The organism is Lapidilactobacillus salsurivasis, from assembly GCF_054785215.1.
On sequence record NZ_BAAABI010000002.1, the window covers coordinates 57019 to 172361 of the forward strand.

Sequence of the window (115343 nt, forward strand, 5' to 3'; positions counted from 1 at the left end):
TTCCCTTGTTTATTTTGGCCTGGTTTAAGATCGGTCATCATTTTACCGCCTTTACTTTTTTGGCGGTGCTCTTTTCGACGATCATGATGCACCTGATGCCTGCGGTCCATATTACCAATGATCCGATTGTCTGCGCGATTTTTGGCGGGTTGATCAATGGGATGGGCACAGGGATGGCCTTGAAAAATAATATTTCTACCGGTGGCTTGGATATTATTGGCATTATTATTCGCAAGAAGACCGGGCGGAGTATGGGCTCGATCAACATTTTCTTCAATCTGATCATTATTCTGGCGGCCGGATTCGTTTTTGGTTGGGTCCATGCCCTTTACAGCGCCATGGGGATCTTCATCAACGGCCGAGTGATCGACATGGTTTATACCAGTCACCAGCGGTTGCAGGTGATGATCATTACCAATCAACCGAAGCAAGTAATCAATGAGATTCAGCATTCAATGCGGCGGGGGATCACGATCGTTCATGACGCGGAAGGCGCCTTCAAGCATGAGGAGAAGACGATTCTGTTTACGGTCATTTCCCGCTATGAAATGCACGATTTATCTGACGCCATGGCAAAATCGGACCCCTACGCCTTTGTCAGCATCACCGAATCCTTTAAGATCATGGGCCATTTCTATGAGCCTAAAGTTGAATAATTAGAGAGTGTGAGCCGACCCGGGTAGCTCCTGAGCATTAGCGCGGCATGTTGCAATGATGTCCGCTGCTTGCGCTGCGAGAATCGGGGTGAGCTCGCTGTGGGCGTCACTTTGAGCTTTTTGGAAGGGCACCAAAAATCTCAAAGCTGAGCCTTGGTCTAAGTGGCCAAGCCACTAAGACCAATTTCACGGCGATCTCACCCCGATTCTCTCCGCTTCAGCCGCTCACGGGTTGCTTATTCTTTTAAGCACTCACGCCGACTAAGAAGCTATATTCAAATGAGTTGGCGCTACGCAAATGACGAACACGTTTAAAGAGAGTGTGAGCCACCCCGATTAGCTCCTGAGCATTAGCCTAGCGATTGTTTTGGAAGCTGGGCTTTGCTTCCGGAACAATTGCGTAGCTAAGCGGAGGGAGCTGGGGAGGCGAACACGTTTAAAAAGGAGATTTTACGATGACCACACCATTATTGATCGGTTCTCACGTGAGTATGAGCGGGCAGAAAATGTTAGTTGGCGCCGCGGAAGAAGCAATTTCCTATCAAGCGACCACGATGATGGTTTTCACTGGCGCGCCGCAAAATACCCGGCGTAAACCGATCGCGGAGTTGCGGATTCCTGAAGGCCAGGCGCTGATGACCGCCAATGGCATTGCGAAATTGGTGGTGCACGCGCCGTATATTCTGAATTTGGGCAATACGATCAAACCGGAAAAGTTGCCTTTCGCGATTGAATTTATGCAAGAAGAGGTGCGTCGCGCCGATGCGTTAGGGGCTTACGCGATCAGTTTCCATCCTGGCGCTCATGTTGGCGCCGGCGCTGACGTGGCGATTACCCAAATCGCCCACGCCTTAGACGAGATCATCTCCCGAGATCAAAAGGCGACGATCGCGCTGGAAACAATGGCCGGCAAAGGCACGGAAATTGGGCGAACTTTTGAAGAACTCGCGCGAATCATTGATCGAACCCAGCAAAACGACCATCTCAGCGTGACTTTTGATACTTGCCATACCAGTGATGCTGGTTACGACATCAAGAACGACTTCGATGGGGTTTTGAACCAATTTGATCACATCATCGGGTTGGAGCGTCTGAGCGTGATCCATTTGAATGATTCGAAAAATCCCCAAGGCAGTCACAAGGATCGTCACACTAATCTAGGCTTCGGCACGATTGGGTTCGCCGCGCTGAATCAAGTCGCGCACCATCCCCAATTGACCGCGGTGCCTAAAATCATGGAAACGCCATATGTGGGCGTGACCCCAGACGCCAAAGGGACGATCGCGCCGTACGCGGCGGAGATCGCCATGGTTCGGGCCGGGCGTTTTGACCCGGACATGATCGAGCAACTGCGGGCTCAAGCTTAAACTGCTAGGCGTGATCAGAAAAATGGGACCTGGCCACGGGAACTCTGAGTAGCGCGAAAGTAGCTACTCAGATCATGATTGCCCAATATGACTGTCCAATATGATTTCCCAATAGCATGGACTAATTGAGAAAATTGACCAACTAGAAAACGCGTCCAGACCTGGCGTTCCTGTCCAATTGACAGGAGCACCGAGTCTGGGCGCGTTTCTTGGTTGATTATTTTGTTGACGCCGATATTGCTTGTGCTGATATGGCTGCTGATGTTGTTGATCTTGTGTTGTTGATCTTGCTACTGATGATTTCGGCAAGCATTATTTTGTTCGCCCGTTGTTGTTTTTTTTCGGCAGGGCGGTGAGCTTAATAATGATCTAAGCCCAGGCGTTCGAGGATCATGGTGGCGGTTTCTTCGATTGACCGGTTCGAAACGTTGATCACATAACAGCCCAGTTTCTTGTAAAGCGTCTCGGCAAACGCCAGCTCGTTTTTGATTTCGTCCATATTGGAGTAGCTGGTATCTGGATTAAGCCCGTAGGCGATCATGCGTTCCCGGCGGATGTTGTTGAGCACTTTCGGATCATTGGTCAAGCCAATGATCTTGTGGGGATCAACTTGATAGATTTCATCGGGGATATGGGCTTGGGGCACGATCGGCAAATTGGCCACCTTGATATTACGGTTGGCCAGAAACAGGGAGATCGGCGTTTTCGACGTCCGGGAAATCCCTAGCAGAATCACATCGGCCTCCAAGAAACCGCGGGGATCCTTGCCGTCATCGTAAAGAACAGCAAATTCCATCGCCGAGATCCGATCGAAATACATTTCATTCAAATGATGGACCGCGCCAGCTTCATGCGTCGGCGCCAAGGAGAAGCGTTTACTAACTGAACGGACGACCGGCGTCAATAAATCGATCGCGGTCAATTCATGATTAGCGGCTTCGATTTGGATATACTCACTGAGCCCTTGCGTGACCACCGTGTGAGTGATAATGGCATCCTTTTCCACGGCGATTTGGATCAAACTGTCAACTTTCTCCTTCGTGTTAACAAAAGGATAGCGTTCGTAGATCGGTTTGATCTCAGGAAATTGTGCCATGGCCGCTTGGGTCAATTTAAACGCCGTTTCCCCCACAGAGTCCGAGATCAAGCATAAATAAAGGGTTTTTCGTTGTGCCATTGCTATCATCCTCATTTATTTCGTCATTTTCTTACTAAGTTAATCATAGCATATTCAACGCTTACATAACTATTTTAACGGAATTTTCCTAAAGTTGTTGACCTCATTTTTATCTTTCGCTATAATAGACAAGAACACTTATGGGGTTGCGCAATTTGCACAGGTCGTGGGTAGTTACATAGAAACCGGAAGGAGGGAAATCACATGGCTAATAAGACAGTTGTCCGTGACAATGAGTCAATTGATGATGCTCTTCGACGTTTTAAACGTTCCGTTTCTAAAAGTGGTACACTTCAAGAATATCGGAAACGAGAATTTTACGAGAAACCTAGCGTTAAGCGTAAATTAAAATCCGAAGCTGCCCGGAAACGTAAAAAGTTTAGATAATGAGAAACGCCCTCTTGGTTTGGGATTACGAATGTGATCACCAGCTAAGGGGCTTTTTTCTTTGCTGGCGAACTTTGGTTGGCTGGCACTGAAGAATTTAAACTGAAGCTCACTGACGGCGATGGCGCGCAACCGCAACGCCGCCAAAATTATTTTTTCAAAAAATGAAAGCGAGGAATTATGATGGATCTGACCACACAATTGACCAATGATTTAAAAACGGCGATGAAGGCCCATGACAAAATCAAATTAAATGTCGTGCGGATGATCAAATCTTCTCTGATGAACGCCAAAATCAAGAAGGAAAGCCTGCAAGCCACCTTGACCCGCGAGGAAGAATTGGCGGTGTTGAGCACCGAACTGAAACAACGTCAGGATTCGCTGGCTGAATTTGAAAAGGCGGGACGCGACGATTTGGCCGCTGAAACCAAAGCGGAAATCGCCATCGTCCAAACCTATCTGCCCGCGCCTTTGAGCGACGCCGAGTTAGGTGAAGCGGTCAGCGCCGCGATCGCTGAAACCGGCGCCACCTCAATGAAGGATATGGGCGCGGTGATGAAAGCCCTGATGCCCAAAGTTAAAGGCCGGGCTGATGGCGGTAAAGTCAACCAGCTTGTCAAAGCAGCTTTGACGAATTAACGCGTTCAATGCCTGCCGCAGTTTGGCCGCCAGCACGCGACTTCACCGCTTAGTGACACTGGAATGATTAAAATTTTGGTCCCACTAAATAACGATCATGGCAACGGCACTCGGATAAAAAGCGAGTGCTGTTTTTGACTAAAAAGTTAATAAGCGCTTGCCTAGACAGATCGCATACCCCATTCGGTTCCAATTTTGATTATATTTTTAATTGCTGTTGTGGTGGGTTTGGGTGGGGACGCAACCGCTTCAGGACGTTTGTCGTGGCTGGAACGCAGTGGGCACTGTTTTGAGCCAATCCGCAAAGACCGCGGCTTGTCTCAAAATCAGGCCTTATTCTAAGCGATAAATCGCTAAGAATAATCTCACCGCTGAGCCACACGTCCTGAGGCGGTTGCTGAACAGAATTGAGCCTATCTGCAATCAAGGCGAAGGATTTGACGAAGTGCTTTTGCAAGCTGGAGGTCAAACAATCGCCCTTTTTAGGGTGGTACAGCAACACCAACTGATTTGGATTAGGCAGTCAGGACATTTTGCGTAGACTGAACATTTCTGATTGTTCCCTTAATAATCCTTGGTTGGAAATCGACCGATTCATTGATTCACCAAAAATTTGCCTCCGTTTATCAGACAGACTGTACTGGTGTCACTAATTTAAAGCTTGCAATCACTAGCCACGGTCGTCAATGGCGTGGTTCCTCATCAATTGGCAATAGCTTACCAGCTGACGTGAGTGCTCAAACGACTGTTATAACGTTGAGCGGCTGGAGCGGAGAAATTCGGGGTGAGATCGCCGTGAAATTGGCCTTAGCGGCTCTGCCGCTTAGGCCAAGGCTCAGCTTTGAGATTCGCGGGTTTTGCGAAGCTCAAAGTGACGCCCACAGCGAGCTCACCCCGAATTTCGCAGCGCAAGTTGCGGCCAAACTACTTTCACCTTTTTTGCTAGTCGCGCTCTGGAGCGGTTTGTGCTAAAATTTAGGTATTGCAAGTATTTGATGGGAGCGAAATAGTTGGTCGAAGAAACCTCGGTTGAAAAGGCGTTCACCTTGACCCACCCAGAGCAGGCGTTGAACCTACTGGGAGTCAATGATGAATTTCTCCATTTGTTAGAAGAAGACTTGAACGTTGAACTACGCGCTTTCGCGGAGAAAATCACGATCACCGGGCCGGCGCACACGGCTAGTTTAGCGCTGCAAGTCTTGGAACAATTAGCACAAGTCAGCGCCCAAGGAATCACCCTCAGCACCGCCGATGTTCAAAGCGCTTTGAAAATGGCGCAAAAAGGGACTTTGGAATATTTTAGCGAACTTTATCAGGAAGTCCTGATCCGGGACAGTCGACAGCGGCCGATCCGGGTGAAGAATCTGGGGCAGCGCCAATATGTTCAATCGGTCCGCCACAATGAAATCACCTTTGGCGTAGGACCAGCAGGGACGGGGAAAACATTTCTAGCGGTGGTCTTGGCGGTCTCGGCCTTGAAGAGCAACCAAGTCCAGCGGATCATTTTGACCCGGCCCGCGGTTGAAGCAGGTGAGAGTCTGGGCTTTCTTCCCGGCGACTTGAAAGAGAAGATCGATCCATATTTACGGCCGCTGTATGACGCGTTGTACACGATTTTGGGCACGGAGCAGGCCAATCGGATGTTGGATCGGGGCATAATTGAGATCGCGCCGTTGGCTTATATGCGTGGGCGGACTTTGGAAGAGGCGTTCGTGATCTTGGATGAGGCCCAGAACACGACCGCCGCTCAGATGAAGATGTTTCTGACCCGTTTGGGGATCAATTCGAAAATGATTATTAACGGTGATTTGACCCAAGTGGATCTGCCGCATAATCAAAAGAGTGGGTTGCGGCAGGCGACCGAGATCTTGCAGCAAGTCAAGCGGATCGGGATCGTGCGCTTTTCTTCAACGGATGTGGTACGCCATCCAGTTGTCGCTAAAATCATTGACGCGTACGAAAAATTTGATCAGGAGCAGATGAAACGTGAATCTAGAAATCATTAATGACGACCATTTGTTGCCCGCAGAACGGGAAGATTGGATCCGCAAATTAGTTGACTTTGCGGCGGCAAAGCTGGAACTGCCCGCCGACACGGAAATGTCGATCAGCTTGATCACCGATGACAAGATCCGCGAGATCAATCGGGAGTATCGTGACAAGGATCGGGTGACCGATGTGATCAGTTTCGCCATCGAGGATGATGATGCCGATGAGTGGCCCAACTTCCGCGAGCTGGAAGACGAGCTGGACATTCCGCGTAATATCGGCGATTTGTTTATCGCCCCTGGACACGTGGCGGAACAAGCCAAAACTTACGAACATAGTTTTGACCGGGAATTCGGCTATACGGTGGTCCACGGTTTTCTCCACTTAAATGGTTATGATCACATCGAGCCCGCCGATGAGCAGGTGATGATCAAACTTCAAGAAGAAATACTTGATGCTTATGGCCTCAAACGTTAAGCCGCCGCAAACAGGCAAGAACCATAATTTCTGGCAGTCGTTCAAACACGCTTGGACCGGTCTGCGCTTTACCTTCCAGCATGAGCAGAATTTCAAGTTTCACGTGTTGATCGGCTTCTTGGTGATTGTTTTCAGCGCGGTGATCCAAGTCAATACCACCGAGTGGCTCTGGCTGATCGGGGTGATTTTCATTGTGCTGATCGCCGAGCTGTGGAATACGGCGGTGGAATATATCGTCGACTTGTTGGTGGCCAAGCAGTACGATCCCTTGGCCAAGCACATCAAGGACGTTTCCGCAGCCATCGTCTTGGTAGCCGCGGCGTTGGCGGTCATTGTGGGCTTGATCATTTTCATACCATATTTTTGGCAGTTATTGTTTTAGAAAAACATTTTGCATGATAAGGGAGATTTTTGGATGGATCTAACAGAATTGACCGCAGCGGCGCAAGAAGCGCGGCTGGCTGCCTATGTACCTTATTCCAAATTTGCGGTGGGTGCCGCCGTTTTGACCGAAAATGGCACGATCTATCGTGGCTGCAACATTGAGAACTCGTCCTTTCCGCTGACAGTTTGCGCGGAACGGGTGGCGATCTTCAAGGCGGTGGCCGCGGGTCAACAGCACATCAAGGCAATCGCGGTGGTGGCCGACACGAAAGGCCCCGTTTCACCTTGTGGCGCTTGCCGCCAAGTCATGACCGAGTTCATGGCTCCAGATGGCACCATCACCATGAGCAATCTTCATGGTGACACCAGAACGGTATCGGTCAGTGAGATCTTGCCGTTTTCATTTTTCCTAAAGGATGATCGTAATGACGGAACAACCATTTAAATCAGGCTTCGTGGCCTTACTAGGCCGCCCCAATGTGGGCAAATCAACGTTAATGAATCGAATCATTGGCGAAAAGGTGGCGATCATGTCACCTAAAGCGCAGACCACGCGCAATAAGATCCAGGGCGTGATCACCGACGCCGACGCTCAGATCATTTTCTTGGACACCCCGGGGATCCACAAACCTAAAAACGATCTGGACAACTATATGGACCAAGCGGCTTTCTCCGCGTTAAGTGAAGTGGACATCGCCGTTTATATGACCGGCGCCGCCGATAAAATCGGTCCTGGTGACCGTTTCATTTTGGAGCGCTTGGCGAAACTGGACACGCCTTTATTCTTGGTCATCAACAAAATCGACTTGGTCCATCCTGACGACTTGCTGGACCTGATCGTGGGCTACCAAGCGTTGGCGAAGTTTGCCGAAGTGATTCCATTATCGGCCACGGAAGGCAACAATGTGGACGAATTGGTCAAAGAAATCAAATCCTATTTGCCAGCGGGACCGAAATATTATCCTGACGACCAATTGACCGACCACCCTGAGTACTTTATCGTGGCGGAATTGATCCGCGAGCAGATCCTATTACTGACCCGCGACGAGATTCCCCATTCCACTGCGGTCATCGTCAATCAAATGAATACCCATGAGCAGGGGAAGCTGGTGATCGACGCCACAGTTTTCGTTGACCGGGATAGTCAAAAGGGCATCGTCATTGGCAAAGGGGCGGCGATGATCAAGCAGATCGGGATCCGCTCCCGGAAGGAGATCGAGCCGCTACTTGGTGAGCGTGTCAACTTGAAACTGCAAGTCAAGACGCAACGGAATTGGCGCGATAACCCGATTTTCTTACAACGAGCTGGCTACAATCAGAAGGATTTCAAGAATTGAGTCGTTTGATCGACGCCGAATTTCAAGGCTTGGTCATGTATCGTCGTGATTACGCCGAGCGTGATTTGTTGGTTCAGATCTTGACCGATCAATTCGGCCCGAAAATGTTTCTCGTTCGTGGTGCAAAAAAGCGCGGGTTCAAGCTGACCAGCGCTATTTTGCCATTTACGGAAGCAACTTATATCGGTCGGATCAGTCCCGAGGGCCTATCTTACTTGACCACCACGAAAACGACCAAACTCTGGCGTAACATCAGCGAAGACCTGTTGTTGCAGGCTTACGCGGCTTACATTCTCAGCCTGGCTGGCGCTGCTTTTCCCGAAGGTGATCCCTTGGGCCGCGCCTTCACCTTGATCCGAACCGCTTTGAGCCAAATCGATGGCGGCATTGATCCCCAATTATTGACGAACATGGTGGAAATCAAATTGCTGGACCGTTTCGGTGTCGCCCCAGATCTCAGCGGTTGCGCCATTTGTGGCCGTAATGATCTGCCTCTAGACTATTCGGAGGCGTTTGGCGGCCTGCTTTGCCAGAACCATTGGGTCCGTGACCCCCATCGCCTCCACGCCCAACCTAACGCCATCGTGCTGGTGCAACGCTTGGCGCGGATGATGCCCCTGCAGTTGGGCGCCACAGATCTGAATCCGCGGACCAAGCGCGAATTACAGCGCGTTCTGGATCACATTTATCAAGATCAAGTCGGGCTAGTGCCTAAGAGTAAGAAATTTCTGGACGGATTGGTCAATGGCGGTAATGGGTTATTGTTGAAGCGAGATTGAGTGGGGGTTGTTGTTTTAAGCCAACTGCAAAAGCGGTATCCCTCTATTCGAGATTTTTTATCTAATTGCAGGTGTAGTGGGTTTGAGCGGTGACGCAACCGCCTCAGGACGTTTGTCGTGGCTGGAACGCAGTGGGCATCGTTTGAAGCCAATTCCAAAAACGGGAATTGTCTCCAAATCGAGCCTTATTCTAAGCGATAAATCGCTAAGAATAATCTCACCGCTGAGCCACACGTCCTGAGGCGGTTGCTAGGCAGAATTGAGCTTATCTGCAATCGAAGTTAGGTATCTGACAAAGCTCTTTTGCAAGTAGGAGGTCAAACAATTGCCCACTTTTGATGGTACGTCAATGCCAACCGATTCGGATTAGGAGGTCGAGACATTTTGCGCAGACTGAACATCTTTACTTGTTTCCGTAACAATCCTTGGTTGGAAACCGACCGACTCAGCTGATTCATCAAGAACGTGCCCAAGTTAATCAAACAGACTGTCCTGGTGTCACCAATTCAAAGCTTGTAACCACTAACCACGGCCGTCAATTGCGTGGTTCCCCATTAATTGACAATAGCTTGCAAAATCGCGTGAGTGCTCAAACGTCTGTTACAACGTTGAGCGGCTGGAGCGGAGAAATTCGGGGTGAGATCGCCGTGAAATTGGTCTTAGTGGCTTTGCCACTTAGACCAAGGCCTGATTTTGAGACAAGCCGCGCACTTTGCGGATTGGCTCAAAACAGTGCCCACAGCGAGCTCACCCCGAATTTCGCAGCGCAAGCCGCGGTCAAGCTACTTTCCACCTTGCTAAACCGGCAATTATCGACGCCGCCGTCAATTTTAACTCTTGCAATTTCACAAATTTAGGGCTATCATAAGTCGTAACTTAATATCACCGCAATGATCAGGTCAATCAGCGTTTTCCAGCGAGTGCCGACAGTGAAAGGGCACAATCACGCTATTTGGCGCCTAGGAGCGGTTAAGCAATGAAGTGTAGATGTACGCATCTAAATTAGGGTGGAACCGCGAAAATAATCGTCCCTATGTGGCTACCAGTGTAGCCGCATAGGGATTTTTTTATGTTTCGGGAACGCTTAAGGCAGATGGACAATTAACGATGAGGTGAGCAAATGGTCAAACAGTTGAATATTCAAGAGATGATCTTGACGTTGCAACAATTTTGGGCGAAAAAGGGTTGTATGTTGATGGAGGCCTACGATAACGAGAAGGGTGCGGGTACGATGTCGCCGTATACTTTCCTGCGGGCGATCGGGCCGGAACCTTGGAATGCGGCTTATGTGGAACCATCCCGGCGGCCGGCAGATGGGCGTTATGGCGAGAATCCGAACCGCTTGTTTCAGCATCATCAATTTCAAGTGGTCATGAAGCCATCACCGAAGAATATCCAAGAATATTACTTGGATAGCTTACGGGAGCTGGGAATCGAGCCGTTGGAACATGATATTCGTTTCGTTGAAGACAACTGGGAAAATCCGTCAATGGGTTGTGCCGGTGTTGGTTGGGAAGTTTGGCTGGATGGCATGGAAGTTTCGCAGTTCACCTATTTCCAACAAGTCGGGGGACTGACCGTGGATCCGGTCACGTCTGAAATCACTTATGGGGTCGAACGTTTGGCTTCTTATATCCAAAACGTCAATTCCGTTTTCGATTTGCAGTGGGGCGATGGCGTGCTCTACGGCGATATTTTCAAGGAGCCAGAATACGAGCACTCAAAGTATGCTTTTGAAGAGAGCGACCAGGAGATGTTGCTGAATTTCTTCAACAGCTATGAAAAAGAAGCGCTGCGCTTGATTCAATTGGGGCTGGTTCATCCCGCCTATGATTACGTGTTGAAATGTAGCCATACCTTCAATCTGTTGGACGCCCGCGGTGCTGTTTCCGTCACAGAACGGGCCGGCTATCTGTCCCGGATCCGCAGTATGGCCCACAAGATCGCCAAGGCCTTCGTGGAAGAACGGAAGAAACTGGGCTTCCCATTATTGGAACATGCTCAAGAAAACGCTGGGGAGGAAAACTAAAATGACGGCAAATTATTTATTAGAAATTGGTTTGGAAGAAATGCCAGCCCATGTTGTGCGCCCAAGTGTGGAACAACTGAAGACCAAAACGGCCGCTTTTTTGAACGACCAGCATTTGGCGTTCGCGCGGATCGAGGTTTTCGCGACACCACGGCGCTTGGCTGTCTTGGTGCGGGATCTGGCGACGGAACAGCCCGACCAAGTTGAAGAAGTCAAAGGTCCCGCTAAGAAGATCGCCTTGACACCAGATGGCGCGTTCAGCAAGGCGGCGCTTGGTTTCGCACGAGGACAAGGCGTTGATCCCAGCGCGATCACCTTCAAAGATTTCAAGGGCGTTGATTATGTCTTCGTTGAAAAGAAGACGGTGGGTCAACCCGCAGCAGCAATCTTGCCTGAACTGATCGAGGTGGTCAAAGGCCTGACCTTCCCAACGCGGATGAAGTGGGGCACGAATCACTTCGAATATATTCGGCCGATCCACTGGTTGGTCAGCCTGCTGGATGATCAAATCATTCCGATGAGCCTGTTAGACGTCACCGCTGGCCGCGTTTCCCAGGGCCATCGTTTCTTGGGGCAACCGGTGACGATCGCCACGGCGACGGATTATGAACAAGACTTGGCCCAAGTGAAAGTGATCGCAGATTTGGCGCGCCGGCAGGCCTTGATCGAGGCTCAGATTCAAACCATCGCTAGCGACAACGATTGGCAAGTTGATCTTGACCCTGATCTGTTAGAAGAAGTGGTCAACTTGGTGGAATACCCAACGGCGTTCGCTGGCCACTTTGATCCCAAATACTTGGCCGTTCCTGAACCGGTTTTGATCACTTCGATGAAGGATAACCAGCGCTATTTCTACGTGCGTGACCAAAACGGCCAGTTAGCCGCTGATTTTATCGGGGTTCGCAATGGTAATCGCGAACATCTAGACAATGTCATCGCTGGTAACGAGAAAGTGCTGGTTGCGCGTTTAGATGACGCCCGCTTCTTCTTCGAAGAGGATCAGAAGCTGTCGATCGACGCCTATGTAGCGAAATTGAAGAAGGTCACCTTCCACGACAAGATCGGTACGCTCTATGAGAAAATGCAGCGGGTCAATGTCATTGCCCAAAGCCTAGGTCATTTGTTTGGCTTAAGCGCGCAAGAGATGGCCGATTTGGATCGGGCCAGTCGGATCTATAAGTTTGATCTGGTGACTGGCATGGTCGGTGAGTTCCCTGAATTACAGGGCACGATGGGGGAGATCTACGCGAAGATTTTCGGTGAAAATGACGCCGTCGCCCAAGCGATCCGCGAACATTATTTGCCGATCTCCGCGGAAGGCGCCTTGCCCGCTTCGAAAGTTGGCGCCACCTTGGCGATCGCCGATAAACTCGACAGCACGCTGGCCTTCTTCGTGGTGGGAATGATTCCCAATGGTTCCAACGATCCATACGCGCTACGGCGGCAAGCTTACGGCGTGGTCCGGATCTTGTTGGCCAACCAATGGCACCTTTCCTTAGGCAAGTTACAAGCTGAGATTGAACAAGTTTTGACCGACCGGGGCTTGACCTTCAAGCTGGACTGGCTCAAAAATGGCGCCGAACTGCGGCATTTCTTCGCCGACCGAATGCGCCAATTGTTCAGTGAGAAGAATTTCCGTCATGACTTCGTGGAAGCCTTGGCTGATTCCAACGCGATCGATCCAACCACGATCAATGAAGTGGCCGAGACGCTGAACGAGCACCGCCACGATGATGACTTCAAGGAAACCATCGAAGCGTTGACTCGGGTCTTGCGTTTGACCAAGCAAACCGACGCTAAATCCAGTGAGTTGTCCGTCGATCCCGCCTTGTTTGAGAACCCTTCCGAACAGGTATTGTATGACGCTGTGGTCCAGATCCGCGGCCAATTTGCCCACCAAACGGTTGAACAAAATTATGAAGCGCTCCGTGATCTACGCCCGCTGATCGAAAACTATTTCGAAGAAAATATGATCATGGCTGACGATCTGCAAGTGCGGAATAATCGCTTGAACCAATTGCGAATCCTGCAGAAGCTGATCACGATTTTCGGTGATCTGCAAGAATTAGTCGTCAAATAGGCGCGGCTGTTTTAAACTACGGTTGACCGACTAAAAATAAAAACCGCTTTTCAGTGCCACGCCAATTGTCTGACGTGAGGCTGAGAAGCGGTTTTTGACTGGTGAAATAACCTTAATGGCGCTGGCGGCGACTAGGGGACTTTTATACGTGTTCGCTGACCTAGCTGCGCCCACTTAATGACGCCAGGCTTCTGGAAGCATCGTGCGCTGCCCAAATTCTGACTTGGCTAAGGCTCAGAAGCTGACCAGTTCAGCCTGCGCTTTTTTAAGCCAAAGGGCGTTTCGGTTCAGGGCAGTCCAAGTAGATCACCGTGGTTTCGACCTGAAAGCCGGCCCGCTCATACAAATGATGGGCCTGAACATTACTGGCTTCCACGCTTAAGCGTAACGTGGGAACTTGATCGTAGGTCAGACACAGTTGGTTGAGCAAATAAGTGCCCCAGCCGTTTCCCTGCCGCTCCGGACTGATGAACAAACTGAATAGATAAGCACGGTCCACATCTAGATTAATGGCGCAAGCACCCAGCGGTTCTGACCCCCGCCAAAGAACCTGAAAGTCATTTTGCTGATCCTGCAGGCACCCCAAAAGATATTGACGGGTACTGTCCACAGTGTTTTCTGGAAACGCCGCCTGATAGATGGGCAGAACGGCGGGAATCTCAGCAAGACTTAACGGTCGTAAAACAGTCTTGGCGCGGGCAGGCAGGGCCAGCGTTGCTTGTTGCGGCCGCGCCATTTGCAGTTCCCAATTCGGATCCGCCGTTAGCCCAATCGCCGCTAAAAAATCTGGCTCCCTGTTCAAAAAGGCCAGTTCCGTCCAATATTCCCATTGATCATAACCATATTGATGCAAGGTTGTTTGACAAAGCTCGCCTAACCGCCGGCCGATCCCTTGACGCCGCTTCTGTGGAAGCACAAAAACCGCCATTTCCGCTTCCTCTGGTGGTTGGGCATCAGCGTAGATCGTGGCCACCCCGACAACGTGTTGGTTGCTGCTGGCCAACGCAACCCAAGGCATTTCTTGGAAATAATTAAAGCGATTATCCAAATAAGGATCTTTCGCGCCGCCGTCATAAAGATGACATTGGGCGATCAAGTCGACGATTTCTTCAGTTTGTTGGTCAGAGAGTTGAGTCACAATTTGAAAATTTAACATCCAGCGCTTCCTTTCCTATCAGCTTAATGAATCCTAGTTTAGCGCTACGATGGTGGGGACGCAACCTTATTTGCAAAGAGGTCGACCTTTCCAAAAACTGCTTTGGGTGGCGCTACTAAAAAGCTAGTTTCGTTCTAATTTATTTCCTGATCGCAGGTGTGCTGGGTGTTGCGCGTGAACGCAACCGGCTGGGACTGCTGATGCGGACTGGAACGTGGTGGGCGTCGTTTGAAGCCAATCCGCAAGACCGGCGGCTTGTCTTCAAATCGAGCCTTGTCCTAAGCGGCAAAGCCGCCAAGGACAATTTCACCACTGAGCCGCGCAGTCCCAGCCGGTTGCTAGGCAGAATTGAGCCTATCTGCCATCGAGACGAAGGATTTGACGAAGTGATTTTGCGAGCTAGTTGTCAAAACAATTGCCCGCTTTTTGGGTGGTACGGCAATGCCAACTGATTCGTATTAGGTGGTTGTTACAGTTTGCTTTAGTTGGACATCTTTACCTACTTCATAGACAATCCTGATTAAACCGACCGATTCAGCTGGTTTATGAAGAACTTGCCCCAGTTCATCAGACAGACTGCGCTGGTGTCACCAATTTAAAGCTTATAACCACTAGCTACGGTCGTCAATCGCGTGGTTCCCCATCAATTAGTCATAGCTTACCAACTGGCGTGAGTGCTCAAGCGACTGCTAAAACGTTGAGCGGCTGGAGCGGAGAAATTCGGGGTGAGATCGCCGTGAAATTGTCCTTGGCGGCTCTGCCGCTTAGGACAAGGCCTGATTTTGAGACAAGCCGCGTACTTTGCGGATTGGCTCAAAACAGCGCCCACAGCGAGCTCACCCCGAATTTCGTAGCGCAAGCCGCGGCCATGATTGAAATATTTTCCGCCGCAACAGCGTTGAGAACCTCAGCCAGCAAATAAAAAAGGATAATACAGTGAGTAACATCAATGTAGCGGTTCACACTCGCAAGCTTTTAGTGCGGTACGGCAATACCAACAGATTCAGATTTGTTGGTTGGTACAGTTTACTAGGTTGAACATCTCTATCCGTTCCCTCAACAACACTTGATTGGAAACCGACCGATTTAACTGATTGATCAAGAACTTGCCTCAGTTCATCAGACAGGCTTTACTGGTGTCACCAATTTAAAGCCTGCGACCACTAACCACGGTCGTCAATGGCGTGGTCCCACATCAATTGATAATAGCTGGACAGATGGCGTGAGTGCTCAAACGGCTGCTAAAACGTTGAGCGGCTGGAGCGGAGAAATTCGGGGTGAGATCGCCGTGAAATTGGTCTTAGTGGCTTTGCCACTTAGACCAAGGCCTGATTTTGAGACAAGCCGCGCACTTTGCGGATTGGCTCAAAACAGCGCCCACAGCGAGCTCACCCCGAATTTCGCAGCGCAAGCCGCGGCCAACCTACTTTTGTCCGCGAAGCCCCGCAAGCCGCGGCCAACCAAAGCTGGCCTAGCGCCCAGCGAGCCAAAATTCCCCCTAAGCACGACAGTTGAAGTTCAGACGATTTTATGTTAGATTATAAGTTGTATAAGTGTGTCTAGGCTGGCGAACAGATTGTGGTCAGCCTATTTCTTGCTTATGAGTTACGAGGAAAGGATGTGAAGATCATGGCAACGAAGATTCCCGAGAGCTACATCGACATGGTGCGCTCCAAGACGAATATCGTTGATTTGATTGGCCAAACTGTCCAGTTACACAAGTCGGGCAAGAATTTGTTTGGTCTGTGTCCTTTTCATGAGGAACGGACGCCGTCATTTTCAGTCAATGAAGAGAAGCAGATCTTCCATTGTTTCAGTTGTCATCGCGGTGGCAATGTTTTTAAGTTTTTGATGGAGCTGGAACAGATTTCTTTCCCAGAAGCGGTCATTAAGGTCGCCGAGTTCAGTGATTTACCTTTGCCAGAGAATGTGGTCGCCGCTAATCAGCAGGATCAGCATTCGGAAACGCGGCAATTGCAGAAGTTGTATCAGGACGCGCAGGTGCTGTACAGTCATATTCTGACCAAGACTCAAGTCGGTGAGGGCGCGTTGACTTATTTACATCAGCGCGAAATGACCGATGAGGCGATCAGTGAGTTCGGTTTGGGCTACGCGCCGCAACAGGCTAATGTGTTATTGGATTTTTTGACCAGTCGTCAGGTTTCCCGGGAGTTATTGGTGCGTTCCGGGCTCTTCGCACAGCGCGAGGATGGCACTTTGATCGATCGCTTTCGGGATCGGGTGATGTTCCCGATCCAAGATCAAAATGGCAATGTGATTGCATTTTCCGGGCGGATCCTTAGTCAGAAAGAGCATGAACCGAAGTACTTGAATTCTCCGGAGACGAAGCTTTTTCAGAAGCGGGAAACGTTGTATCATTTCGCTCAGGCTCGACCGGTGATCCGTCAGGAACAAACGGCGATCCTGTTTGAAGGCTTCATGGATGTGATCACGGCTTTTCGGGCGGGTGTCAAGAACGGCGTCGCTTCCATGGGAACCAGTCTGACCAGCCAACAGCTGTATCTATTGTCCCGTGCGGCGAAGAAACTGATCGTTTGTTATGATGGTGACGATCCCGGTCAGCACGCCTCGGCGGCAGCGCTACAACTGTTGAAAGAGACTGATTTTGAAGTCGGTGTGGTCAGTTTGCCCGAGCAAAAGGACCCTGACGAGTTCGTTAAAAAGTACGGGGCGCTGGCGTTTCAAAAGCAATTACAGGATCATGTCCAAACTCCGATCCAGTTCACCTTGGCGCAACTGGCGCGGCGGTATAATTTAAATCAAGACGCGGATCGGTTGGCCTATGTCCAGGCAGCCTTGCAGGAACTGGTCAAATTGCCGTCCGCCGTGGAACAAGATCTATATTTGAAACAGGTGGCGCGGCAAGGTAACGTTGATTTAACGGCGCTTCATCAAGAATTCGAAGGTGCGGTGCGGCAATTTCATCGCCAACAACGCGCGCAACAACGACAAACGCGTGAGGTGGCGCCACCAACCGCGCAGCAGCCACCGACGCCGGCGTTGTCAACGAAACTGGATGGCGCGGCGATTTCTGAACGGCGGCTACTCTATCTGGCGATCCGCCAAGATAGTCTCTTGGCGCGGTTGGCCGCCGATGATGATTTTCATTTCAATAATGAACAGATCCAGGCCTTGTTCGAGGCTTGGCGGGATTACGCGGAGAGTGCCGGCAGTCATTCGTTGTCGGCCTTCGTTGATCTGCTGAGTCCGGATCTGCAGAACTTGTTGATGGAGATCGAGATGATGGAAGTGCCTGACGAGGTCTCCGATGGAGAAATCGATGATTATCAGCGCAATATCATCCAGGCCAAAATCAAACAAGCCCTCGTCGCCGCTCAGCAAAATGTGCAACACGCCACCGAGGTCGGCGACGAAGAGGCGGAAATGGTTTGGCTCAATCAGGTGCTGAATCTGAAAAGACAGTTGATTTAAACAGATTCAGTTATGCCGCACGAATTTTATAAGTGAGTTTACTAGTTAAAATGGGGGTAGAATTGATGGCAAAGAGCACGAAAAAAACAGTCCAACAACCCGATGTTAAATTGGAAACCGCAATCAAGAACTTGATCGCGGCGCACAAAGCCGATAAAGGGGTGACCAATGATGAATTGGTCAGCAAGATCGTCCAACCTTATCAGTTGGAGGACAAGGCTGTTGAAGAATTATTGCAACAAATGGAAGACAAGGGTTTTGCGATCGTTGATGCGAATGGTGACCCCAGCGAATTATCCCTCAAGAAGCAAAAGACCGTCACGAAGAAGGAAATGGCCAATTTATCAGCGCCGACCGGGGTTAAGATCAACGATCCCGTGCGGATGTATCTGAAAGAAATCGGGCGGGTCCCTTTACTGACAGCAGAAGAAGAAGTCGCCTTAGCGCTTAAAATCGAACAAGGCGACCAAATCGCGAAACAACGGCTCGCCGAAGCTAACTTGCGGTTGGTTGTTTCTATTGCCAAGCGTTACGTTGGGCGCGGGATGCAGTTCTTGGATCTGATCCAAGAGGGCAACATGGGCTTGATGAAAGCCGTCGAGAAATTTGATTACCGCAAGGGCTTCAAGTTCTCCACCTACGCGACTTGGTGGATCCGTCAGGCCATCACCCGTGCCATCGCCGACCAAGCGCGGACCATTCGGATTCCGGTGCATATGGTGGAAACCATCAATAAACTGATTCGGATCCAGCGTCAATTGCTGCAAGATCTAGGACGGGAACCGACACCAGAAGAAATCGGCGCCGAAATGGATATGCCTACGGAGAAAGTTCGTGAGATTTTGAAAATCGCCCAAGAACCGGTTTCGTTGGAAACCCCAATTGGTGAAGAGGACGATTCTCATTTAGGTGACTTTATTGAAGACGCGGACGCGACCAGCCCTGAAGATCACGCTTCCTATGAGTTACTCAAAGAACAATTAGAGAGTGTGCTGGATACCTTGACCGACCGCGAAGAAAATGTCTTGCGGTTACGCTTTGGTCTTGACGACGGTCGGACACGGACGCTGGAAGAAGTTGGCAAAGTCTTTGGTGTGACGCGGGAACGGATTCGCCAAATCGAAGCTAAAGCATTGCGGAAATTGCGGCATCCATCACGGTCTAATCAGCTGAAAGACTTTTTGGAATAAGCATGAACAGCAACGTCAATTGAATCATCATCAGCAGTGGCAACAGGTAATCCTGGTGTCACTGCTTTTTTTGCGTCCAAGTCACTTTCAATGATCACTTTCGGCGCCATGTTCACTAGAATACCGGCAAAAATTTTTTCAAGAAAGCAAATCCCAGTGGCATCATAATGGAAACGCTTCAAGAAAATAAAGTTGGCTTAGCGGTTAAAAAACTACAAGATGTAGGTTGACTAATGCACAGTGTCGTAATATAATTCCAAACTGTAGTAATAATAGTGGCACACCAAGGGAAAAAGGCGGGTGATTACTTGTGGCAAAGCAGCGTGATATGAGTAAAGAAAAGATTATGGCCACGGCTCAGGAAATTGTCGAAGAGAACGGTTTTCCGACATTGTCATTTCGGAGTTTAGCGCGGAAACTCGATATTCGTTCGCAATCGCTTTATAACTATTATGCGAATATCGATGCGGTGATCGAAGATATGGGGGCGACTTTCATGAAGACCTTGTATTTGAAAATGACGGAAAATTTGACCGGGATCTCCGGCAAGGACGCGCTTCGCGGATATGCCAATATCGCTCATGATTATTTCGAATCGCAAGGACCGATGGTGCAGTTACTGTATTATGTCCATCGTTATTCTGAAGAGAGTCCCTTTGTTCAGGAAACTGGACGGGTCTTAAATCTATTGCGACGAGTGATTCGGCACATCAAGCTCAAACAAATGGACAACGACGCTTTTGAAGAGGCCTTCATTAGCAGCGTGATGGGTTATACGGTGATCGAAATCATGGGTTTTTTAAACAAGGTCGGCGCTGAGCAGCACCGGTCGTTCCAACAATTGATCGATTTATACCTAGGAGAGGTCATTTCCTAGCGGGAGGACGTGTTTTTTCAAATGGTTAAGGACGAATTTGGTTTTATTAAGAAAAATAAATTGATTTTATTATCGGTACTGGTCATTATGGTGATTCCCTTCTTGTACGCGATCTTCTTCTTGAAGTCGGTCTGGGATCCTTATGGCAGTACTCAGGATCTGCCGGTCGCGGTGGTCAATAACGATCAGGCAGTCAAATATAACGGCACAACGATGAATGTCGGTCAAGAAACCGAGAAGAAGTTGCGCAAGAACAAAGAACTTGGCTGGCATTTTGTTAGCGCCAAGCAGGCTAAACAAGGGATGAAGGACAACAAATATTACACGGTCGTCACGATTCCTGAGAACTTTTCAGCCAATGCGGCAACGGTTCTTGATGAACATCCTAAGAAAATGCAACTCAAGTATGAAACCAATGATTCGTTGAACTACCTGAGTCAAGTTATTTCCGGCGTTGGGGTGTCCACGTTGGACAAAGAAATTCGCGCCAATGTGACCAACGCTTATGCCAGCGCTTTGTTCGACCAAGTCAAATTGGTGGGCAAAGGGATGAAAACCGCGGCCAAGGGTGCGACCCAATTGAACGACGGGTTGGTGACCTTGGACGACGGGGTTAACCAATATACTGTCGGGGTGTCCACAGTTCATGATGGCATCCAAACCATGAGCCTGAAGGTCAAGCCATTGTCCAGCGGCGTGCAACAATTGGCCACTGGCGCTAACCAACTGAATAGTGGGTTAACAACTTATGTTAGTGGCACCGCCAAAGTTGCCGCCGGCTTAAACACCTTGAATGGCCAAACCGGTACCTTGAAGACAGGCGTCGCGCAATTAGCTCAAGGCAGCAAATCCTTAAACGCCGGCGTCAGCCAATACGTTGACGGCACGACCCAGATACTGAATGGCTTAACGCCGTTGACCAGTATGCTCCAACAAGCGGGTCAACTCCAAACTCAGTTGACCACTGCGAAAAGCAGTATCACGAAGTTGAGTAGCGCGTTGCAGGAGAATCAGACAAGCGTCGCGAAAGCCAATGCGGCTTTTGAACAGGGCGAGGCTGCCATCAACGCAGGGTTGGCCGACCCGAATCTTTCGCAACAGAGTAAGGCTCAAATTCAGGGCGGCCTGACCGCAATGAAGCAATCCTATAATGGCCTGGCTCAGGTTCGCAATGGCGAAGCCCAAGCTACTACTCAACTGCTCCAAGGCATGAGTTCGGCGTTAACGACGATCGACACCAAAGTTTTGAGTGCAGCAAACCTAGCCTCAGCCCAAAAATTGGCAGCGCAATTACCAGCTTTGAACGCTGGGATCGCGGCCTTGAAGACCAATGGACCGAAGCTAAAAGCTGGTGCTAGCCAGTTAGATACAGGGTTGAACAGTTTGAATGCCAGCGTGCCAGCGTTGATTGCTGGTGTTAACCAACTGAACGCTGGTGGCCAACAATTGGCGGCTAACGGCAGCGCGTTGACCAGTGGTTCCAGTCAATTGGCTAGTGGTTTGACCACCTTGAATGGTCAAATTCCAACTTTGACCAGTGGCGTTAACCAATTGTTAGCGGGCACCACTCAACTGACCGCCAAGAACGATCAATTGACTTCCGGTGCTGACAAGCTTCAATCTGGCAGCAAAACCTTGTCCTCATCATTGGGCGATGGCGCCAAAGAAGTCAATGGCATCAAGTTGAGTAACGAAACCGCGGAAATGTTCGCGGCGCCAACCAAGACAACCCATACTTATTACAGTAAAGTTGCCAATTATGGTCACGCCTTAGCACCATATGTTTTGTCCTTGGCCCTGTACGTCGGCGCGTTAGTCTTTAACTTCGCTTATCCGATTCGTAAGGTTTCCAAGAAAGACGGCACGGCCACACAATGGTTCTTCAGTAAAATTACCATTGGCGCCGTTGTCGCGACCGGGATGGCCTTGGTTGAAGCGAGCTTGATCATGGCATTCGGCCTACAAGTTGATCACGTCGGCTTGTTCTACCTGATTGCTTGGTTGTTCGCGATGGCCTCGATGTACCTGATCATGTTCCTGTCCATGTGGCTGGACAACCCAGGTCGGTTCTTCGCGATGATCCTCCTGATGCTCCAATTAGGTGGCGCCGGCGGGACCTTCCCAATGCAGATCACCAACCACTTCTATAACGTGATCCATCCATTCCTACCAATGAGTTATTCGATCATGGGCTTCCGTCAAGCCATCACCAGCGGCATCAACGGTGGAACAGTCAACTTCGCGATCTTCTTCCTGATCTTGGTCAGCGTGATCTTCCTAGCACTGTTATGGTTAGTAATGAATCATTTGCAAAAGAAACATCTGATGGGTGTCTCGCAATTAGACGACAATCAGAAATTGCAAGAAGTTGAACAATAGGCAACTTGCGAAGTTCACCAAAGTTCCAAATCACTAGTCAAAATTTTGGCAAAATTATCATGAAATCACCGACCGTTCGCGGTCCGGTGATTTTTTGCGTTGGACTGTTGATGTGGTGGGTTTGGGTGGGGACGCAACCGCCGCAGGACGTTTGTTGTGGCTGGAACGCGGTGGGCATCGTTTTGAGCCAATCCGAAAACCACGGCTTGTCTCAAAATCGAGCCTTATTCTAAGCGATAAATCGCTAAGAATAACGTCACCGCTGAAACGTGCTCACCACCCCAGCTTCTTCCGCTTAGCTACGCAAGGATTCTGGAAGCAAAGTTCAGCTTCCAAAATCCTTGCTAGGCTAATGCTCAGAAGCTAATCGGGGGTGGTTCACACTCTGAATAGAGCCACACGTCCTGAGGCGGTTGCTAGGCAGCATTGAGCCTATCTGTAATCGAAGTTGGGTATCTGACAAAGTAGTTTTGCAAGTGTAGTGATCAGAACGATCGCCCTTTTTCAGGTGGTACAGCAACACCAACTGCATCAGATTAGAAGATTGTTACAGTTTGCATTGGTTGAACATCTTTAACCGCTCGATAAACAATTCTCGGTGAAATCGACTGATTCAGTTGATTCGTCAGGAACTTGCCCCGGCTCATCAGACAGACTATTCTGGTGTCACCAATTTAAAGATTGTACTCACTAACCACGGTCGTCAATTCTGTGGCTCCCCATCAATTGGCAATAGCTTGTCAGTTGGCGTGAGTGCTCAAACGGCTGCTAAAACGTTGAGCGGCTGGAGCGGAGAAATTCGGGGTGAGATCGCCGTGAAATTGTCCTTGGCGGCTCTGCCGCTTAGGACAAGGCCTGATTTTGAGACAAGCCGCGTACTTTGCGGATTGGCTCAAAACAGCGCCCACAGCGAGCTCACCCCGAATTTCGCAGAGCAAGCTGCGGCCAAGCTACTTTTATCTGCAAAGCACCGCCCACAGTTCAGCTGCGGGCAAATTGTCCGAAGGGCTTGCCAGAAGTAGGCCCAATAGCGTACAATTAAATTATTATTTTATTAGAGAGGAGGGACAGTTCGATGGTCAGCATGTCAGAAACCCTACAACCACGCAATTTGATCGGTGCCTACACCAGTTTTTGTCATGCGATCGTGTTCGACTGTGGGCCAACAACGCTACCAGTCTATCCTTTTTTAAGCAAACCAACACGAAGAAAATGACCAATGTCCCTCAATTTGAAAACGCCGTTACGGCTTTTTAGGTCATGGATCTCGCTTCATGACTTTTTTTTGTGGGCTGGGATAAGGAGTCCAACTATGTATCTACAAGCAAATGACATTACCAAACGTTTTAGCAATTATCCGATTTTAGACCATTTAAACCTGCAACTGGAACCTGGCGAGAAGTCTGCCTTGATCGGCGTCAACGGTAGCGGCAAAACAACCTTATTCGAGGTTTTACTGGGGATTGAAGGGGTGGATGCGGGCAGTGTGAGCCAACAGAAAGGCTTGCGCATCGGTTACGTCCAGCAACAAACCGCCAATGAATCCGTCAGTGTGATGACTTATTTACTCCGGAATTTCAGTCAGATCAGCCAACTCAGTGAAACACTTCATTACTATGAAAAATTGATGACCGATCCGCAACAAGATCTAACCGCGATTCTGCCCAAATACAGTCGCGTTCAGGAGGATTATGAAGCCGCCGGCGGTTATACCTTAGCGGAGCGCCTGCAAAGTATTTTGAAGGGGGTCGGATTAGGTGATTTGGCTGAAGCGCCGCTGGATCAGCTTAGCGGGGGCGAGAAAGTGAAGGTCGAGCTGGCCAAGGCCTTGGCTCAGGAGGCCGATCTTTATTTACTAGACGAACCAACCAATCACTTGGATCTGGCCGGGATTTTATGGCTGGAAGAGTTTTTGAAGCATACCAAAGCGGCCTTTCTGGTCATTTCCCATGACCGCGCTTTTCTTGATCACGTCACGACCAAGACGTACCAACTCGAGGACGGTCAGTTGAAGAGTTACCCTGGCAACTATTCGCGTTTTCGCTTCTTGAAGCAGGCCGAGTTGGAAAAATTGCAAAAAGACTATGATTTGCAGCAAAAAGAGATCAAGCGACTGCAACGTTTGATTCGGCAATATCGCCAGTGGGGCGTGGAAAGTGATAATCCGAAATTCTTCAAGAAGGCTAAGGAAGTGGCCAAACGTTTGGAACGGCTCACCGTGATCAAGCGACCGCAGCCGCAAACGCCACCCGTCCCGAAACTCAGCGCTAGCTCGCGTTCGGGCAATGAAGTCCTGTTGGCGCGGGGAATCGGCTGTTTTGCAGGGGAGAAGTTACTCTTCGCTGACAGCGATTTTGCCATTTATCGTGGTGATAAGGTGGCCCTGCTGGGTGATAATGGCGCCGGCAAAACCACGCTGGTTCAAACGATCTTACAGCAACATGAACTGGCGGACGGCGAGTTGAAGCGCGGCGCCAGTTTGCAGATCGGTTATTTGCCCCAGCATATCCGCTTTGCGCAACCGCAACAACGCTTGTTAGCCTATGCGATGGGCTTCATGGGTGCCGAGGAACCGGCGCGACGCTTGCTGGCTCGCTATGGCTTTCCCGCATCAGAAGTGACCAAACGCTTGCAAGATTTATCCGGCGGCGAAACGGTGCGGTTAGTTTTGGCGAAATTGGCGCAGCAAGCGGTCAATTTGTTGATCCTTGATGAACCGACGAACCATTTGGATATTGAAGCGAAAGAGGAAATCGAGCAGTTGATCCATGATTATCAGGGGACTTTGCTGGCCATCAGTCATGATCGCTATTTTCTGGAACAGAATTTCGATCAGTATTTGTTGATCAAAGATCAGCAGATCCAGCAAATGACGACGATGCCGATCTTATAAAAGGTTTGGTTGCTTAGCTCAGCAGACCTGGAGTGGTGGAACACGACACTTCGCAGACAAAAGTAGGTTGGCCGCGGCTTGCGCTGCGAAATTCGGGGTGAGCTCGCTGTGGGCGCTGTTTTGAGCCAATCCGCAAAGTGCGCGGCTTGTCTCAAAATCAGGCCTTGTCCTAAGCGGCAAAGCCGCCAAGGACAATTTCACGGCGATCTCACCCCGAATTTCTCCGCTCCAGCCGCTCAACGTTTTAACAGCCATTTGAGCACTCCCGCCGAGTGGCAAGCTATGGCAAATTGATGGGGAGCCACGCAACTGACGACCGTGGCTAGTGGTCATCAGCTTTAAATTGGTGACACCAATACAATCTATCTGATGAACTGAGGCAAGTTCTTGATCAGTCAGTTGAATTGGTCGGTTTTCACCCAGGGATTGTTAAAGAAACAAGTAGAACTGTTCAGCCAACGCAAAATAGCCTGACCACCTGATTCAAATCCGTTGGTGTCGTCTACCACCCCCAAAAAGTTGGAATTGTTTGACCACCACACTTGCAAAGGCGCTTTGTCAGATATCCAACTTCGATTGCAGATAGGCTCAATTCTGCCTAGCAACCGGGTCGGGCCATGCGGCTCAGCAGTGAAATTATTCTTTGCGGCTTTGCCGCTTAGAATAAGGCTCGATTTTAAGACAAGCCGCGGGTTTTGCGGATTGGCTTAAAACGATGCCCACTGCGTTCCAGCCGCACAAATGGCCCGACCCGGTTGCGCTCACGCGCAACACCCACCAAAACCTGCAATTAGGCGATAGATCAAAACAGGGAACTAAAAGCCCACTAAACAGCAATTCCCGCCCAATCCCCAGCTAATTTTGACCGGAGCTTTGTTTTTCCCACCAGCAGCCTCAAGATTTGCGCCTGCGGGAGGTTTTTTCAAAGCGGAATAATTGCTATAATAGGGATATTATCAACTGACGAGTCCCAACTTGTCTGAAGAATTGAAATGCTGAAGGAGGTCACTGCGATCCAAAAATTATCAAGACGTTTACAGGCTGTCGCGGATTTGACGGCGCCGTGGTCGCGCATCGCTGATATTGGCTCCGATCATGCCCATTTGCCGATTTATTTGGCCGAGATCGGTCAATTGCAGCAAGGGGTGGCTGGCGAAGTGATCCCGGGACCTTTCGCCATTGCGGAGGAACACGTGGCCGCCGCGGGCTTAAGTGAGCGGATCACGGTGCGCTTGGCCGATGGGTTGGCGGCTATTGCGCCTGCCGATCAGATGCAATGCGCGGTTTTGGCGGGAATGGGTGGTTTTTTGATCACGCAGATCTTAGCCCGCAGTGCGGCGACGGTCGCTAGTTTAGCGGGGCTGGTCTTACAACCGAACCAAAATGTGGCCGAGGTGCGGCAATGGCTGGCGGCCCATCAATGGCGGATCACCGCGGAGAAAATCGTGTTTGACGATGGGCACTGCTATCAGATGATGCAGGCGCAGCCCAGCAAGGAACCGCTGCAATATACCGACCTCGAAGCGTTGATGGGGCCTTGCTTGCTTCAGGCCGGGGCAGAGCCAACGTTTGTGCGCTACTGGCAATTCAAATTAGCGCAACGACAGAAATTGGTGCGTCAACTACAACAGGCACAAACCTTGCCGCTGGAGAAATTGGCGGCCTTGCAACGCGAGATCACTTTGATCGAAGCCGGGCTCGAACAAGTCCAACCGCGAAAATAATTTTTTGTCAAGGAGGGCACTGATGAGCACACCAACTGTGCAACAATTGATCACTGAAATGGAACGATTAGCGCCACCGGCCTATGCGGAACCGCATGACCCTGTGGGATTGCAGTTAGGACGGCAGGAGCAAGTGGTCCACAAAGTGATGGTCACGTTAGACGTGCGGCCCGAAGTTGTGGCTGAGGCGGTGGCGGCCCAGGTCGATTTGATCATCGCCCATCACCCAATGATGTTCCATCCCGCGGTCAATTTGGATCTGGCGGATCCGCAAAACGCCATGTACGCCACGTTATTGCGACATGACATCAGTGTTTTTGCGGCGCATACAAACCTCGATGAGGTCAGTGGCGGCATGAATACGTGGCTGGCCGAAGTTCTGGGTTTGACTGAGTTGCGGGCGTTCAATCCGCGTCCGAAAGCCGAGCCCCAATTGGCGGCATATTTGGGTGTGGTCGGGCGTTTGCCGCAAGCGCAAACGGTCCGTGAGTTTGCGGTGACTTGCAAAAGCAAATTTCAGGTCGCTGGTTTACGCTTGATCACGCACCAGCCCGACCAATTGGTGGAGCAGGTGGCGATCATTGGTGGTGACGGTGGTAAGTTTTATCCGGCGGTGGCTGGGACAGGCGCGCAAGTGTTGATCACCGGTGATGTTTATTATCATACCGCGCACGATATGTTGGCCCATGGTTTATCGGTGATCGATCCCGGACATCACATCGAAGCGGTCATCAAGACCAAACTGCCGCCGCTGATCAGCCAGTGGGCCCAGGCCAACAACTGGCAACTCAGCGTGTGTTCGTCCCAATTGAGTACCGATCCGTTTCAATTTATTTAGCAGAGTGTGAGCTACCCCGGTTAGCTTCCGAGCATTAGCCTAGCAACTATTTTGGAGGCTGGTTTATGCCCCCAGAATAGTTGCGTAGCTAAGCGGAAGAAGCTGGGCTGGCGAACACGTTTAAAAAATTTGGAGGTTTTCCCATGACAAAATATCAAGAGCTACTCCCTTTATTCCTCAGTTACGTGAAAGAAAATACCCGCTCAGACGAAAATTCGACGACAATTCCTTCAACGGAACGTCAGGTCGTTTTTCTAAACAAGTTGGTCCAGCAATTAAAGGATCTGGGTTTGGCGGAAGTAAAGTATAACGAAACTAATGGCTACGTGACTGCGCTTTTGCCAAGTAACCAAGCCAAAAAAGTGCCCACGATCGGATTCTTGGCCCATGTGGACACCGCTGATTTCAACGCGGAAGGGGTTGCCCCGCAAATCGTGGAGAATTATGACGGTCAAGCCATCATTCCGCTTGATGCGGCTGGCAACTATGTCTTGGATCCGGCAGAATTTCCGGCGCTGACCCATTATGCGGGGCATACTTTGATCACCACCGATGGCAGTACGCTGCTTGGTTCCGATGACAAATCAGGGGTGGCCGAGATCATGACCGCGCTGGCGTATTTGCTGGCCCATCCGGAGATCAAGCACGGTGATTTGAAGGTTGGTTTTGGGCCTGATGAAGAAATCGGGACCGGAGCCGATAAGTTTGATGTGGCTGATTTTAACGCTGATTTCGCTTATACCGTTGATGGCGGTCCCGAAGGTCAGTTGGAGTACGAGACGTTTAGCGCCGCGGCCTTAGAAGTTACTATCGCCGGCAAAAACGTGCATCCTAGCACGGCCAAGGGGATCATGGTCAATGCCTTACAACTGGGAATCGATTTCCAAAACGCTTTACCAGCGGCGGAAGTCCCAGAAAAAACGGACGGACGGGCGGGCTTTTTCCATCTGTTGAGCTTCAATGGAACCGTTGACGAAGCGAAAATGTCCTATATCATTCGGGATTTTGAACGCGACGGTTTGGCGCGGCGCAAGGCTTTGGTGGAAAAAATCGCGGCGAAATTGAACGAACCATTTGCCCAACCACGTGTTCAAGTGAAGATGTATGACCAATATTACAACATGGTCGAAGTGATGAAGGACCATATGGACGTGGTTGAATTGGCGGAGCGAGCGATGGTTGCCCTAGGAATCACGCCTGATGAAGAACCTGTTCGCGGTGGCACCGATGGCTCCAAGATCTCCTTCATGGGCTTGCCAACGCCTAACTTATTCGCAGGCGGCGAGAATATGCACGGCCGTTACGAATTCGTTTCGTTACAAGTGATGGAAAAAGCGGTGGACGTGATCTTGAAGATCAGTGAATTGAATGCCCAATAAGCCAGCTGAAAGCAAGGCGATGGCCGGCGCGGCTAACGCAGGTCTGGCCGCCAAACCGCTGGCTATGCCGATCGATGCGGCCACGCAGGTTTATGGTTTGTTGGCTCATCCAGCTCATCATAGTTTATCACCATGGCTGCATAATCAAGGCTTTGCGGCGCGTCAACTTAACGCGGTTTATCTGGCGTTTGACAGTGGGAACCATTCAGGCGCGGCGTTAGCGACAAGTATCCGGGCCTTGAATTTGAGCGGTTGTAATCTTTCGCTGCCAGATAAGGAGACGATTTTGCCTGATTTAGACGTGCTGACGCCCACGGCTCAATTAATTGGCGCGGTCAACACGGTGACCAATTCGGCGGGTCAGCTCGTCGGCACGAATACGGACGGCATCGGTTTTGTTCGTGGGTTACAGGCTGCGGGGATCACCACGACCAGTAGTCGAATCGTGTTGTTGGGTGGCGGCGCGGCGGCGCGGGCGATTTTGGTGGCCTTGGTGCAAGCCGGGGTGGCGCAGTTACAAGTTTTCCAGCGCCAGCAACGGCCTCATTTTCGCCAATTACAGGAATTGGTGGCGGAATTAGGCGCGGCGACAGTTGCCGTGATGGATTGGGCCCAATTGGATCAGGTCGCGTGGTCACAGGTCGATTTGGTGATCAACGCCACTGATCTTGGTTTTGGCGCTCACCAGAACCAGAGTCCCTTAGCCTTGGCCAATTTGCGGCAGTTGCCGGCGACGGCCAGTGTGTGGGATGTGATCTATTCACCGCGCCAGACCAAGTTGTTGGCCCAAGCGGCCGCCTGTGGTTTGGCGACGCATAATGGCCTAGCCATGTTGCTATATCAAGCGGACGCGGCCTTTCAAACGTGGACGGGGCAAGAATTACCCTTGACCCAATTGCGAGACTATTTAAAAATAAAGTGAGGTTTTACTTTGATTATTCAATTTAAACAACCAGTGAATCAAGCGGTCCTCCAAGAGATTTTGCGTAAACTCAAGGATGCTCATTATCATGGCATCTTGGTTAAAAATCATTTGGTTATCTTTGATGTGGCCCATTTGGAATTAACGCCGCGAGAGCAGGCAGCCATCGCGGACGTGATCACCGAACAACCACGGTATGTCTTGGGAAGTCGGGTTTTTCATCCGGAGGACACGATTATCCAAACTGCGCATAACCGGATCGGTGGGCAGCAATTCACGGTGATGGCGGGCCCTTGTTCTGTGGAAAACCAGGCGATGATCACTGATTTAGCCGCGAAGGTCAAAGCGGCGGGCGCCACGGTGATTCGTGGTGGCGCCTACAAACCGCGGACCTCACCTTATGACTTTCAAGGCCTAGGGGAAACCGGGTTGCGCTACTTACGCGCCGCGGCGGATCAACAGGGTCTGGATGTGATCACCGAGGTCATGTCGATCGATGAAATCGCCGTCGCCGCGCCTTACACGGATATTTTCCAAATCGGGGCGCGCAATATGCAGAACTTTGACCTATTAAAGGCCGTGGGTAAGGCGGGGAAACCTGTCGCGCTGAAACGGGGCCTGGCTGCGACAATCGATGAAATGTTGAACGCGGCGGAGTACATCGCGGCCCAGGGCAATCTACAGATCATGCTGGTCGAGCGGGGAATCCGTTCCTTTGATAGTACCTATACGCGCAATGTTTTGGATGTCGGCGGCATTGCGGTCTTACGCAAACTCAGCCACTATCCGGTGATTGTTGACCCTAGCCACGCTTCTGGTCACGCTGATCTGGTTGCGCCGTTGGCTAAGGCTGGCGTGGCCGCTGGCGCCCAAGGCATGTTGGTCGAAGTTCATCAAGATCCCGCCAAGGCTTTGTCCGACGCGGCGCAACAATTAACGCCAGCGCAGTTCGCGCCCTTGGTGCAACAAGTTCAACAGATCCACGCCTTGCTGCAACAACCGCTAACATCAGACCTGCAGACGCCGGCGCAGTCCACTGCCACTACGGCACCTGTTGATCATGACTAAGCCCAATGACGGTGCTTCTCAACTTCAACCCGTGGCCAAGTCCAGCGCGGCGCCGGCAACGGTTGGTGCCACTGAATTGAGCCAATGGACCTTGGCGCTGGCGGACAAAACGACCCAGATCACCTTGGGACCTGGCGCGCGTCAGCAGTTACGGCCATTTCTACAAACGACCGCGGCGCGAAAAATTTTGCTCTTAAGCGACGACAATGTGGCGCCGCTTTATTTGCGTTCCTTGGTCACTGAGCTGACCGCGGCTGGGTTGACGGTGATCACGCAGGTTATCGCCGCTGGTGAGGCCAGCAAGAATTTAACGACCGCCAGCACGCTTTATCAGGTTTTGCGCCGAAACGAATTTTCCCGCCAAGATGTCTTGATTGCCTTAGGTGGTGGGGTGATCGGTGATCTTGGCGCGTTTGTGGCCAGCACCTATATGCGGGGGATGGGTCTGATCCAACTCCCAACGACTGTCGTGGCCCAAGGTGACAGTAGCCTGGGCGGTAAAACGGCGGTTGATTTCGCGGAAACGAAGAACTTGATCGGTAGCTTTTATCCGGCCCAGGCGGTGTTCAGTGATCCGGTGTTTCTGACCAGTCTGCCACCGCGAGAAATCAGCAGTGGCTTGGCGGAAATGATCAAGTGCCTGTTGATCGGCTCTCAGTTTGATCCGGCGCACGCGAGTTTGGTCGCTTTGACCGCTGGTTTAGGCGCTGGTATCCAGCAAGGGGATCCAGCGCTGTTGACCGCGATCGCCCCATTAGTGCGCCAGGGTGCTCAGGTGAAAAGCGACTTGGTGACCCGCGACTTTTACGATTTTCGGGAACGGCGCTATTTGAATTTTGGTCATACCGTCGGCCATGCTGTCGAAGCTTTGGCCGCTGGGCAATTGCGGCATGGCGAGGCGGTCAGCATTGGCATGGTGAGCATCTTGACCGCCGCCGTCGCTCATGGTCTGCTGGCGCCAGAAGTTCTGGCGACGGTCAGCGCGACCTTGACGGCGTTGCAGTTGCCCACAGCAATTCCGGCCGCGATGACGCCAGCGCAATTATTGGCCAAAATCGCCCTGGATAAAAAAGTCGCCGCCGGCCAGGTCGAGTTGGTTTTACTGCGGGATTGGGGTCAACCCTATCTGCATCAAGTCCCATTAGCGGCGTTAGGGGACTGGTTAGGATGGTCAAAATGTTGAATTATGTTACAGCGGGTGAATCCCACGGCCCATATCTATCCGCGATCATTAGCGGGTTTCCCGCCAATGTTCCGTTATCGCGGACAATTTTATGGGCGGATTTGGCGCAACGGCAACAGGGTTATGGTCGGGGCGGCCGCATGCAGATCGAAACCGATCAGGTGGAAGTCATCAGTGGGCTGCGCTTCGGCCGGACGCTGGGTTCACCGATTGGGCTGCTGCTGCCCAATCGCGATTTTGCCAATTGGCAAGACGTGATGGCGCCCTGGCCCACAGCAGAAAATAACGCCAGCGGACAAACTAGCTCGCCAGCGCGGCGGAAGCGAACGATCAGTCAACCGCGCCCCGGTCACGCGGATCTTAGCGGCGCGCTGAAATACGCGCAAACGCAAGATCTGCGCAACGTTTTGGAACGGGCCAGCGCGCGGGAAACCGCCATGCGCGTCGCGGTTGGTAGTTTGTGCCGCCAGTTTCTGCAAGCGTTTGGCATCGAGATTTTAGGCTGGGTCAGCGGGATCGGTGCCGTCACGGTCGCCCAGCAAACGCGCGCCGCCGTCAGCGCGCCCCAAAGTTTGACCGCTTTCGCTAAAATCCAGCAGCAAGTGGCCGCCGATCCTGTGCGCACGGTTGAGGCGACGACCAGCGCCGCCATGCGCGGGGTAATCGATCATGCCCAAGCTGCGGCAACAACGTTAGGGGGGCAATTGCAGGTGGTCGTTCAAGGACTGCCGATTGGTTTGGGCTCTTATGTGGCCGCCGACACCAAACTTGACGGTCGCTTGGCCCAAGCGCTAATGAGTATCAACGCCATCAAAGGGGTCAGTTTCGGTGGGGGTTTTGCTCTTGGCGCACAACCAGGGCGAGAAACGTTGGATCCAATTTTGGCCACCGCCAACGACTTCACGCGGTCCAGCAATCACCAAGGCGGTTTGGAAGGCGGCATGACCAATGGCCAACCTTTGGTGATCGATTTGGTGATGAAGCCGATTCCTACCCAACCTCATGGGGCGCCCACCGTGGATTTACGCACGATGAGCGCGACTCAAGCCACAGTGCAGCGGTCAGATGTGACTGCCGTTCCGGCCGCGGCGGTGATTGCCCAAAGTATGACCGCAATCGTCTTGATGCAGGCTTTTTGCGAAATGTTTGGCGGCGACGAGTTTGGTCGCATCCAAGCAGCTTATCAGCACTACTTAACGACGACCAAAGCGGAATTCTTTGATAAGTAGCGCTTGGTTCGTCGGTGTCCAACTGGCGGCTTGCGCTTGCGTCAGGCCCGCCCGCCAGCGCTAGCTTACTGGGCCGCTGGTTGTCGACTGCCAATGATCCTGGCTTGATGATTCAGAACAACCTTGAAAGGAAGCGAGTCCGTGATGACGCCGACAACGCTATTTACAACTGAATTTGATCCGACAATTGACGCGGGATTGCAGGGCAACTACCAGACGCCTGGCGACAAAAGCATTTCCCACCGAGCGCTGTTGCTCGGCGCGTTGGCGCAAGGGACCACGGTGATCCATGGCTTATTGCCGGCTGCGGACATCCGCTCAACGCAACAAGCCTTACAAAGTTTAGGCGTCAAGTTGATCACCCGTGATCACACCACCGAAGTTATTGGCCAGGGGGGTTGGCAATTCCAACCGACTGCCGAAGCGGTCAGCCTTGATTTAGGCAACTCGGGAACAACGACCCGCCTGTTGCTCGGTTTGTTGGCCCGCCAACGTTTTACCAGTCACTTGCAGGGCGATGCCAGTCTGTCCCAGCGCCCGTTACGCGATATTATCGAACCGTTGAGTGAAATGGGCGCCAAGTTCACGACGGAAACGGCGACACTGCCATTGATGATCGCGCCCAATCAGTGGCTCAATGGCTTGCGCTATCGCCTCCCGGTCGCCAGCGCCCAGTTGAAAAGTGCTTTGATTTTGGCGGCGCTACAGGCAGACCAACCCAGTGTCTTCTGGGAATTAGCGCCGACACGCGATCATACCGAACGGCTGTTGCAACTATTCGGCGCGCAGGTAACGGCCACCGCCGGTAAAATTCAAGTAACTCCACAACGGCAGCCTTTACAGGCCCAAGAATTAACGATTCCCGGGGATCCTTCCAGCGCCGCTTTCATGATTTGCGCCGCCTTATTCCGGCCCCACAGTCGACTGACTATCACCAACCACAGCCTTAATCCCACCAGAACAGGGCTGTTGCGGCTGTTGCAAGCGCTAGGCGCGCCGATCACGATTTTACCTTCGAGCCAAACAAAAACAGTTGAGCCCGCCGCAGATCTCTTGGTTGAAACGTGGACCCAACCGACGGGGACCATCCAGATCGACCAGCATAATCTGGGTGGCGTCATTGATGAAGTGCCCTTGCTGGCGCTATTGGCGACCCAATTGCCTGGAACTTCCGTCATTACTGACGCGGCGACCTTGCGCCATAAGGAAACAGATCGCTTGGCCGTGATTACCGAACAGCTCCGCTTATTTGGCGCCCGAATCGATGAGAATCCCACGGGACTGGTTATTCACGGCGGCCATGCCTTACACGCGCCCACGGTGGCCACTTTGAACAGCCATGGCGATCATCGAATCGCCATGACGCTGGTTATCGCCGAATTGTTGCTGCAGGCGAAAGTTCCCATTGCCGGGTTGGATAGCATCGCCATCTCCAATCCCACCTTTTTACAGGATTTAGTGCGCGCGTTGGGGGGACCAGCATGACCTTGATCTTGATCGGCTTTATGGGTGTTGGTAAAAGCACCGTCGCGCAAACCTTGGCCCAAGGCTACCAGTTATCGCTGTGTGATCTTGACCAAGTCATCGTCCGCGAACATGGCCCCATCGCTAAAATCTTTGAGCAAAGGGGGGAGGCGGGTTTTCGACAATTGGAATACGACAATTTGACCCAGTGCCTGCAACGTGGACCGGATATTCTCGCTTTAGGCGGCGGAATCATCGAAACCCCTGCTAGCCGCCAACTTTTACAGACCCAGCCACAAGTACTCTGGCTAAAAGGAAGCTTTGAATTGTCCTGGCAGCGAATCAGTCACGACACCGGACGCCCACTAGTCGACACCTTGACCCGCGATGGCTTGCGGCAGCGTTTTGAGCGCCGCCAAGAGTTGTACGCGGAAGTGGCGACGGCACAATTGGTCCTGACCGACCCCGTCCCAGCGCCAGCTGACTTGGCGGCCGAGCTTCATCGCCGCTTCTTTACTGGTTAAAAAACACCGTCAGAATTCAACGTGAATTCTGACGGTGTTTTTTGTTTGCTGTGGTGGTGATAACGATGCTGAATTGATTGAGAATGTCCTGTCCCGCTGCTCGAACATTGGTGAAGAGCTGGTTCATCAAGAACTTGCCTTAGTTCATCAGACAGACTGCGCTGGTGTCACCAATTTAAAGCTGGTAACCACTAACCCAGGTCGTCGTTTCCGTGGATCCTCATTAATTGACCATAGCTTGCCAGTCGGCGGGAGTGCTCAAACGGCTGTTAAAACGTTGAGCGGCTGGAGGCGAAGACCAGCCTCCAAAAGCCTGACTAGGTTAATGCTCGAAGTCAACCCGTTGTGTTCCGCACTCAAAACGTGTTCGCCGACCCAGCTCCCTGTGCTTAGCTACGCAATTGTTCCGGAAGCAAAGGGCGGCTTCCAAAACAATTGCTAGGCTAATGCTCAGGAGCTACCCGGGTCGGCTCACACTCTGGCGTTGGTGGGCTGTTCACTCGTCTGGCGGAAGGTCGGGCTGGGGGTGAGTCAGCCGCGATATTATTGTTGGCGATTTATCGCCTACAATAAGGCCGAGTTTTGAGATTTTCGGTGGGCTTCCGAAAAGCTCAAAATCGTGCCCGCCGCGTTCCACCACCCCCAGCCCGACCTGGAGCCCCACCACACCTGCAATCCACCAACGCCCCAAGCCCACCAACCCAAGCAATTTACAAGTTAGGATCCACCTTAAAGTTCAGCGGCGACCGGGCCGTCTGCTTAGTGATCAATGTGCTGATCAGCTTTTGATAAGCACTAAGCGCGACTTTGGCCACCTGGGCATTACTTTGATCCAGAGCAGCTTGGCGTTGCTCGCTAGCCAAGGCGCTGATCTTAGCGTCGGCCAGCGCTAATTGTCGCCATAAATCCTGCGTGGTTTGCGTTTGCGTGCCACTTAAATCGCGGGCATAGGCCTGAGGCGCCCGGTCAACCAAAACGCCAGCCTGCTTGAAGACCCAATAAGCCGAGGTGGGGGCATAAGTTTCTCGACCACGTTGATACATTTGCGGAACCTTCGCGCCTTGACTGTAGAAAGGCACAAAAACACTTTGCGCGGTCACGCCCATTGCCAGCCAATGGATCCCAACCAACTCTGGCGTTGTCACAGGCCGCAATTGTAACAAATGAGATTCTTGGGTGGTAGCGACGCTGATCGGCCGGAAACGTTTGGTCACCGGTTGACTGCCCATTAAATCATAAGGGGTACCCTGAAAGTGATCACCTAAGACACGCGCCGCGGCGGCAATTGTGATCGGATAATCAGGGCGACGAAGGAATGGCAATTCATGGTTCTGGGGTGTTTGTGCACAGGAAGGGGTCAACAATCGTTGGCCACTCCAAACTCGAGGCGTATTATAGGTCAGATCCGAGTCATCATTGGTGCCAAAAATTCGACGGAAATTAAAGGGCCGCGCGGCGGGCCACAGGTTGTTTTTGGTGACGAAGTCTTGTAAATGGGGCGCCCAAATAAAGTTATCTGGATCAGAAAAGTCCACCGTTTGGATTGAGATTTGATTGGCGACAACGGCGTAAGCGTCATCGGGAATTCGTTGCGCCACCCATTGATGCCCGGAAGCAACTTCGAAATACCACGCTTCATTTTGATCAGCGAACAATATTCCATTGGCTTCTGCGCTGCCGTGTTCGTCGATGATCGCACCTAAACGTTGCACGCCAGCTCGAGCGGTTTTGACGTAGGGGAGTACGACGGTCACGATGGCTTCTTCCAATAGGCCAGTTTCAGTTTCGAAGGGATCATGGGCCAAAACCCGCTCATTTCCATAAGCGCTCTCGGTCGCGCTGACCGCCACATGGTACTCGTTGATCCCATCTTCGGCAAAGATCCCGTAACGGTCTGTCCATTCCGGCGTGGCTGAATGTTGAAAAATCAACTCAGGCAGCTTCAGTTCAAATTTGTTTGCCCGCGAGCGAAAATGATTACCACTGACTTTTTGACGGGGATTGAATTGCAGATGCTTCGGCCAAGCCGTTTGACTATCTTCATTGCGCCCGATGATCACCGAACCGTCATTGCTGGCGTTTTTACCGATCAGGATCGAGGTGCAGGAACTTCTCTGAATTTTTGGTTGCATTTTAAGCGCTCCTTGTTCATGATAAAGGCAGACCCAATTCCAATGAGGGAGGGAAAGAAAATGCCTTTAGTTCATATTGATTTGATTGCTGGTCGTAGTGAAGACCAGTTGAAAGCTTTAGTTGCCGAGGTCACAGCGGCAGTGGTCAAAAATACCGGCGCGCCGGCGGAACATGTCCATGTCGTTTTGAACGAAATGCAGCCGAACCGTTACGCGGATGGCGGCGTTTTGCGCAGCGAGCAATAAACTGGCCGGTTGAAGGCGCCTATTAACCAACGGGTATGATCTTGTTGCGGCGAACCGCCAATCTTGCCCCACGGCGAAAAATTCAACCAGAAGCAAAAAATAGAGTCCGGCTTTGCCCACCAGCGGCGCCGCGACTCTGTTTTTTTGAAACGCGTTCGCCGCCCCAGCTCCTTCCGCTTAGCTACGCCAGGCTTCCGGAGGCCAAGCCCAGCCTCCAAAATCCTGGCTAGGCTAATGCTCAGAAGCTACCCGGGGTGGCCCACACTCTATTTTGAAACGTGCTGCGCGCAACTGACTTTTCCGCTTAGCTACGCAATTGTTCCGGAAGCCAAGCCCGTGCTTCCAAAACAATTGCTAGGTTAATGCTCAAAGTCAACCCGTTGCGCTCCGCACTCTGTTTTTAAACGGCCAAGTACTTGGTCAAATAGTCGGCTAATCCGTCCTCGTTGTTGGGCAAAGTGGTGATATCATTGGCGGCGGCCTTCACCGCAGGAACACCGTTAGCCATCGCCACGCCCCAACCAACATGGGTCAACATTTCCAAATCGTTGACCTCGTCGCCAAATGCGATGATGTCCTTATTGGCAATGTCAAAATACTCCGCTAAATATTGCACCCCACGATATTTATTGATGCCTTTTTCCACGATTTCCAAAGCGTTGATCGCGCCGCCCCAACTATTCATCTCAATATTCGGATATTTCGCGGACAGGGTGGCGCGGATGAATTCTTGATCCCGATTATCTACGAAAATCGTCAGGGAAGTGGGATCCGCCTGCAAATTCCGCTCGTTTAGAACCTGATCTGGACCCAGCGCCTTAGGAAAGAAGCCGATATCCAAGTCAGAAACTCGGTCAGCGTAAACAAAGTTTTTACCTTCCGCCGCAATCATTTCAATTGGCAGGTCTTGCTTCAACTTCAAAACATCAAACACCAGATCCCGTGGAATCGCTGATGAATATTCCCCAGCCCATTGATGTTCAGGGATGTGGATCAAACCGCCATTGAAATTCACCATGGGCCCTTGTAGCCCCAATTGATGATAATAATTCTCGCTGATCCGATTCGGCCGACCGGTCGCGATCGCCACCATATGTCCTTGCGCCGCGGCCCGGTGCAACACCTCAACAGTTTTCGCCGTGATCTTTGACTTGTTGTTTAACGTTGTGCCATCAAGATCTAAGGCAATCAATTTCTTTGTCATAATGATTTCGGTTACTCCTTATTTCAATCTTTAACTATAAATCGCTTTTTAATTATTCTCAATTTTTCATACAATAATTCGGTATGTTGCTTTATTTTAGCAAAAAATAGCGCATAAATAAAGCGGATAATTCAGGAATGACGCTTTGTTCTGGCATTTCTCATTCCAAAAGTTGCCTTAACGCTTCATTTGCGCCGATCTAGTTCAGGCCAGCACCAATGAGTTTAGGTTAGTCAAGCGAGCCACGTTGCGTAGCTTGCCCAATTTTGTTTTCTTAGACAACCCTAGACACCTCTTGAGTGAAGGTCAATGATTCGGTTGATTCGCCAAGACGCTGCCTGGGTTCATCAGACAAATTGTACTGGTGTCACCAATTTAAAGATTTTAACCACTAACCACGGCCGTAAATTTCGTGGCTTTCCATCATTTAGCAATAGCTTGCCAGTTGGCGAGAGTGCTCAAACGGCTGTTAAAACGTTGAGCGGCTGGAGCGGAGAAATTCGGGGTGAGATCGCCGTGAAATTGTCCTTGGCGGCTTTGCCGCTTAGGACAAGGCCTGATTTTGAGACAAGCCGCGCACTTTGCGGATTGGCTCAAAACAGCGCCCACAGCGAGCTCACCCCGAATTTCGCAGCGCAAGCCGCGGCCAACCTACTTTTACGAGGCGAATGCTCAGAAGGCTACCCAAGCGGCGTGAAAACCCGCTATTTGTCAATTGCGCTTTTGTAAGTGAATCAGTATAATGACGGTAAGGAGTGATAGCAGTGGAGCAAGCAGAAGCAATGCAAGAGAAGATCCTCGGCGCCTTAGAAACCGTGATCGACCCAGAATTAGGCATCGATATCGTCAACCTCGGCCTGGTTTACGAAGTTGAATTAGACGACGACGGCCTGTGCTCGATCAAGATGACGTTGACGACCATGGGGTGCCCGTTGACCGATTATTTATCCGAAGCCATTGACACCGCCGTGATGAAATTACCTGAAGTCAATGACGTCGCCATTGACTTAGTTTGGTACCCCCAATGGACGCCGGAAATGATGAGCCGTTACGCGCGAATCTCATTGGGGATCGGTTAGTTTTATCAAATCAAGGAGCTGATGAAATGGCCCAACCACGAATTTATCGCATGAGCTTTGGTCAGATTTACCCGCTTTATTTACAGAAAATCACGAAAAAAGGGCGCCAACAAGCCGAATTAGATCAAGTCATTACTTGGCTGACCGGCTATTCGCCAGCGCAGGTTCAAGCACAAATTGCCGCGCAAGTTGATTTGAATACCTTTTTCGCCGAAGCGCCCGCCTTCAATCCGAAGGCGAACCTGATCACCGGGAAGATCTGTGGGGTCCAGGTGGAAACGATCGCCGAGCCGTTGATGCAACAAATCCGTTACTTGGATAAATTGGTTGACGAATTGGCTCGCGGTCGCGCCATGGCGAAGATTTTGCGGACGTGAGACCAGGAGTGACCCCAGCCCGTTCAACAAAAAAAGACCGCATCAGCGGCCTTCACTGTCATGACAACGGTTATTTTTTGCTTGCAAAATAGGCCGTTAGCCGTTTAGCTTCTTCATCAGTGGGTTCGCTTTCGCCTGCTTTGATTTGATGGATTTTCTCCACAGTAAAGTGACTTTCAAACGCGATCTGCGTGTCTGTCAGTTCTTTCTGTTTCTGAAAATCAATCAAAGCTTGGCCGATAGTTGATAGTGCCATTTCGTCATACCTCCTTAATGTCAGTCGGAAATTGGACTCAAGTTAATTCTAGCATTAATCTAGAGAGATACAAAATAAAATGTAGGTGAAGTAGATGTCAAATCAAGATTTAGCAAGTTTCCCCACCGGCGAGTTCGCCGCTTTTTCAACCACAAAAATGGCTAATTTCCTGCCATATAGCGAAAAAACAACCATGACCATGGTCAAAGCCTTCTTCGGCGCTGATTATGGCAAGAAGGCCGACGTGATCAATGAGCGCTTGGTTGTGCTCGGAAGCGAAGGTTGGGCGCCAGTGGAATACGGCAAGATCATCGCGCGCTTCGTCAATAAGAAATATAAAATTATTGACGGTGACTACTATCGCCGCAACTTCAACGCGCCGATCATCGACGAGCAGGGGCAAGGTATCCACTGATTTTCGCAAAATCGCTGGCGCAATGATCTGGCTGACCAGATACCGCGCACCAATACCTGTTGCAAACAACTGAAAAAAGCATTTCCGGTGTCGTGGTAGTCCTGCTGGGCTTGATCCACACATGGCGGAAATGCTTTTTTGTTTGGTAGCGCTTGGTCATCAGTGGCCTCAATGGTGGGCGGTTGGGCCTTGCGGGATTATTTCTCTTAAGCGTTCAGTCCTGCTTGAAGCTGCGCCAGTGCGGCTTGTTGCGGATAGTTCGGCAGTTCTGGTAATTCCTTGCTCTTCAAATGAGTAATGACGCGGGGCACCTTCAGGTCAACGATCTGGCGTAAAATTTGAACCGCTTCAAAATCGGTTTTACCATCATCCCGGTCCGTGATTCCAGTGATAATCGCTTCTGGAGTTTGGAAAGGATCATTTGTGCTGAGGACAATGGCGTCGGGCAACTGTTCGGATTGAACCAGGGCGCTGGCCAAAGCCGTCTGGGCGCCTAAGGTCATTTGATCTTGTGTTTGTCCGCGTCGAATCTCCCGCAAGCCTGCAGCGGTTGTCACCGGCGCGCAGCTGAGCCAAGATGACCAACTGGTTTGGAGGTCAGCCCAAGTGCTCGTCAATGGCAAGGCTTGCCCGTTGAAACTGGCGGCTAGGCGCAAGGCGTTTTTGGCTAGGGGCCAGTTAGTCGTCAACTCAGCGCCAGCGGCTACGGCGGCCAGCGGGCTGTCCGGTCCGATCGCAGCCAAGACCCGCTTGATTGGCGCCCCTAAAAGTTGCGCGTAGCGGGCGGCTAGCACCTCACTTAAATCATCACTGGCACAAACAATCGTTAATGCTTCAGCAGGCGCCTGTTGGGCAATCAAGAAGTAGGTCAAGATTTGCGGAATCAATACGCTTAATTGACCTCCGTCCACAGGCACATAGACTTGGCCCGCAGTCTTAGTGGCCTGACTGAGAGCCGCTTGTTCGGCTTGCCAGCCAGCCAAAGAGTTCAGTGACGCTGTTTCGTCAACCGCCACTGGGGTGACGTGTTCCGCTAGGCTGGCTGCGGCAAACTGTTTTTGAACCAAAGGTGGAACGGTCGCAGGAGCCGCGTAGCCAGTGAGATGGTTGCCGGCATCCAAATGTTCCGCCAAGGCAATCAGGGCGTTGGCGTCGTGCGCCACCAAGGCTAGCGGTTGAGCCGCATCCGTGAGGGACTGGACCAAGGCCGTGTTCCAATCAGCCGCTGACATGGTTTTTCCGGTAGCCATCTCGGCATAGCGCGTCGCCAATTGTCCCCGTTTCGGGGTGACCGCGATCGGCGCCCGCTTACCCCAAGTGGACGTTAAGGCGGTCGTCGCCAGCGTCGTTAATTCCGTTAAATCACGCTCAGGTAAGAACGCCTGCAAAATCGCCGCCAACAAATCTGGGGCCGCCGCCGTTTGCCAGGCGTCATCCAGTGGGGCTAACCCAGTAGGCACAACCACGCGGCCATCATTACGATCAGCGCGCCAAGCTGCCACTGCATCGGTCAATACTGTTAAATCATCACCAAATTGATATTTCACCGTCATTTAAGTCCATCCTTTGTCTCCGTTTTGATCACGGCATTTAACTCCTAGTTACGTGGTTAAACGCTCTCATCTATATTTTAACGTAGTTTTGTGAAAAGACCAGCAGTTCACTGAAAAACTTCTAATTTTTTCCAGAAAATTCACTGGGTAAATTGTTGGCAAGATCAGGCGGGCAGCGGTTTGAAATGGCTGGTGCTTATTCTTGATTTCTTGTTTGATTGCAGGTGGGGGTGGGTGTTGCGCAGCGCAACCGGCTGGGACTGCTGATGCGGACTGGAACGTGGTGGGCGTCGTTTGAAGCCAATCCGCAAAGTGCGCGGCTTGTCTTCAAATCGAGCCTTATTCTAAGCGATAAATCGCTAAGAATAATCTCACCACTGAGCCGCGCAGTCCCAGCCGGTTGCTAGGCATAATTGAGCGGATCTGCAATCGGGGCGAAGGATTTAACGAAGTGCTTTTGCGAGATTGAGGTCAAACCAATTGCCCATTTTTGGGTGATCAGGCAATGTCAACTGATTCGGATCAGGAGGTCGGTATCTTTTGCGTACGCTGAACAGTTCCGTTTGTTTCTTTAACAATCTCTGGGTGAAAACCGACCGATTCAGCAGAGTCATCAAGAGCTTGCCGCAGTTCATCAACCAGACTGCGCTGGTGTCACCAATTTAAAGCTGGTGACCACCAACCACGGTCGTCAATTACGTGACTCCTCACCAATTAGCAATCGCTTGCCAGTCGGCGTGAGTGCTCAAACGGCTGTTAAAATGTTGAGCGGCTGGAGCGGAGCGTGGCGTTGGTGGCCGGTTCGCACGTCGGCGGAAGGTCGGGCTGGGGGTGAGTCAGCCGCGATATTATTCTTGGCGGCTTTGCCGCCTAGAATAAGGCCGAGTTTTGAGATTTTCGGTGGGCTTCCGAAAAGCTCAAAATCGTGCCCGCCGCGTTCCACCACCCCCAGCCCGACCTGGAGCCCCACCACATCTGTCAACCACCAACGCCACGCGCAGCGCAAGCTGCGGGCAAGCTACACAATCATCCAGGCGGGCAGCTGATCATCCTGCCGTTCAAAAAATAGGAATTTTAGGGTATAATAACAAAAGACTGGGCAGTAAGGCTCACCGGCAAAAAACCAAGGAGGCGGCCATGGATTATTTGAAAAACATCGACCATTTGGCCCGCCGCTACGCGACAATCATCGACATCCAATTGCAAGTTGCTGAAATTCGCCGTTGTTGCGCTGAATTGCAGTCCGGCCAATTGCTATCGCGGCCTTTGCCACCGCTACGCTTGACCGAGTCGATCTGGTGGCAAATGGTGACTGTCGCCGAGAACCAATCGTTGAGCTTGACCGTGGCGCAACACGATTTTCAACAACTGGATCATTTACTTCATCATTTTCGTAAATATTTGCAATATCACTTTGGTCAGTGGACCCTGATTTCGCAACAAGCGTTGACGATTTGGACGCGACAGTGGCCCTGGCGGCGTTATTTAGAAGTGATGGCCGGTGATGGTCGGCTAGCCGCGGCTTTGGCGGCGCGCGGCCAACAGGTGATCGCGACTGATAGTTTCTCTTGGCAGGGTGAGAATTTAACTGGTCGCCAGACTTTCTACCCGGTGCAGCGGTTGACGGCCACGGCGGCGGTAGCACAGTATGCCCAGCAGGTGGACGCGGTCATTTTGTCATGGAGTCCCAATAATGATCCGACTGATTTACTCTTATGGCAACAGTTACAACAGCTACCCGCGGCGCGGCGACCACAATTGCTGGTTCTAGGCGAGGTTTTCGGCGTGACGAACAGCTTGCTCTTTTGGCAACAGGTCCCGCACCATTTCTCGGCGCCGGCGCAACTGATCTCCCGCTATTTGCCCGCGACCAGCGACGGACTCCGTGAACAATTAAGGGTTTATTGAAATTCCAGTGTTAATAATTTCCATGAAAAATGAAACGATAATAAATGAAACAAATGGGAAATTTTCAGAAAAGTTAAGGGTCGGTGAAGATGAAACGACGAATGATTTTGGACTTATTATTAGTGGTGCTCAGCGGACTGCTGGTCTTGTGCTTTCAACAGGACGATCAGCGGAATAACCAAAGCCAGCTCGATCGGAATGGCCTGTCCGAGAATAGTTTGATCATTACTGGTGGCAAGAAGCTGGCCGTGACGCCGCTGATCAAAACGTTAGCCAGTAGTGATCTGGATAATTTCCAGTTGCAATTGATCGATAACAAGGACGATAATTTTTCCTATATTTACATCAAAGGCGATGTGACCGAGGTGATGCCCACGGTTTCAGGGCGTTTGCTTAATGCCAATGACTTTCAGTCCGAAGTGCCCTTTGTCCTCTTAGGTAAGAACCGCCTTAAGGAAGCTTACAAACCACAATCCCAAGAGTATTTTCTGAAAAATGATCACTATTTGGCGGTGATTGGGGTGATCGGGACTAGTGGCGATTACGCAATCAACAATCATATTTTCATTTCACTTTCACCTAATCAAAGCGATCAAAATTTAATGACGACCGATTTTCGCGTGGTTTATGACCCGAAAGAGCCGAATAGCGCGCAAACCAAGGAAATCATCAAATTATTTGATGCGAAGAAGGCCACACGGTTGGTGGATACTTCGTCGGTTCAACGGGAACGTCAAGGCTGGTTCCAGCGGTCAGGCATCTTGCTGACGCAAGCGATCCTGATCTTTACGGTGATGGCCACGCTGGCTTGGATCATGATCTACTATATTGTGTTGGCCGGTCGCGGTTTCGATTTGGGTGGTTTTCTGAAAGAACAACTGCGATTGAAATTGTTGGGGCAAACTGCCTTTCATCTTTTTCTGCCCACATTGCTAGGTTATTTCATTGGTGTGAAAATTTGGTCGGCGAGCCACGCCATGGTGATCCTAGGATTATTGTTATCATTTGACGTGGTGGCGTTACTGATCACATTCTTGTATTTAACTTTTTCACGGAATTATCCACGGTTGCAACAAGCGGTGGATCAGCTCAATCAGGAGGAATTCAAGCATTGACAACGACCGAACAATTACCAGTAGCCTTTTGTCAGAAATATCAAGCGCTACTTGGTCCTGAAGAAGCTGCCCGTTTTCTGGAAAGTTTCCAAGCGCCGGCGGAGAAGGGCTTCCGCCTGAATCCTAAGAAGGCCAGCAGTGCTAATCCCGAGATCATGGCGCTCCGTGCTGCCCATCAACCGATTCCGTGGAGCCCTCAAGGTTATTACGGGCAGGTCAAGGGGTTGGCCATTAGCCAAACCTCCGGGGCGGTTTACAGTCAGGAGCCTAGTGCCCAGGCGGTGGCGGCTTTGGCGGCACCGGCGCCGGGGAGCCGGGTGCTGGATCTGTGCGCCGCGCCTGGCGGGAAAACCACTCAGTTGGCCAGTCTTCTAGGCGAGACCGGGTTATTGGTCGCCAATGAAATCGATCCGCAACGAGCCAAGATCCTTTCTGAAAATGTGGAGCGATTTGGGTACAGCAATGTGGTGGTGACCAATCATGCCCCCGAACAATTGGCCCAGTTTTTCCCGGCGTTCTTTGATTTGATCGTTGTGGACGCACCGTGCTCAGGGGAAGGCATGTTCCGCAAAGATCCAGACGCGATCCAGTACTGGGACCCTGACTATCCGTTGGCCTGTCAACAACGGCAACGGGCAATTTTAACGGAAGCCTTGACCATGCTTAAGCCTAATGGCAGCTTGGTCTATTCGACGTGCACGTTCGCGCCAGAAGAAGACGAGGAAAATATTGCTTGGTTGCTGGCCCAAGAACCGCGCTTTCAAGTCGTCGCGCCTGAAGGGCCAGGCTGGGACCAAGTTGATCGCGGGCGACCTGCCTGGGGTGCTGATCGGCCTGAAATGACGGCCACTTTACGCTTTTGGCCGCAGAAATTGCGGGGTGAAGGTCATTTCATGGCCAAATTGATCCGCACCGATGTTCAGCAACTGACTGAGAAGACTCAGGCTGAACCTGGCGTGACACCAGCGCGCCAGGATGAACGGGACGCGCGCGCCACCCAAGAAGTGACTTCAGACCAGCGGCGGCAATCTTGGCCAGCAGCGCCCTCCAATGGTCACACGGCCAGAGCCAAGGTGGCTAAACATAAAACGATTAAGCTGGACAGTAAGCTGCCGCAAGCGCTGACCCCTGGTGAAACCCAGACTTGGACCACTTTTTTGCAAGAGAATCGCTTGACTTTGCCGGATTTCTTTGCGCAATTGACCCTAGTTCGGGTACAAAACCAGTTATTTGCTCGGCCTAACTGTCTACCGGCGGATGCGCGGATCCGCTTCGTGCGTCGCGGGTTGTGGCTAGGCGAATGGCGGAAGAACCGCTTCGTGCCCAACCAGGCTTTGGTCATGGCCTTGCCGACAACGGCTTTTGGGCAAATCCTCGATTTGTCGGCAGCTGACTATCAACGGTTTCGTCATGGGGAGACCGTCTCACTGGCCGGCCCGACGATTGCTGAACTCGGATTGCACAAGGGCTGGTATCCCGTGGCCCATCAAGGCTTGATTTTCAGTTGGGGCTACTTGGTGGACACCACGATCAAGAATTTTTATCCTAAAAATTTGCGAACACGTTAAGCCAGTAAGACTGTGAGCGCGACCAAACCAACCGACCAAATGTCAAAATAAGGATCTAGAATTTCTAGCGTGAACTCATCTTTCAACACTAAAAATTCTAGACCCCACAATACCAATCTAAAAACCACCAGACCAGAGTAGTCAAGTGTTCACTCTGGTTTGGTGGTTTTTTTTAATGCGCAAACTTTCGTGGTAAAATCAGACGCCAATACTGGCAGGATCCATCGGCGCTAGTTGCGGCGCGCCGCGACTAACTAGGTGTTCAATCAGTTTGGCCGTGATCGACAGGTTAGCCGCGATCAACCGCGCCGGTGGGTCAGGGCGGTTGGGTCCAGACCGATTTGCTGGCCGAAATTAGCCAAATCCGAGCCCAAAATCAGCGGAACTTGTCGGAGTTCGTGAACATGACGGCAACCCAGCAGGTTCAATAAACCGCGAAATTCAGCTAGCCAAGCCGCAAAAGAGGTTATCATCGCCGCCTCATCCTGATGGAGAGCCAAATGGAGAAAGTAGCCAGACATGCCCACGAAATCAGCGCCTAGCGCGAAGGCTTTGATGGCCTCCCAGGGCGTGCGGATCCCGCCACTGGCGAAAGTGAGGGGCGGAAAATGACCGGTTGTTTGCCAAATTTGTTGGCGGCCCAGCAAACTTTCCACGGTGGAAAGACCGAAATCACTTAAATCAGATAGCAGAGATTGGGATCGGCGTTCGTTTTCAATGGCAATGAAATCGGTGCTGCTGGCGCCAGAAAGGTCAACGCCGGCTATGCCCCAAGCCGCAAAGTCGCGCAGGGCAGCGGGCGCCATTCCAAAACCAACTTCTTTGGCAATCAGTGGAACCTGGCTACCCAGGGCTTGTTGTAGTTTTTGCAAGTTTTGACGCCAGTGAAAGTCCTGATCACCTTCAGGCATGGCGAATTCCTGGGCCGCATTCAAATGGATCTGTAAAGCGTCAGCCTGCAGCAAGGTCACCATTTGGGTCGCCATCGCAACGGAATGACTGGCGCCCAGATTAGCTAAAACAACCCCCTTGGGATTGACTTGGCGAACAATCGTAAAACTTGGCGCTAATTCTGGCGCTCGTCGCAAGATACTCATGGAGCCAACCGCCATGGGAATCTGGAAATGAGCGGCCAAGTGCGCCAACTTGCCATTGATTGTTTGGGCGTTATTTGTGCCCCCGGTCATGGCATTAATATAGATCGGTGCCAGCACGGTTTTGCCAAACAAGGTTCGTGCCAAGTCAATCTCGGTTGGATCCGTTTCCGGCAGTTCTGGATGCAGCAGGCGAACTTGCGCGAAATCCGGATGACCTTGGGGATGTTGGCGATAGAATTTCTCCGCCAAAGCCAAGTGGGCGCGCTTGCGTTGCGCTTGTTGTTGTAGCGGGTCAATGGCTGTCATACACTCGCTCCTGTCAATTCGAAAACAGCTAAGGGTAAGGTGGTGATCTGATGTTGGTTCCAAGCCGAAATCAGGCGAGCCTGATCAACGCTATGGTCGGTCAAAACAATGCCACAATCGCCACCACCGGCGCCAGAGGATTTCGCGGCGCCGCCGTAATCTTCGGCGATCTGGCAAAGTTCAGCCAATTCGGGCGTTTCGATATCCACCTGCGAGAAGACGCCCAATTCCTTGATCAGTTGGCGATTCAGACGAATGCCATCTTTGATGACATTAACTTTGGCGGTCTTGATGCCTTTGATCATCGTTTCCACACAGTGGCGACTGGATTCTAAGAAATTCTGATATTGCTGCTTTTGCGCAAATTTGGCGATCGTGATCCGATCGACTAAATGACTCGTTGACGCTGGTGAGCCGGTCCAGCCAATCAACAGCTCCAACTCACTGGGGACGTGCAACAATTCGATTTTCAAGCCTGGCCAGTCACTGGCGATGATCTCACTAAAGGTATTGTTTTTCAAAACTGTGCGCAGCCAATCCTTATCGAAGGTGCTAAAGGCGATCCAGCCGCCAAAAACACTGGCCGCGATATCGCCTAAGGAGCCGTTACCTTGAACATTGAAATGCGCGATGGCGGCCAATTTGAAAATATCCAAGCGATTCAAAGGTAGTTGATAGAAGGCAATCAGCGCTTTGACCGTAGCTACCGTCACCGCTGCAGAACTGCCTAACCCATATTTGCGGCCACCTTGATCCTCTAATTGACTGTTGATATCCAAATCAAAGACCCGCAGCGTGTGTCCCATTTCCAAGGCCAAAGCCTCAACCACACGAATCGCTTCCAGAATATAATGATAAGGATTATCCCGATTGTCGAAAATCATTTGATCGCCGCGCCGACGCCAGTGAAAATTAGTTTCCAAATATTGCCGCGAATTGATCGCTCCTTGATCCTGGGTCTCCGTGATCGAAACGGTGATAAATCGATCTAGCGCCACCACCAAAGCCGGATGTCCAGGCTCCAAAACCGCGTATTCGCCCGCAATATATAATTTTCCCGGTGCCTTTACTGTAATCATGCAATTGATCGACCTTTCCTGAGTGAATTAATCTTTTGAAGCTGTTAAGCATTTGCAGCAATCAAACATCTGCAGCAGCTAAATTGAAGCAGTTAAATCTTTTGGTGTTATGACATTTTATCGTTATTGTTGAGGGACGGCGCTTTCGCCGCGCCTTTTCAGATGGGCGCCCGCAATCTGTTCCTGTGATCAAAGACCATTCTCAATCTCGGTAAGCGACGCCGGGTCCCGGCTGGCAGATCGTACACTGCACTTGCGGTAACTCTGCCTGTAACTTTTCGACCACGGCGGCGGCATCTTGCTTAGCACATAGTAGTTTAGGGTTGGGACCGGCGTCAAGCGTTATGTAACAACTTAACCCTTTTATACGAAATTCCTGGACCAACTGCCAGATTTTCAAGGTCAAGGGGGCAAAATAGGTGAAGGGTGGCACCGCGCTCAAGGTGGTGGCGTGCATTTGCATCGCGTTGGCCTCAGAAAGTTGACCGATTTTGGTAATATCTCGAGCGGCGATGGCCTGAGACATGGTGGCAATCCCACTCTCCGCGGTTTGCACCCAAGCGGGATAGAAGGGGGAGGTCGCCACAGATTGCTGCATCCCGGCGCTGGACAAGACTTTCTTCGGGCGCTGGTCAACGAGGACCGCAATCACCACGATGGGAAAATCGACCGTCGCCAACAAAGGTTCCGCGTAAGAGCTGTGGTCATCATGCCCAGCATGCCAAACGACAAAGCCGCCGAAAATCGAACGGCACGCGGAGCCAGAACCATGCCGCGCCAAAATCGACAATTCACGCGGGGAAAGTTGCAGACCTGCAGCCCGCGCACCCGCGGCGGCCAACGCGGCGAACGCCGACGCCGAGGAGGCCAAGCCCGCGGAGGTCGGGACATGATTTTCAGTTTCAACGCGGGCAAAGTTCGACCAGCCAGCCTTCTGGCGAATCAAATCCAGAACCTGGGTGATTCTCGACGTGACTGGCTGCGTAACCCCTGCAAAAACAAACGAATCAGCGGTCTGATTCGTTTGTTTAGGAAGGAATTCCACCTTGGTCTCGGTATAGAACTGATCCAAGGTTAGGGATAACGAACTGTTGTACGGCAACATTTGTTGCGGATCTTGCTTGCCCCAGTACTTGATCAGGGCAATATTTGTATAGGCGCGAGCGGTAGCCATGGCGCAACTCCTTTGGTTTGATTCATCTGCTTTGATTCGTCGGTTTGCTTTGAGATGATTTTGTTCCTACGTATTAGTTCTTACGGTCTAGTTTAAATTAGTTCTGCGTGATTCGTGTCTAGTTCTAAGCAATCAGAACTGATTGCTTAGGCCATTTGGGTCAGTTCGTTTGTTTGATTGGATTGATTTTTCCGACGGTCAAGTTCTTGGTATAAATCAATCGGTTCATTGAGCTGGGCGCTGCCGACACCCTTAGGAGAGGTCGGTGACCCACGTTTGATAATCCGCGAAGGCTGGTCGCGCTTGTTGTGCGGCCAGGGTCGTTGGAAAGTAGCCGAATACGCAACCGCCTAAGCCGCCGCCGGTCAATTTCGCGCCCCAAGCGCCAGCAGTCCGCAACCGCTGGATCAATTGATCCAATTCGGGCAGGCTGACCTGCAATTGTTGTAAGGCCTGTTGATTGGCGTCCAAAAGTTGTCCCAGTCGCCGCTGACTTACTTGGCGGTCTGCAGGTTGGGTTGGTTGTTGTTGCAATAGTAGCCGGATCTGCGGGGTGATCTCGCCAATTTCCTGCATCCTTTCTTGCCATTGGCGCGGTTGGTCTCGGCGCAATCTGGCCACTTGCGCGATTGCGGTTCCCGTTTGACCCGTCAGACCACTGTCCACGATCAGCAGCGCACCTGGCAAGCGCAAGTTCAACGCTTCCGGCGTATGTCCGCGGCGGAAGTAGTAACCTTGAGTCGATCCCACCACTAAGGCATCCAAGCCACTAGGGTTGCCATGCTGGATTTTCTCTTCTGTGGCGATCAGTGCCTTTTGCCGGTCTAGCGATAGAGTCAGTGGAAATTGAACCGCCAACGCCGCGACAATCGCCGAAGCAATCGCCGCCGACGAACCCATGCCCCGTTCAAAGGGAATTTCGCTGGTCAACGTGACCTGCATTGCTTCAGGCAAAGGTTGCGCCGCCGGAAAGTAGGCGAAGAAGGCCGCAAACAGTCCTTGTAAATTGGCGAGTTCCGCCGGGGCCAGCGCCAAGTCACCATGATAGAGGTCAGACGCCAAGGTGACGCGCGGCGCTCGGCCAGCTTGCTGCCCTTGACTGCTGATTCGCGCGGTGGCCTTGATTGCCCGCAGTGGAATCGCGATGCCAGGAATATCGTAAACCACCGCGTGTTCACCTGCCAAAATCAATTTGGCATGACTGGCGCCAACACTAGTTTGGACCAGCGGCCACTGTTGTGGGGGGGTTGATTCCGGGGAAGTAGTGCTCAAATAGATTCGCCTTCCTTGATTAAAGATCCGCCAACCGTTGAAATCATCCTGAGTCGGCGCTTTTTCCTATTCGATTATAGCATAGGCGCCCGCGGATATTCATTAATTGCTAATCATTCACTTTCGTAAAATGTTTGATTTAATCGTGGCGGTCCAGCTAAGTGGTCAACTAATCCTCCACCAAGCGGGCGTTAACCCAAAAGAATAACGAGCTAGTGATTGTTCGATTTGGGGGAGTGCCTATCAACTTATTCCACACATTAAACCAGTCCAGTTGAAATCAGGCAGATTTGACTAATTCCTCAAGAATCTGGCCGCGTTTATCAGACAGACCGTCCCGTTGTCACCAATTTAAAGCTTGTAACGACTAACCACGGCCATCATTTGCGTGGTTCCTCATCAATTGACCATCGCTTGCCAGTCGGCGTGAGTGCTCAACCGTCTGTTAAAACGTTGAGCGGCTCGTTGAAATGTGTTTGCTGATGTTTTCCACAATCTGGGTTGAAACGTGTTCGCCGACGCAGCTTCTTCGCTTAGCTACACAACAATTACGGAGGCATTAACCTACCTCCGAAATAGTTGCTAGGCTAATGCTCAGGAGCTGATCGGGTCGGTTTACACTCTGGCGTTGGTGGTCTGTTTATCCGTCTGGCGGAAGGTCGGGCTGGGGGTGAGTCAGCCGCGATATTATTCTTGGCGGCTCTGCCGCCTAGAATAAGGCCGAGCTTGAAGATTTTCGGTGCACTTCCGAAAAGCTTCAAGTCGTGCCCGCCGCGTTCCACCACCCCCAGCCCGACCTGGAGCCCCACCACATCTGTCAACCACCAACGCCACGCGCAGCGCAAGCCGCGGCCAAGCTATTTTTATCCACGCCTATGATGCAATCCGAATTAAACCAATATAATATGTTAAAATAAGATAAGTTGAGATGAAATCATGGAGGTGCCCGCATGTCTTTGAGAGTCATTTATGGGTTACAGCAAGACGATGTCACCGGAGAAATGTACCAACAAATCGGCCAAGCCTATCAGCGTTCGCCGGAAAAACAATTTATCTGTTTGGTGCCCAACCACATCAAATTCAGTAGTGAGGTGCGGATCTTACAGGCGATCGGCGCCAGTGATCCGCGCCTGAGCAGTAATGGCCTGATCGCCAGCAGCCGTCTGCAGATTCTGTCGTTTTCGCGCTTGCTTTGGTACTTCTTGCGGGATGATCCTTACTATCAGCAGCCCCAACTAACCGCGGCCAGCCAGGCCATGTTGTTAAGTGAACTGCTAAATCGGGAACGGGAGCAATTTCCGATTTTCTACGGCGAGCGGCGGAGAATGGGCTTTCTCGAGCAATTGGGGGCGCAGTTGACCGAACTGACTCAAGGTGAATTCAGCCCCACCGATTTACATCAGGCGGCGACCCAGTTGGCGACACAAGGGGTGCCCCGCTCGACCACGGCCAAATTACAAGAATTAAGTCGGATCCTCCAATTGTATCAAGCGGAAATCGCCAGTCATTTCGTGACCAATGAGCAGCTGATGACTTATTTGATTGCCCAGGTGGCGCAGCGTGATTTCAGTCAGTTCGAAATTTTCATCGACGGCTTTTCAGAATTCAACCAGCAACAGTTGAGCTTGATTCGCGGCTTCTTACGCCAGGGTGCGACGGTTTATTTGACGTTATATCTCCCTGCGGCGACGAGCCAGATTCCTTATTATTTCGATAGTTCTTGGCGCATTTTGAAACAGTTGGGCTATGATTCATTGGCTGATTTAGGGACGGCGGCGCTGTTTCCGGCCAGACAGAAGCGCTTGAGTTCTGAGTTGCAGCAAGTTGAAGATTTCTGGATCGCCAGCAACGCGGGGCTCCCGGTCGCCGCACCGACCACCTTGGCCCGGCAGAATCTTCAAGTTTGGCAGGCTGACTCGTTGACCAGTGAGGTGCGGGGAGTGGCCAATTATATTCGCCAGCTGGTGGCCTTACAAGGCTATCGTTACCGCGACTTTTTGGTTTTGGCTGAGGATCTGAACGTTTATTCGGCCACAATCGAGGCGCTCTTCCGTCAAAACGAGCTACCTTTCTTTAGTGATCAACAAACACCGATGGCCAACCATCCCTTTGTTGTTTTCGTTCGGAGTTTGTTGGCTTTAAGTCGGGGCAATTTTCAGCTCAATGATCTGTTGGTACTTCTGCGGACAGAATTGTGGCGACCGGCCGCGCAATCATTGGCCGAATTTCGCCAACAATTAGACTGGCTGGAAAATTATGCCTTGGAATTTGGTCTGCGCAGCTATCATTGGCTAAAAGCAACACCTTGGCCCATGGTGGGACCTTACGTCAAGCAGCCGGTTGACCCGGCGCCGCACAGTTCGCCTGAGCAAGTGGCCCAGCAGGCGGCCATTGAAAACCTGCATCAATTTTACGGACAAGCGCTGAAACAATGGCAACAAACTGTCAAGCGCGTGACTAATGGCGCTGAGTTTGCCCAAGCGCTGTTTGAATTCTTGCAGCAAAACGGCGTGATTACACGATTGCGGGAATGGGCCCAGGCTGACGTGACCGCCAACGATTTGGTGTTGGCCCAACGACCACAACAAACCTACCAGGCGTTTATTGGCTTGTTGGACGATTACGTCCAAGTTTGGGGCGCTCAGTCCTTTGATCTCGCTTTGTTCACTGACCTCTTGAACGCCGGCTTCAGCAATACTGAGTTTGCCCAGATCCCGGCTACTTTAGACGCGGTGCTGGTTTCCAAAATCGGGATGGTCCAGACACAGACACAGCGGATCACGATTATTCTAGGGGCGACGCGGCAGAATTTGCCTAGCTTGACCCAGGGGCAACAATTGATCGATGATCAGGAACGCCAATTATTGAATCAGCTCCATCAAGAACCAGGTGAGCCCCAATTACGGCAAGCCAGCGTGGAAAGCTCAGCGGATCTGCCTTTGCGTTACGCCAATATTTTCTTTAGTAGCAACGAGCGTTTGATTTTTACGTATCCTAGTCACAATGACCAGCAAGGCGCTCAGGAGGTGTCCCCCTATGTGCTCCGGTTACAAAAGCAATTCAAATTGGGCGCGCCGGCTTATTTGGCGGACCACCCGCAGCTGGAGCCAACGCGGCAGCAACAGCCGGCTTTAGGCTACGCCGCTTCCCGAGCTGGGGTCGCCGAACCGTTATTGTTACTGGCGCGGGAGGCCCAAACGAAGCGCACCGACCTGCCTGCGGACTGGCAACGTGTGGCGGCAGTGTTGTTGGCTGGTCCGGCTGGCGCCTTTTACCGGCGGCAATGGCAAAGTCTAAGTTACCGCAATCAAGCGGTTGATCTGAATCCGAAAAATGTGGCCCGGTTATATGGTGACCACTTATTTAGCTCGGTCTCCCAACTTGAAAGCTTTTATATGAATCCGTACGAGTTCTTCCTGCAATATGGCTTGCGCTTACGTCCTCGGCAACGTTTCGCGGTAGATAGCGCCGATACGGGCACTTATTTCCATGACTATTTGGATCGCTTCTTGAAGGCCGTGGTGGCAACCAATAAGCCACTGTCTGAGTTGACTGCCAACGAACTGACTCAGATCACGACCAGCTTGCAAGAAGCGCTGGCTGATGATCCGCGCTATCAGCTACTGAATGGTCCGGGGCAGATGCGTTATTTTGCCCGGCGCTTAGCCACGACCAGCGCCTTCATGGCTAATGTCTTGCAACAGCAAGCCAGTCACTCCTTCTTACAGCCGGCGAAAACTGAGATCCAGTTTGGTCAAATCAGCGCGCCGGGACAGCTACCGGCGCTGGATTTCAAATTGCCTGGTCAACGAGAATTGTCCGTTCGGGGCAAGATCGACCGCCTCGACGTGGGCCAGTGGGGGCCGGATTGGTATTATCAGATCATCGATTACAAATCGGGCCAGAAGAAATTTGATTATACCCGCGTGTTTTACGGCCTGTCCCTGCAGCTTTTGACCTACTTGCAAAGTGTCCAAGACAATCGCCAGCGGTTGTCACTACCTGAGGCCACTTCCATCGGTGCTTTTTACCTGCACCTGTCGGATCAGAAAATGACCTATCAAACCGGTCTTGACGACGCCAAAACGCTCTTGGCACAGATTCTTGATGATCATCGCTATAACGGCATCCTTTTGGAAAACACGACCACACCAGACGCCACCACCGCCGAGTCGCTTCAAGCCAATCAAGACTATTTGGCTGCCTTGGATCCCGCCAATCAGGCCAGTAAATCCAGCCTTTATCCGCGTGGTTTCACCAAGAAAAATGGGTATGCGGTCACGTCGGATAATGGTTTTCCCCGGCCGCAATTGCCAGAATTGTTGGCGTTCAATCGGCATTTACTGACCCAAGCGGCCATCGAGATTTTTTCTGGGAAACTGCGGATCGCGCCTTATCGGATCGGCGCTGACGAAACCGGATTGCGGTACAGTGATTTCACCAGCATCATGATGTTTGACGCGATGCTACCGGAGAATCAATATCGCCAATTGATCACCCTTGATAAAACGGATTTCTTAGCCGAATTAATGAAATTTACCGCCGCCCAAGCGGCCAAGGAGGGACAACCTCATGCCTAATTTTACCCCACAGCAACAAGACGCCATTAGTCACCACGGTCATGATATTCTCGTTTCAGCTTCGGCTGGTTCCGGCAAAACCACCGTCTTAGTCGAACGCTTGATCACCGAGATTTTGGAACAGGGGACAGATCTGGACCAATTATTGGTCGTCACTTTCACGGACGCCGCCGCCGCCGAGATGCAGGCACGGATCCGCAAGGCGCTTGAACAAGAATTGGCCCGTGCCCAAGCCCCCGAACAGCAGCGGCTGCGCAAACAGATCAACTTATTGGCGGCGGCGCAAATCAGTACTTTACACGCTTTTTGTTCGCAAGTGATCCATAAATTTTACTATTTGTTGGATCTCGATCCCAGCTTCCGCTTATTGACCGATGACACTGAGCGGCAATTATTGATGGAGCAGGTTTGGGGCGAACTACGGGATCATTATTACGACGCTGACGACCATGAATTCTTTGATTTGGCCGATCAATTCGGCAGCGACCGTTCCGATGAAGGTTTGACCCAAGTGATTTTCCAATTGTACTATTTCGCCATTACCCGCCCGGAAACCCAGCAATGGTTGCGCAACTTAACTAAGAATTATCAAATTGACACAACCATTGATAGTAGCAGCTTCTATCAAAAATGGTTGGCGCCCTACTTCCGCCAACGTTGCCAACAATTGCAGCAACAATATACGGTTCTGGCTCAAACCGCCAAACCGATCATCAAAGCGGAAGTTGTCACTGAACCAGCGGCGGCCAGCTTAGAACTACTGGCGGCGTTGTTGGCCCAACCGCAGCCAACTTACGCGGACTTCAAGAACACGATCACTGGCTTACAGTTGCCTGCCCGCTTCATGAAGGCGTTAAAGAAGAACGGGGAGGTGATCACCGCCGCCGAAACAGACACCCGGTTAACGGTCAGTCGCCTGTTGCAAACGCTGCGGGATGATCTGAAGCAGTTTCGCGGGGATTATTTCCAACGGTCTGAAACCCAAATTGTCGCCGACCAGAAAAAAGCCCAACAAGTCGTTCAAACATTGGCCAAAATCACCACCGAGTTCATTACGGCTTATCAAACTGAGAAGCGCCGCTTGAAGGCCTTGGACTTCAACGATTTGGAACAATTGACTTGGCAACTTTTGAGCTATCAAGACCCCAATGACCAAACACGGCCTGTTCGCGATTACTATCAACAACGTTTCCACGAGGTGATGGTCGATGAGTATCAGGATATCAACCCCTTACAAGAAGCGATTTTACAAACGGTGTCCCGGCGTGATCCCGGCAATTTATTCATGGTCGGTGATGTTAAGCAATCAATCTATGGTTTTCGCCAAGCCGATCCGCGCAAGTTCTTGGATAAGTATGCGGCCTTCAAAGCGCCGACGAATCCAGGGGAGCGGATCATTTTAGCCGAGAATTTCCGTTCGGCGGAAAACATCAACGCCAGCACCAATTTCATCTTCGAACAGTTGATGCATCATGATCTGGTTGAGTTGGATTACGATGAGGACGCGCAACTCAAAACCGGCGCGACCGCTTATCCGGCCGACTTGGGCACGACCACGGAATTATTACTCTACGAGGCCAAAAATAGTGGGGCAGCCGCTGAAACCGCTGGAATCAGCCCTGAAGCTTACGCCGCTTTTGATAAAAAACAAGCGACAATGGCTATTTTGGGCCGGCGGTTGCAACAAATGCATGCTAGCGGCTATCAGATCTGTGATGGCCCTGATCAGCCGTTACGTCCGATGGCCTATCGGGATGTGGCGATTCTCGTGCCGACGCGGGCGAATAATCTGGAAATCGTCAATCAACTGGCCGAATTTGGCATCCCTGTGTATGTGCAAGACGCCAATGATTACTTCCAAACGACTGAGATTCAAGTGATGTTGGCCTTGTTAGCGTTGATCAACAATCCGGAACAAGATATTCCTTTGGTAACCGTTTTGCGGTCGCCAATCGGCGCGTTCGATGAGAACGATCTGGCGGCGATTCGCGGGCGCCAGCGCTCTGGTAATTTCTACCAAGCGTTGCAAGCGATGGCGGCTTTAGGAGCTTCCGCCGAATCGCTCAGCGACACCGGTGACTTGACGGGCCAAGCGGGAATCACGCCAAGCGCCGAACTTGGTCAAATTAGTGAGCAAACGCGGGCCTTGGCCGGTAAATCCGCCGACTTCCTAGAGATGTTGAATGATTTTCGCGACTACAGCGCGCAACACAGTATCGCTGAATTGATTTGGAAGATTTATCAAACCACGGGCTATTTGAATTACGTTGGCGGGATGCCTGGTGGACTCCAACGCTCGATGAATCTACACGCTTTATATCAACGGGCTTTTGTCTATGAGCAGTCCAGCTTCAAAGGGCTATACCAGTTCATTGATTTCATCACCGAGATGCAAAGCCACAATCAAGACTTGGCTCAAGCGCAAGTAGGCGATGCCGACCAAGACGCGGTTCAGCTCATGACCATCCATGGCAGTAAAGGGCTGGAGTTTCCGATCGTTTGCCTTTATGATCTCGACCATGGCTTCAATAACAGTGACTACACCAAAAACGCCGTCGTCCTCGATGGCCAACTGGGGTTAGGTCTGAAATATTATGATCGTCAAACTCGAATCAAATATCCGACCTTGATCGACACGTTTATTCGCCAACAGCGGCAACAGGGGAGTATCGCCGAGGAAATGCGGAAACTCTATGTGGCCTTGACCCGGGCCAAGCAGAAACTGCTGCTGGTCGGCGCGATCGATACTTGGGCGAGCACCTTAGCGAAATTTGAGAATCCGGAAACGGAACAGACGCCGTTACTGCCAGTGACCCTACGAGATCCCAGCAAACTTCATAACTTCTTAAGCATGATTTTGCCAGCGGTCCTGCGCTCACCGAAGTTGCAGATCAGCGGTGGCAGTGATCAAACCGATAGCGCCGCTAAAATCGCCTTGAATCAGGCCGATTTCTTGATTCACTTGTACCAAGCGCCAGAATTGATGCAAACGATCCAACCAAGCATGGCTGCGCCGACAAATGCACCAACTCCCTTAACTCGTTTAGATGAGAAGTTGGCGGCGACCATCACGAAGCTGCTGGATTTCCAATATCCGCACCAAACCGCCACCCAGACGACTGCCTATCAGTCAGTTTCCGAAATCAAACAAGCTTTCGCTGATCCCGACCAATTTCAATTGAGCTTCTTGCCGCTAGCCACCGGTCAGACTGGGCCGGGCGCGCAGCCGGCCATGGCTGGTGCCCCGGTCGGTGAAGCGGGGCAGTCGATTCAACCAGCTACCAGTGGTCGCTATTTGGACCAAGAGTTTCCGGCGCCGGCCTTCTTGACGGCGACACAGGAAGTCACTGGCGCTCAAATTGGGACCGCGACCCATCTTTTGTTACAGCGCGTTGATTTGCGCCAATCGATGACCCTGGCTTATCTGAACGATTTGCGCCAGGAACTGACCACGGCTGGCTTGATCGATGCCGCGGTGGCCCCACGGATCGACTTAACCGCCGTCCAAAATTTCTTCGCCACTGACTTGGGGCAAACCCTGCAGGCGCCGGACAATCAAGTTTTTCGTGAGGTGCCGTTCTCGCTCTTGCTGCCGGCCCAGGCGATTTTCGCCATGCCAGATGAACCTGAGATCCAAAATCTGCTGGTTCATGGTATTATGGACGGGTACGTGATCACGCCAGCTGAGGTGATTCTCTTCGATTATAAGACGGATCATCTTGGTACCGGACCAAATCAAGCTAAACGCTTAGCGGCCCTGATTGAGAAATATCGCGGTCAACTGAATTTGTATGGCCAAGCGCTAAGCAGCATCTTGCAACGACCGATCGCGCAACAGTATCTTTATTTCCTGAGCGCGAATAAATTGGTGGCGTTGACTGGGAATAATTTGACAGTGTGATTTACAGTGTGATTTATTGGAACAATTACGGAATGAATGGAGGTGAGGGTGGTGAACACTCGAGATTATGCGGTGGTGGATCTTGAAACGACCGGGACCCAGCGTGGCGCTGGCAATCGAATCATTCAATTTGGCTGCGCGATCATTCATGATCGGCAATTGACCGAACACATTTCGCTGGATCTGAATCCCCAACGTGAAGTGCCCTTGGAGGTTCTCCAGCTAACCAAGCTAGATCCGAAGAAGCTTGAGCAGGCGCCAACTTTTAAGGAAGTGGCCGCGACCCTCCAACAACTTTTAGCCAACAAAATTTTTGTCGCCCATAACGTGAATTTCGATCTGCCTTTTTTGAATGAGGCCTTTCAAGAAGTCGGCTTGCCGCCGCTTCATGTGACCGCGATCGATACCGTGGAGTTGGCTCAGATCATGTTACCCCAAGCGGCCAGTTATCGGCTGCAAGACTTGAGTCAATATTTGAATATCACCCACAAGCATCCTCACCAAGCGGACAGTGACGCGATCGCCACGGCCAAAATCTTGTTGCTGCTGCTTAAGCGGATCGATCAAGTACCTGGTCCGGTCTTGCAACAACTCAGTGGCCTCGGCCGCTATTTAACGCGGGAGACCGGACAGGTTTTCCAGCGGGCGGCTTCGCGGCGCCATCAGCAACCGTTGCCCGATCACTTGGTGCAAGTGGGGGAATTGGTCTTGCGGCGGCCCTTGCCAGCGGAAACCAACCAGTCGCTAGGGCCTGGCGACCAGTATCCGGAAACCTTCACGGCGAAAATGCAACTCTGGGGCAAATTATTACGCCCGCGCCAAAGTCAGTTCAAAATGATGGACTTTATTCAGCAACATCGCCATGAACCGGCAGGGCGCCCATTGGTGATCGAGGCGCCCACGGGGATCGGGAAATCGCTGGGTTATTTGCTGCCGTTATCGTACCAATTGACTGCGGCGCCGACGCCCTTGCGGTTAGTGATCACCACGCCGACCACGGTTTTACAAAACCAGCTTTATCGCCAAGCGGTGCCCTTACTCAATGATTTGCGGCAAACCCATTTCAGCGCGGCCATTCTAAAAAGTGCCAGCCACTATGTTGATCTGGATCGTTTCACCCGTTACTTGCGGCAAGGTCCGCAGAATCGCGGGTCTGTTATTAACGAAATGCGCTTGTTGATCTGGCTGATGCAGACCAAAACCGGTGATTTGGATGAACTCCAAATGACCAATTACGAAACAGCCTTCTTCCAGAGCATCAACCATCTGCCCCAACTCACCGCTAGTAGTCCCTACGCGGCGGTTGATTTTTGGCGGCGGATCGTCACGCAGGCGGCCGAAGCGGATATTACCATTACCAACAACGCGTATTTGGCCCAGCATTTAACTGAGTTCACAGCCGACCAGCAGATTTTGGTGGTGGATGAAGCCCAACATTTTGCAGACGATCTGACTAACAGCTCACACCATTACTTCTCGGTGATGCGGCTGGTTAGTCGGGCGCGCCAAGCCCTGGAGTTGCTCCACACCTTGATTGATAATAATGATGTGGAACCCACGCTGGAACAAAGTTATTTGCATTTGACCGAGACACGCAGCTTGCTGAACTTGTTTCAACAAGAGCTGTTGACCTTAAATGATTCCGTGCTCCTTTTAGCGCACGCCAGTTTCATTACCAAACCCGTCTATTTGGATCTGACGGCCAATCCGGAGGAACGCCAACATCTGATCGGAACCTTGCGTCAGACTTGTCGCGCCCTCGATCATTATTTGGAAGCCAGTTTCGCCCTGGAGCAGAACTTCAGCGCCAGCCAATTGCAGTCTAGCACCCGGCAAAAAGTCACCGATTGGCAGCGACTTAACAGCAAACTGGAGCGCGGGCTTGACCAATTGGAAAATGCCCAGGAGCGTTTGCAAGATCAGACCTTTAGTGAGTTTGGCTTTTATTTGGATCTAGACGATGATGGCATCAATTATCGCTTTAATTGGCTGGCGCGTTCTCATGAAGTTATTCGTCAGGCCTTGGATCAGCAGTTCCCCCGGCAAATTTACACCGGCGCGGCCTTGGCAATCGGCGCTGACTTCAGTTATTTCTTGAAGCAATTACGTTATCAACGTGATCAAGTTGATCTACTGCAATTACCTTCGCCTTTTGACTACGGCCAGAAAGCTGAGTTGGTGACGCCTGCGACGACTTATTCGCCATCTGAGAATGGCGCCGACTATGATCACTGGTTAGTGGCGGTGATTTTACCGATCCTACGAAAAACCCAGACTCAGACCCTGATTCTTTTCAATTCGCTAGCCAGCGTCAAGAACGTTTATTACCCCTTGCAACGAGTCTTAGGTGGTGAACGGGAGATCATGGCCCAGGGCATCACCGGTAGTAATGACAAAATTGCCAAACGCTTCCGGTTTACCAATAACGGTATTTTATTGGGTTCGCAAAGTTTCTGGGAGGGAATCGACTTTCCAGGGCAACAATTATCCTTGTTGATCATTACCAGGATCCCGTTTGAGTCCCCGAAAAATCCGATGACCAATTATCGGCAACAACAACTGGCCAGTCATGGTTCTGGTAGCCCCTTCTGGGATGACGGCTTGCCCCGAGCGGTCTTGAAACTCAAGCAGGGGTTCGGTCGGTTGATTCGTTCGGAAGACGACCGCGGATTGGTGGTGGTTTTGGACGAGCGCTTGGATGAAAGTAGTTACGCGGGGATCGTGCAGCGCGCCTTTCCCGCCAGCCTACCCCACGTCAAATTAGCCAATTCGCTCTTACCCGATCATATTCATGATTTTCTGCAAGGCTAGGTGACGCTCAGAACTGGCCCGTCGCAAATCATCCGGTAAACCTTAAGTTCAGCTAAAAAAAGGAGTATTTACCGACTTAAGGTTCCAAAGACGGGTTTTTTTGCTATAATAATTTCAGTGACCCTTAGCTGTTCAATACTAGCCACCTTTCTGGACCTGATCGGGAAGGTGAGGCTGGTAGCGGCGGCGCTGGGGGACTTTTTCAAAGGAGTGAACCACGATGACGCGACGGCGCAAACGCACGATTTGGATCAGTGTTCTGACAGCCGTGGTTTTGCTGGTGGGGCTGTATTTGGCGACCATGATGCCGCGGATCAGCGCGCAGCGGCAAACAGAAGCCATTGCTAAGAAGGCCGGGAATTTGACGCGCACCACTGACTTTATGATTTATCACCGCCAGCAGACTTATTATGCCGTAGCTGGCTATAATCAGAAGGACCAGCTGACCTATGTCGTTGTCAATGGCAAAACCGGTAAGATCAAAGTGCTGGCGGCGCGCCGTGGGTTGACCCAGGCGGCTGTCCGCGCGCAGGTCCAAACACAACAAGCGCCACAGAAAATCTATGGGATCAATTTAGGCATCGATGAGGGCCAACCAGTTTGGGAAGTCGCGACGAAGAAACGCAATGGGCGGCTCAGCTATCGCCTGGTCGATTTCTATACGGGCAAGACAGTCGATTTGATCGACAACTTATAAGTTGTAATGGGTTGAAACAAGATTAAATAAAAGTTGGGAGTTTTTAAGATGGTACAAATCATTCGCATCGACGAGGCTAAAGATCACGTTGACGAAGAAGTTAAAATTGGCGTTTGGCTAACAGACAAACGCTCCAGCGGGAAAATCGCCTTTCTGCAATTACGTGATGGGAGCGCCTTTTTCCAAGGGGTGATCGTCAAGAATAATGTGGCGCCGGAAGTCTTCGAGGCGGCCAAAGAGATGCACCAGGAGACCAGTTTCTGGGTCACCGGTACGATCCACCAAGATACGCGCTCGCATTTCGGTTATGAAATCGAAGTCAGCGATATTGAGATCATTGGCGAAAGCAACGATTATCCGATTACTCCGAAAGATCACGGGATCGAATTCCTATTGGATCACCGTCACCTCTGGCTGCGATCGAAGCGGCCTTTCGCGATCATGCAAATTCGCAATGAAATGATTCGCGCCACCTACGAATTCTTCAACCAAGAAGGCTTCATCAAAATCGATCCGCCAATTCTAACTGGCTCCGCGCCAGAAGGGACCACTGAACTCTTCCAGATCGATTACTTTGATCATGACGCTTACTTGAGTCAAAGTGGTCAACTTTACATGGAAGCTGGCGCGCAAGCTTTTGGCAAGGTCTTCTCCTTTGGTCCAACGTTCCGGGCGGAGAAATCAAAGACACGGCGGCACTTGACCGAGTTTTGGATGATCGAACCGGAAATGGCGTTCACGCATCAAGAAGAAAGTCTAGCCGTTCAAGAAAAGTATATTGCCTATTTGGTGCAAAGTGTGCTGGATAATTGTGACTATGAGTTACATTTATTAGGGCGCGATCCAGAAGTTCTGAAGAAATATACCAAGTTACCTTATCCACGAATCAGCTACGATGAAGCCATCAAAATGTTGCAAGATCATGGCACTGATATTAAATGGGGCGATGATTTCGGCGCGCCGGACGAGACCTTCTTATCCGATCAATTTGACCAGCCCGTTTTTGTGCTCAACTATCCCGTGGCGATCAAGCCGTTTTACATGAAGAAGGCGCCTGATCGTGATGACGTTTATTTATGCGCGGATTTGTTAGCGCCAGAAGGTTATGGCGAGATCATTGGCGGTTCCGAACGGGAAACCGACTATGGAGTCTTGAAGCAACGCATTTTGGACGCCGGGCTGCAGGAATCTGATTACGATTGGTATTTGGACTTGCGTAAATATGGCAGCACTCCTCATTCCGGCTTCGGCTTAGGCTTCGAGCGGGCGATCACTTGGATCTGCAAGTTGGATCACCTGCGCGAAGCAATCCCATTCCCACGGATGATCAATCGGATCGAGCCATAAGCACCTAGCACAGGCGGCAATTCTGCCACTATTTTAAAAAAAGGAACCGTGATCAAATGACTGAATTTACTGTCAACGATTTGGTCGGAACCTCTTACACGGTAATTGCCAACTTGATTTTAGATCACTATGCCGAACTTGGTATGAACGATCATCAGTTGGCAATTTTTCTACAAATCGTTAAATATAGCCAGCGGGATGAGAAGTTCCCTAGTCCTGATCAACTGGCCTTAGTCGTCAAAAAGCCAGTCGGGGAAGTCTATCAAATTCTTTCCCAACTGACGCAACAACATTTCATCAGCGTGACCACTGACACCTACCAAGAGCAACACCGGGATCAGTACAGCGTGGCGCCATTCTTTCAACGGGTCGCCCAATTGCGTGATCAACAACAGGCCGTCCAAACATTTCAAGCGGAACAAGCCGAGATCAGCAAACTCTACAAAGAATTTCAAGTGGAATTTGGCCGGACTTTATCCCCATTTGAAATGGAAACCATCGACAATTGGCTCAATCGCGACCGTTACAGTGTGGATCTGATCCGCTTGGCTTTGCGTGAGGCCGTGCTTAGCGACGCACGGTCACTGCGCTACATCGATCGAATTCTACTGGATTGGCAAAAGCGGCACATCACCAACGCCACCGACCTCCAGAAATATAAGGCTAAATTCAACTAGCTTCGGCCCAGTTTTGGCGGTCGTTCCTTAACGTCGCCAAACACGTCCATGGGCCTAGAAGATTTGTGGTCCCAGCGGCGGTAAAGGGGGAATTCGCCATTGTTGCGCCGACATCAAGATGAAAGGGATGGGAAAATGTTATCAAAAGACGCGACTCGTCTTGCCATTGAACGGATCATTGCTTTATACCCCAACGCCGTGCCCAGCTTAGACGCGCGCACGCCGTTTCAGAAAGTGGTTTCGGTTTTACTCAGCGCTCAGGCCACGGATGTCTCAGTGAATAAGGCGACCCCGGCTTTGTTTGCGCGTTTTCCAGACGCCGCGACCTTAGCCGCGGCCACCCCGGCGGAAGTCGAACCTTACATCAAAACGATCGGGCTCTATCACAATAAAGCCAAATATTTAGTCGCGTTGGGGCGCAAACTCTTAAGCGACTTTGCCGGCCAAGTGCCCCAAACGCGGGCCGAACTGGTGACTTTGCCAGGGGTAGGCCGTAAATCCGCCAATGTCGTTTTGGGCGATGCTTTTGGGATACCAGCGTTTGCGGTGGATACCCACGTGACTCGCGTCAGCAAGCGGTTGGCCATCGCCGCGGAAACCGACAGTGTGCGCCAAGTCGAGACCCGGATCACCAGCGCCTTGCCTGAATCGGAGTGGATCCATGGCCACCACGCGGTGATTTACTTTGGTCGGGAAATCTGTCACGCCCAAAAGCCGGCCTGCCAAACCTGTCCGCTGTTCGATATTTGCGCGTTTGGTCAAAGCTATTTGGCTAACTTGGGCTGAATTTGACCCGCGACACTCCAAGCAAAAGCTAACGGTGTCCTTCAACGAGCGAAAAGGGCAAATAAGGGTCATTGGCCGAATTCAAATAAAGGGTCCGTACCGAGAAATTCAACGAATTTCTTGGTACGGACCCTTTTTAACTTGGCTCTGATGGTCAAAAGGTTGCGGGCCTAGGCACATTGGTGGTCACGTCATCAGCTGGTGGTGGTTGCCTGGCGCTGCCCAATCACCTGTGACACTTATTTTTTGCGACGAAAAAACCCGCCAGATTGCGTATTTATTTATCAGGGTGACATCTTCAAGCACAGGGAGCTGAGGCGGGGAGCACGTTTTAAAAAAACAGCCGACCAGTCACTACGAAAGTGACTAGACTGCTGTTTAAGGTGCGCCTAATTATTGGGTCGTGCTACTACTGCCAGTTCCTGGTGATTCGGTATCACCGCCATTACCGCCGCCTGTGGTCGCCGAACTGCTGCTGGCGCTGGAATCGTTGCCGCCAGGTTCGGTTGGGGTGGTCGTGGTGCTACTGGACGAAGATTCACCGTTACCAGGTTGCTCTGGATCGATTTCACTGCTGGAAGAACTTTCGCTGGAACTTGAACTGCTGCTCTCAGAGGAGGACGATTCTTCATCTTGATCATCGGTATCGCTGTCAGGCTCAGAACCTTTGACATACAATTCGCCGCCTTGGCTGACGACACTACTAGGCATGGTCCAGTCAGAGTTGCTGACGTTTTGGCTGAGGTAAACCATCATGTAGCGATAGATCTGTTGGGCAATCGTTTGATTGGCTACGCCGTGTTGATTGACCTTGTCATAGCCGGTCCAGACCGCGATGGAATAATGTTTGGTAAAACCAGCGAACCACGAATCCTTGACCGTATTGTTCAAGGCCGCATTTTTAGCGATCTCTTGATCGGTGTAACCTGTGGTTCCGGTTTTACCAGCTTGATACAGGCCGGAAATGGCGGTGCTAGGCGCGCTGCCATTGGTAATCACGTCTTTCAACACGTCGGTGATCATGTATGCCGTGGAGGCCTTCATCGCCCGTGTGCCTTCATTGTTGTCGGCATAATCGTGTTCGATTTTGTCAGCGGTGGTGATTTTCTTGATGTACTGCGGCTTGTAATAGGTCCCACCATTGGCAAACGCGTTGTAAGCAGAGGCCACTTGCAGGGTGGAGATATTCGCGCCGATCCCGACGGATAAGCCGGCGCTGCTGGGAATCTTGATGCCTAGATTGCTGACGAATTGGCTAGCCTTGGTCAATCCGACCTCCTCAAGGGTACGGACGGCGGGGATATTCCGGGAAACGGCCAATGCCCGCCGTAAGGTCATCGTGCCTAGATATTTGCGATCCCAGTCCATCAAACTGATATTGGTGCCCGGATAGGTATAAGGGGTATCCTCAACCTTTTGGGCGGTGGACCAGTCCAGATATTCGAAGGCCGGTGCGTAATCCAACAGCGGCTTCATCGTTGAGCCGTTGCTACGATCGGTTTGCGTCGCTCGGTTCAGCGCCATTTGCACATTTCCGACCTTACGATTCCCGATCATCGCGATCACATTGCCGTTATTGGGATCGGTGATCGTGACCCCGGTTTGGAACGAATCGTCTGGGAAAGCAATTTGTGTTCCGTTGACCAATTGGTAAAGATACTTTTGCGCGGAGAAATCCAAGTTGGTCACCACAGACAAATTGTCACGGTAGGGGTCATAGCCCTTGCTCTTGATGGCCTTGATGACTTCCTGGATGTAGGCGTCAGCGACCAGGGCGTTATCATTGGACCCAGCCGCCGCCGCCTTCGCCTTTAAGCCAGTATCGATGGCGGTCGCCTTGGCGGTAGCGGCTTCACTGGCCGAAATCTTGCCATTGTCAGCCATCGCCTGAATGACCAGATCCCGCCGTTTTTTCGCCGCTTCGGGGTGCGCGTATGGATCATAATTATTCGGGGAGTTTGGAATCCCAGCGATCAGCGCGGTTTGGGCAATGGTCAGTTTGTCCAGATCCTTGCCATAATAATACGTCGCCGCGGTCCCCATGCCGTAAATCCCGTTGGCCTCATAAACCGCGTTGATATAGTATTCCAGAATCTGCTCCTTGGAAAAGCGCCGTTCAACTTTCATTGCTAGCCAGGCTTCTTGGGCTTTACGCCGCAATGTTTGATCAGACTTCTTGGTGGAGAAGTAAGTCAGTTTGACCAGCTGCTGGGTCAAGGTACTGCCACCTTGCGGATCGCTGTTGGGGTGCGTCAAGTTGTAAAAAGCCGAAGAAGCAATCCGAATCGGGTCGATCCCGAACGGCTCTTTGTAGAAACGACGGTCTTCAATCGAGACGACCGCGTCCTTCAGTTGTTGCGGAATCGCGGTACTCTTCACATTAGTTCGATTCTCACTGCCCAACTTTGTCAAAACCGTTTTGGCATCGGCGGCGTAGATGGTCAAACTTTGGCCACTTTCCAATTTACTGGCGGATAACGCGGGCGCGTCCTTCGCATAGTACGCAAATAGCCCGCCACCACAAACAGCGCCGGCCACGATCAGCCAGAGGAACCATTTGATGATTCGCCGCCAGAGGGGCTTCTTTTGCTTCTTTGTTGGCTTCTTTGAACGCGTGTTCCGCGCTTGCGCTGCTTTGCGCGCCTCGCGAGTCATTGCCTTTTTTTGTTGCGCCATAAAACAATCACCTATTTTTTCAAATTTGTCTTCTGGATCAATTGATCAACTGCCGTTAAGTAATCCAGGCTGGGGCGATAATGCAACCGTAATTCATAGCCCGTGGCCGCGATCTCAGTGAGACTGATCGACTTACGCCCAGTAGTTTGCGCTTGCTGCCAATGCTGGATCAACAGGGAAGCAGGGGTGACGAAATACCGATCCAAACTGGTGAAACGCATGATCGTGAAACAGATCCCACCTTGTTGCAAACAGCGTTGGAAATGGTCGACCTGATGTTGATGGAAATTCTTCAGGGGGAAAGATTGTTTATTGGTGGTTTCCTTGGCCTCGAAATCCAGATAATAACCTTGGTAAACCCCATTGTAGTCAGTCGTCGAGGCCTGACGGAAATAAGCCTCACGAATGACCGCTTGACTGCGTTGCGGATAGTCCACCTTCACGATTTGGATCGGCGTTGGCTTCTTATAGATCACCGCTTGTCCTTGCTGGCGGTAGAAGTCGTTGCTCTCATTGATGGTTTCTTCCAAAGTCATGCCCCGGCCGCCAAAAATCACTTTTTGTGACCGCGGGCGCGGCTGTTTTGTGTTAGACTGAGATTCATCTGGTTGAAATTGATATGGTTGCCCATTTGGATAATTGATTATCATTGTCGACACTCCCAATGCCCACATTATACCAGATTGTCTCCCTGAACTTCATTAGAAAGGCTGTTTTCCCATGGCAAATCGATTGTGGTTGACTGGTTATCGTTCGTACGAACTCAATGTTTATCAAGATACGGACCCGAAATTGAAAGTTATTAAGTATTCGCTAAGAAATACCTTACAGCGCTATCTCGATGATGGTCTGGAGTGGGTGTTGACCGGCGCCCAATTAGGTACAGAGCAGTGGGCGGTTAGCACGACGGTGGAACTGAAAGCAACGTATCCCCAATTACGGGTCGCGATCATGTTGCCGTTTAGCGCGTTTGGGCAACAGTGGAATGAGAAAAATCAAAGTAAACTGGCACAGATTCTGGCCCAAGCTGATTTCGTTGGCTACACGTCTCAGGAGCCCTATCGCAACCCCAGCCAGCTCCAAAATTATCAACACTTTATGGGGCAGCATACCGAAAGAGCCTTGCTGTTGTATGATCCGGAACATCCGGGCAAGCCGCGTTATGACTACGAATACATCACGCAAACTTTGCAGCCGCAAGGGTATGAATTAGAACTGATCGATTTCTATCAGTTGCAAGATCAAGCCGACGAAATGAATCAACGGGAGTGAGTTTTGCAAGTAATCGGGAGAAATCGGGAGTTTTGGTTCTCATTTGGTTGATTTTTTGGTATACTGTTAAAGATGCGTGATCGATGATTAATGAGGTGCAGGAATTTATGGACAAACCAGAAGAGAATCGCGAATTCAAAATCAATCTTTCACCTGAAGACATTGTTAACAAAGACTTCAAGAAAAAGTATCGTGGTTACGACGATGCGGAGGTCGATCCATTCTTGGATCAAGTCATTCAGGATTATGAGAGTTTTCGTAATCGAATCAAGACCTTAGAGCAGGAGAATACGCGCCTGGTCAAGCGGGTCGATGAGTTGTCGCGCCAACTTGATAGCAACAGCGCGAATACGCCGAGCTTCAATAGCGGCGTTTCCGCAGTGCAAAATACCACTAATTATGATATTTTGCGGCGGATCAGTAACTTGGAGCGGCATGTGTTTGGCGAGAAAGAAGCAGCGAAGATTGCCAGTAATCCGGCAACAACTCAGCCAACAACGCCGACGCAACCGAGTAATAATTTCGGCGGTCCAAGTCAAATCGATCGGTTCTAAATAACACCGATCATCGCAACATCATCAATTTATGTGAATAATGGTAAGTTTCGAGTAATCGCGGTTTATTTCGGATAAACTGAGGAAAGTCCACGCTCGCACAAGCTGTGATGCTTGTAGTGTTCGCGCTTAGCCCAACAAGCTAAGGTGCCTGGTGACAGGTAACGGCAGGCAACGACCTAAAGTTTACGCCATGGTCAATGCCTTGAAAGTGCCACAGAGACGATGCGCCCCTGAAAATCGGCGCCTGGAACGGGTAAACCCCACGAGCGAGCAACCCAAATTTTGGTAGGGGAGTCCTACGGCGGAAATCGAACCTAAAGTAGGAGCGTCAGCAGATAGATGATTACTGAAGATCAGAATGGACCTAATTCTGGTTGGAACAAAACGTGGCTTATAGAAATTTACCAAGGTGGTTGGCGCAAACTCGTTTTGCGTCAATTTTTTTCAGGAAAATCAAACTGTCGCGCAATGACAGTTTTTTAAAAAACAAGTAACAGTTGGCGGCGAACACGCTTGTTGGGCTTAGTTCCAGCGAACTGGTTTTGCCAGGAACATTAAGCAAGCTGGGTATGATCAATATTTGTATTTGTGAGGAGGCAACAAATGACTTATCAGTTAATGGCCACCATGGCGGCCGGCTTCGAAGCAATCGTGGCGAAGGAATTACAAGCGTTGGGGTATCAGACCCAAACCGATAATGGCCGTGTTTATTTCCAAGGTGAGGCCGCGGACATCATCAAAACCAACTTATGGCTGCGCACGGCTGACCGGGTGATGATTATTGTGAAGACATTCAAGGCGCTGGATTTCACCGAATTATTCGATCAAGTCAACGCGATTCCTTGGGAAACTTATTTGACGATGGACGCGCAATTCCCGGTCACTGGCCGCTCGGTAGCTTCGAAACTGCACAGCGTTCCTGACGTTCAAGCCATCACGAAAAAGGCGATCGTGCAACGGTTGCAGGATGCTTACCATCGCCGCTCCCGATTACCAGAAACAGGCGCCCTCACCAAAATCGATATTCGCTTGCGGAAGAATCAAGCCGAGTTGTTGATCGATACGACCGGCGACAGCCTCTTCAAACGTGGGTACCGGATCGACCACGGTGGCGCGCCCTTGAAAGAGAATTTCGCGGCTGGTCTGATTGCCCTCACACCTTGGCGAGCCAATGATCCATTTCTTGATCCAATGACTGGCTCAGGCACGATTGCCATTGAAGCGGCCCTAAAAGCGCGAAATATCGCGCCGGGACTGAAGCGTCATTTTGCTTTTGAGCAATTTGCCGCCATCACACCAGAAATGGTGGCCGCTGCCCGAGCGGCGGCGCAAGCCGAGATAAAAAACGATCTGACCTTGCAGATTTTCGCCAATGATATCGATGAAACCATGATCGCGTTGGCGAAAGTCAATGCCGAGCAAGCTGGCGTTCTCCACGACATCACCTTCAAGCAGGTCGCCGTGAAAGACTTCAAGACCGACCTGCGAAACGGCATCATCATCGCCAATCCACCATATGGGAAACGCTTGAACGACCAGAAAAAAGCCCGGGAGATTTATGCGGACATGGGCCAAGCATTCCGTCCCTTGACGACCTGGAGTAAATACATTCTAACCAGTGATCTGGAATTCCAGAATTTCTACGGACAACGCGCCACGAAACGACGCAAGCTCTATAACGGTTATCTCCGCACTGACCTGTTCCAATATTGGGGCCGCCCAGACTACAAAAACAAGAGTGAGAGCCACCCCGGTTAGCTTCTGAGCATTAGCCTAGTCAGGATTTTGGAGGCGGTCTATGCCTCCAGAAGCCTGACGTAGCTAAGCGCAGGAAGCTGGGGTGGCGAACACGTTTCAATCATGTCCGCGGCTTACGCTGCGCGTGGCGTTGGTGGCGGGCAGATGTGGTGGGGCTTCAGGTCGGGCTGGGGGTGGTGGAACGCTGCGGGCACGACTTGAAGCTTTTCGGAAAACCACCGAAAATCTTCAAGCTCGGCCTTATTGTAGGCGATAAATCGCCAACAATAATATCGCGGCTGACTCACCCCCAGCCCGACCTTCCGCCTAACGAGCAAACAGACCACCAACGCCAGAGTGTAAGCCGATCCGGGTAGCTCCTGATCATTACCCTAGAAACTATAGAAACTATTTTGGAGGCGGGTTAATGCCTCCAAAATAGTTGCATAGTTAAGCGGAAGAAGCTAGGTCAGCGAACACATTTTTAGTGCGGAGCACCAAAGGTTGACTTTGAGCATTAACTGGTTGACTTTGGGGGATCGATCGCCTCCAGAAAACCCAGTGCTTAGTTAAATACAGACGGCAGTTCTGTGCAGCACGTTTCAGCGCCGCGCTCCAGCCGCTTAATGGCTTACTGATACGTTTAGGTGGCGCCACGCCGAGTGACAGGTGATAATCCATCAATGGAAGACCACGCGATTGCCGACCTGGATGTTTGAGAATGAATCTATTTCAAAAAGACGAGCAGGATGGATGACTGCTCGTCTTTTTTCGCTATCTTTTTCAGCATGTTACCATCTTAAAAATCGGCTTTAAATAAAGTGGTCGCGATGTAGCCGGTAGATCACCCAGCCGATGGGAATGATCGAGATCAAGATGGAGAAGAGCCAGCCCCATTCTTTGTCAGCTAGGGGTAGGGTCATATTCATGCCGTAAAAGCCAAAAATAATCGGCGGAATCATCAAGACAACCGAATAGATCGTCAATAGTTTCATCACTTGGTTCAAATTATTATTCAACAGGTTGTTGTAGGTGTTCGATAATTTATCCACGATGTCACTGTTCAATTCCAGCATTTCTTGGGCTTGCCGCGCTTCGACCTCCACATCTTCCAGCTGTGATTGACTGATACTACTCAGCTGTAAATTGGCTGCTCGCCGCGCCGCCAAGCTTAGTTGGCTGATGGCGACTAAATTACCGTTGGCGCCCGTCAAATAGTAAGTCAGATCCGTACTTAAATTGGCCAGTTCAAAAATATGCTTCGAATTATTCCGCTGACGTTGCCGCAAATGGGTTTCAATTTGGGCGCGCACTTGCGTCAACCGCTGAATATGATCAAAGTAGGTTGTCGTAATCTCAAACAATAACGAGAAAATCGAATCCCAAACGCCCTTAGTCTGATCACCCACATTCAGATCCGTGGTCATTGACAAGACGTATTTGGTCTGTTCCGTCACGAACACAAATAACAGATTATCCTTGATGATAAAGCTGACTGGATGGATCACACGGCGATCAGCTTCGGTAGCGGCAACTGGCACGTTGTAAACGATCAACCAGTTTTGTGTGAAAGAATTGAATTCGACGCGCGCCCGTTCCAGCGGGTCTGTCGCGTACCGCAAGAACTCCCCCGTCAAATGATAAGTGTCCATTAATTCCGTGCGATCTTGTGGCGTCATCGCAATCACCGAGATGATTTGATTATCCGCCTTGGTTTTTCGTCCTACCCGTAACATAACTTGCTCCTTCGCGACAATGATAATTACAGCCTAATGCAAAATCGGTCGAGAAACAAGTTTATTCGCCAACTTCCGCCAAAGTTGAGCAGGGGGGCCAGCTAAACCAGGCGTCAGAATAACCAGCGCGCTCAGGCCCCCAGTCAAACAACCCAATCAAAAAAGGCAAGCCCACATTTTCGTGAGCTTGCCTGGTTAGCAAAGACTTGCGCTTATTGCGCCAGCAAATCGATCAGCTGTTCTTGACTGATCCCAGTGAAATACTGACTAACATCGAGTTGCTCCAAAGCTGTGGTCAAATGACCGCGATCATAAATGATTCCGGTTAGATGATCCGCGAGTTCATGGACATCCTGGGGGCCAAAGAAGTCCCCGAAGAAAGTGATCGCTTTGATACGGCCATTTTCCACTAACATCCGCGCGTCGATCGTGCCATAATCAAAGTGTTTCCGTTTTTGAATACTGAATTGAGGATTCTTGCCGTAGACCCAGTTCCAGTTCTGGTAAGTGTCTTGAGCGATCAAATCGATGGCCGCTTGATCCTCAGCGGTCAACCGATATTCCTTATCCGCGACTTCCGCTAAATCGGCCACGCCAAAGATTTCTTTGATCAAGCGGTCACGGAACTGTTCCGTGGTCAGCTCCTGAAATTCGGGGCGTAAATAAGGCTTAATGTTGGTGACCCGCGAACGAATCGACTTAATGCCCTTAGAGGCGATTTTATCGGCGGGGACATTCAACGCCTTGGTCAAGACGTCCAGATCCACGTCAAAGGAGAGGGTGCCGTGACTAAAAGTCTTGCCATTCCGCGTGTACATCGCATTGCCGGAGAACTTCTTCCCGTCAACGAGAATATCATTACGACCACTGACTTCAACGGAACTGGCGCCCATCTTCTGCAAAGCCGTCACGATTGGTTGGACGAAGGACTTGAAATCACCAAACGCCTGGTCTTTGGCGTCAACGACGAAACTGAAACAAAGATTGCCCAAATCCTGGTAGACCGCGCCGCCGCCGGATAAACGCCGGGTCACCGTGATACCGTGCTCTTCCACATAATCCTGATTGATCTCCTCGAAAGTATTCTGATTACGGCCGACAATGATACAAGGCGCTTCAATATAAAATAACAATAAAGGCTCATCAAAAGATTTCTGATTCATCAGGTATTGCTCAGTCGCCAAGTTGTCGCGAATATCGCGCTTGGGCATGACCACATAGTACATAACGACCCCTCCAATGACCGCCGCGCCAGGCACGACAGTTTAAATTCTTGCACTTCCAGTCTAGCAAACTTCGCGGTGAAAAACGACTAAAAAGAATTGCGAACAATCAAAAAAGTGTGAGCCACCCCGTGAGCTTCCGAGCATTAACCTAGCCAGGATTTTGGAGGCTTGGGTGATTTCAACCGTGTCCGCAGCTTGCGCTACGAGAATCGGGGTGAGCTCGCTGTGGGCGTCACTTTGAGCTTTTCGGAAGTGCGCCGAAAATCTCAAAGCTGAGCCTTGGTCTTAGTGGCACAGCCACTAAGACCAATTTCACGGCGAGCTCACCCCGATTCTCTCCGCTCCAGCCGCTCAACATTTTCTCGTTTGCTTTAGCACTTGCAGGCTGCAAGATGGTGGCGGCAATCAGACGCGATTGGTCTTCTGACCAGGCTTGGAGTGGTGAAGCCTGCCTTATCAGCGGTCCATTTAAAAAACCATCGACTCCCCAGGGAAGCGATGGTCTCAATCATGTGGTTTCAGTTGGCGATCAGGCGCATGTAATCCTGGCGGCAAGCCGACTTGGCTCATTGCCTGACCACATCAAGGATTGATCAACTTAATCAAATGAAAACGGTAACGAAAAAATCTAAGAAAAGACGAATAATAGCTTGATCAGGCTGGCCTTAGAATTTCTCCCAGTCTTTGGCCCAAATCATGGACATGGCCTTTTCACCGGTGTGAACACCAATTACCGGGCCAATGATGCTGGTATCAAAGGTAACTTGTGGGAATTTCTGGGAAAATTCTTGGAGCCATTCCTGTTTAGCGGCGGGATCGTTGGCGTCAAAAATCGTACACCTGATCGGGTAGTCCACATCTGCGATCGCCGCTGCAAAATGGTCCATGATCCATTGAACCGCGCGTTTGGTTTGGCGTTCCTTGGCAATCGCGGAAATCTCGCCTTTACCCGCGGCGTGAATATCCATGGAAAGAATCGGTTTGATTTTCAACAGCCCGGCCACAAAACTGGAGGCATTACTTAGGCGGCCAGTGCGGCGTAAGTGGGCCAGATCATCGACCATGAAGTAGACCCCCGTTGTTTCCCGGAGGTCGGCCAGGGCGGTCATGATTTGCTCCGGATCAGCATCCGGGCTTTGCGCCATCTTACCCGCTAATTGGGCGGCAAAGGCCAACCCCGCGCAGGTAATGTGGGAATCAAACGCGTAAACTTTCAGGCGTTGCTCCTGGGCCGCATAAGCCGCTAAATTACTATAGAAAGAACTGATCCCGCTAGAAATCACCGGTGCAATCAGTGCCTCGTAACCCTGATCGGCCAATTGCCCGACTAATTCTTGGACAGCCCCGATGGAAGGTTGTGACGTGGTGGGTAAGACCGGATCGGTGCGCATCCGATCATAGAAGGGTTCCTGGCCAATATCGATCATGTCTCGTAACGTTTCATCGCCCCAGAGAATCGGGATCGGTAACACATGGATTTGATAGCGCGCGGCTTGCTCTGGTGTCAAGTAGGCGGTGCTATCAGTCATAACTGCAACTTTCATCTTGAAACTCCTTTTTAAGATAATGCCTAAATTTTATCATAGTTTCCCGCAAGATTCACGAGTTGCGAGTAAAGTGGTCATTTTACTAACGACTCGCTGTTGGTGGAACCGCTTAAGTGGCTGGAGTCACGGGAGTTGCCCGCCGTAACCTTTTTTTGGCCGCTAAATCGAAAAAAAGTTGCTCCATCGAGTATAATCGTTAGACTTACTTAAAGGAAGTTGATATATTAGATTCAAGGAATAAAATTCAAATTGAGTTGGGAGTTTTTATGATGAATCAAGACTATTTAGCATTATTGAAACAACGGCGGTCGATTTATGCGCTAGGTAAAGATATCGCCCTGACTGATCAGCAAGTGGTTGACCTGGTGGAAGCGGTGGTCGCGGAGTCACCAACCGCCTTTAACAGCCAAACGACACGGGCCGTTTTCCTGTTCGGGGAAAAGCATGATCAACTCTGGGAGCTGATTGCTAAACGTTTGGAAAAAGAAGTTCCTGATCCAGAAGCGTTCAAACGCACGGCCGCCAAGTTGGCGACCTTTAAGGCTGGTCACGGCACGATTCTGTATTACACGGATATGGCGGTCGTTCATGATCTGGAACAGAATTTCCCCCTATATCGCGATAATTTCCAAGATTGGTCGGAGCAAGGTCAAGGCATTATGACCGTCGGCGTTTGGACAAGCTTGGCGAATAACGGAATCGGCGCCAGCCTGCAACATTACAACCCGCTGATCGACGCGGAAGTCGCGGCGGCTTTTGATATTCCCAGCACTTGGCGGTTACGGGCGCAAATGCCTTATGGCTCCATTGAAGCTCCCGCTGGTGACAAGGATTATTTACCGGCTGATCAACGCTTCCGGGTACTCAAGTAGATCAGTCAGCGCGGGCTGATCAATTGTTGGTTAATGGTAAGCAAAAAAGTCTTAACTGGACCCACATCCGGTTAAGGCTTTTTTTGAAACGTGTTTGTTGTCCCAGCTCCTTGTGCTTAACAACGTCAGGCTTGACCGCCATAAATGGCCTGTCGGGCCAGGCGGTGGGCGGTGGTATTTTGGCGGTCGGTGATTTGCTTGACGATGAAGAGCTGGCACTGGTCACTGACCGCCAGAATTTGTTTCAGCTCGGCGTCATAGTGCTTGGCGTAGCGCTTGGTCAAGGCCTGCGCTACCAATTGACTATCAGTTTGTAAAATGACGGCGCTGGTCGCCAAAGGCCAGTGTTGCGCTAAATAAGTTAGACCAGCCAAGACCGCCGCGAATTCAGCGTGATGATTATCAATGTAGGGAACCTGTTGTTGCCAGCGCACCGTCCGTTCTGGTCGCTCATGATCTTGGATAAAGAAGCCTAGTCCCGTAAGTTGCCGCGCGCGATCCACGGCAGCATCCGTTGTTAGCCAAAGCATCGCCACACTCCTGACTCGCGAAATGATTCGAGTTACCGTCACCAACGAACAGCGACGGCGACCTGATCACCTGGCGTGATTGATAGTCCCATTGTACAACAGTCTGTGATAAGATAGACGATGAGGTGCGCTCTTTATGAAAATAACGAAGAAAATCTACTGTCAAACACTGACGTTGAATCGCTTGAATCTCTGGCTTTGGACCACCGCGATCCTCCTGCTAGGCGTGATCTTTCAATTGGAAATGACCGGCGCTGTTAGTTGGATCGCCGTCGGGCTCGGCCTGATTTTTCTAGGGCTGGCCACATATTTGGGCTTAAGTTCCTATTTACAGCTCGACCAAACCACCGGTCAGTTACAACTCCATTTTCCCTTCCGCCGCCAAGCCTTTACGTTACCCTTAGCCGAAGTCCAGCGGTATGATTTCAGTAAACGCACAATCACGGTGGCCACCACCAAAGCGAAAGAATATCGACTCTGGCTCAGCGCGAAACACGTCCGTGAATTCCAAAAAATGATCAACCAAAAGGGGCAAATTGAACCATGAAAACAGATATTGCCATTGCACAAGCAAATCAAGCCGCGCCGATCGAGACGATTGCGGCCAAATTAGGCCTTACCGCGGCCGAGATCGAACCCTATGGTCATGATAAGGCCAAATTACCAGGCGTAACTTTGGCCAAGTTGCGGCAACGACCGCTAGGCAAGTTGGTTTTGGTCACGTCAATCAATCCTACCCCTGCAGGAGAAGGCAAATCAACGGTTACCGTCGGCTTGGCGGACGCCCTGAATCAACGCCAGCATTCGGCGGTGATTGCCTTACGGGAGCCTTCTTTGGGCCCGGTAATGGGCATGAAGGGCGGGGCTACCGGTGGCGGTTACGCGCAGGTGGTGCCCATGGCCGACATCAATCTGCACTTTACCGGCGATATGCACGCACTGACCGCCGCCAACAACACTTTGGCCGCGTTGATCGACAATCATTTACATCAAGGTAATCAATTGAACTTGGATCCTAAACGGATTCGCTGGCCCCGAGCGTTAGACATCAATGATCGCGCCTTGCGGGAAACGATCATTGGTTTAGGGAAACCAGCAAACGGTCAGATGCGCAGCGCCAGTTTCCAAATCACGGTGGCCAGTGAGATGATGGCGATTCTCTGCTTGGCCCATGATTTGACTGATCTCAAAAAACGCTTGAATCAGATTTTGATTGGCTATACCTACCAGCGCCAACCGGTTTTTGTCGCGGATCTAGGTGTGGCGGGCGCTTTGACTGTGCTGTTGAAGGACGCGCTTTGGCCTAACTTGGTGCAAACTTTGGAGCAGACCCCAGCCATCATCCATGGCGGTCCCTTCGCGAACATTGCCCATGGCTGTAATAGTATTTTGGCCACGGAGGCCGCGCTCCACGCTGGGGAATACGCGATTACGGAAGCCGGCTTCGGCGCTGATCTCGGCGCGGAAAAGTTCTTGGATATTGTTACGCCGCAGCTGCCCAAAGCCCCTGATGTGATCGTGGTCGTGGCGACCATTCGCGCCTTGAAATATAATGGCGGTCAGCCATTGGCGGACCTGGATCACGAGAACCTAGCGGCGTTACGTCAAGGTTACCAAAACCTGCAACGGCATTTACACAATATGCAACGCTACCAAATTCCCGTCGTTGCCAGTATCAACCAATTTGCGGCTGACACTAGCGCCGAATTGACGCTTTTACAAGAGTTGATCGCGGCGGATCACGTGGACAGCGCCCTCACTTCGGTATTCGCTGACGGGGGCAAGGGCGGCTTGGCCTTGGCGGATCTAGTCGTCACCGCGGCACAACGGCCAGCCACTTACCAACGCCTCTACCAGGATAGCGCCGATGTAGTCACGAAATTAACCACGATCGCTCAGAAAATCTACGGCGCGGCCGCCGTTGAATTGACCCCAACTGCCCAGCGCCAACTCCGCCAATTACACAAATTTGGCTGGGAGAACTTACCGGTTTGTATCGCCAAGACCCAATATTCTTTCTCGGATGATCCGAAAGCTTTAGGCGCGCCCAGTGGCTTCACCTTAACGATTCGCGAACTGATTCCTAAATTGGGCGCAGGCTTTATCGTCGCCATGGCAGGAAATATCTTGACGATGCCAGGGTTACCGGCGCACCCGGCGGCGGAAAAAATCGATATTGACGCTGATGGGCAAATCACCGGTTTGTCCTAGCAGAACCATTCTATACTGTTACGCGCTGCGTAAAACCGAAGGAGAAAAAATAGATGCAGATTTTTATCATGGTGCTGGGAGCGCTGGTTCTTGGCGGCGATCAATTACTCAAATACTGGATCACGCAAAATTTAGCCATGGGGCAGGCGCGGACAATGTTGCCGGGCCTGTTATCCTTGACCCGGATCAACAATAGTGGCGCCGCTTGGAGTAGCTTTGAAGGGCAAACCTGGTTCTTCTATATTGTGACCATCGTGGCCTTGGCGGTGATTCTACCTCTGTTGGTCCGCGCGTTTCGGCGTCGCGACAGTCTGGTCTTCTTTAGCGGGTTGGTTTTGATTTTGGCGGGCACGTTAGGCAATTTCATTGATCGGGCACGGCAAGGTTTCGTGGTCGATATGTTCCAACTGGACTTCATCAACTTTCCTATTTTCAATGTAGCTGATATGGCCTTGACGGTCGGGGTGATCTTGATCTTCATTTATGTGCTCTTTCTCGACCGTGATGAGGACACAACCGCGAAAGGATCACAGCGCTAATGGACAAACAAATTTTCACCATTCAAGCCGAACGAGGCCGCTTAGACAAAGTGCTCAGCCAAATGTCCCCAGAATTAAGTCGCAGTCAGGTGCAAAGCGCGATCAAATCCGGGCATCTATTGGTCAATGGGCAACCCACGCGAGCTAAATATAGTGTGCAAACCGGTGATCAAATCGAATTGAGCCGACCAGAGCCGACACCGATTGCCGCCGAACCTCAGGAAATGCCCTTGGATATCATTTATGAGGATGAGCAAGTCTTGGTGGTCAATAAGCCCCAAGGACTGGTCGTTCACCCAAGTCCAGGCCATCCGGACGGCACCTTGGTCAACGGACTGCTGGCGCACGGGCAGCTGTCCAGCATCAATGGTCAGATTCGCCCAGGAATTGTCCACCGCATCGACAAGGATACCTCAGGGTTATTAATGGTGGCAAAAACCGATCAAGCCCATCGTAGTTTGGCAGCCCAACTGAAGGCCAAAACAAATCTCCGGCAATATTTGGCTTTGGTTCACGGGGTGATTAGCGCCGACACTGGCACCATCGATACGCCGATTGCCCGCGATCCTAAGAATCGCCAACGTCAAGCTGTGGTTGCGGGTGGCCGGCCTGCAGTCACGCACTTTGAAGTGTTGGAGCGCTTTGATCAATACACGCTGGTCGCTTGTCGCCTGGAAACTGGCCGGACCCATCAGATCCGCGTCCATTTTCGCTACATTGGTCATCCTGTAGCCGGCGATCCCTTGTACGGCCCGAAAAAGACCTTACCTGGTCACGGGCAATTTCTCCATGCCGGGACGCTAGGTTTCACTCACCCAACAACTGGGGAACGCTTGACATTCTCGGTTCCGGTCCCAACGATTTTCCAACAGACCCTGGAGCGACTGCGAGCCCAACAAGCCCATCAGGCCCACCCAGCAACAGGATCCAAGCAGGACTGAATTAGCGAGCTGGGTAGGCTGCGCTGCCAGCAATCGAACGCGGCGCGGTGGCCAGTTTCCGCTCAATGCCTGGCTTACGTGGTGCTGGTCAGGGTGTCCAGCGTGCTTGACTTTGATTATCCTGATCCCTAGACTGAAATTATCGACTTGAGCAAGGACCGGCAAAACGGGTCGCTCATCCTTTTCAGCGCGGGATAGCAGTGATGTTTGACTCGCGACCACAAGGGGACGTGAGTTTTTTAGCAGAGTGAGAGCCACCCCGGGAGCTTCTGAGCATAGCCTAGCCAGGATTTTGGAGGTCGGACTTAGCCTCCGAGCCGGGCGTAGTTAAGCGCAAGAAGCTGGGGTGGCGAACACGTTTCAAAGCAGAGTGTGAGCCATCCCGGGAGCTTCTGAGCATTAACCTAGTCAGGATTTTGGAGGCCGGACTTAGCCTCCGAAAGCCGGGCGTAGTTAAGCGCAAGAAGCTGGGGCGGCGAACACGTTTCAAAGCAGAGTGAGAGCCACCCCGGGGAGCTTCTGAGCATTAGCCTAGCCAGGATTTCGGAAGCGGGTTTCGCTTCCGGAAACCTGGCTAGGCTAAGCGGAAATCGCTGGGGTGGCGAACACATTTCAATAGGAGGAGACCCATGACAAAAGTAGTCTTGGACAAAACGGCGATGCAACGCGCGTTAACGCGGATCACCTATGAAATTATCGAACAGAATCGCGGGCTCAACGACTTGGTGATTGTCGGCGTCAAGACCCGCGGCATTGTGTTGGCCCAGCGAATCGGCGAGCGGATCGCCCAATTGGAAAATACAAAGATTCCTGTTGTTGCCCTGGACGCGACTGAATATCGGGATGATCGGACCGTCAGCCAGCCCACACCACCACAATTAGCGACGCCGATCACCGGTAAAAATGTGGTGTTGGTGGATGATGTGCTCTATACCGGTCGCACGATTCGGGCGGCGTTGGATGCCTTGATGGCAGCGGGGCGGCCCCAAAAGATCGCCTTGGCGGTCTTGATCGACCGTGGTCATCGGGAATTGCCGATTCGCCCTGACTTTGTCGGCAAGAATATTCCCACCGCCCGGACAGAAAAAATAAAAGTCCAAGTGGCGGAGATCGACCAAGTTGATCAGGTCATCCTGGCCTGAGTCAATGTTGCTGGCGTCAATGTTATTTTGATCAATGTTGTTTAGTTCAATGTTGTTTAGTTCAATGTTGTTTAGTTCAATGTTGTTTAGTTCAATGTTGCTTAGAACAATGTTGCTGGCAAGCGTGGCTAGGTTCGGCGCTGCTTGATTCCTAGCCGACGATCAGTCCTCATCCCTTAACAAGACCGGAAATGAAGGCCAAAATAATGAAACGATTTTTGATACTTGAAGATGGTACTGTTTTCCCAGGCGAGTCTTTCGGCGCGTCGATCAACACCACGGGAGAATTGGTGCTCTATACTGGCGCGACGGGTTACCAAGAAGCCATCACCAACAAGAGCTATACCGGCCAGATCATTGGGTTTACTTACCCCCAGCAAGGGGCGGTCGGTATCAATCGCGATGATTATGAATCGATCGAGCCCACCATCAAGGGGGTGGTGATCGGTGAATCTTACGAGCTGACCAGCCATTGGCGCGCGCAAATGACCTTGGATCAGTTTCTGCGCTCCAAGCGGATCCCTGGTCTAAAAAACGTGGATACCCGCCGACTCTATCGACATTTGGCGACTCACGGCAATATGAAGGCGAGCTTGATGGATACCCATGATGACCACGCCCATGATCAGATCAAGGCGTTGGTCGTGGCCAACAATCAAGTCAGTCAGGTCTCGACCAAGCAGGCTTATCCCAGTCCTAATATTGGGCGCAATGTGGTGGTTTTGGATCTCGGTCTGAAGAATACTGTTTTGCGGGAATTATCGAAACGTCAATGTAACGTGACAGTGCTGCCTTTTGACACGCCCAGCGAAACGATCACGACGATCTCGCCCGATGGTATTTTGATCAGTGATGGCCCTGGCAATCCCCAAGCCCTCACGAAAACCATCGCCACTTTGCAGGAGATCCAAGGTCATTATCCCATCTTCGCCATTGGCTTAGGCTTCTCGGTGGTGGCGTTGGCCAATGGACTGGCCGTTGAGGCGCGTCATTTCGCGCGCCATCAGATCAATTTAGTCGTCAAGGAGAAGATCACCCAGAATATTTGTCTGACTGCCCAAAATGGTAACTATGGTCTAACCGCGATCCCTGCGGACTCCAATCTGTTAACGACCCACTTGGCGGTCAATCATCAGGAAGTGCTGGGCTTTCGCCATCGATTCTTGCCGGTTTTCGCGGTCAATTTCGATCCTGAAGCCGCGGCTGGTCCCACCGACGCGCAACATTTGTTCGATGACTTCTTGGATCTAATGAACGCGGATATTGAGCGAAAGCAGAGGGTATTTTGATGGGTAAACGCACAGACATCGATAAAATCTTGGTGATTGGCTCCGGGCCCTATGTGGTCGGGCAATCCAGCGAATTCGATTATTTAGGTACCGAGGCCGTCAATACCTTGGCTGCCGCCGGTTATCAAGTGGTTTTGATCAACTCAAACCCGGCAACCAACATGACCGACCGGCATCCCAATGTTAGCATCTATCTAGAACCGATCACCGAGAAGTTTCTAACCGAGATCATTCGCAAAGAGCTGCCTGACGCGATTCTAGCGACTGTTGGCGGCCAAACGACCGTTAATCTAGTGATGGCGTTGCGGCGGTCGGGCTTGCTGGATCAATTGGGCGTGCAGATTCTAGGCACTGATCTTAGTCGCGAAACACCGGCGACCAACGTTGATCAATTTCAACAAGCGATGCAGGCGTTGGATCTGCCGATTTTAAGCAGCTTGATCGTCACGAACAGCGCCGAATTGACTCACGCCAGCAGTCAGTTAGGCTGGCCGATCATGGTGCGGCCGGTTAATTCCATTGGCGGAACAGGCGGGGGCATCGCTGAAAGTCAACACCAGCTCCAGCAGATTTTCAAACGGGCCGTGGCGTTATCGCCGCGGCATCAAGTCGCGCTGTGCCAAAGTGTGGTCGGTGCCAAAGAAATCGAATTCGAAATTTTACGCGATCGGGCCGATCAGGTGACCGCGGTTTTCAACTGCGAGCAATTAAATCCGGTGGGAATCCATTCTGGCGATTCAATCACGCTGGCACCGATCCAGACCCTGACCGATCGCCAAGTGCAACAACTGCGGCAAACCGCGATCACGATCGGGCGACATCTAAATATTGTCGGCTCCTGCAATATCCAATTCGCCGTCGCCGCAGACAGCGATGCTTTTTGGATCATGAAGGCAACGCCGCGGCTAGGGCGAACCAGCGCCTTCGCGGCCAAAGCGCTGGGCTATCCCCTGGCGAAAATCGCCACCTTATTAACCTTGGGACTGCGGCTGGATCAAATCGAGCACCCTTATGAACAGGGGAGCACCGCCTTGGTTGAACCGGCTTTTGATTATATCGCGTGCAAGTTCCCCGGCTGGCCGTTTGACCGGATCACTGGCGCTGATCGAACCTTAGGCGCGGAAATGAAGGCCACTGGCGAAGTCTTGGTGTTTGAACGGAATGTGGAGGCGGCCCTGTTGAAAGGGGTGCGCTCCTTTAATTTGCACATTGATCATCTATGGAAGCCGAACGTGGCGGCCTTGCCTGATGATGAACTGACCGCGCAGCTGATCCACCCCACGGATGAAGAAATTTTCTGCTTGGCGGAAGCGCTGCGGCGCGGATACAGCGTCAGCGATCTGAGCCACATCTCCAAGGTCGACGCGTTTTTCGTGGCGAAAATCCAGAATATTATTCAATTGGAGCAAGAACTCCGCAACCATAAGGGCGACCAAGCAACCTTGGCCAAGGCGAAAATCTACGGATTCTCTGATTTGAAGATTAGTCAATTATGGGAGATCCCCGTTGCCCAATTGCGCGATTTTCGTAAAGAAGCGGAGATCGAGCCAGGTTTTCAAGAAATCAATAGTTTAGCTACCAGTCCGCTGGTTCATTCGCAACAATACTTCATTACTTACGCCACAGGCAATGAGGTCAGTCCCACCGATCAACGGGAGAAGATTCTCTTGATCGGTTCCGGCCCCACCAAGATCGAACAGGGCAGCGAAGTTGACTATGAAACGGTTCGGGGTCTGTTGGCGTTGCGGCAATTAGGCTATCAAACTGTCTTGTTGAATAATAATCCCGACGCGTATTCCACCAGTGTTGGGGTTGCCGATCGCCTTTATTATGCGCCGATCAACGCGGAATCGGCGCTGAACGTGGCGACCGCGGAACAACCCGACTATATCATCACCCAGCTTGGCGGCAAATCCGCCAGTAAGTTGACCGCCGCATTGGAAGCCCGCGGTCTCAAAATTCTTGGCGCCGACGCGGCGGCTTTAAATCAAGTCCATCAACCAGAACAATTCCGTGAATTATTGCAACGCCTGCAGTTGCAGGGTCCGCAAATCGTGCAATTATTGCAACCAGAGGCTATTCCCGAGCTGTTACAGCGGCATCACTTGCGCTATCCTTTGCTGATCCATCCCAACCCTGACCATTTCTTCTCACCAACGGAAGTCATTCGCAACGCCCCCGATCTCCAACGTTATTTGGGCCATTTCCAACACGATTTGGCGAATTTCCCCTTCACCTTGCGGGAGTTTCTGAGTGGCGACAAATATGAGGTTGACGGGATCTTCGATGGAGAGCACGTGCTGATCACGGGCATTTTAGCGCATCTGGAACATTCCAGTCTGCATTCTGGCGAGGCGATGACCGTGACCCCCGCCCAAAATCTCAGCGTGGCCATGGCGGAACAAATCAAGAATGTTTTCAAAACCGTCGGGCAAGCCTTATCCGCGCGAGGTTTTATGAATATTCGCTTCTTGGTCAATGCGGGCCAGCTCTATGTGTTGGCCATCGACTTGAAGGGTAGCCGCAACTTGGCCTTTATTAATAAAACCACCACGGAGCCAGTGGTGACGCTGGGCGTGCGCGTTTTGCTGGGGGCCAGCCTGGCCGAATTAGGCTATCCTGGCGATGGCAGCCTTAAAATCGCCAATTATCACATTAAGATCCCAGTTTATTCCTTTACGAAGCTCAATAAGCGGGAGAAATTATCCCAGGTCCAAATGAAAACGACCGGTGAGGCCATTGGCAGTGACATCACCTTTGAAAAAGCACTCTACAAAGCCTTGGAAGCAGCGCGGCAACCTTTGCCGGCTTTTGGCCGGATCCTCTTCTCGATTGCTTCCCATGATTTGGCGCAAGGTCTGGCGATCGCGCAACGGTTCAAGCAATTGGGCTACCAGATCGTCGCCACCGCCAAAACCGCGACGGCTTTTCAAACGGCGGGTTTACCCACCGATTTCGTCCATAATATCGGGAAGAAGCAGCCGGACATCGCCGCGGAAATCAGTGGCGGGCGAATTCAAATGGTGATCAATACCACCGAATGGCGCGGACCGGTGAGCATTTCCGGCGCGTTATTGCGGGAAGTCGCGGTGATGCATAGCGTGCCGCTGATCACCACCATGGATGAGGCGGAAGCGATTTTGACTGTCCTCGAATCGCGGGCTTTCGCGATTCAACCTTTGATTTAACCGGCAAAGGCTTGAGCAAGCCCCGGAAAATTCAGCCAACCAAAAAGCAGCCGTTAGTCGGAAGACTAACGGCTGCTTTTTTCCTAGCATGACGAAACTGAGCCACAACTGCCATCGCGACAGGGTGGCTCGCTTGAATTCAGGGGGCTACTTGTTAGCAGCTTGAGTCGGTTTCTTGCGTAACTGGTCAACCAGCGCCAGTTCCGGCGTGACGTAGAGGGTATGTTGCCCAGTGTAAATGACGAAACCGGGTTTAGCGCCATTAGGCTTGTGGATTGCCTTGACCGCCACATAATCAACCGGCACTTGACTGGATTGCCGTGCCTTGGAGAAGTAGGCCGCCAGCATTGCCGCTTCCTTGATGGTTGCCGCGCTAGGATCAGCAGCGGAGATGATCACATGAGAGCCAGGAATGTTCTTGGTATGCAGCCATAAATCGGTCTTTCGCGCGGTTTTCAATGTCAATTGGTCATTTTGAAGGTTATTCTTGCCGACGAGAATTTCCGTGCCATCGCTGGCATAGAAACGTTCGGCCGGATTGACCTTGATTCGTTGTTTCTTCCGCTTCTGATTCGGGCGCAAAACGCCTTGTTGCTCTAATTCAAACTGAATATCCACTAAATCTTTCGGATCACCAACGCCAACCTGGGCCTCAACTCCGAGCAAATAGTCCAACTCGCCTTGCGTCTCTTGTAGCTGTTCAGCTACCACCACCAGGGCGGTCTTCGCTTTCTGATAACGGGTGAAGTATTTCTGCGCGTTCTTCGACGGCGACAGATCCGGCGCCAAGTTGATCACCAGCGGCGTCTCGTTGTCGTAATAATTGGGGAGGGTGACAGATTTGGCGTGGGCGGGCACTTGACTCAAATAAGTCGTCAGGATCTCGCCTTTGATCCGATCAATATCCGCGTTCTCCGCATGATCCAAAGTTGCCTGTAATTTCTTGACCTTTTTCTGATTCCGTTTGATTACCGTGGTCAGGCGCTGCAACATGTTGCTGGCCAATTGATGTTTGCGGTCCGTTTCCGCCTTTTGTCCATAGAACTGATCCAACATGGTACTCAGATCCATGAAGTCGGTTTGCTGAGCAGTCATGGTTTGGTAGGGGATGGCGCTGAATTGCAACTGCCCCTGAAAATCACCGATCGTCGCCTGGCGCTGAGCGAAACTTTGCCAAAAATTAGTCGCGGTTTCCCGCAAACTGGCCAGATCCAGACAACGGCTAGTCCGTTGCGCGATTTCGGCCGCGGTATCCTTACCCAGCCCTTGGAACATGCGTTGCCAGACCTGGTTAGGTTTGGTTTTTAGATCGTGCAACGCCAACAATAATTGTTCCCAGTCTTGCTCTGTCATTGTCTGTTCCGCGAAGGGATCAAAGCCCGTCTGCAATTCTGGTTGCACATACTGCGCTCCAGGCATCAAAAGTCGGAAGCGATTTTGGTCCGGTGAAACATGCTTGATCAAGTCGATGATCCGGTTCGTTTCACTTTCCACCAGGAAAATATTACTGTGGCGGCCCATGATCTCCACAATCAGCAACAGATCCTCCTGATCGCCTAACTCATTACGGGAGCGCAAACGTAGCTGCAAAATGCGATCATTGGCAACTTGCTCGACACCAACAACCGTGGCATTTTCAAGATATTTCCGTAGCGTCATCACGAAATTCGGCGGGGTTTTCGGATTGGCATAAGGGATGCGTGTAATCTGCGCCCGGGCCAAAGTTGGATTGATCGACAGTAACAGAGGGAAATTCTGCCGCTGATTGCGGATCACCACGATAATATCTTGGGGATAGGGTTGCTGCAGCTTAACAACGCGACCACCGATCAGCTTGGTTGCTAGCTCCGCCGTCATCGCATGCAAAAACACACCATCAAATGACATAAAATCATTCCTTTCATTGATAAAAAAGCATTCGCATTATTAGTTGTACTATGCATCGGTTTTGTTGTATAATACAATCATCTTAAAAAATAGAGGAGATTTGATTCTTATGGAGGCTCTCACCGCAGTTCTCGTCGACCTGGCCCAACAGATTCGTCTAGTTGAACAGCAATTAAGTGAGCAACTGGATTTGCCAATTTCGCAAATGCGCTTATTACTCACCCTATCCGAGCAGACCGTCAGTTTGGCCCAATTGAAGACCACGTTAGTTTTGGATAATTCCACCTTAAGCCGTCAATTGGCCGGGTTGACCAGCAAAGGATTAGTGGCCGTCGTCACGCAAGCCGATAAGCGTCAACGATTTTACCAGCTAAGCCCCACCGGACTACAAGTCCAAACTAAAATCGAGCAGCAATTACGCGACCTGCAAGAATTCCTGATGGGTAACTGGGATCAAGAGGAGAAACGGCTATTGACCACGCTACTGAATCGATTGTTGCGCAGTACCGCCAAACTTCATTTGCAGGAATCCCACGAAAGCAGTTCCACTCAAAGGGATTAACCGCGTATCAGGGGCGCGACTGGTATAGTGCGCCAACCAGTTTAACAGCCTGCCGGGTTGAGCCCAGTCCAGTAAGTTTAACAGAAACATCGGTCAACCTAATCAAGCCGGACAACACTGCCGCAAGGGCCAGAGCAAGCAAACCGCCAGCCTCGTGGGCAGACTGTTCTATTTTACCATAGATTCAAGCGAGTTTTACCATGATAGCCTGGTAAACGTCGGCGACTGCAAGCAGCGCTTATGGAGCCGGTCGCGCCGCTGCCATTGGGCGGACGTCATTCTTATTTCTGGGGGTTAATTTATTGAAAATCGCAATCGTGACTGATAGTTCTGCTTATTTATCCGCCGCGGAGTGTCGTCAATACGGCATTACCGTGGTTCCGATCCCGTTGATCATGGATGATCGGGTTTATCGAGAGGGCGTTGATCTGGCGCCCGCCGTTTTCTATGAGAAATTGCGGCAGACCAAGACCTTACCAAGTACATCGCAACCAGCCGTGGGCGATCTCCTGCGCACTTATGAGAACTTGGCTAACGCTGGTTATGATACGGTGATTTCCATCCATTTGGCCAGCACGATTTCCGGCTTCTATCAGACTTTGGCGACACTGGCGCCTCAGGTCAAGCACTTGCAGGTTTTGCCTTATGACTCGGGGATCACGGTGCGGCTTTTGGGTTATTTGGCCATCGAAGCGGCGCGGCTGGCCCAACGCGGTGCCACGCCGGAGCTGATTTTCACGCGGTTGGATCAATTGCGGCAACAAATCAATGAAGTTTTCATCGTCAATGACTTGCAGAACCTGGTGCGCGGCGGACGCTTATCGAACATGTCCGCGGTTTTAGGCAATATGTTGAAGATCAAGCCCTTATTAACGTTTTCCGAGGAGACGAATAAAATCGTGCTCTTCGACAAAGTCCGAGCGTTAAAACGCGCGTATCAACGAGCAGAGGCGATTTTCGCCCGCGATTTAGCGAAAAGTTCGGTACCGCTGCGGCTGTTGATCATTCACGCCAACGATCCCCAGGCCGCCCAAAATTGGCAAACCAGTTTACAGGCCAAATTTCCCGAAGTCGTCACGGAAATCACTTATTTTGGACCGGTGATCGGCACGCATTTAGGTGAGAAAGCGATTGCGCTTGGCTGGATGCCCGACATCTTCGCCCCCGAGGTTCGGCCGTGAGTTAACATCCACCAAAGACCTGCCGGGTGCCCGACCTCAACCCGCGCAGCGCCGCTCAGCAACATCAATAGCAAACATGGTTCACCATAACTTCACGAAAATATCCCGAGAGCGCCACTTTCTCGGGGTATTTTCTTAATATTCAACGATCATAATTTGGTCATTGGTTCAATCAAGCTCCTGACTGGGTCAACAGGTCCATTCAGCATTTTCAGCTGACTGTTTTTAGACACTTTGGCCAATGTGTCAAAAAATGCGACACTTTTCCCGTTTTGTCTAATGGTTTTTTGCCGCCTAGGTCCTATAATGGAGCTGTAAAAGTAAACAAGGAGTGATAGTTATGACCCGTAAAGCTTATATGATCGGTACTGGTATTGGTAACTTAGCAGCAGGTCTTTATTTGATTCGTGATGGTCACTGGCAAGGAAAACAAATCACCATGTATGGTTTGGAGACTCACGGTGCCAACGATGGCGCTAAAGTCAGTGATTACGAGCATGAATATAGTAATCAAGCATTAAGTAACAACAAGGGTTATTTGGCGAAAGGTGGCCGGATGCTCAACGAAGAAACTTACGAGAACCTTTGGGATCTGCTAGGTTCCGTGCCTTCCGAAGACCATCCTGGCTGGAGTGTCACTGACGACATCCTGAACTTTGACCATGATCATCCTACCCATGATATTGGTCGGTTGATGGATAAAACTGAAGGATTGCGGATCAACGGCGGCAAGAACGATTATCGCCACATGCAATTCAATAACCGCGACCGCGAACTTTTGACCAAATTGATGATGTTGCCTGAATCTAAGGAACCAGAATTGAACAACATCAGTATTGAGGAATGGTTCGCTAAGAGCCCACATATGTTCACGACAAACTTCTGGTACATGTGGGAAACCACCTTCGCGTTCAAGCGGCAAAGCGCGGCCATGGAACTGCGGCGTTACATGAACCGGATGATTCTTGAATTCAGCCGGATCAACACGTTGGAAGGGGTCACCCGTTCTCCATACAACCAATATGAAAGTATTATTTTGCCCATGCGCCACTTCCTGGAAAAGCAAGGCGTAACATTCGTTAACAATTGCAAGATTACCGAATTATTGTTCGCTGACACGCCACTCCGCGATGATATCATCGTTGAAGGCTTACGCTACGAACGGGTTGATCAACCTAAGGACGCCAAAGACGCTCGCGGGATCATCAAAGTTGATCCTGACGATTTCGTCTTTGACACGAACGGTTCAATCACGGACAGTAGCTCGATCGGTGACATGGATACCCCAGCGAAAGAGAATATGGAATACGCCGCTTCCGCGCAACTATGGAAACAAGCCGCTAACCATTTCTATCAATTAGGTCAACCCGATAAATTCTTCGGTGATCGGGAACAATCTGAATGGACCAGTTTCACAGTAACGACCAACAATCATTACCTGTTGAATGAAATCTGCCGGATCACCCAGCAACAACCCGGGAACGCGCTGAATACGTTCATTGACAGCAATGAATTATTGTCGATCGTCGTCCACCATCAACCGCACTTCCATGCCCAAAAAGAAAACGAAACCGTCTTCTGGGGTTACAGTTTGTATCCACGCCAAGTCGGCGATTATGTGGACAAACCATTCATGGAAATGACCGGACGGGAAATGCTGGAAGAATTCATTGGTCAACTTGCCGCGATCGATCCAAGCCGCGACAACATCCGCAACCATATGGATGAGATCATGGCCAGCATCGTCAACGTGATCCCGGCGCACATGCCATATGCCAGCGCCTTGTTCAACCAACGGGCTGTTGGCGACCGGCCTGCAGTCGTGCCGAAGGGATCCAAGAACTTGGCTTTCATCAGTCAATTTGTGGAAATGCCATTTGACATGGTCTTCACCGAACAATATTCCTTCCGGGCTGCTCAAGTGGCGGTTTATCACTTCTTAGGCATTCCTGACAGTCAATTAACGAAACTCCATCACTATGAAAAGAACGCCAAGGTAATGGCCCGCGCGACTCGGACAATGTTCCGATAAAACTCACGCGGCTTCATGCGCATATCCAACGCAACTTGCCTAACATCCTTCCTGCGCTAGTCTAATTGCGGTGTTATGCGCAGCTCTGGCACTTCACTTGATCCAGATCATCTAACCTGTTGCGGTTGATGATCTGGATCTTTTTTGTTGCTTGATTGCAGGTGTGGTGGGTTTGCGCGTGAGCGCAACCGGCTGGGACTGCTGGTGCGGACTGGAACGTGGTGGGCATCGTTTGAAGCCAATCCGTAAAGTGCACGGCTTGTCTTCAAATCGAGCCTTGTCCTAAGCGGCAAAGCCGCCAAGGACAATTTCACCACTGAGCCGCGCAGTCCCAGCCGGTTGCTGAACAGAATTGAGCTTATCTGCCATCGAAATTGAGTATTTGACGAAGTGCTTTTGCAAGCTAGAGATCAAACAATTGCACATTTTTAGATTGGTACGGCAAAACCAACGAATTCTAGCGTTCTGTGCTTGATTGCAGGTTTTGTAGGTGTTGGGGTGACGCAACCGCCTCAGGACGTTTGTCGTGGCCGGCAACGTGATCACTGACCCGGCTTCTTCCGCTTAGCTACGCAAAGATTCCGAAGGCAAAGCCCTGCCTCAAAAATCTTTACCAGGCTAATGCTCAGAAGCTGACCAGGTCGGCTCTCACTCTGAATAGAGCCACACGTCCTGAGGCGGTTGCTGGGCAGAATTGAGCCTATCTGCCATTGAAGCAAAGGATTTGACGAAGTGCTTTTGCAAGATTGAGGTCAGACAATTGCCCATTTTTGGTGGTACAGCAATGCCAACAGATTCGGATTAGGTGGTCGTGACATTTGGCGTAGGATGAACATCTCTACTTGTTTACTTAACAATCATTGGGTGGAAATCGGCCGATGCAGTTGATTCATCAAAAACTTGCCCCGGTTCATCCAGCGGACTGCGCTGGTGTCACCAATTTAAAGATCATAACCACTAACCACGGTCGTCAGTTGCGTGGCTCCTCATCAATTGACGATAGCATACCAATTGGCGTGAGTGCTCAAACAGCTGTTATAACGTTGAGCGGCTGGAGCGGAGCGTGGCGTTGGTGGGCTGTTTACTCGTTGGCGGAAGGTCGGGCTGGGGGTGAGTCAGCCGCGATATTATTCTTGGCGGCTTTGCCGCCTAGAATAAGGCCGAGTTTTGAGATTTTCGGTGGGTTTCCGAAAAGCTCAAAATCGTGCCCGCAGCGTTCCACCACCCCCAGCCTGACCTGGAGCCCTACCACACTTGTTCACCACCAACGCCACGCGCAGCGCAAGCTGCGGCCAACCTACTTTTCGACCAAATGATCTCAAATAAAGTCACCTGCTTAGGGCGCTACGCAAAAAAACCTCTTGACAGCAGCGGATTTGTTCGCTATGCTAGTTGCAATCAGTCAGTCCTTTAAAATAGTCCCGTGAGGCTAGCAAGGAATCAGTGCCCAAGTCTGCCTAGACTTGGCAATCACCGTGTCAAAACGGTTCCTTCCTCTGCCCACGGGACAGGGGATTTTTTTATGGAAAGGGAGCCGATCCAGATGGAAAAAGAAGTTGTTGACGGGGTAACCATGAAACGAGCGCTGACCCGAATCACTTATGAGATCATCGAACAAAACGCCCAACTCGATGATCTGGTCTTAGTCGGGATCAAAACGCGGGGGATCTATCTGGCGCAGCGGATCGCCCAACGCCTGACTCAGTTGGAAGGGCGGCAGGTGCCGGTGGGGGAGCTTGATATCACGCTTTATCGTGATGATCATCATCAACCCGGTCCGAACGATCCCGAAGTTCATGGGGTCTCATTGCCTGTCTCGATCGAAAACCGACATGTCGTCTTGATCGACGACGTTCTGTTCACCGGACGGACGGCCCGCGCGGCCTTGGACGCCTTGCTTAGTCAAGGACGGCCGCAACGAATCTCATTGGCGGTGCTGGTCGATCGGGGCCATCGTGAATTGCCGATCCGCGCTGATTTTGTCGGGAAAAATATCCCCACATCGTTAGACGAACAAATCAAAGTTGCGGTCATGGAACACGATGGTCGCGACGGCATCTACATTCAAAAAAATTCATAAATTACCAACCGTAACGATTTAATTGTCCCCAGAGAGAGGCAGAATGGTTTCGCGTCGGGCTCTTACCGAACGGTCATTCTGCTGGGAAACTAGTGGGGTGACGGTTTTTTTGTAGGCGACCGGCGCTGAATTTGCGCGGGAAACCCCAGTCCGCTTGTCAGACGAGTCGCCCCAACACGGTCGTCCAGCAAAAGCAATCAACTAGATGTTCAAGACGCTTAAATAACAGCTAACAATCCATCATGAGGTGACCAGTATGATTTTTCTGTCTAAGCTAAATCAGCAAAAAGCCATTGTTTCAATGGCCGATTTCTCAGCAACCGCGGTAACACAATTACTCGATCGGGCCAGTGCTTTCAAAGCTGGCGCCCAGGCTCAAGTTCAAGACCAAACCTTCGCGGCCAATTTATTTTTCGAAAATAGCACCCGGACCCACACCAGCTTCAGCATCGCCGAACAGCGCTTGGGGCTCAAGACCATCGAATTTTCACCGCAAAGTAGCTCGGTCCAAAAAGGGGAGACCTTGTATGACACTTGCCTGACCATGGCGGCGTTAGGCGTACAACTGCTGGTGATCCGCCATCCTGAGAATGCTTATTATCAACCATTGCTAGGGCAAGCGCATCTACCAGTGGCCTTGATCAACGCCGGTGATGGAAGCGGCGAACATCCCTCCCAAAGTTTGCTGGACTTGTTGACGATTCGCGAAGAGTTTGGCCATTTCGCTGGTTTAAAGGTGGCGATCGTCGGCGATTTGGCCCATTCACGTGTCGCCCGTTCCAATATGGAAATTTTACAAGCGCTGGGAGCCGAGCTTTATTTCTCGGGGCCAGCGCAATGGTATCAGCCACAATTCGATCGTTATGGGGAATATCGGCCACTGGATGAGTTGGTGGGCGCCGTCGATGTGCTCATGTTGCTGCGCGTCCAACATGAGCGCTTGGGTGCCACGGAAAACCAGACCTTCAGCGCGGCCGCCTATCATCAAGCCTATGGGCTGACGGTGGCGCGGGCGCAACGGTTACAGCCCCAAGCGATCATTATGCATCCTGGGCCGATCAATCGCGATGTGGAACTGGCCAGCAGCCTGGTGGAAAGTCCCCATTCTCGCTACTATGAACAAATGCAAAATGGCGTTTACGTGCGCATGGCCATGATCGAAGCGGTTTTGCAAGCCAATGGCGTTAAATTTCAATCAAACCGGAGGGTAACACAATGACGAACAGCTCTGAATCAACCACGATCCTGATCAAAAACGCCCAGATCAATTCCGGTGGCAACCAGTTGCAACCACAAGAATTGCTGATCCAAGCGGGCAAAATCACCGCCATGGCCACCGAGATCCCGATCCCCGCTAACTTTAGCGGGCGGATTTTTGAGGCGGAACGCCATTTGGTCAGTCCCGGCTTAGTTGACTTGCACGTGCATCTGCGCGATCCTGGGCAAACCTATAAAGAAACGATCACCACAGGCAGCCAGGCCGCGGCTCGGGGCGGCTTCACCTATATTGGCGCCATGCCGAATCTAACCCCAGCGCCGGACACGCCGGCACAACTGGCCGTGATGAATCAACGTAATCAGACCGAGGCCGTGGTGCGCATCGGGCAATACGCCACTTTGACCACTGACCGCCGGGGGGATCAGTTGGTGGATTTTGCTGGGCTCGCCGCTACTGGTGTGCTGGCTTTCTCCAATGACGGCTCCGGGATCCAAACCGCTGACACCATGTATCGCGCGATGTTGGCCGCCAAAGCAGTGAATAAGCCGGTGGCCGCTCACGTGGAAGATGACAGCCTGCGTCATGGTGGAGTCCTCAACGCCGGTGCCAAGGCTCAGGAATTAGGATTACCAGGTTTACTAGAAGTCGTCCAAACGGCCCAATTGGCGCGGGATTTAGTTTTGGCCCAAGCAACTGGGGTCCATTACCATGTCTGCCATGTGGCCACCGCCGCGGAACTGACCTTGATCCGCCAGGCCAAAGCCGCGGGCGTCCAGGTCACTTGTGAGGTCAGTCCCCATCATTTACTACTGGCTGACCAAGATATTCCCGGCGATGACGCCAATTACAAAATGAACCCGCCGCTGCGCACCGAATCCGACCGCCAAGCCATGATCGCGGGGCTTTTAGATGGCACGATCGATTGCATCGCCACCGACCACGCGCCCCACAGCCAAGCCGAGAAAGATCAAGGATTTCGGCAGGCGCCTTTCGGGATCGTCGGCAGTGAAACGGCTTTCGCGTTACTGTATACGAAATTCGTTCAAACCGGGGTCTTTACCTTGGCCCAATTGTTGAACTGGCTTAGCCAACGACCCGCGACGCTGTTCCAGCTCGATCAAGTTGGCCGTTTGGTTGTTGGCGGTCCCGCTGATCTGGCGCTCTTCGACCTGGATCACGTTGCGCCGATCATGGCTTCGACCTTTGCCTCCAAAGGTAAAAATTCACCTTTCATTGGCTGGCCCGTTGCTGGCCACACAGTCGCGACCATGGTGGCCGGGAAATTTGTTTATCAACGTCAGGAGGTCCAAAGATGACCGCACGTTATTTGGTTTTAGAAACAGGGCAAGTCTTCACCGGCGTGGCTTTCGGGGCAGCCCAGGCCGCGGTCACCGGTGAGTTGGTCTTCACCACTGGGATGACCGGTTATCAAGAATCGTTGACTGATCCGTCTTTTTGCGGGCAATTGATCATGTTTACTTATCCGCTGATCGGAAATTGTGGGATCAACCGCGACGATTCTGAAGCGATCGATCCCACTTGTGCCGGCGTGGTGGTTCGGGAGGTGGCGCGCTTGGCCAGCAATTGGCGCCAACGCCAGACCTTGGCTGATTTTCTCCGGCAGAAGGAAATTCCGGGGATCAGTGAGGTGGATACACGCGAATTGACCAAACTGATTCGCCAAGCGGGCACACTCAAGGCGCGGTTAGTTGATGAATTACCTACACGGGCGCAGATCGCAGCGGTGAGCGCGACTCCCTTGGCTGATGACCAAGTCGCCCAAGTGGCCACGACCAAGGCTTATCCAAGTCCTGGTAAGGGTTATAATATCGCCGTGATCGATTTCGGTTTGAAGCACAGTATTTTACGCCAATTGGCCGCCCGGGATTGCGATGTGATCGTCTTACCGGCGACGACCACCGCCGCCGAGCTGTTAGCGCTGGCTCCTGATGGCGTGCTGCTCAGTAATGGCCCTGGGGATCCTCAAGATGTTCCCGCCGCCTTGCCGATGATTCGTGGAATCCAAGGCAAAATCCCTTTGATGGGCATCTGCCTGGGCCACCAACTGTTTGCGCTGGCCAATGGCGCCACTACTTTCAAAATGAAATTTGGACATCGTGGTGGTAATCATCCCGTCCGCGAAATCGCCACCGGTCGGATCGACTTCACCTCACAAAATCACGGCTTTGCGGTCGATCCCACTTCCCTGGTTGGTACCGATCTCCTGGTGACCCACGAAGAATTAAATGATCGAACGATTGAAGGACTCCGCCATCGCCGCTATCCGGCGTTCTCCGTTCAGTTCCATCCGGACGCCACTCCCGGTCCCCACGACGCCACCCATCTCTTCGATGAATTCATCGAAATGATCACGGCGACGAAACGCGCCTGAAGCGGGCGGTAACGGAGCGGGCAGGGCGATAACCAAGGTTGCCGGCCCGTCCCCGCTAAAGCTTAGTCCCAGTCAATCTCACCAGCAGAAAAAGGAGTGGCCTTCATGCCTCAACGTACAGATATCCAGAAAATCATGGTCCTCGGTTCCGGACCCATCATTATTGGTCAGGCCGCTGAATTCGACTATTCCGGCACCCAAGCCTGCTTGGCTTTGCGCGAAGCAGGCTACCAGGTCATCTTGGTCAACTCGAATCCAGCGACGATCATGACCGACCCTGAGATCGCCGACCAAGTTTACTTAGAGCCCTTGACCTGTCCCTTCGTCAGTCGGATTTTACGCAAGGAGCTGCCTGACGCGATCTTGCCCACATTAGGTGGCCAACAGGGGTTGAATCTCGCCCTGGAATTAGCGGAGAGTGGGATTTTAGACGAATTGCAGATCGAATTATTGGGCACCAAACTGACCGCGATCAATCAGGCCGAAGATCGGGAATTGTTCAAGCAATTGATGACCGACTTGCAACAACCGATTCCCGCCTCAACAACGGTCCAAACGGTGGCGGCCGCTTTGGAATTCGCCCAACAAAATGGCTATCCCGTCATCGTCCGGCCTGCTTTTACCATGGGGGGCACCGGTGGGGGACTTTGCGCCAATCAAACCGAACTGACGGAGATTTGCGCCAACGCTTTGAGCCTATCGCCGATCACCCAAGCCTTGATCGAGCAAAGCATCGCCGGTTTCAAGGAAATCGAATATGAGGTCATGCGCGACGCCGCTGACAACGCTCTGGTGATCTGTAACATGGAAAATGTTGATCCAGTGGGCATTCACACCGGGGATTCGATCGTGACCGCGCCGGTGCAAACCTTGACCGATCGGGAGAACCAAATGTTGCGCGACGCGTCTTTGCAGATCATTCGCGCCTTGAAGATCGAAGGTGGCTGTAACGTTCAGTTGGCGCTCGATCCACAGAGTTTTCAATATTATGTGATCGAGGTCAACCCCCGCGTCTCGCGTTCCTCGGCGCTGGCGTCCAAGGCCACCGGTTATCCCATCGCCAAAATCGCCGCCAAAATCGCGGTAGGCCTGACCCTAGACGAGATCGTCAATCCGGTGACCGGAACGACTTTAGCGGAATTTGAACCGACCTTGGATTATGTGGTGACGAAAATCCCCCGGTGGCCATTTGACAAATTCGCCCAAGGTGAACGCCGTTTAGGCACCCAAATGAAAGCGACTGGCGAAGTCATGGCGATCGGGCGTAACTTCGAGGAATCCTTGTTGAAGGCCGTGCGTTCGCTGGAAATCGGCGCCCAACATTTGGAATTGCCCGAGTTGGCGCAGGTCAGTGACCAACAATTAAGCGATCAATTGATTCATCCCCAAGATGACCGTTTGTTCTATCTGGCCTTGGCTTTACGTCGCGGTTATGATCTAACAGAATTGCAGGAGTTGACCAAGATCGATCTTTTCTTCTTGGATAAGATCCAGCACATCATTGAGTTGGAACAAGCGTTGGCGACCCATCCTCAAGATCAAACGGTTTTACGGCAAGCCAAACGCAATGGTTTCAGCGATGCGGCGATTGCGGCAATTTGGCAAACAACGGCGCTGGCGATCCGCCAGCAGCGGCAAGCCCTAGGCCTAACCCCAGTTTACAAAATGGTCGATACGTGCGCGGCGGAATTCAGCTCGCAAACACCTTATTTTTACAGCAGTTATGAACATGAGAATGAAAGCCAGCCCAGTGGCAAACCGACCGTCTTGGTTTTAGGCGCCGGCCCGATCCGCATTGGCCAAGGCATTGAATTTGATTACGCTACCGTTCATTGCGTTCAGGCGATCCAGGCCGCTGGTTACGAGGCGATCATTATCAATAATAATCCGGAAACGATCTCCACGGATTTCTCGATTTCAGATAAGCTGTATTTCGAACCTTTGACCTTGGAGGATGTGCTGAATGTCATCGACCTAGAGCAGCCTTTAGGCGTGATCGTTCAATTCGGTGGTCAGACCGCGATCAATCTGGCGGCGCCTTTAGCAGCGGCTGGGGTGAAAATTCTCGGAACCGAGCTGGCCGATTTGAACCGGGCGGAAGATCGGGATGAGTTCGAGCAGGTGATCCAAGAACTGGGGATCCCCCAACCACTAGGCGCTACCGCGACCACCGCGCCAGCTGCGTTAGCCGTTGCTGAACGGGTGGGCTATCCCGTGTTGATCCGGCCAAGTTACGTCCTCGGCGGGCGGGCGATGAAAATCATCGCCAATCCCAATGAACTTGAGCGCTACATTCATGACGCTGTCCAAGTTTCCCACGAACATCCGGTTTTGATCGACCATTATTTGGTGGGTACGGAATGCGAAGTTGACGTGATCTCCGATGGCCAGCAAGTTTTACTCCCAGGGATCATGGAACATATCGAGCGGGCCGGGGTTCATTCCGGTGACTCGATGGCCGTATATCCCGCGCCTTCCTTCAGCCCCGCCATCAAGGCCAAAATCGTGGCCGCCGCACGACAATTAGCGCTGGCGTTGAACTGTGTCGGTTTGATGAATATTCAGTTTATCGTCCGCGATCAGCAAGTCTATGTGATCGAGGTCAATCCCCGGGCCAGCCGCACCGTGCCTTTCCTCAGTAAAGTTACCGGGATTCCCATGGCCCGCGTCGCCACTAGGGTGATTCTAGGGGCCAGCTTAGCGGAACTCGGTTATCAAGATGGTCTGTATCCTGAAGGTCCCTTGGTCCACGTCAAGGCGCCGGTCTTCTCCTTCAGTAAACTGCACAACGTCGATAGTCTGTTAGGCCCAGAAATGAAGTCAACCGGCGAGGTCATGGGCACCGATACCACCTTAGAAAAGGCGCTCTTCAAGGCCTTCACCGCCGCCAAATTGGTCTTACCTGAGTATGGCACGATCTTGTTCACCGTGGCCGACGAAGATAAAGCGGAAGCGACGCAATTGGCCCGCCGTTTTCGTGAGTTGGGCTATCAGATCATGGCGACCACTGGTACCGCCGCCTATTTCCAGAAGGCAGGGATCAACGGACAAACAGTGGCCAAGTTACCTGTCACCACGGCGCCCAATATCCTTGACCAATTGCGGGCAGGCATGATCCAAGTGGTCATCAATACCTTGAATCGCGATCAAGATGCCGCTTCTGATGGTTTTCAGATCCGCCAAACGGCCACCGAACACAATGTGCCGCTATTTACCTCGCTTGATACCGCCGCGGCGATTTTACGCGTCTTAGAATCACGAACCTTTACCACCAATCCGTTAGGAGGAACAGTGCGATGATCCAAGAACAAATGACGATCGTCCGCCAGCAACGATTGACCGATGATGTCTATGAATTAGTTTTGGCTGGGGCGATGCCACGCTTGCCTTGGACCCCGGGGCAATTTGTTGAAGTGCAAGTCCCTGATCCCCGGCTACTCTTGCGCCGCCCATTTGGGGTGGCTGCCCTAGACCCCGCCCAAGGTCAGCTGACCTTGCTCTACAAAACAATCGGCGCCGGCACCGTCGCGCTGAGTCAGGCCCAACCTGGTGACAAATTGGCGGTCTTGGGTCCTTTAGGTCACGGCTTCCCTAGTGACTTTCTCCAAGCAGGGGAGCAAGCGCTCTTGATCGGTGGGGGGACAGGGATCCCGCCACTTTACGCGTTAGGCCGGCAACTCCACCAACAAGGGATCCAGCTGACCAGCGCCTTGGGCTTTTCGACCAAGTCACAATTCTTTTATCAAGCCGAATTTTCGGCCTTAGGTGAGCTGGCCTGCGCCACCAATGATGGTAGTCTTGGTTTTCGCGGTCATTTAGGGTTACTGTTGGATGCGCAATTTGCGGACGCCCAAACACGTTTCGCGGCGATTTACGCCTGTGGACCCACCGGCCTGCTGATGGCGGTCAACAACCGTTATCGCGACCATCCCCACGCCTACATTTCTTTAGAAAGTCGAATGGCTTGTGGCGTCGGCGAATGTTACGCCTGTGTGGTGCCCGCAGCCTCAGAGGCAGCCACGGCCGTTTATAAAGTCTGCGATGAGGGTCCTGTTTTTGCCACCGGGGAGGTCAAACTATGACAACAAGCAATCATGATTATCGTGATCATCAGGCAACCAGCGAGCAACAGGCCCACCACCTAGCGCCGGCTAACCGTTTGGCTGTCCATTTGCCTGGCCTCGAGCTGAAAAATCCGATCATGCCCGCTAGTGGCTGCTTCGGCTTTGGTCAACATTACGCGGAACTGTATGATTTGAACCAGTTGGGCGCGATCATGATCAAGGCGGCGACCAATGAACCGCGGTTAGGCAATCCGACCCCGCGCGTTGCTGAAACAACTAGCGGCATGCTGAACGCGATTGGGCTGCAGAATCCGGGCCTTGAGGTGATCATGGCTGAGAAGCTGCCTTGGTTGGCGACAAATTTCCCAGATCTACCGATCATCGCCAATGTCGCCGGCACAACTGAAGCCGATTATGTGGCGGTTTGTCAACGAATCAGTCAAGCGCCTAATGTGAAAGCCATCGAATTAAATATTTCCTGTCCCAATGTGGCCCACGGTGGCCTAGAATTTGGCACCGATCCAAAAATGGCCGCCGCCTTGACCGCCGCTTGTAAAGCCGTCAGTCAAGTCCCGCTCTACGTCAAACTTTCACCTAATGTCACCGATATTCGTCCAATCGCGTTGGCAGTCGCCGCGGCAGGGGCAGATGGTTTGACCATGATCAACACCTTGGTGGGCATGCGGCTAGATCTGCGCACCCGTCAACCGATTCTGGCTAATGGCACCGGCGGCTTATCCGGGCCCGCGATCAAGCCCGTGGCTGTGCGCTTGATCCATCAAGTCCACCAAGTCACCGATTTGCCAATCATTGGCATGGGCGGAGTGATGACTGCTAGTGACGCCTTAGAATTGATCATGGCTGGCGCTAGCGCCGTGGCGGTGGGGACCGCCAACTTCGCTGATCCTCAAGCCTGTCCCCGCATCATTAATGAATTGCCTCAAGTGCTCGACCAATATCAGATCAGTAGTATTCACCAACTGATCCAAGAAACGGCGGTAGTCAAATGAAACCAACCATTGCTCCAAGTGATCCAAGGCGACCGATCATTGCCCTTGATTTTCCCAGCAAGGCAGCGACCTTGCGCTTTCTTCAAAAATTTCCCCAAGATGAACACCTTTTCGTCAAAGTCGGGATGGAATTGTATTACAGCGCTGGTCCGGTGATCGTCGAACAGTTGATCGAACAAGGCCACGATGTCTTCCTTGATCTCAAATTACATGATATTCCCCACACCGTGGAACGGGCGATGCGGGTGATCGCTGGCTTAGGGGTCCGCTATACCGACGTTCACGCGGCTGGGGGCAGCGACATGATGCTGGCGGCGCGGACGGGGCTGGAAGACGGCACCGCCGCCGGCCAGCCGGTACCAAAATTATTGGCGATCACCCAATTGACTTCCACCAGCGAGCAACAAATGCAGTCCGAGCAATTGGTCAATGCCACACTGACTACCAGCGTCAGTCATTATGCCCGCTTAGCGCAAAAAGCCTGGTTAGCCGGTGTCGTTTGTTCCGCGCAAGAAGCCAGCATGTTGGCCCAGATCACCGGTCCTGATTTTATCCGGGTCACACCGGGCATCCGCTTGGCTACGCACCAGGCTGGCAGCGATGACCAGAAACGAATCATGACCCCGGACGCGGCCGCTGCGCAGGGGAGCAGTCAATTGGTCGTCGGCCGCCCGATCACCGCCGCCGCTGATCCCGTTAGCGTCTATCACCAAATCAAACAACTTTGGGAGGAAGCCAATCATGGTCTCAATCAATCAAGCCAATCAAGCGAAAAATCAAGCGAGCAATCAAATGAGTAACAAGCAAGCTACAACCACTGCAAGCACCGATCAGACCAATACCAATCAGACCAAAAATGTCACGGCTGCTTCCGTCGCTTCCACCGCAACTGACGCGGCCGCGGACAGTCAAGCGCTGGCGCACCAGATCGCCGCGGATCTTTTACGCATCAAAGCAGTCACACTTAGTCCACAAGCGCCATTCACCTGGGCTAGTGGCCTGAAAAGTCCGATCTACACCGATAATCGCCTAACAATCAGTTATCCCGCCATTCGGCAACGCATCGCCCAAGGCCTCGCCACGATGATCCAGCAACTTTATCCGCAAGTCGACGTGATTGCTGGTACCGCGACAGCGGGTATTCCCCATGCCGCGATTGTCGCGACCTTGTTGGATCTGCCTTTGATCTACATTCGTTCCCAACCCAAGGACCACGGTCAAGGTCGGCAAATCGAAGGTCAGCTAGCCACCAATAGCAAAGTTGTCGTCATCGACGATTTGATCTCCACCGGTGGCAGTGTCCTCCAGGCTGTCCAAGCCGCGCAACGTGAAGGCGCGCAAGTCTTAGGCGTGGTTGGCATCTTTAGCTATCAACTGCCAGTGAGCCAGGCCAATTTTGTCGCCGCCGACTTGCACTGTACCACCTTGACCAACTACACCAGCTTGATCGAGACCGCCGTCGACCAAGGATATATCAGCGCACAAGACCGCGAGATCCTGCAGCAATGGCGTCAAGATCCACAGGCGTGGGGCACACAATTCGCGGACTGATTTCGCGCTGATTTCGCTAAGAAATGAGGTGCCGCGGATGAGGCGTGGAAGCTCAGGCGCTGAGTAATGCGCGAAGTCAAGATCTGGGTAATGAAGTGATGAAACCTGTCCCGCTGCGGCAAGCTATTTTACGGGACAGGTTTCGAGTAAAGCAATCAAGCCAAATATAAATGACAAAGGGAAAATCTTTCGTAGCAGATTTTCTCTTTGTCATTTTTTGCGGCCGGCTTCAGCGGTCAAGTAATTCAGTTCGACTAATTCAGTTCGACCTGCCAGTCGTCGCTAAAATTATCATCTCGGTTTCGCGAAAGACGTTGCAGGACGATCTCGGGGGATGATCCAGAGATGGGCGGTAGGTTAGGTAGCGCGAACTGACTAAGCCATTCGATAATTCTAAGTTAACATAATATATATTATTGGAAGTAGTGTTGTGAGAATAATTACCGGGTTTGTAAGGACTTGAATAACGCCTGCTCATCGTGTGATTGATCTGATTGGCGTTATTGGGATCTTGTCTAGATTCGAAATTCTGAATCTTGTAACCCATTCATTCCTGCTACCAAATCACAACACTGGTTTCTATTTAATAGCCAGCTTAAGAGCCAGCAATTTAATCGCTACCAATCCGTCAATAATCAAATTCCGCTCTCGCAATCAACGCGCCGACATTCTAGCAACTAGCTGCCTACGATCATCCACTAATATTATCTACTAGCGCCAACAGCCCACACTAACGACCGGTGATCCAAGTCCAAGACGCGATCACAAAAAATGAACCGTAGCTCAGTTCAACGACTGCTGCTACGATTCACGTTTAGATCGCTTAGTTGTGATGACTTACTGATCCTTTTTAGTTTGAACGCCGCTGACAGCCTTCTGACGCACCATCATGAGATTTTTGTTGTGCTAACCCAGCAATCGCCAACGGCTTCTCAGCTCCCAGCTGACCGATGCGCCGATTACCAGGGATTAAGTGATTCAGGGAGCCAAGGTTGTTGTACCCAATCCTTTTTGACACCCGTTTTTACAGGCAATCTTTTGCATCCGGAAATTGATCAGGATTAGTTGTTGGCGCTCAACCTGATTTGCTTTGGTCACTTGATAACCATGATGTTCAAAAAACGGGCGTGCTGTGATCGAGGCGTCCGTCGTCCAAATCGACGCGGTTTGGCGCCGCTCGATCGTCCTTAGCAGATAGGCGCCGATGCCTGCGCCTTGGTGAGCCGGATCAACGTAAAGATAATCCAAGTAACCTGTGGCAGTCATTGCCGCAACCCCAGCAATTCCTTGATCTTGAGTGACGGCCACTAGCGTTGTCATGGACGCGACCGCCGCCAGCCAAGCCTGATCACTGAAACTAGCCCAAGCTTGGCGTTGCAGCCGATCATAATCTCGATCAGGAATTTGCTGAATCGCACGCCGGATCATCGCCAGAGTTGCTTCAGCGTCCTCAAGTTGAAAATCACGAAAGCTGACCGAAGCGGGCTTGCTGGTCGCCATTAACAGACACATCCTTCTTTTATTCAAGCTTTTCGTTCAAAGAAATGCCAACAATTTCCGCCGATTGGCTTGTCAAAAAATGCGGTTTCATGTTACCTTGTTCACGAATTTTGCCGGAATTAGTACCCCATTTGATTCATTATTCGTGGGTTTTATTCGTGGGTTTTATTCGTGGGTTTTATTCGTGGGTTTTATTCGTGGGTTTCTGGCGCGTGATTCGGGCTGGTGGACCCCGCTGGCTTGCGCTTGCCCTTCAAAAAAGCCTGCGCCCGCGCCACATAAGGCGTTTGCTGATTACAAGCGGTCAACGTCTGGGCATCATGGGTACTGGACTGCCCGGTGAGACAAACCTTACGATACAACTCGTAATATGGCAACGCGGCTTGTTCCGCTGCAGCCAGCTCCGCGGTAACATCGTAAGCCACATGACGAAAATCAACCCCGGCGAACCCTTGATCATCAAGGCGCAACAAGGCAAATTGGGCGCGGTGATCCTGAAACAACGGCCCCCACTCACTAAATGGTTGCCCAATGGATCCTGGATTGATCACCAGTTGATCCTGACGACTGGTCCGCAGCAGCTGATGATGCACGTGTCCGTAAACAACTAAATCAACAGGACCGCCAGCCTGTTGCTCCGCCTGATTCAGCAGGTTATCGAACTGATCCTGCTCCTGAAAAGGTAACAGCTGGTGCCCATAATTGATCTGCGGCAAATTATGATTCAGGGAAATCGTCAGCCCATTGCGCCGCACAATAGCGGTGATGGGGCTAGTCGCTAGCCGTTGCGCGTAGGCCGGCTTCAGGTCACGACAAACATATTCAACCAAGTTGGTCACGTAAACATCTTGCGTATTGGCCAAATCAACGAACTGAGCACCATTTCGACTGATTTCATCAACGAAAGCGTCCCAATTCCCTTTGAGAAAAACGGTCAAATTGACTTGATCAAGTAACTCAAACAACTGATTAGTCCCCGGTCCCGGCATCACCAGGTCGCCTAAGTACCAATACTCGGTCGCGCCTTCAGCCTGCGCCGCCGCCAAAACCGCCGTTAACGCTTGAACATTGCCATGAACATCCGATAAAATTGCGATGCGCTGATCCATAATTACCCTCTTTTATCTGTCTAATCTTATCTATTTGGCTAGCCTTATCTATTTCTGATTGGTTGCAGATTGTTAGATTTTCGAACCGCTCAAGCCAGCCGTCAAAGCAAAATCATTCTTCATACTTAATACTTACATAAATCCGGCATAAGTCCGGCAGTTCGACGACCAGTTTAGGCGCTGATTTCCCGCCGCCAAGCCATCGCGATCTCCGGGAATCCGGTGTTCTGGTCGATTTGGTGACAACTGATCACGAAATTCTGGCGCAAGTAGAAATTGATCGCGTGGGTATTCGCCTCGTAGGCGTATAAGGTCAATTGCGGGACCGCCTGTTTCGCCTCAATGATCAAGCGTTGCCCCCAGCCTTGATGGCGATGCTCCGATGAAATGAACAAGCCCGCAATTTCTGTTTCAATCAGACCCAAGAAGCCAATGATTGGCGCGGTCGGCGCTTCACGGGCGACAAACAAGCGGGCCTCAGGCAATTGGCGCCGCACACTTTCTAAATTCTCCTGCCAATAGTCAGCCGTAATGAAATCATGGGCATCTAAATTACCCTGTAACCAAATATCAGCAATCGTAGTAATCTCGGCCATCGTCGGCACCAAAAGTTCATTGATCATAAATCGACCCTCCAGCACTGCTCATTGAGCTTGAGCAGTTACGTTTTAGTGGCACTAATTCTGTCTTAGCAAATCATATTTAGCAACATCAGCAACATCGGCAACTTTTTATTTTAACAATAATGCGGTCAGAATGAAACTACTGTTGATCAATTTCCTCTAGTAAGCTTCCATGCTACGAAAAAAGCCAGGGATCAGCATTGATCCTTGACCTCGTTTTCTGGTACCGTAGCGTTGAACAACCGGAAACTGTTGCCACCGCTGCTTTGACCAAATTCTTTGATTGCTCTAAAAAGCAGCCGTCAATGGTGGGACGACTTGTTTCTTCCGGGAAACAACGCCAGGTAGCTCAACCACGTGATCAACCAGCTTCTTGCCAAACGCCTTTTCAAAGGCAGCTAATCCGTTCGCCGCGCCATAGGCCAATACTTGGGAATCGCTGGTCAAAATATTGGTGATGATGACGACGAATAAGGCGTAATCGTGGGCGCTGATTTCTTGATCGATCGCCGCCGCTAAAGCAGCTTGGCGTGCTAAAACACTCGGAAGGTCGATGGTGTTGATCTGCGCAACACGGACCGCGTTCCCGTTCATTTCGAAACTTTTAGCGTCAAGGTCGATCAATTCCGCCTCGGATTTAGCAGATAGATCTGTTCCCGCCTTCAACATGGCTAACCCATAGGCTTCGTAATCCACATCAGCAATCTTCGCCAAAGCGACAACAGCGGCGCGATCCAAAGGTGTGGTGGTTGGTGATTTGAAAAGTAAAGTGTCCGAAATAATCGCGGACAGCATCAGGCCAGCAATCGCTTGCGGAATCGCGATCTCATGTTGCTCATACATTTCCCACAGGATCGTGCTGGTACAGCCTACAGGTTCAGCGCGATAATATAAGGGTTCCGCCGTATTGAAGTTGCTGATCCGATGATGATCGACCACGTGTGAAACGCGCACGTCGGCAATATCGCTGACACTTTGCTGAGGTTCGTTATGATCCACTAACATGACGGCTTGAACTTCATTAGCCGCTGTTTCGATGACCCGCGGTGCTGACACACCGAAATGATCTAACGCATAGGCCGTCTCTTCATTCGGTGCGCCTAAAGCCACCGCTTCCGTATCCGCGCCTAATTGTTTTTCTAGATAAGCGTAGGAGATCGCCGCCGCGATCGCATCTGTATCTGGATTTTGATGTCCGAAGACAAGTTCCTTTGCCATAAAAAAAGCTCCTTCACTGATATCATCTTGACTGCTAAATTGCCTGTCTTACAAATTAACTGTTCAGTTCTATTCTACCGCAAAAAGCAGAGTCTGTGACCCCCAATCGCAATTTATTCCCCTCACCAATCGCGGACAGCAAAAATCCAGGAGACAATGAACGGTCCCCTGGATTCCTAGGTCAAATTTAACGAAGCGCGACGCCTTCACTTAAGACCGTGCCATAATCACGTTCCTTGAAGAAATCATCCCACTCACTGAAGAAGCGTTCGATCCGCGGAATCTTCAGCTTGTCTTGACGATAAACGAAAGCCATATCGAAATTGATTGCTGGGTCAAAGGTCGCCTGCTCCAACTTAAACTCATTTTGGTGAGCTAACCAGAAGCTATACGGTAATGCAGTTGACAGGCCGCGCGCTTGAGCGAAACGCATGATTTGGAACGGTGACGTGAACTGCGCCCGACTGACCGGTTCGTCAACCATCTTATTCTTGTAGACCTCCAGCAGCAATTGCGAAATAAAGTAATCAGGCGGATAAGTGACCCAATCTGTTTTCGTAGTCGCCGGTAAGCGAACTTTAGGTTTATCCGCCAACTTCTCATCTTGATGGAAGAAGATCAAATGATCCGAAAAGATCTTGCGGCTGCCATACGAACGCCAATTCTTGATGCTTTGGTCTGGGACGTACATCACCGCTAGATCAATTTGGTTGTTCTCCAATTGATCCCAAATCTCCCGCCGTGTCAGTAAAACAAACCGCACTTTAATGTCCGGATATTTCTCTGAGAAGTGAATGAAGAAGGCTTCGAAAGCGCTGTCTTCCATTGACGAAAGAAACCCAATATTGATTGACCCACTGGTTGGACTGGTAGATTGTTGCACCTTATCCAAGGCCTCGTTGACCAGCGCAAAAATGGACTGAGTGGTCGCTAGCATCGTCCGACCAGCATCCGATAGATATAATTTTTTCCCGATCGAGAAGAAGACCGGAGCCCCCACAGTTCGCTCTAGCTTCTTGATCTGTTGTGTCAACGCCGGCTGCGTAATTCCTAGAATCTGCGCCGCTTGCGTGTAATTCATCGTCTCGGCCAACTGTAAAAAGTAAGTCAGCGTTTTCGAGGCGAACAAGTTCTCTTGACGTGTTTTCATGAATATCCCCCCACTTATTTTAAAGTCTTCGGAACTTTAACATTATAATAATATAAGAGCGTAAAAAGGGCAACAATTTTGATTGTTGCCCCTGCTTAAGCCATTTCTAAGACGATTTGCTAACTAAAAGTTAACCATCTTGTCTAGGCAAGTCCGACTTTTCGTGCAGAAATGCACGATTTTTTAGCGTGTCCGCCAGCCCTGATAATCGTCAACTTGTAATAAATTCTCAGCGTTAACAACACGATCATGGGTTGGTGGCTCGATGCCCTTCAGCGGATAATCGATTCCCAGGGTTTCATACTTAACCACACCCATTGTGTGATATGGCAAAATCTCAACCTTGTCAACGTTATTGAGGGTCTTAATGTAATGACCTAAGTCTCGCAAATTCTCATCATAATCAGTGCGTTCCGGCACCAAAACGTGACGGATCCACATATGGTGACCATTATCAGACATATATTGAATCATCGCTAAGACGGTCTCATTATTAAACCCAGTCAGCCGTTTATGACGATCGGTGTCGATCTGCTTGATATCCACCAAAGACACATCAGTAACCGCCATCAACTGCTTGAACTTGCTGAACCATGGCTCTTTATAAGTAAAGGGTTGACCACAAGTGTCCAAGCAAGTATTGATCCCTTCAGCTTTCGCCTTAGTAAACAAATCGATCAAGAAATCGATCTGCAACAAGGATTCGCCACCGCTACAGGTGATGCCGCCGCGTTTGCCCCAAAAAGCACGATACTTGATGGCGTCAGCTAGAATCTCGTCGCTGGTCATTTCATCCCCAGTGCCGATGTTCCAAGTGTCGGGATTATGGCAGAACTCGCAACGCATCCGGCAACCTTGGAGGAAAATCACGTAGCGGATCCCCGGTCCATCCACGGAACCGAATGTTTCAATCGAATGAACATAGCCCATCACTGGTTTTGTTGTTGTCGCTAATACCATAACAGTCATTCCTTTCAAACTACAAAAGGCAATAAACCGTAGTTGTTTATTGCCTTTTGTAGAAAGCGCTTGGACAGCGCTCCCTAACTAAAATGTGTTGTAGAACTACATTGTTTCGAAGTAAGTCCGCGAAATAACGTCGTCTTGTTGTTCCTTCGTCAAGTCTGCGAAGTAGACACAGTACCCGGAAACACGAACAGTCAATGTCGGATATTCTTCAGGATGTTGTTGCGCGTCGATCAGCGTATCACGGTTGAATACGTTGATGTTCAAATGCATCCCATTGTTCTCGATGTAGCCATCGACCATGTTAACCAGAGTATCTTTGCGTGCTTCATCATCATGACCTAAAGTATTTGGTGTTACGCCAAAGGTATTGGAAATGCCATCGCGTGCGTAGTGGTATGGTAATTTAGCAGTTGAAAGCAAGGAAGCCAAGGCACCGTTCTTTTCAGCACCGTATGCAGGGTTAGCACCAGGTGAGAATGGTTCGCCAGCTTTACGACCATTAGGAGTTGTCCCAGTATTCTTACCATAAACAACGTTAGAAGTGATCGTCAAAATCGAAGTTGATAATTTCGCGCCGCGATACAGATGATGTTTGTTCATCTTTTCGAAGAAGGCTTGAACTAACCATTTCGCGATATCATCTGCCCGATCGTCATTGTTACCATAACGTGGATAGTCGTCATTGTCAGCAGTGAAGTCAACAGCGATGCCGTTTTCGTCACGGATAACCTTAACGTGGCCATACTTGATAGCGGAAATTGAGTCAACGGCATGGGAGAAGCCAGAGATCCCAGTCGCGAATGTCCGATCGAGGTCAGTGTTCTTCAAAGCCATTTGCGCAGCTTCATAGTAATACTTGTCATGCATATAATGGATCGCGTTCAAGGAGTTAACGTAAACGTCAGCTAACCAGTCCATCATTGGTGAGAGCTTCTTCATGAATTCATCGTAGTCGATGTATTCAGAAGTGATGCCTTCGTAAGCAGGTCCAACTTGTGCTTTACCTAATTCATCAACACCACCGTTGATCGTGTAAAGAATGACCTTCGCTAAGTTAGCCCGAGCGCCGAAGAATTGCATCCCTGTTGCGATCGGTTGTGCTGATACACAGCAAGCGATGCCGTAGTAATCAGTGCCCCATTCGTTACGCATCAAGTCATCGTTTTCGTATTGGATCGTTGAGCTCTTGATCGAAACTTCAGTCGCATAGCGTTTGAAGCCTTCTGGCAAGCGATCTGACCATAACAAAGTGATGTTAGGTTCTGGCGCAGCACCCATGTTATCCAAGGTCTTCAAGAAACGGAAAGCAGTCTTAGTAACATGATGACGGCCATCAATACCCATGCCGCAAAGTGATAAGGTTGCCCAGATTGGGTCGCCAGAGAATAATGAGTTGTAATCTTCAGTCCGAATGAAGCGAACCATCCGTAACTTCATGACCATATGATCAATATATTCTTGAGCTTGTTCTTCAGTAATGGTGCCCCGCTTCAAGTCACGGTTGATATAAGCGTCGATCACGGTGTCGATCCGGCCAACAGACATAGCAGCACCGTTTTGAGTCTTAACAGCAGCCAAGTAGCCGAAGTAGATCCATTGGATTGCTTCTTGAGCGTTTTCAGCAGGACGGCTTAAGTCGAAGCCATAAGAAGCGGCCATCTTCTTGATGTCGTTCAAAGCACGATATTGTTCTTGAACTTCTTCACGCAGACGAATCACATCATCAGTCATTTCGCCGTCGCCAATATTTTCGAAGTCATGAGCTTTAGCAGCCATCAAACGATCGATCCCATAAAGCGCGATCCGTGGGAAGTCAGAAACTAACCGGCCACGTGCGTATGCGTCAGGCAAGCCAGTGATGATCTTGTAGTGACGGCATTTCCGCATTTCAGGTGTGTAAGCATCGAAAACACCTTGGTTATGAGTCTTGCGGTCTTCGGTGAAGATCTTATGTTGTTCAGCATCAACGTCAAAGCCATAAGCTTTCAAAGCGTCTTCGGCCATCCGGATCCCACCGAAAGGCATGAACGCACGTTTCAAAGGCTTGTCAGTTTGCAAACCAACGATTGTTTCCAAATCTTTCTCAATATAACCAGGTTTATGAGAAGTAATGGTGCTGACCACATTGTTGTCAGCGTCCAAAACGCCACCAGCTTCGCGTTCTTGCTTCTTC

General features: G+C 51.2%; 103 protein-coding genes and 1 other RNA gene (2 of these 104 only partly in view). 76 read left to right on the plus strand and 28 right to left on the minus strand.

Going from position 1 to position 115343, the window contains the following annotated elements; translation table 11 throughout:
• Both ACYVSB_RS02255 and ACYVSB_RS02260 read left to right on the plus strand, forming a co-directional pair.
• Positions 1 to 656, plus strand: partial view of a YitT family protein gene (locus tag ACYVSB_RS02255; RefSeq protein WP_461218273.1) — the 3' portion only. The gene continues 223 nt to the left of window position 1, outside the view; 656 of the gene's 879 nt are visible here — the last part of the coding sequence; its start codon lies beyond the left edge, outside the window; its stop codon occupies positions 654 to 656.
• Between the two features lie 455 nt (positions 657 to 1111).
• A complete protein-coding gene (locus tag ACYVSB_RS02260) occupies positions 1112 to 2023 on the plus strand; it encodes a deoxyribonuclease IV (protein WP_461218274.1) in 912 nt (303 codons plus the stop codon).
• Positions 2024 to 2381: 358 nt separating this feature from the next.
• Here the strand turns inward: ACYVSB_RS02260 and ACYVSB_RS02265 are convergent, their stop codons facing one another.
• Positions 2382 to 3200, minus strand: coding sequence for a pyruvate, water dikinase regulatory protein (locus tag ACYVSB_RS02265; RefSeq protein WP_461218275.1), 819 nt, complete (start codon positions 3198 to 3200; stop codon positions 2382 to 2384).
• Positions 3201 to 3404: 204 nt separating this feature from the next.
• Between ACYVSB_RS02265 and rpsU the strand changes: the two genes are divergently transcribed.
• A complete protein-coding gene (rpsU, locus tag ACYVSB_RS02270; RefSeq protein WP_125596037.1) occupies positions 3405 to 3587 on the plus strand; it encodes a 30S ribosomal protein S21 in 183 nt (60 codons plus the stop codon).
• A 183-nt stretch (positions 3588 to 3770) separates the two neighbouring features.
• Positions 3771 to 4226: a GatB/YqeY domain-containing protein gene (locus ACYVSB_RS02275; RefSeq protein WP_461218276.1), complete on the plus strand. Its 456-nt coding sequence runs from the start codon at positions 3771 to 3773 to the stop codon at positions 4224 to 4226.
• Positions 4227 to 4425: 199 nt separating this feature from the next.
• Here the strand turns inward: ACYVSB_RS02275 and ACYVSB_RS02280 are convergent, their stop codons facing one another.
• The gene (locus ACYVSB_RS02280; protein ID WP_461218277.1) at positions 4426 to 4695 is read right to left on the minus strand and encodes a hypothetical protein; all 270 of its coding nucleotides are present in this window, start codon (positions 4693 to 4695) and stop codon (positions 4426 to 4428) included.
• A gap of 128 nt (positions 4696 to 4823) precedes the next feature.
• On the opposite strand from ACYVSB_RS02280, the gene ACYVSB_RS02285 reads away from it, so the two are divergent.
• From ACYVSB_RS02285 to glyS, 10 genes are all read left to right on the plus strand, one after another.
• The gene (locus ACYVSB_RS02285) at positions 4824 to 5198 is read left to right on the plus strand and encodes a hypothetical protein (protein ID WP_461218278.1); all 375 of its coding nucleotides are present in this window, start codon (positions 4824 to 4826) and stop codon (positions 5196 to 5198) included.
• A gap of 38 nt (positions 5199 to 5236) precedes the next feature.
• Complete coding sequence (locus ACYVSB_RS02290; protein ID WP_461218279.1) at positions 5237 to 6232, plus strand: PhoH family protein; 996 nt, start codon at positions 5237 to 5239, stop codon at positions 6230 to 6232.
• Positions 6213 to 6692 (plus strand): rRNA maturation RNase YbeY, encoded by a 480-nt coding sequence (ybeY, locus tag ACYVSB_RS02295; RefSeq protein WP_461218280.1) that lies wholly within the window; start codon positions 6213 to 6215, stop codon positions 6690 to 6692. Before ACYVSB_RS02290 ends, ybeY begins: the two co-directional genes overlap by 20 nt.
• The gene (locus ACYVSB_RS02300; protein WP_461218281.1) at positions 6670 to 7074 is read left to right on the plus strand and encodes a diacylglycerol kinase family protein; all 405 of its coding nucleotides are present in this window, start codon (positions 6670 to 6672) and stop codon (positions 7072 to 7074) included. The genes ybeY and ACYVSB_RS02300 overlap by 23 nt, the downstream gene beginning before the upstream one ends.
• 33 nt (positions 7075 to 7107) lie before the next feature.
• The gene (gene cdd, locus ACYVSB_RS02305) at positions 7108 to 7521 is read left to right on the plus strand and encodes a cytidine deaminase (RefSeq protein ID WP_461218282.1); all 414 of its coding nucleotides are present in this window, start codon (positions 7108 to 7110) and stop codon (positions 7519 to 7521) included.
• Entirely contained in the window at positions 7502 to 8413 is a 912-nt protein-coding gene (gene era, locus ACYVSB_RS02310; RefSeq protein ID WP_461218283.1) for a GTPase Era, read from the plus strand. The genes cdd and era overlap by 20 nt, the downstream gene beginning before the upstream one ends.
• Positions 8410 to 9192: a DNA repair protein RecO gene (gene recO / locus ACYVSB_RS02315; protein WP_461218284.1), complete on the plus strand. Its 783-nt coding sequence runs from the start codon at positions 8410 to 8412 to the stop codon at positions 9190 to 9192. The genes era and recO overlap by 4 nt, the downstream gene beginning before the upstream one ends.
• A gap of 425 nt (positions 9193 to 9617) precedes the next feature.
• Positions 9618 to 10049, plus strand: a complete 432-nt coding sequence (locus tag ACYVSB_RS02320; RefSeq protein WP_461218285.1) for a hypothetical protein — start codon at positions 9618 to 9620, stop codon at positions 10047 to 10049.
• Between the two features lie 263 nt (positions 10050 to 10312).
• Complete coding sequence (gene glyQ, locus ACYVSB_RS02325) at positions 10313 to 11221, plus strand: glycine--tRNA ligase subunit alpha (RefSeq protein WP_461218286.1); 909 nt, start codon at positions 10313 to 10315, stop codon at positions 11219 to 11221.
• Position 11222: 1 nt separating this feature from the next.
• Entirely contained in the window at positions 11223 to 13301 is a 2079-nt protein-coding gene (gene glyS, locus ACYVSB_RS02330; RefSeq protein ID WP_461218287.1) for a glycine--tRNA ligase subunit beta, read from the plus strand.
• Between the two features lie 265 nt (positions 13302 to 13566).
• On the opposite strand, the gene ACYVSB_RS02335 is transcribed toward glyS, so the two are convergent.
• Positions 13567 to 14457: a GNAT family N-acetyltransferase gene (locus ACYVSB_RS02335; RefSeq protein WP_461218288.1), complete on the minus strand. Its 891-nt coding sequence runs from the start codon at positions 14455 to 14457 to the stop codon at positions 13567 to 13569.
• Positions 14458 to 14657: 200 nt separating this feature from the next.
• On the opposite strand from ACYVSB_RS02335, the gene ACYVSB_RS02340 reads away from it, so the two are divergent.
• From ACYVSB_RS02340 to abc-f, 9 genes are all read left to right on the plus strand, one after another.
• Positions 14658 to 14909: a hypothetical protein gene (locus ACYVSB_RS02340; protein ID WP_461218289.1), complete on the plus strand. Its 252-nt coding sequence runs from the start codon at positions 14658 to 14660 to the stop codon at positions 14907 to 14909.
• A gap of 218 nt (positions 14910 to 15127) precedes the next feature.
• On the plus strand, positions 15128 to 15379 hold the full coding sequence (locus tag ACYVSB_RS02345; protein WP_461218290.1) for a hypothetical protein: 252 nt from the start codon (positions 15128 to 15130) through the stop codon (positions 15377 to 15379).
• A gap of 300 nt (positions 15380 to 15679) precedes the next feature.
• Positions 15680 to 15994, plus strand: coding sequence for a hypothetical protein (locus ACYVSB_RS02350; protein WP_461218291.1), 315 nt, complete (start codon positions 15680 to 15682; stop codon positions 15992 to 15994).
• A 92-nt stretch (positions 15995 to 16086) separates the two neighbouring features.
• Positions 16087 to 17910 (plus strand): DNA primase, encoded by a 1824-nt coding sequence (gene dnaG, locus ACYVSB_RS02355; protein WP_461218292.1) that lies wholly within the window; start codon positions 16087 to 16089, stop codon positions 17908 to 17910.
• A 65-nt stretch (positions 17911 to 17975) separates the two neighbouring features.
• The gene (gene rpoD / locus ACYVSB_RS02360; protein ID WP_461218293.1) at positions 17976 to 19100 is read left to right on the plus strand and encodes an RNA polymerase sigma factor RpoD; all 1125 of its coding nucleotides are present in this window, start codon (positions 17976 to 17978) and stop codon (positions 19098 to 19100) included.
• 310 nt (positions 19101 to 19410) lie between these two features.
• Positions 19411 to 19977: a TetR/AcrR family transcriptional regulator gene (locus tag ACYVSB_RS02365; protein WP_461218294.1), complete on the plus strand. Its 567-nt coding sequence runs from the start codon at positions 19411 to 19413 to the stop codon at positions 19975 to 19977.
• 21 nt (positions 19978 to 19998) lie between these two features.
• Positions 19999 to 22356, plus strand: coding sequence for a YhgE/Pip domain-containing protein (locus tag ACYVSB_RS02370; RefSeq protein ID WP_125595981.1), 2358 nt, complete (start codon positions 19999 to 20001; stop codon positions 22354 to 22356).
• 617 nt (positions 22357 to 22973) lie between these two features.
• A complete protein-coding gene (locus tag ACYVSB_RS02375) occupies positions 22974 to 23378 on the plus strand; it encodes a hypothetical protein (protein WP_461218295.1) in 405 nt (134 codons plus the stop codon).
• Positions 23379 to 23668: 290 nt separating this feature from the next.
• Positions 23669 to 25249: a ribosomal protection-like ABC-F family protein gene (gene abc-f, locus ACYVSB_RS02380; protein WP_125595973.1), complete on the plus strand. Its 1581-nt coding sequence runs from the start codon at positions 23669 to 23671 to the stop codon at positions 25247 to 25249.
• An 18-nt stretch (positions 25250 to 25267) separates the two neighbouring features.
• On the opposite strand, the gene ACYVSB_RS02385 is transcribed toward abc-f, so the two are convergent.
• The gene (locus ACYVSB_RS02385; RefSeq protein ID WP_461218296.1) at positions 25268 to 25582 is read right to left on the minus strand and encodes a hypothetical protein; all 315 of its coding nucleotides are present in this window, start codon (positions 25580 to 25582) and stop codon (positions 25268 to 25270) included.
• A gap of 243 nt (positions 25583 to 25825) precedes the next feature.
• Here ACYVSB_RS02385 and ACYVSB_RS02390 point away from each other — a divergent pair, with 243 nt between their 5' ends.
• The 11 genes from ACYVSB_RS02390 to ACYVSB_RS02440 all read left to right on the plus strand — a co-directional run bounded on the left by ACYVSB_RS02390 (position 25826) and on the right by ACYVSB_RS02440 (position 36022).
• On the plus strand, positions 25826 to 25960 hold the full coding sequence (locus tag ACYVSB_RS02390) for a hypothetical protein (protein WP_461218297.1): 135 nt from the start codon (positions 25826 to 25828) through the stop codon (positions 25958 to 25960).
• Between the two features lie 281 nt (positions 25961 to 26241).
• Positions 26242 to 26973, plus strand: a complete 732-nt coding sequence (locus tag ACYVSB_RS02395; RefSeq protein ID WP_125595967.1) for a tRNA (adenine(22)-N(1))-methyltransferase — start codon at positions 26242 to 26244, stop codon at positions 26971 to 26973.
• Between the two features lie 22 nt (positions 26974 to 26995).
• Positions 26996 to 27811, plus strand: coding sequence for a Nif3-like dinuclear metal center hexameric protein (locus ACYVSB_RS02400; RefSeq protein ID WP_125595964.1), 816 nt, complete (start codon positions 26996 to 26998; stop codon positions 27809 to 27811).
• 143 nt (positions 27812 to 27954) lie between these two features.
• A complete protein-coding gene (gene pepT, locus ACYVSB_RS02405; protein ID WP_125595960.1) occupies positions 27955 to 29190 on the plus strand; it encodes a peptidase T in 1236 nt (411 codons plus the stop codon).
• A complete protein-coding gene (locus tag ACYVSB_RS02410; protein ID WP_125595957.1) occupies positions 29180 to 30112 on the plus strand; it encodes a shikimate dehydrogenase family protein in 933 nt (310 codons plus the stop codon). Before pepT ends, ACYVSB_RS02410 begins: the two co-directional genes overlap by 11 nt.
• Before the next feature lie 9 nt (positions 30113 to 30121).
• Entirely contained in the window at positions 30122 to 31180 is a 1059-nt protein-coding gene (gene aroF / locus ACYVSB_RS02415; protein ID WP_125595954.1) for a 3-deoxy-7-phosphoheptulonate synthase, read from the plus strand.
• Entirely contained in the window at positions 31173 to 32363 is a 1191-nt protein-coding gene (aroB, locus tag ACYVSB_RS02420) for a 3-dehydroquinate synthase (protein WP_461218298.1), read from the plus strand. Before aroF ends, aroB begins: the two co-directional genes overlap by 8 nt.
• Positions 32357 to 33592, plus strand: a complete 1236-nt coding sequence (gene aroC / locus ACYVSB_RS02425; RefSeq protein ID WP_461218299.1) for a chorismate synthase — start codon at positions 32357 to 32359, stop codon at positions 33590 to 33592. Before aroB ends, aroC begins: the two co-directional genes overlap by 7 nt.
• A gap of 144 nt (positions 33593 to 33736) precedes the next feature.
• Entirely contained in the window at positions 33737 to 35077 is a 1341-nt protein-coding gene (gene aroA / locus ACYVSB_RS02430; RefSeq protein ID WP_125595946.1) for a 3-phosphoshikimate 1-carboxyvinyltransferase, read from the plus strand.
• On the plus strand, positions 35074 to 35580 hold the full coding sequence (locus ACYVSB_RS02435) for a shikimate kinase (protein WP_125595943.1): 507 nt from the start codon (positions 35074 to 35076) through the stop codon (positions 35578 to 35580). Before aroA ends, ACYVSB_RS02435 begins: the two co-directional genes overlap by 4 nt.
• A gap of 73 nt (positions 35581 to 35653) precedes the next feature.
• On the plus strand, positions 35654 to 36022 hold the full coding sequence (locus ACYVSB_RS02440) for a hypothetical protein (RefSeq protein ID WP_125595940.1): 369 nt from the start codon (positions 35654 to 35656) through the stop codon (positions 36020 to 36022).
• A gap of 268 nt (positions 36023 to 36290) precedes the next feature.
• Here the strand turns inward: ACYVSB_RS02440 and ACYVSB_RS02445 are convergent, their stop codons facing one another.
• Positions 36291 to 37712 (minus strand): C69 family dipeptidase, encoded by a 1422-nt coding sequence (locus tag ACYVSB_RS02445; protein ID WP_461218300.1) that lies wholly within the window; start codon positions 37710 to 37712, stop codon positions 36291 to 36293.
• Positions 37713 to 37772: 60 nt separating this feature from the next.
• On the opposite strand from ACYVSB_RS02445, the gene ACYVSB_RS02450 reads away from it, so the two are divergent.
• Positions 37773 to 37958 (plus strand): 2-hydroxymuconate tautomerase, encoded by a 186-nt coding sequence (locus ACYVSB_RS02450; RefSeq protein WP_125595934.1) that lies wholly within the window; start codon positions 37773 to 37775, stop codon positions 37956 to 37958.
• Between the two features lie 400 nt (positions 37959 to 38358).
• Here the strand turns inward: ACYVSB_RS02450 and ACYVSB_RS02455 are convergent, their stop codons facing one another.
• Positions 38359 to 39162 (minus strand): Cof-type HAD-IIB family hydrolase, encoded by an 804-nt coding sequence (locus ACYVSB_RS02455; protein ID WP_461218301.1) that lies wholly within the window; start codon positions 39160 to 39162, stop codon positions 38359 to 38361.
• A gap of 309 nt (positions 39163 to 39471) precedes the next feature.
• Between ACYVSB_RS02455 and ACYVSB_RS02460 the strand changes: the two genes are divergently transcribed.
• From ACYVSB_RS02460 to ACYVSB_RS02470, 3 genes are read left to right on the plus strand one after another with little or no spacing between them, the layout of a single operon-like run.
• A complete protein-coding gene (locus ACYVSB_RS02460) occupies positions 39472 to 39891 on the plus strand; it encodes a hypothetical protein (protein WP_461218302.1) in 420 nt (139 codons plus the stop codon).
• Positions 39892 to 39944: 53 nt separating this feature from the next.
• On the plus strand, positions 39945 to 40241 hold the full coding sequence (locus ACYVSB_RS02465) for a metal-sulfur cluster assembly factor (protein WP_125596378.1): 297 nt from the start codon (positions 39945 to 39947) through the stop codon (positions 40239 to 40241).
• A 26-nt stretch (positions 40242 to 40267) separates the two neighbouring features.
• Positions 40268 to 40618 (plus strand): DUF2200 domain-containing protein, encoded by a 351-nt coding sequence (locus tag ACYVSB_RS02470; RefSeq protein ID WP_461218303.1) that lies wholly within the window; start codon positions 40268 to 40270, stop codon positions 40616 to 40618.
• A gap of 70 nt (positions 40619 to 40688) precedes the next feature.
• Here the strand turns inward: ACYVSB_RS02470 and ACYVSB_RS02475 are convergent, their stop codons facing one another.
• A complete protein-coding gene (locus ACYVSB_RS02475) occupies positions 40689 to 40874 on the minus strand; it encodes an LBP_cg2779 family protein (protein WP_125595921.1) in 186 nt (61 codons plus the stop codon).
• 94 nt (positions 40875 to 40968) lie between these two features.
• On the opposite strand from ACYVSB_RS02475, the gene ACYVSB_RS02480 reads away from it, so the two are divergent.
• Positions 40969 to 41289, plus strand: a complete 321-nt coding sequence (locus tag ACYVSB_RS02480) for a hypothetical protein (RefSeq protein ID WP_461218304.1) — start codon at positions 40969 to 40971, stop codon at positions 41287 to 41289.
• A 206-nt stretch (positions 41290 to 41495) separates the two neighbouring features.
• On the opposite strand, the gene ACYVSB_RS02485 is transcribed toward ACYVSB_RS02480, so the two are convergent.
• Entirely contained in the window at positions 41496 to 42842 is a 1347-nt protein-coding gene (locus ACYVSB_RS02485) for a hypothetical protein (RefSeq protein ID WP_461218305.1), read from the minus strand.
• A gap of 230 nt (positions 42843 to 43072) precedes the next feature.
• Between ACYVSB_RS02485 and ACYVSB_RS02490 the strand changes: the two genes are divergently transcribed.
• From ACYVSB_RS02490 to ACYVSB_RS02510, 5 genes are all read left to right on the plus strand, one after another.
• Positions 43073 to 43249, plus strand: a complete 177-nt coding sequence (locus ACYVSB_RS02490; RefSeq protein ID WP_461218306.1) for a hypothetical protein — start codon at positions 43073 to 43075, stop codon at positions 43247 to 43249.
• Positions 43250 to 43513: 264 nt separating this feature from the next.
• Entirely contained in the window at positions 43514 to 43888 is a 375-nt protein-coding gene (locus tag ACYVSB_RS02495) for a hypothetical protein (protein WP_461218307.1), read from the plus strand.
• A gap of 91 nt (positions 43889 to 43979) precedes the next feature.
• Entirely contained in the window at positions 43980 to 44750 is a 771-nt protein-coding gene (locus ACYVSB_RS02500; RefSeq protein WP_461218308.1) for an SAM-dependent methyltransferase, read from the plus strand.
• An 89-nt stretch (positions 44751 to 44839) separates the two neighbouring features.
• Positions 44840 to 45865 carry a hypothetical protein gene (locus ACYVSB_RS02505; protein WP_125595903.1) on the plus strand — a complete coding sequence of 342 codons (1026 nt, stop codon included), beginning with the start codon at positions 44840 to 44842 and terminating at the stop codon, positions 45863 to 45865.
• A complete protein-coding gene (locus ACYVSB_RS02510; RefSeq protein WP_461218309.1) occupies positions 45862 to 47433 on the plus strand; it encodes an RsmB/NOP family class I SAM-dependent RNA methyltransferase in 1572 nt (523 codons plus the stop codon). The genes ACYVSB_RS02505 and ACYVSB_RS02510 overlap by 4 nt, the downstream gene beginning before the upstream one ends.
• Before the next feature lie 299 nt (positions 47434 to 47732).
• Here the strand turns inward: ACYVSB_RS02510 and fni are convergent, their stop codons facing one another.
• The 4 genes from fni to mvk form a co-directional block, all read right to left on the minus strand.
• Complete coding sequence (gene fni, locus ACYVSB_RS02515; RefSeq protein WP_461218310.1) at positions 47733 to 48836, minus strand: type 2 isopentenyl-diphosphate Delta-isomerase; 1104 nt, start codon at positions 48834 to 48836, stop codon at positions 47733 to 47735.
• A complete protein-coding gene (locus ACYVSB_RS02520) occupies positions 48833 to 49915 on the minus strand; it encodes a phosphomevalonate kinase (protein WP_461218311.1) in 1083 nt (360 codons plus the stop codon). Before ACYVSB_RS02520 ends, fni begins: the two co-directional genes overlap by 4 nt.
• A gap of 202 nt (positions 49916 to 50117) precedes the next feature.
• Entirely contained in the window at positions 50118 to 51089 is a 972-nt protein-coding gene (gene mvaD, locus ACYVSB_RS02525) for a diphosphomevalonate decarboxylase (protein ID WP_461218312.1), read from the minus strand.
• A gap of 252 nt (positions 51090 to 51341) precedes the next feature.
• On the minus strand, positions 51342 to 52361 hold the full coding sequence (mvk, locus tag ACYVSB_RS02530) for a mevalonate kinase (protein WP_461218313.1): 1020 nt from the start codon (positions 52359 to 52361) through the stop codon (positions 51342 to 51344).
• A gap of 950 nt (positions 52362 to 53311) precedes the next feature.
• Between mvk and ACYVSB_RS02535 the strand changes: the two genes are divergently transcribed.
• The 7 genes from ACYVSB_RS02535 to nth all read left to right on the plus strand — a co-directional run bounded on the left by ACYVSB_RS02535 (position 53312) and on the right by nth (position 67160).
• A complete protein-coding gene (locus tag ACYVSB_RS02535) occupies positions 53312 to 56941 on the plus strand; it encodes a PD-(D/E)XK nuclease family protein (RefSeq protein ID WP_461218314.1) in 3630 nt (1209 codons plus the stop codon).
• On the plus strand, positions 56934 to 60842 hold the full coding sequence (gene addA, locus ACYVSB_RS02540; protein ID WP_461218315.1) for a helicase-exonuclease AddAB subunit AddA: 3909 nt from the start codon (positions 56934 to 56936) through the stop codon (positions 60840 to 60842). The genes ACYVSB_RS02535 and addA overlap by 8 nt, the downstream gene beginning before the upstream one ends.
• 51 nt (positions 60843 to 60893) lie before the next feature.
• Positions 60894 to 63653: a helicase C-terminal domain-containing protein gene (locus tag ACYVSB_RS02545; RefSeq protein WP_461218316.1), complete on the plus strand. Its 2760-nt coding sequence runs from the start codon at positions 60894 to 60896 to the stop codon at positions 63651 to 63653.
• Positions 63654 to 63873: 220 nt separating this feature from the next.
• Positions 63874 to 64350, plus strand: coding sequence for a cell wall elongation regulator TseB-like domain-containing protein (locus tag ACYVSB_RS02550; protein WP_461218317.1), 477 nt, complete (start codon positions 63874 to 63876; stop codon positions 64348 to 64350).
• A 48-nt stretch (positions 64351 to 64398) separates the two neighbouring features.
• On the plus strand, positions 64399 to 65697 hold the full coding sequence (gene asnS, locus ACYVSB_RS02555; RefSeq protein ID WP_461218318.1) for an asparagine--tRNA ligase: 1299 nt from the start codon (positions 64399 to 64401) through the stop codon (positions 65695 to 65697).
• Between the two features lie 56 nt (positions 65698 to 65753).
• A complete protein-coding gene (locus ACYVSB_RS02560; protein ID WP_461218319.1) occupies positions 65754 to 66374 on the plus strand; it encodes a DnaD domain-containing protein in 621 nt (206 codons plus the stop codon).
• A 135-nt stretch (positions 66375 to 66509) separates the two neighbouring features.
• Positions 66510 to 67160 carry an endonuclease III gene (nth, locus tag ACYVSB_RS02565; protein ID WP_461218320.1) on the plus strand — a complete coding sequence of 217 codons (651 nt, stop codon included), beginning with the start codon at positions 66510 to 66512 and terminating at the stop codon, positions 67158 to 67160.
• A gap of 393 nt (positions 67161 to 67553) precedes the next feature.
• On the opposite strand, the gene ACYVSB_RS02570 is transcribed toward nth, so the two are convergent.
• Both ACYVSB_RS02570 and recU read right to left on the minus strand, forming a co-directional pair.
• Positions 67554 to 69836: a transglycosylase domain-containing protein gene (locus ACYVSB_RS02570; RefSeq protein ID WP_461218321.1), complete on the minus strand. Its 2283-nt coding sequence runs from the start codon at positions 69834 to 69836 to the stop codon at positions 67554 to 67556.
• A gap of 11 nt (positions 69837 to 69847) precedes the next feature.
• Positions 69848 to 70486: a Holliday junction resolvase RecU gene (gene recU, locus ACYVSB_RS02575; RefSeq protein WP_461218322.1), complete on the minus strand. Its 639-nt coding sequence runs from the start codon at positions 70484 to 70486 to the stop codon at positions 69848 to 69850.
• Positions 70487 to 70556: 70 nt separating this feature from the next.
• Between recU and ACYVSB_RS02580 the strand changes: the two genes are divergently transcribed.
• The 4 genes from ACYVSB_RS02580 (at position 70557) to ACYVSB_RS02595 (ending at position 73423) form a co-directional block, all read left to right on the plus strand.
• Entirely contained in the window at positions 70557 to 71108 is a 552-nt protein-coding gene (locus ACYVSB_RS02580; RefSeq protein ID WP_461218323.1) for an SLOG family protein, read from the plus strand.
• 83 nt (positions 71109 to 71191) lie between these two features.
• A complete protein-coding gene (gpsB, locus tag ACYVSB_RS02585; protein WP_461218324.1) occupies positions 71192 to 71662 on the plus strand; it encodes a cell division regulator GpsB in 471 nt (156 codons plus the stop codon).
• Positions 71663 to 71708: 46 nt separating this feature from the next.
• Positions 71709 to 72064, plus strand: an RNA gene (gene rnpB, locus ACYVSB_RS02590) — RNase P RNA component class B.
• A 204-nt stretch (positions 72065 to 72268) separates the two neighbouring features.
• Positions 72269 to 73423, plus strand: coding sequence for a THUMP domain-containing class I SAM-dependent RNA methyltransferase (locus ACYVSB_RS02595; RefSeq protein ID WP_461218325.1), 1155 nt, complete (start codon positions 72269 to 72271; stop codon positions 73421 to 73423).
• A 791-nt stretch (positions 73424 to 74214) separates the two neighbouring features.
• Here ACYVSB_RS02595 and ACYVSB_RS02600 read toward each other — a convergent pair.
• The 4 genes from ACYVSB_RS02600 to ACYVSB_RS02615 form a co-directional block, all read right to left on the minus strand.
• Complete coding sequence (locus ACYVSB_RS02600; protein WP_461218326.1) at positions 74215 to 75138, minus strand: magnesium transporter CorA family protein; 924 nt, start codon at positions 75136 to 75138, stop codon at positions 74215 to 74217.
• A gap of 212 nt (positions 75139 to 75350) precedes the next feature.
• Entirely contained in the window at positions 75351 to 76364 is a 1014-nt protein-coding gene (locus tag ACYVSB_RS02605; RefSeq protein ID WP_461218327.1) for a lipoate--protein ligase, read from the minus strand.
• A 232-nt stretch (positions 76365 to 76596) separates the two neighbouring features.
• On the minus strand, positions 76597 to 76755 hold the full coding sequence (locus ACYVSB_RS02610) for a hypothetical protein (RefSeq protein WP_461218328.1): 159 nt from the start codon (positions 76753 to 76755) through the stop codon (positions 76597 to 76599).
• 274 nt (positions 76756 to 77029) lie between these two features.
• Complete coding sequence (locus tag ACYVSB_RS02615) at positions 77030 to 77908, minus strand: DegV family protein (protein ID WP_461218329.1); 879 nt, start codon at positions 77906 to 77908, stop codon at positions 77030 to 77032.
• A gap of 272 nt (positions 77909 to 78180) precedes the next feature.
• On the opposite strand from ACYVSB_RS02615, the gene ACYVSB_RS02620 reads away from it, so the two are divergent.
• A complete protein-coding gene (locus tag ACYVSB_RS02620; protein ID WP_461218330.1) occupies positions 78181 to 78783 on the plus strand; it encodes a nitroreductase family protein in 603 nt (200 codons plus the stop codon).
• Positions 78784 to 78908: 125 nt separating this feature from the next.
• On the opposite strand, the gene ACYVSB_RS02625 is transcribed toward ACYVSB_RS02620, so the two are convergent.
• Positions 78909 to 79313: a reverse transcriptase-like protein gene (locus ACYVSB_RS02625; RefSeq protein ID WP_461218331.1), complete on the minus strand. Its 405-nt coding sequence runs from the start codon at positions 79311 to 79313 to the stop codon at positions 78909 to 78911.
• A gap of 136 nt (positions 79314 to 79449) precedes the next feature.
• On the opposite strand from ACYVSB_RS02625, the gene ACYVSB_RS02630 reads away from it, so the two are divergent.
• From ACYVSB_RS02630 to ACYVSB_RS02660, 7 genes are all read left to right on the plus strand, one after another.
• The gene (locus ACYVSB_RS02630) at positions 79450 to 79860 is read left to right on the plus strand and encodes an EbsA family protein (RefSeq protein ID WP_461218332.1); all 411 of its coding nucleotides are present in this window, start codon (positions 79450 to 79452) and stop codon (positions 79858 to 79860) included.
• Positions 79857 to 81524, plus strand: coding sequence for a formate--tetrahydrofolate ligase (locus ACYVSB_RS02635; protein ID WP_461218333.1), 1668 nt, complete (start codon positions 79857 to 79859; stop codon positions 81522 to 81524). Before ACYVSB_RS02630 ends, ACYVSB_RS02635 begins: the two co-directional genes overlap by 4 nt.
• A 53-nt stretch (positions 81525 to 81577) precedes the next feature.
• Positions 81578 to 82063 carry a signal peptidase II gene (gene lspA, locus ACYVSB_RS02640; protein ID WP_461218334.1) on the plus strand — a complete coding sequence of 162 codons (486 nt, stop codon included), beginning with the start codon at positions 81578 to 81580 and terminating at the stop codon, positions 82061 to 82063.
• Positions 82063 to 83004 (plus strand): RluA family pseudouridine synthase, encoded by a 942-nt coding sequence (locus ACYVSB_RS02645; protein ID WP_461218335.1) that lies wholly within the window; start codon positions 82063 to 82065, stop codon positions 83002 to 83004. The genes lspA and ACYVSB_RS02645 overlap by 1 nt, the downstream gene beginning before the upstream one ends.
• A gap of 629 nt (positions 83005 to 83633) precedes the next feature.
• On the plus strand, positions 83634 to 84146 hold the full coding sequence (gene pyrR / locus ACYVSB_RS02650) for a bifunctional pyr operon transcriptional regulator/uracil phosphoribosyltransferase PyrR (RefSeq protein WP_461218336.1): 513 nt from the start codon (positions 83634 to 83636) through the stop codon (positions 84144 to 84146).
• A gap of 206 nt (positions 84147 to 84352) precedes the next feature.
• On the plus strand, positions 84353 to 85435 hold the full coding sequence (locus tag ACYVSB_RS02655; RefSeq protein WP_125595822.1) for a carbamoyl phosphate synthase small subunit: 1083 nt from the start codon (positions 84353 to 84355) through the stop codon (positions 85433 to 85435).
• Positions 85435 to 88623: a carbamoyl phosphate synthase large subunit gene (locus ACYVSB_RS02660; RefSeq protein ID WP_125595819.1), complete on the plus strand. Its 3189-nt coding sequence runs from the start codon at positions 85435 to 85437 to the stop codon at positions 88621 to 88623. The genes ACYVSB_RS02655 and ACYVSB_RS02660 overlap by 1 nt, the downstream gene beginning before the upstream one ends.
• 147 nt (positions 88624 to 88770) lie before the next feature.
• On the opposite strand, the gene ACYVSB_RS02665 is transcribed toward ACYVSB_RS02660, so the two are convergent.
• Positions 88771 to 90510: an Rqc2 family fibronectin-binding protein gene (locus ACYVSB_RS02665; RefSeq protein ID WP_461218337.1), complete on the minus strand. Its 1740-nt coding sequence runs from the start codon at positions 90508 to 90510 to the stop codon at positions 88771 to 88773.
• 109 nt (positions 90511 to 90619) lie between these two features.
• Between ACYVSB_RS02665 and ACYVSB_RS02670 the strand changes: the two genes are divergently transcribed.
• The 3 genes from ACYVSB_RS02670 (at position 90620) to ACYVSB_RS02680 (ending at position 94285) form a co-directional block, all read left to right on the plus strand.
• Positions 90620 to 91072: a MarR family winged helix-turn-helix transcriptional regulator gene (locus tag ACYVSB_RS02670; RefSeq protein WP_461218338.1), complete on the plus strand. Its 453-nt coding sequence runs from the start codon at positions 90620 to 90622 to the stop codon at positions 91070 to 91072.
• 302 nt (positions 91073 to 91374) lie between these two features.
• The gene (locus ACYVSB_RS02675) at positions 91375 to 92253 is read left to right on the plus strand and encodes a DegV family protein (RefSeq protein ID WP_461218339.1); all 879 of its coding nucleotides are present in this window, start codon (positions 91375 to 91377) and stop codon (positions 92251 to 92253) included.
• Positions 92254 to 92593: 340 nt separating this feature from the next.
• Positions 92594 to 94285, plus strand: a complete 1692-nt coding sequence (locus ACYVSB_RS02680) for an oleate hydratase (RefSeq protein ID WP_461218340.1) — start codon at positions 92594 to 92596, stop codon at positions 94283 to 94285.
• A 107-nt stretch (positions 94286 to 94392) separates the two neighbouring features.
• Here the strand turns inward: ACYVSB_RS02680 and ACYVSB_RS02685 are convergent, their stop codons facing one another.
• Positions 94393 to 94599 (minus strand): hypothetical protein, encoded by a 207-nt coding sequence (locus ACYVSB_RS02685; RefSeq protein WP_461218341.1) that lies wholly within the window; start codon positions 94597 to 94599, stop codon positions 94393 to 94395.
• Positions 94600 to 95163: 564 nt separating this feature from the next.
• On the opposite strand from ACYVSB_RS02685, the gene ACYVSB_RS02690 reads away from it, so the two are divergent.
• The 10 genes from ACYVSB_RS02690 to pyrE all read left to right on the plus strand — a co-directional run bounded on the left by ACYVSB_RS02690 (position 95164) and on the right by pyrE (position 106601).
• Positions 95164 to 95601, plus strand: a complete 438-nt coding sequence (locus ACYVSB_RS02690; RefSeq protein ID WP_461218342.1) for a hypothetical protein — start codon at positions 95164 to 95166, stop codon at positions 95599 to 95601.
• A gap of 227 nt (positions 95602 to 95828) precedes the next feature.
• The gene (pyrR, locus tag ACYVSB_RS02695; protein ID WP_373875482.1) at positions 95829 to 96365 is read left to right on the plus strand and encodes a bifunctional pyr operon transcriptional regulator/uracil phosphoribosyltransferase PyrR; all 537 of its coding nucleotides are present in this window, start codon (positions 95829 to 95831) and stop codon (positions 96363 to 96365) included.
• A gap of 256 nt (positions 96366 to 96621) precedes the next feature.
• On the plus strand, positions 96622 to 97584 hold the full coding sequence (locus tag ACYVSB_RS02700; protein WP_461218343.1) for an aspartate carbamoyltransferase catalytic subunit: 963 nt from the start codon (positions 96622 to 96624) through the stop codon (positions 97582 to 97584).
• Positions 97581 to 98900: a dihydroorotase gene (locus tag ACYVSB_RS02705; protein ID WP_461218344.1), complete on the plus strand. Its 1320-nt coding sequence runs from the start codon at positions 97581 to 97583 to the stop codon at positions 98898 to 98900. Before ACYVSB_RS02700 ends, ACYVSB_RS02705 begins: the two co-directional genes overlap by 4 nt.
• Positions 98897 to 99976 (plus strand): carbamoyl phosphate synthase small subunit, encoded by a 1080-nt coding sequence (locus tag ACYVSB_RS02710; protein WP_461218345.1) that lies wholly within the window; start codon positions 98897 to 98899, stop codon positions 99974 to 99976. Before ACYVSB_RS02705 ends, ACYVSB_RS02710 begins: the two co-directional genes overlap by 4 nt.
• Before the next feature lie 105 nt (positions 99977 to 100081).
• On the plus strand, positions 100082 to 103276 hold the full coding sequence (gene carB, locus ACYVSB_RS02715) for a carbamoyl-phosphate synthase large subunit (protein WP_461218346.1): 3195 nt from the start codon (positions 100082 to 100084) through the stop codon (positions 103274 to 103276).
• Positions 103273 to 104058 carry a dihydroorotate dehydrogenase electron transfer subunit gene (locus ACYVSB_RS02720; protein WP_461218347.1) on the plus strand — a complete coding sequence of 262 codons (786 nt, stop codon included), beginning with the start codon at positions 103273 to 103275 and terminating at the stop codon, positions 104056 to 104058. The genes carB and ACYVSB_RS02720 overlap by 4 nt, the downstream gene beginning before the upstream one ends.
• Entirely contained in the window at positions 104055 to 105050 is a 996-nt protein-coding gene (locus tag ACYVSB_RS02725; RefSeq protein ID WP_461218348.1) for a dihydroorotate dehydrogenase, read from the plus strand. The genes ACYVSB_RS02720 and ACYVSB_RS02725 overlap by 4 nt, the downstream gene beginning before the upstream one ends.
• Positions 105047 to 105850 (plus strand): orotidine-5'-phosphate decarboxylase, encoded by an 804-nt coding sequence (gene pyrF, locus ACYVSB_RS02730; protein WP_461218349.1) that lies wholly within the window; start codon positions 105047 to 105049, stop codon positions 105848 to 105850. Before ACYVSB_RS02725 ends, pyrF begins: the two co-directional genes overlap by 4 nt.
• A 115-nt stretch (positions 105851 to 105965) precedes the next feature.
• Entirely contained in the window at positions 105966 to 106601 is a 636-nt protein-coding gene (gene pyrE / locus ACYVSB_RS02735; protein WP_461218497.1) for an orotate phosphoribosyltransferase, read from the plus strand.
• Positions 106602 to 107579: 978 nt separating this feature from the next.
• Here the strand turns inward: pyrE and ACYVSB_RS02740 are convergent.
• The 7 genes from ACYVSB_RS02740 to pflB all read right to left on the minus strand — a co-directional run.
• A complete protein-coding gene (locus ACYVSB_RS02740; protein WP_461218350.1) occupies positions 107580 to 108101 on the minus strand; it encodes a GNAT family N-acetyltransferase in 522 nt (173 codons plus the stop codon).
• A 191-nt stretch (positions 108102 to 108292) separates the two neighbouring features.
• Positions 108293 to 109210: a metallophosphoesterase family protein gene (locus ACYVSB_RS02745; RefSeq protein WP_461218351.1), complete on the minus strand. Its 918-nt coding sequence runs from the start codon at positions 109208 to 109210 to the stop codon at positions 108293 to 108295.
• A gap of 173 nt (positions 109211 to 109383) precedes the next feature.
• The gene (locus tag ACYVSB_RS02750) at positions 109384 to 109833 is read right to left on the minus strand and encodes a GNAT family N-acetyltransferase (RefSeq protein WP_461218352.1); all 450 of its coding nucleotides are present in this window, start codon (positions 109831 to 109833) and stop codon (positions 109384 to 109386) included.
• A 288-nt stretch (positions 109834 to 110121) separates the two neighbouring features.
• A complete protein-coding gene (locus ACYVSB_RS02755; protein WP_461218353.1) occupies positions 110122 to 111051 on the minus strand; it encodes a manganese-dependent inorganic pyrophosphatase in 930 nt (309 codons plus the stop codon).
• Positions 111052 to 111238: 187 nt separating this feature from the next.
• The gene (locus tag ACYVSB_RS02760) at positions 111239 to 112201 is read right to left on the minus strand and encodes a LysR family transcriptional regulator (protein ID WP_461218354.1); all 963 of its coding nucleotides are present in this window, start codon (positions 112199 to 112201) and stop codon (positions 111239 to 111241) included.
• Positions 112202 to 112384: 183 nt separating this feature from the next.
• On the minus strand, positions 112385 to 113161 hold the full coding sequence (pflA, locus tag ACYVSB_RS02765) for a pyruvate formate-lyase-activating protein (protein WP_461218355.1): 777 nt from the start codon (positions 113159 to 113161) through the stop codon (positions 112385 to 112387).
• 105 nt (positions 113162 to 113266) lie between these two features.
• On the minus strand, positions 113267 to 115343 hold the 3' portion of the coding sequence (gene pflB / locus ACYVSB_RS02770; protein WP_461218356.1) for a formate C-acetyltransferase. The gene runs 185 nt beyond the window's last position; the window shows 2077 of its 2262 coding nt (coding positions 186-2262); the start codon falls outside the window, past its right edge; it ends in the stop codon at positions 113267 to 113269.

What these genes read in the sequence shown, in the direction of transcription:
- ACYVSB_RS02260 (WP_461218274.1), top strand. Translation starts at nt 1,112, where the DNA reads ATGACCACACCATTATTGATCGGTTCTCACGTGAGTATGAGCGGGCAG.
- ACYVSB_RS02265 (WP_461218275.1), bottom strand. Translation starts at nt 3,200, where the DNA reads ATGGCACAACGAAAAACCCTTTATTTATGCTTGATCTCGGACTCTGTG.
- rpsU (WP_125596037.1), top strand. Translation starts at nt 3,405, where the DNA reads ATGGCTAATAAGACAGTTGTCCGTGACAATGAGTCAATTGATGATGCT.
- ACYVSB_RS02275 (WP_461218276.1), top strand. Translation starts at nt 3,771, where the DNA reads ATGGATCTGACCACACAATTGACCAATGATTTAAAAACGGCGATGAAG.
- ACYVSB_RS02300 (WP_461218281.1), top strand. Translation starts at nt 6,670, where the DNA reads ATGCTTATGGCCTCAAACGTTAAGCCGCCGCAAACAGGCAAGAACCAT.
- cdd (WP_461218282.1), top strand. Translation starts at nt 7,108, where the DNA reads ATGGATCTAACAGAATTGACCGCAGCGGCGCAAGAAGCGCGGCTGGCT.
- era (WP_461218283.1), top strand. Translation starts at nt 7,502, where the DNA reads ATGACGGAACAACCATTTAAATCAGGCTTCGTGGCCTTACTAGGCCGC.
- glyQ (WP_461218286.1), top strand. Translation starts at nt 10,313, where the DNA reads ATGGTCAAACAGTTGAATATTCAAGAGATGATCTTGACGTTGCAACAA.
- glyS (WP_461218287.1), top strand. Translation starts at nt 11,223, where the DNA reads ATGACGGCAAATTATTTATTAGAAATTGGTTTGGAAGAAATGCCAGCC.
- ACYVSB_RS02335 (WP_461218288.1), bottom strand. Translation starts at nt 14,457, where the DNA reads ATGTTAAATTTTCAAATTGTGACTCAACTCTCTGACCAACAAACTGAA.
- ACYVSB_RS02340 (WP_461218289.1), top strand. Translation starts at nt 14,658, where the DNA reads ATGCGGACTGGAACGTGGTGGGCGTCGTTTGAAGCCAATCCGCAAGAC.
- dnaG (WP_461218292.1), top strand. Translation starts at nt 16,087, where the DNA reads ATGGCAACGAAGATTCCCGAGAGCTACATCGACATGGTGCGCTCCAAG.
- rpoD (WP_461218293.1), top strand. Translation starts at nt 17,976, where the DNA reads ATGGCAAAGAGCACGAAAAAAACAGTCCAACAACCCGATGTTAAATTG.
- ACYVSB_RS02370 (WP_125595981.1), top strand. Translation starts at nt 19,999, where the DNA reads ATGGTTAAGGACGAATTTGGTTTTATTAAGAAAAATAAATTGATTTTA.
- abc-f (WP_125595973.1), top strand. Translation starts at nt 23,669, where the DNA reads ATGTATCTACAAGCAAATGACATTACCAAACGTTTTAGCAATTATCCG.
- ACYVSB_RS02385 (WP_461218296.1), bottom strand. Translation starts at nt 25,582, where the DNA reads ATGACCACTAGCCACGGTCGTCAGTTGCGTGGCTCCCCATCAATTTGC.
- ACYVSB_RS02395 (WP_125595967.1), top strand. Translation starts at nt 26,242, where the DNA reads ATGCTGAAGGAGGTCACTGCGATCCAAAAATTATCAAGACGTTTACAG.
- ACYVSB_RS02400 (WP_125595964.1), top strand. Translation starts at nt 26,996, where the DNA reads ATGAGCACACCAACTGTGCAACAATTGATCACTGAAATGGAACGATTA.
- pepT (WP_125595960.1), top strand. Translation starts at nt 27,955, where the DNA reads ATGACAAAATATCAAGAGCTACTCCCTTTATTCCTCAGTTACGTGAAA.
- ACYVSB_RS02410 (WP_125595957.1), top strand. Translation starts at nt 29,180, where the DNA reads ATGCCCAATAAGCCAGCTGAAAGCAAGGCGATGGCCGGCGCGGCTAAC.
- aroB (WP_461218298.1), top strand. Translation starts at nt 31,173, where the DNA reads ATGACTAAGCCCAATGACGGTGCTTCTCAACTTCAACCCGTGGCCAAG.
- aroC (WP_461218299.1), top strand. Translation starts at nt 32,357, where the DNA reads ATGTTGAATTATGTTACAGCGGGTGAATCCCACGGCCCATATCTATCC.
- aroA (WP_125595946.1), top strand. Translation starts at nt 33,737, where the DNA reads ATGACGCCGACAACGCTATTTACAACTGAATTTGATCCGACAATTGAC.
- ACYVSB_RS02435 (WP_125595943.1), top strand. Translation starts at nt 35,074, where the DNA reads ATGACCTTGATCTTGATCGGCTTTATGGGTGTTGGTAAAAGCACCGTC.
- ACYVSB_RS02445 (WP_461218300.1), bottom strand. Translation starts at nt 37,712, where the DNA reads ATGCAACCAAAAATTCAGAGAAGTTCCTGCACCTCGATCCTGATCGGT.
- ACYVSB_RS02450 (WP_125595934.1), top strand. Translation starts at nt 37,773, where the DNA reads ATGCCTTTAGTTCATATTGATTTGATTGCTGGTCGTAGTGAAGACCAG.
- ACYVSB_RS02455 (WP_461218301.1), bottom strand. Translation starts at nt 39,162, where the DNA reads ATGACAAAGAAATTGATTGCCTTAGATCTTGATGGCACAACGTTAAAC.
- ACYVSB_RS02460 (WP_461218302.1), top strand. Translation starts at nt 39,472, where the DNA reads ATGATTCGGTTGATTCGCCAAGACGCTGCCTGGGTTCATCAGACAAAT.
- ACYVSB_RS02465 (WP_125596378.1), top strand. Translation starts at nt 39,945, where the DNA reads ATGCAAGAGAAGATCCTCGGCGCCTTAGAAACCGTGATCGACCCAGAA.
- ACYVSB_RS02470 (WP_461218303.1), top strand. Translation starts at nt 40,268, where the DNA reads ATGGCCCAACCACGAATTTATCGCATGAGCTTTGGTCAGATTTACCCG.
- ACYVSB_RS02475 (WP_125595921.1), bottom strand. Translation starts at nt 40,874, where the DNA reads ATGGCACTATCAACTATCGGCCAAGCTTTGATTGATTTTCAGAAACAG.
- ACYVSB_RS02480 (WP_461218304.1), top strand. Translation starts at nt 40,969, where the DNA reads ATGTCAAATCAAGATTTAGCAAGTTTCCCCACCGGCGAGTTCGCCGCT.
- ACYVSB_RS02485 (WP_461218305.1), bottom strand. Translation starts at nt 42,842, where the DNA reads ATGACGGTGAAATATCAATTTGGTGATGATTTAACAGTATTGACCGAT.
- ACYVSB_RS02500 (WP_461218308.1), top strand. Translation starts at nt 43,980, where the DNA reads ATGGATTATTTGAAAAACATCGACCATTTGGCCCGCCGCTACGCGACA.
- ACYVSB_RS02505 (WP_125595903.1), top strand. Translation starts at nt 44,840, where the DNA reads ATGAAACGACGAATGATTTTGGACTTATTATTAGTGGTGCTCAGCGGA.
- fni (WP_461218310.1), bottom strand. Translation starts at nt 48,836, where the DNA reads ATGACAGCCATTGACCCGCTACAACAACAAGCGCAACGCAAGCGCGCC.
- ACYVSB_RS02520 (WP_461218311.1), bottom strand. Translation starts at nt 49,915, where the DNA reads ATGATTACAGTAAAGGCACCGGGAAAATTATATATTGCGGGCGAATAC.
- mvaD (WP_461218312.1), bottom strand. Translation starts at nt 51,089, where the DNA reads ATGGCTACCGCTCGCGCCTATACAAATATTGCCCTGATCAAGTACTGG.
- ACYVSB_RS02535 (WP_461218314.1), top strand. Translation starts at nt 53,312, where the DNA reads ATGTCTTTGAGAGTCATTTATGGGTTACAGCAAGACGATGTCACCGGA.
- addA (WP_461218315.1), top strand. Translation starts at nt 56,934, where the DNA reads ATGCCTAATTTTACCCCACAGCAACAAGACGCCATTAGTCACCACGGT.
- ACYVSB_RS02550 (WP_461218317.1), top strand. Translation starts at nt 63,874, where the DNA reads ATGACGCGACGGCGCAAACGCACGATTTGGATCAGTGTTCTGACAGCC.
- asnS (WP_461218318.1), top strand. Translation starts at nt 64,399, where the DNA reads ATGGTACAAATCATTCGCATCGACGAGGCTAAAGATCACGTTGACGAA.
- ACYVSB_RS02560 (WP_461218319.1), top strand. Translation starts at nt 65,754, where the DNA reads ATGACTGAATTTACTGTCAACGATTTGGTCGGAACCTCTTACACGGTA.
- nth (WP_461218320.1), top strand. Translation starts at nt 66,510, where the DNA reads ATGTTATCAAAAGACGCGACTCGTCTTGCCATTGAACGGATCATTGCT.
- ACYVSB_RS02570 (WP_461218321.1), bottom strand. Translation starts at nt 69,836, where the DNA reads ATGGCGCAACAAAAAAAGGCAATGACTCGCGAGGCGCGCAAAGCAGCG.
- recU (WP_461218322.1), bottom strand. Translation starts at nt 70,486, where the DNA reads ATGATAATCAATTATCCAAATGGGCAACCATATCAATTTCAACCAGAT.
- ACYVSB_RS02580 (WP_461218323.1), top strand. Translation starts at nt 70,557, where the DNA reads ATGGCAAATCGATTGTGGTTGACTGGTTATCGTTCGTACGAACTCAAT.
- gpsB (WP_461218324.1), top strand. Translation starts at nt 71,192, where the DNA reads ATGATTAATGAGGTGCAGGAATTTATGGACAAACCAGAAGAGAATCGC.
- ACYVSB_RS02595 (WP_461218325.1), top strand. Translation starts at nt 72,269, where the DNA reads ATGACTTATCAGTTAATGGCCACCATGGCGGCCGGCTTCGAAGCAATC.
- ACYVSB_RS02600 (WP_461218326.1), bottom strand. Translation starts at nt 75,138, where the DNA reads ATGTTACGGGTAGGACGAAAAACCAAGGCGGATAATCAAATCATCTCG.
- ACYVSB_RS02605 (WP_461218327.1), bottom strand. Translation starts at nt 76,364, where the DNA reads ATGTACTATGTGGTCATGCCCAAGCGCGATATTCGCGACAACTTGGCG.
- ACYVSB_RS02615 (WP_461218329.1), bottom strand. Translation starts at nt 77,908, where the DNA reads ATGAAAGTTGCAGTTATGACTGATAGCACCGCCTACTTGACACCAGAG.
- ACYVSB_RS02620 (WP_461218330.1), top strand. Translation starts at nt 78,181, where the DNA reads ATGAATCAAGACTATTTAGCATTATTGAAACAACGGCGGTCGATTTAT.
- ACYVSB_RS02625 (WP_461218331.1), bottom strand. Translation starts at nt 79,313, where the DNA reads ATGCTTTGGCTAACAACGGATGCTGCCGTGGATCGCGCGCGGCAACTT.
- ACYVSB_RS02630 (WP_461218332.1), top strand. Translation starts at nt 79,450, where the DNA reads ATGAAAATAACGAAGAAAATCTACTGTCAAACACTGACGTTGAATCGC.
- ACYVSB_RS02635 (WP_461218333.1), top strand. Translation starts at nt 79,857, where the DNA reads ATGAAAACAGATATTGCCATTGCACAAGCAAATCAAGCCGCGCCGATC.
- lspA (WP_461218334.1), top strand. Translation starts at nt 81,578, where the DNA reads ATGCAGATTTTTATCATGGTGCTGGGAGCGCTGGTTCTTGGCGGCGAT.
- ACYVSB_RS02645 (WP_461218335.1), top strand. Translation starts at nt 82,063, where the DNA reads ATGGACAAACAAATTTTCACCATTCAAGCCGAACGAGGCCGCTTAGAC.
- pyrR (WP_461218336.1), top strand. Translation starts at nt 83,634, where the DNA reads ATGACAAAAGTAGTCTTGGACAAAACGGCGATGCAACGCGCGTTAACG.
- ACYVSB_RS02655 (WP_125595822.1), top strand. Translation starts at nt 84,353, where the DNA reads ATGAAACGATTTTTGATACTTGAAGATGGTACTGTTTTCCCAGGCGAG.
- ACYVSB_RS02660 (WP_125595819.1), top strand. Translation starts at nt 85,435, where the DNA reads ATGGGTAAACGCACAGACATCGATAAAATCTTGGTGATTGGCTCCGGG.
- ACYVSB_RS02665 (WP_461218337.1), bottom strand. Translation starts at nt 90,510, where the DNA reads ATGTCATTTGATGGTGTGTTTTTGCATGCGATGACGGCGGAGCTAGCA.
- ACYVSB_RS02670 (WP_461218338.1), top strand. Translation starts at nt 90,620, where the DNA reads ATGGAGGCTCTCACCGCAGTTCTCGTCGACCTGGCCCAACAGATTCGT.
- ACYVSB_RS02680 (WP_461218340.1), top strand. Translation starts at nt 92,594, where the DNA reads ATGACCCGTAAAGCTTATATGATCGGTACTGGTATTGGTAACTTAGCA.
- ACYVSB_RS02690 (WP_461218342.1), top strand. Translation starts at nt 95,164, where the DNA reads ATGCAGTTGATTCATCAAAAACTTGCCCCGGTTCATCCAGCGGACTGC.
- pyrR (WP_373875482.1), top strand. Translation starts at nt 95,829, where the DNA reads ATGGAAAAAGAAGTTGTTGACGGGGTAACCATGAAACGAGCGCTGACC.
- ACYVSB_RS02700 (WP_461218343.1), top strand. Translation starts at nt 96,622, where the DNA reads ATGATTTTTCTGTCTAAGCTAAATCAGCAAAAAGCCATTGTTTCAATG.
- ACYVSB_RS02705 (WP_461218344.1), top strand. Translation starts at nt 97,581, where the DNA reads ATGACGAACAGCTCTGAATCAACCACGATCCTGATCAAAAACGCCCAG.
- ACYVSB_RS02710 (WP_461218345.1), top strand. Translation starts at nt 98,897, where the DNA reads ATGACCGCACGTTATTTGGTTTTAGAAACAGGGCAAGTCTTCACCGGC.
- carB (WP_461218346.1), top strand. Translation starts at nt 100,082, where the DNA reads ATGCCTCAACGTACAGATATCCAGAAAATCATGGTCCTCGGTTCCGGA.
- ACYVSB_RS02720 (WP_461218347.1), top strand. Translation starts at nt 103,273, where the DNA reads ATGATCCAAGAACAAATGACGATCGTCCGCCAGCAACGATTGACCGAT.
- ACYVSB_RS02725 (WP_461218348.1), top strand. Translation starts at nt 104,055, where the DNA reads ATGACAACAAGCAATCATGATTATCGTGATCATCAGGCAACCAGCGAG.
- pyrF (WP_461218349.1), top strand. Translation starts at nt 105,047, where the DNA reads ATGAAACCAACCATTGCTCCAAGTGATCCAAGGCGACCGATCATTGCC.
- ACYVSB_RS02740 (WP_461218350.1), bottom strand. Translation starts at nt 108,101, where the DNA reads ATGGCGACCAGCAAGCCCGCTTCGGTCAGCTTTCGTGATTTTCAACTT.
- ACYVSB_RS02745 (WP_461218351.1), bottom strand. Translation starts at nt 109,210, where the DNA reads ATGGATCAGCGCATCGCAATTTTATCGGATGTTCATGGCAATGTTCAA.
- ACYVSB_RS02750 (WP_461218352.1), bottom strand. Translation starts at nt 109,833, where the DNA reads ATGATCAATGAACTTTTGGTGCCGACGATGGCCGAGATTACTACGATT.
- ACYVSB_RS02755 (WP_461218353.1), bottom strand. Translation starts at nt 111,051, where the DNA reads ATGGCAAAGGAACTTGTCTTCGGACATCAAAATCCAGATACAGATGCG.
- ACYVSB_RS02760 (WP_461218354.1), bottom strand. Translation starts at nt 112,201, where the DNA reads ATGAAAACACGTCAAGAGAACTTGTTCGCCTCGAAAACGCTGACTTAC.
- pflA (WP_461218355.1), bottom strand. Translation starts at nt 113,161, where the DNA reads ATGGTATTAGCGACAACAACAAAACCAGTGATGGGCTATGTTCATTCG.